The organism is Pantanalinema sp. (assembly GCA_036704125.1).
Taxonomy (GTDB): Bacteria; Cyanobacteriota; Sericytochromatia; order S15B-MN24; family UBA4093; genus JAGIBK01.
The window spans coordinates 55,282-136,810 of sequence record DATNQI010000096.1 but is presented as its reverse complement, the minus strand read 5'-3'; the positions used below and the strand labels follow the sequence as shown (position 1 = coordinate 136,810).

Here is an 81,529-nt window from a genome sequence, read left to right as displayed (position 1 = left end):
AGGTGGCAGGGAAGTTCGCCGGCGGGGGCACCGGCATTGCGAGGAGGCGAGAATCATGGCGGAAAAGGCTAGCCATCGCGGGTTTGCTGGGATGGACGACGCGAAGCAGCGCGAAATCGCGAGCAAGGGCGGCAAGGCCGCCCACGAGAAGGGCACCGCCCACGAGTTCACGTCGGAGGAAGCACGCGATGCGGGCCGCAAGGGCGGCGAGGCCGTGAGCAAGGACCGCCAGCACATGGCCGAGATCGGCAAGCAGGGCGGCCAGGCAAGAGGGAAGCAGCGATAGGAAGCGAGCGGCGGGCACCATGGCCGATGTGCCGCGCCCGGAAACCTTCCGCGTGCCAGGATCGCCGAGGAACCCAGGACCTTCGGCGACCTGTCGGACGTGGTGACGAGCCTGCTTGCCGGGCGCTTTCGTCCGGCCGGTGCGGGGGCCCTCGCCCATCTTTACATAACGACCCTTACGGGTGTATAATAATCGAAAAATAAGCGCTGATTCAAAACTTCAGGCGCAACAAACCACTTGTTAAAGCTAGGGCCTGCGTTTTAACAACGCGGGTCCCTTTGCTTACTAATTGGAGGCGAATGAAAGAGGAAACGATCGAGTTCGAGGGGACCGTCCAAGAGGCGCTCTCGAACGGCATGTTCCGGGTGTTGCTTGACAATGACGTGGTCGTCCTTGGCCACCTGGCCGGTAAGATGCGCAAGTTCCGCATCAAGGTCCTGCAGGGGGATCGTGTCAAGATTGAACTGTCCCCCTACGACCTGACGAGGGGTCGCATCAACTTCCGCAAGCGGGCCTAGGCCCCTTGTCCTGCGGCCATTGAGTCGAGAGAGGAGGCGATTGTGCAAGGACGAGCAAAGCTCTTGGATCCGAACCGGGATAACCTCTATCGGCGACGCGTGGATGAAGCCACCGGCGCGAAAACCATGGAGAAGAGCTGTCCCAAGTGCTCCAAGAAGGCAGGGACAACCGTTTATTACCCGGAGAGCGACTTCGCTACGCCGGGCAGCGGCGACAGCCGCAGCCCGGCCCACCGCGATTGCATGAAACACCGCAAAGCAAGTCTCTCCCAACCTTAAGGGCGAATACGAGGCGGCCCGCCGGATTACTTCCGGCGGGCCGCCTCGTTTGCCTAGCGATCGTGCGCCGGGCGAACCTCACGATGCATTGACGATCTGCACTTGCTAACCCTTGCTTACCACGGGTATGTATTGCATGGCATGGCGACAGCGAGGGTTCATGTTTCCGTCAATTCCAGGCTACAGGTTGGCGCAAGAGATCCACCGATCGAACCGCTCGCTTCTCTACCGGGGGTCGCGCGATGCCGATGGCGCTCGGGTCATCGTCAAGGTTCTCAACCACGATCATCCGGCCCCCCAGGACCTCGCGCGCCTGAGGCAGGAGTACCAGCTGCTGAGCACCCTCGACGGCCCCGAGGTCGTCCCGGCCCTGGATCTGGTCGAATGGCGGAACAACCTGGCCCTGGTCCTGGCGGATGTCGGCCTCGAACCGATTGACGCCCAGCTCGAGGCCGGCGAAAGGATGCCGCTCGATCGCTTTTTCGCCTTCGCCGTCCCCTGCGCGCGCGCACTTGCCCGCCTTCACCGCCGCGTCACCCACCGGGACCTCACCCCCCGCCACATCCTCTGGAGCCCACGACACCAGCAGGTTCGCTTCGTCGACTTTTGCCTCGCGTCGCGAGTCGGAGCAGAGCGCGAGGCGCACGGGCCGACGCAGCACCTGCTCGGCTCGCTGCCCTTTCTCTCGCCCGAGCAGTCCGGCCGAATGGATCGCCGCCCGGATGAGCGCAGCGACCTCTATTCGCTGGGCGTCGTCTTCTACCGCCTCCTGAGCGGGCAGCTTCCCTTCCACGCCACCGATCCCATGGAGTGGGTGTACTGCCACCTCACCAAGGTCCCAGTCCCCCTGGATCAGCTCGTCGCCAACCTTCCGGGCCCCCTCTGCGACCTGGTCTCGAAGCTCCTGGCAAAGAACCCGGACGACCGGTATCAGAGCGCCCTCGGCCTCGTGAGAGACCTCGAGGAGTGCAGCAGCCAGTGGGGATCCACCGGGACCGTCGCGCCCTTTCGACTGGCCTGCTCTGAGGTCGCGGCGCACCTGCTGCTCACCGAGCGGCTCTACGCACGGCAGCAGGAGCTCGATGCGCTGCGCGCGAGCCTTCATGCGGCATCGAGCAGCCCCCACCTGGCGCTCATCAGCGGACAGGCAGGATCCGGGAAGTCCGCGCTGGTCGACGCGTTCGCCGAGGAAACGCGCGAGCAAGGCAGCTTCTTCATGGCGGGCAAGTTCGAGCAGTACCGCCACAACGTGCCTTACGCCGCGGTCTCTCAGGCCCTCACGAGTCTCGTGCGCCGGTTGCTGAGCGAACCGGAGGACTACCTTGCCCAGTGGAAGGCGAGGATCAACGAGACCCTGGGCGGCAACGGGCGCCTTGCGCTCGAGCTGGTGCCGGAGATCGAGCACCTGATCGGAAAGCAGCCCCCTCTTTCCGAGCTCAACCCCACCGAGGAGCAGAACCGCTTTTTGGCGACGATCAACCACCTGTTTGCGCTGTTCGCCCGGCCCGAGCATCCCGTCGTCCTGTTCCTGGACGACCTGCACTGGGGGGATGCCTCGACCCTCCTGCTGATTCGCAGCTTGCTGGAGGCGCGTGACGGCAAGGCCCTGCTCATCGTCGGCGCCTTGCGCGACGAGGCGCTCGGCGCCGACCACCCGCTCGCGCCCGCCCTCGCGGACCTCCTTCAAGCGTCCCCGGTGACGCACCTTTCGCTCGCGCCCTTCGACGAGGCCACCACCAACCAGCTCGTCGCCGACGGCCTGCGGACCGACCCCGAAAGGACGCGCGCGCTCGGATCGCTCATCCATCGCAGGACCGACGGCAACCCCTTCTTCGCCAGGGAACTGCTGCGCACCCTCTACCAGGATGGCGTCGTCGGCTTCGACCAGGAGACGGGGCGCTGGCGCTGGGATCCGGAGGAGGTCCAGCAGGCGGGGCTCAGCGAGAACGTCGTCGGCTTCATGCTCGAGCGCATGAAGCGCCTAGATCCGGGAACTCAGACCCTGCTGAGCAGGGCCGCCTGCATCGGCAGCACCTTCGACCTTCGCCTGCTTTGCGCGGCGATGGACGAGCCCCCCTCCCGGATCCTGACGGCCCTCTGGCCCGCCCTCAACGCCGGCCTGATCGCTTCGCTCGACGAGCAAGCGCTCCTACGCGCGGCAGCCGGGCAGGACGATGACGTCACCCGGGCGATCGCATGCAAGTTCTCCCACGATCGCGTGCGCCAGGCCGCCTATGCGCTGGTTCCGGAGGTGGAGCGTCACCGCGTCCACCTCCAGCTCGGGCGCACCTTGCTCGCGGAGGCCGGAGACCCCGAGCGTGCCGGGCGCGTGCCGGACATCCTGCAGCACCTGAATGCCGCGCGCGCCCTGGTAAGCGGCCAGCGCGAGCGACTCGCGCTCGCCAGGCTAAACGTGGTCGCGGCGCGCAAGGCCAAGGAGGCGGCGGCCTATCGTTCGGCCTTCAACTTCGCGCGAATCGCGCGGGAGGTCCTTCCGGCGAGCGCCCGAACGGCTCACGCGGATCTCGCCTGCGAGATCCTCGAGCTGAGCGCGACCTGCGGCCACCTGTGCGGCGAGTTCGCGCTCGCCGAGCGCAGCTGCGCGGAGCTGCTCGAGCAAAGCCGCAGCCCCTTCGAGCGCGCCAAGGTCCGGGCCATGACCGCCGGGCTCTACGCGTACAGCAACCGCATGGACGAGGCGATCCAGGAAGGCATCCGCGCCCTCGACCTCCTGGGCATCAAGCTCCGGCCCCGGCCCGGGGTGGCCGCGGTCCTGCTGGAGCTCGCGCGCACCAAGGCCGCCCAGATCGGGCGCAGCCCCCAGGCGCTGGACGACGCCCCGGAAGTGGGCGATCGCACGATCAAGCTCGCCATGAAGATCCTGGGGGACTTCCTGGCACCGGCCTACCTATCGGGCAACGACACCCTCTTCGCGACGACCGTGCTCAAGCAGACTCGCCTGGCCATGCGCCACGGGCACTGCGTCGAGGCGATCACCGCCTACTCGGGCTACGCCGCGCTGCTCGCGGGGCTCGGCGACTTCTCGGGCGCCGAGGCGTTCGGCCGGCTCGCCGTTCGCTTGACCGAGCGCTTCGACGCCGGCGAGGTGAAGAGCCGCGTCCACGTCCTCTTCGGCCTGTTCAGCCACAGCTGGAGCCAGCCGTGGGATAACCTCGACACCTGGTTCAAGACCTCGGTGGAGGCGGGCCTGCTCTCGGGCGATTTCCTGTTCATGGCCTTTGCCTGCGGCTACGTTCACCACTGGAGCCCCCGGGTCGACCTCGCGACGGCCCTGGCCCAGGGGCAACGATACCTGCAGCTCGCCCGGCAGACCCACTACCAGAACGCGATCGACGCGGCCACCTGCGCGACCCAGTTCTGGCTGAGCCTGCGTGGCGAAACGAAGGCCTTTCTGTCCCTGGGCGATGACGCGTTCGACGAGGTTGCTTGCCTGGAACGCATGACGGCGACCGGCTATTCCTCGGGCATCGCCATCTACCACCTGTACAAGCTCCAGCTCGCCTGCATCCACGAGGACTGGGAGGCGGCCTGGCGGGAGCTGGGGCTGGCCGAGCGCCGCATGAAGGCACTCGCCGGCTCTCCGTACATGGTCGACTACGGAGTGTACGGCTTCCAGGCGGCGGCCCGGATCGCCTCGAGCGGCGGATCCCGTTCGAGCGAGGCCTGGCGCCGCATTCGGCGATTCAAGCGGATGATGAGCGCCTGGGCACGCCACTGCCCTTCGAACTTCGCCCTCCATGCGCTCCTGATGGAGGCCGAGCTCGCGCGCCTCTCAAGGACGCCCGCGCGCGCCGCGGACCTTTACGAACGAGCGGCTCGCGCGGCGAAAGAGAGCGGATTCTTCCGTTACGAGGCGCTCGCGAACGAAGCCGCTGCGCGCTTTTACCTCGATCGCGGCCTCGAAACCGCCGGGCGCGCCTACCTGCTTGATGCCCGCGAGAGCTATCGTCGCTGGGGCGCCCTGGCCAGGGTCGAGACTCTCGATCGGCGCCTCCCCTCCCCCGCCCGGGAAGAAGGCGCCGCTGGGCCAGTGGCGCATGCCGACTCGCCCGACTTCACGCTGGGGCTGGTCCCGCAGCTGGTCGCGCGTGGCGTGCTCGACCTGGCCACCATCTGGAAGGCCACTCAGGCCATTTCGGGGGAGGTCATCCTGGTGCGCCTGCTCGAGAAGCTGCTCGCCATCGTCAAGGAGAACGCGGGGGCCCAGCATGCGATCCTCCTGCTGAAACAGGAAGAAGAGGAAGGCTCCGGCTTCCTGGTGCAGGCCGAGAGCCGGGACGACGGGACCCTCACGCTGCTGCAAGCCGAGGCGCTCGAAGGGCACCCCAGGTTGCCCGCAAGCCTCGTGCGCTACGTCATCCGCAGCCGCACGAGCGTCGTCTTGAACGACGCCGGCCGGCTGGGGGCGTTCACCAGGGATCCGGTCATTCAGGCGCGCCGCCCCCGATCGGTGCTGGCCATCCCGATCGTGAACCAGCAGGACCTGGTGGGCGTCCTCTACCTCGAGAACAACCTGCTGAGCGATGCCTTCACGCGGGATCACCTGGCCACCATGCAGATCCTCGCGGGCCAGGCGGCCGTCTCCCTCCAGAACGCCCTCTCGGCCGAGCGGACCGCCTACCTCGAGGGCGAGCGAACCATTCGCGACGTCTACGAACGCGAACTCGAGGCGCGCGTCGCCGAGCGAACCGCGTGCCTCCAGGAGGCCTACGAGCAGCTCAAGGCGCTCGATCAGATGAAGACCAACTTCCTCGGCCTGGTCTCGCACGAGCTCCGCACGCCGCTGACCTCGATCCAGGGCTACGCGGAGTTCCTCGAGGACGGCATCTCCGGTGAGCTGAGCGGCGCTCAGCACGAGTACGTCAAACAGATCAAGCACGGAACCCTGGGCCTCGCGCGCCTCGTCGACGATCTGCTCGATTTCGCCCGGATGGAGGCCGGCTCGTTCAAGCTGGTCCCGGAGCCGTTCGATCTCGCGGAAAATATCGCCGAGACGCTCGAGAGCCTCTCACCCGTGGTGCAAGAGAAGGGCCTGAGCGTCGAGATGCGGCTGCCCGATGCCGCGGCGCCGATCACGGCCGATCCCGGGCGGATCGCCCAGGTGCTGCTCAACCTGCTCGGAAACGCGATCAAGTTCACCCCCGCCGGCGGACGCATCACCCTCTCGTTGAGGGCCATGGACGCCGAGTGGCGGGTGGAGGTGCGCGACACGGGCATCGGGATCGCCCATGACCACCTGTCTAAGCTGTTCCAGCGGTTCTACCAGGTCGACTCCTCCTCGACCCGCCGCCATGGGGGCACGGGCCTGGGACTCTCCATCGCCAAATCGATCATCGAGGCGCATGGGGGCCGGATCGGCGTTGGCAGCAGCCCGGGGGAAGGCAGCACCTTCTGGTTCACCTTGCCTGTCTGCGCTCAATCCCCGCAATAAGAACCCGCGTGCCCGTCCGCCAGGGGCGGACGGGCACGTAAGATGCGCTCTCTGGGGCGATTGGGGATCATTCAGATGGTGCAGGCATCCCCTTCGCAAGCAGGCGCCGAGGAATCGGGCGTGGCGACGGCGAGCTCGCCAGCGACCTGCTCGAGCACCTTCAAGAAGGTTTCGGGATCCTGGGCACCCGACACTCCCCACTTGCCTTCGAAAACGAAGGTAGGAACCCCGGTGATGCCCAGGGCCCGCCCCTCGTCGAGCTCCCGCTGGACCTGGGAAGCGCCCTCGGCCGAGGCCAGGAAGGCACGGGTGCGACCGGAATCGAGCCCGACGCCGGTCGCGAGCGTGACGAGCGTCTCGGGATCGGCGACGTTGCCGCCGTCGGTGAACTGGGCCTTGAAGAGCGCCTCGACCAGACGCGCCTTCACGGCGGTGCCGCCTTCCTGCTCGGCAAAAGCGATCAGGCGATGCGCGTCGAAGGTGCTGGCGACCAGGGTCTTGTCCGCATTGAAGGCGATGCCCTCGCCGGCGGCGACGTCCACCACCCTGGTCAGCATCTCCTTGAAGCCGGGGCCGAAGCGAGCCTGCAGGTACTCGTCCTGGGGACGCGCCTGGGCCGGATCGCTCGGAAGATCGGGGTTGAGCTGGAAGGCCCGGTAGACGATCTCGACCTCGTCGCGCTTCGGGAAGGCCGCGAGGGCCTTCTCGAAGCGCTTCTTGCCGATGTAGCACCAGGGACACGCGACATCGGAGTAGATTTCGATTTTCATCGTTTCACCTCGGTGATAGCGGCGCTGCGCTTACTGGGCGATCGCTTCGACCGGCGCGTCCTGGAGGACGGCCTCGATGTCGAGCTCGAGCTTCACCTTCTCGCCGACGGCGACCCCGCCCAGCTCGAGCACGGCGTTGTAGTTGAGGCCGAAATCCTTGCGGTTGAGGGTCGTCGTCGCGCTGAAGCCGGTGACGGTCTGGCCCCAGGGGTTCTTGTTGAAGCCGGCGTGCTCGACCTCGAGGGCGATCTCCTTGGTGACGCCACGGATGGTGATGTCGCCATGGACCAGGTAAGCGTCGTCACCCTTGGCCTCGATCCGGGTGCTCTTGAAGCCGATCGTGGGGTGGTTGGGGGCGTCGAAGAAGTCGTTGTTGCGCAGGTGAGCGTCGCGATCGGCGTTGCCGGTGTCGATGCTCGCGACCTCGATCTCGCCAGTGACCGTCGAGCGCGTGAAGTCCTGATCGTCGAGGTGGAGGGTGCCGTTGAAGGTCTTGAACTGGCCGCGCACGGTCGAAACCATCATGTGCTTGACCGAGAAGCCGACGTGGGTGTGAAGGGGATCGATGGCCCAGGGCATTGAAAACGTCCTTTCGGAGAGAGGAAGGGGCTGCGAGACAAACAGGCCGACCGGTGGTATGATACCGATCGGTAACAGTCAAGGATGTTACTGACCGGTCACTAAGAAGTCAAGCGGCGATGAAAAAATCTCTCTCCTGCCCGGAATCGGGCGCCATCGACAAGCAGCTGCCCCCGCGCCAGCGCATCCTGGCTGCTGCGCGCGCGCTCTTCGCCGAGCACGGGATCCGTGCGGTCGGGGTCGAGAGCATCGCCGAGGCGGCAGGGTCCAACAAGATGACCCTCTATCGCCACTTCGCGTCGAAGGACGCGCTGGTGGCGGCTCACCTCCAAGCCCTTGCCGTCGAGGCGGACGCCTACTGGGATCGGATCGTCGAGGGCCATCCCGGCGATCCTCGCGCCCAGCTGAACGCGTGGCTCGCTGCCATCGGGCAGGGGCTCGCCACCGGACGCGGATGTCCCCTCTCGAACGCCGCGGTCGAGCTTCCCGAGAAGGACCACCCCGCGCGTCCGATCATCGAGGCCCACAAGCGCGGCAGCCGGAACCAGCTCGTGGACCTGTGCCGCGCGATAGGGGTCACCAGCCCGGAGCTGCTCGCGGACGAGCTGTTCCTGCTCATCGAGGGAGCGCGCGTCAGCGCGCAGAGCGTGGGACCGAACGGCCCCGGCGCGCAGTTCATGCGCATGGCCGAAGTCCTGATCCAGGCCCACACCGCTCGCTAGTCGCCCCTCGCGCGATCAAGACCCGCCTTCGGGGTACACTAGCCAAGGCCCCCAAACATCCGGAGCACCGTCTTCATGTCTGCCACCGCGCCCCCAGCCTCAGCTCGAATGGCCCCTCCAAAGCGGCCGCCCGGCGTCTCGCGCGACGCCTTCAAGGCTCTCGCTCGCCCCCTCGGCTATCTCCGCCAGCACTGGCTCGAAGCGACGGGCGCGGCCTGCTCGCTGGTGGTCGTCCTGAGCGCGAGCCTCGCGACGCCTCAGCTGATTCGCACCGCCATCGACGACGGGCTCACCGCGCACCGCCCCGGAGCCATCGCGCTCGCCGTGAGCGGGATGGTGGGCTTCGCCGTCATCCGAGCCGCCTTCAGCTTCCTTCAGGACTACCTGAGCGAGCGCGCCTCCCAGGGGGTCGCCTACCGGCTGCGCGAGGACCTGTTCGAGAAGATCCAGCGCCTCAGCTTCAGCTACTACGACCGAACCGAGACCGGGCAGCTGCTGACGCGCCTCACGAGCGACGTCGAGCAGGTCCGGAGCTTCGCGGGCGCCGGGATCCTTCAGCTCGCCAACGCCGGCTTGATGCTCGTCGCGAGCGTGGTGCTGCTCCTCTTCCTCAACTGGCAACTGACCCTCGTGACCCTCGTGACCCTGCTGCCCATCTTCTTCCTGATGGCGACCTTCGTGAAGCGGATCGGGCCGCTGTTCGGGCGCATCCAGCATCAGCTCGGAGCGCTCAACACCCTCTTGCAGGAGAGCCTCGGGGGGCTGCGCGTCGTGCGCGCCTACGGCCGCGAGGCGGACAGGCTCGCGCGCTACGGCGCGACCAACCAGGCCCTCCAGGACCTGGGCATCGCCTCCATCCGCGCGGTGGCCAACAACTTCCCCTTCATCATGCTGGTGGCCAACTGCGCCACCCTCGCGATCATCGGGTTCGGGGGCTGGCAAACCATCCACGGCACCCTCACGGTCGGGCAGCTGCTCGCCTTCAACAACTACCTGGGGTTCCTCCTGATGCCCATCATGACGCTGGGCTTCTCGATGGTCATGATCGCGCGCGCCGGCGCCTCGGCCGTCCGGGTGGCCGAGATCTTCGACGCTCCGCTGGAGGTCGCGGACGCCCCCGGCGCGCGCGAGATGCCGCCGCTCGAGGGCGAGGTCGTCTTCGAGAACGTCGGCTTCCGTTACCCCGGCGCCGAGCGAAGCAGCCTCGAGAACGTGAGCTTCCGGGTGAGCCCCGGCGAGACGGTGGCCATCGTGGGGACGACGGGCTCGGGCAAGAGTACCCTCGTCCACCTGCTGCCACGCTTCTACGACCCGAGCGAAGGCAAAGTGACGATCGACGGCCAGGACCTGCGCGAGGTGACGCTCGCCTCGCTTCGCAGCCAGCTCGGCGTCGTCATGCAGGCGCCGCTCCTCTTCAGCGGCACGATCGCCCAGAACATCGCCTACGGCAAGCCCGACGCCACCCCCGAGGCCATCGAGCAGGCTGCGATCGCCGCCCAGGCGGCGCCCTTCGTCCAGGACCTGCCCGACGGCTACCAGACCGTCATCGGCGAGCGGGGCACGGGCCTGTCGGGCGGCCAGCGCCAGCGCCTCGCGATCGCACGCGCCCTTCTGGTCGATCCGCGGCTCATCATCCTGGACGACAGCACCTCGGCGGTGGACGCCGAGACGGAGGCTGCGATCCGCGCCTCGCTGGATCGCCTGATGCGCGACGCGCGTCGCACCTGCTTCGTCATCGCGCAGCGCTTCAGCACCGTGCGCGACGCCGACCGGATCCTGGTCCTGGACGGCGGCAAGCTGGTTGCCGAAGGCAAGCACGACGCCCTTCTGGCCGAGTGCTCGCTCTACGCCGAGATCCTGGGGGCGCAGTTCCTGGACGATACCGCCCAAGCGCCGCAAGCGACGGGAGAACTGGCATGATTCGAGGGATCGCGGGGCTGGTCGACCATCCCGAAGAGCGGGCGCAGCACGGCGGCAAGATCCTCCGGCGCCTTTCACGAGAGCTGCGCCCCCACGGCGCGCAGCTGGCCACGACCCTGCTGCTGGTCGCGGTGGCCGCCCTCTCCCAGGCGCTCGTCCCCTGGCTCATCGGCCGGGCGATCGACGGGCCGATCATGCACCGCGACGCGGGCGGCCTCCTGTCGATCATGCTCCTCATGCTCGCCGTGAGCGTGGCGGGGGGGCTGGCCAGCCGGGCCCAGATGATCCAGATCGGCGGCACCGGCCAGCGAATCCTCGCCAGCCTGCGCGATCGCCTGTTCGACAAGCTCCAGAGCCTGCCCATCGCCTTCTTCGACAGGCAGGCCAAGGGCGATCTCATGAGCCGGGTGAGCAGCGACGTCGACACCCTTAACCAGCTGCTCGCCCAGGGGCTCACCCAGGTCATCGGGGCGATCCTCAGCCTGTGCGGCATCCTGGTGGCCATGCTGGCGCTCAACGTTCCGCTCGCGCTCGCCACCATGGCCGTCATCCCGATCATGCTGCTGACCACCACCCTGCTGGCGCGCCGAGCGCGCAAGGCCTACCGGACGACCCGCGAGACGACCGGCGCGGTCATGGCGGACCTGCAGGAAGAGATCGAGGGCGTTCGCGAGTCGCAGGCCTTCAATCGCACCGAGGCGAACATCGCGCGCTTTCGCGCGCGCAACGCCAGGAACCGCGACGCCAACATCTCGGCGACGGCGGTGAGCTCGGCTTTCTCCCCTTCGATCGAGCTGCTCGCCGCGCTGACCAACGCCGTGGTCGTCGGCTACGGCTCGTACCTGGCGCTTCACGGGACGATCTCCGTCGGGCTGGTCGCGGCCTTCCTGCTCTACGCCCAGCAGTTCTTCCGCCCCATCCAGCTCGCCACCCAGGTCGCTGCCCAGTCCCAGTCCGCCCTGGCCGGGGCCGAGCGCATCTACTCCATCCTCGACGAGGCCCCCGAGACCCCGGACGCCCCCGAGGCGACGGCACTCGGCGCGGTCCAGGGCCGCATCGCCTTCGATGGGGTCTCTTTCGGCTACGGCGCGGGCCGCCAGGTGCTCTCGGAAATCTCGTTCGCCATCGAGCCGGGGCAGACGGTCGCGCTGGTCGGGCCCACCGGCGCCGGCAAGACCACCATCGCGGGCCTCATCCCCCGCTTCTACGACGTCAGCGCGGGCAGGGTCACCCTCGACGGGGTGGACCTTCGCGCCCTGCGGCGCGCGGACCTTCGCCGGCAGATCGCCATCGTGCCTCAGGAGGCCTTCCTGTTCAGCGGGACGATCGCCGAGAACCTCGCCTTCGGGCGCCCGGAGGCCGATCAAGCCGAGATCGAGCGCGTCGCGCGCGAGGTGGGCGCCCACGGCTTCATCGTGGGGCTCGCCGAGGGCTACCGGACGCGTATCGGCCAGGCAGGGGTTCAGCTCAGCCAGGGCCAGCGCCAGCTGCTCTCGATCGCCCGCGCGGTGCTCTCGGAGCGGCCGATCCTCATCCTGGACGAGGCGACCAGCAACGTGGACACCAAGACCGAGGCGACCATCCAGGCAGCGCTCGATCGCCTGCTTTCGGGCCGTACCAGCCTCGTCATCGCGCACCGCCTGAGCACCATCCGCAACGCGGACCAGATCCTGGTCATCGCGGGCGGAGCCATCGCCGAGCGCGGCACCCACTCCGAGCTCATGGCGCTCGGCGGGCGCTACGCGGAGCTGTACCGGACGCAGTTCGGCCACCCCCCTCTTGGCCCGGTCTGACGCGTCAACGCTTCTTTCTGCCTTGGTGAGCGCGCGTGAGTGTGGTACCACTCTCGACGACACCATCCGGCGTCGGGGACGCTTTCCACGCGAGAAGGCAGGTAAAACCCATGGCGGAGAAAGCAATCGTTGACGGGATCGACACGCAGCGCCTCGAGGCGACGGTCACCATGTTCCGTGAACAGCCGGAGCTCGCCGACTTCACGTTCCGCGCGACCAACACCTGGCAGGAGGGGACTCACAGCACGGCCCGCATCGAGAAATTCTGCAGGGCGGGCAAGGAAGACGATTCGCGGCGTGAGCCCGTGGCGATCGAAGCGGATGAGCCGCCCGTCCTGCTCGGCCACGACATCGGGGCCAACCCGGTCGAGCACGTGCTGGTCGCGCTCTCCGCTTGCCTCACCACGTCCCTGGTGGCGAACGCGGCCGCCCGCGGCATCACCCTGCGCTCGGTCACCTCGAAGCTGGAAGGCGACCTGGACGTACGCGGCTTCCTCGGCATCTCGGACGAGGTCCGCAACGGCTACCGGAACATCCGGGTGAGCTTCGACATCGACGCCGACGCGCCCAAAGAGACCCTCGAGGAGCTGGTCGCGATCGCGAAGAGCCGCTCGCCCGTCTTCGACATCGTCAGCCACGGGGTACCGGTGGAGGTGGTCCTCGAAACGTAGCCCACGCTTGTTACCAGAGCGCGCGCGTGTTATATCGCATGGGTCCTGCGGCAGAGGCGGCATTTCCCCTCAGCCCATGCGCCCCGCGTCACCCGCCCCAGCCGAGAGGAAGCCATGCGATCGTTCGCTTTTGCCCTTGCGACGGTGAGCCTGCTCATCGCGAGCGCCCCCGCCGCTCATGCCGCAGGCCTCGCCCTGCCCGGCAAGAACACCCTGCTCAGGACCTTCAAGGCGGACGTGGACGCGGCGAGCCAGTCGATCCTGCCCCCGTGGTCGGGCGCCAAGTGGGAGTACCTCAGCGCCCCGCTCGCGAAGCTCGACGCATCGCCCTTCGCGAACCCCGTCACCGCCACGGCCGCGGCCCTGGTCAACACCGTGATCGACGACGGCGTCAGGATCCACGGGACCGTCGTCTCCCTCCAGTACCTGGGAGATCGCGGCTGGGAACTCGTCAGCCTCCACAACGGCATCGCCTACTTCAAGCGCCCGAAGCCCGAGGAGATCGCCCCCGACGCCCAGTGAGGCACGAGACGGAGGCCCCACTCTCCCCGGTTTTTTAAAAAAGTATTAAGATTAGTTTCATGTTCAATTCAGCTGCGACCAGAAATGCGTCAACTTATGTGACGTGGATGATGCGGGGCCTGGTCCTCCTCGGGGCGCTCCTGTGGGGCCTGGTGTGTTACGAGGTCGTGAGCGAGGTGGGACGGCCCTTCGCGGGCTTCCGCTACGAATCGAACCTCAACGTCTCGCCCCAGACCGTACCCAGCTGGAATGGGCCGCGACAGGGCCTCGCACCCTACGATCGCCTCGTCTCGGCCAACGGCGTCGCGCTGCGCACGACCCTGGACCTCCAGCGCTTGATCGCCCGTAGCGCCCCCGGCACGCCCGTCGTCTACGAGGTGGACCGCAACGGGCGCAGACTCGCCATCACGGTCAAAATCCAGCAGTTGCAATGGCGCGACGTCGTGATCGGCTTCGCCCCGACGCTCCTCATCGGCCTGCTGCACATCGTGATCGGAAGCATGGCCTTCTTCCTCAACCCCACCTCCCCCGCGGTGCGGGCGCACCTTCTGCTCGCGCTCACGCTCGGGGTCGGCCTGCAGACGCTCGGCATCGACTTTTCGTTTTCCCAGTGGTTCCCGCGCCTGTACCTCCTTCTCGTCTGCTTCCTCGGCGCAACCGGCGCGCACCTGGCGCTGACCTTTCCGCGCCCCTTGCCGCTGATCGCGCGCAAACCCCGGTTGCTCGTCCTGGCGTACCTGCCGGCGGCGCTGCTCGCCATCGCCTACCAGCTGGACTACCGCCCCTTCGGGATCGCCGCCTCGGCCCCCCCCCACTACTTCGGCAACACGCTCGTCGTCTGGGGTATCCTGAGCGCCCTCGGCTTCCTGGTCCTTCTCACCCGCCTGCTGCTGGTCGCGACGAACGGCAGGTCCCGCACGGCGCGCCAGCAGGGCTTGATCGTCCTGATCGGGGCGGTGGCGGGGTACCTGCCGAGCGTGGTGGCGTACGTGATCCCGATCGTGATGAACCAGGGGGACCGGCTCTCGATGCGGCAGATCAACCTGGCATACGCGCTCTGCACGATCTTCCCCGTGACGGTCGCCTACGCCATGCTGCGCCACCGGCTGTTCGGGATCCGCATGGTCATCAAGCGAACGATGACCTACGCGTTCGTCTCGATGGTGCTGACCGTTCTCTACTTCGCGCTCGTGCACGTGACGGATCGCATCCTCGAACCGCACTCGCGCGCGGGCGGCGTGCTCGCCATCCTCGTCCTGACGATGGTCTTCGCCCCTCTGCACCAGTGGACCCAGCGCGTGCTCGAGCGGCTCTTCTTCCGGGCGTCCTACGATCCCCAGCGCATCACCGCCGAGTTCGGCGACGCCCTCAAGTCGCTGCACGATCCCCAGGAAATCGTGTCCCTCTTCGCCGACAGGCTCCAAGCCGCCCTGCAGCCGCGGGCCCTGGCGGTGGTGCTCGAAGGGTCGTTCGGTGACCTGAAGGTCTTGAGGGCCGACAAGCCCGCGGCGGCCGAGCGCCTCGAGGAGGGCATCAGCATTCCCTTGCGCTCGGGCGCAAGTCGCATCGGGACGCTCCAGCTCGGCCCTCGCAGGACGGGGTATGCCTACGACGAACACGACGGCCTGTTCCTGAACAACCTGGCCCAGCAGATGACCGGCGCGCTGCGCAGTGCCGAGCTGTTCCGCGCGCTGCAGGCGCGCAACGCGGAGCTCGAAGAGGCCAACCATCACCTCAAGGAGCTGGACCGCCTCAAGAGCAACTTCCTCAACGCCGCCTCGCACGAGCTGCGCACGCCGCTCGCCTCGATCGTGGGCTACGCGGAGTTCCTCGAGGACGGGCTAGGAGGCGAGCTGAGCGAGACCCAGGCGACCTACGTCGGACAGATCCAGGCCGGTGCGGGCCGCCTGCAGCGCCTGGTGGAGGACCTGCTGGATTTCGCGCGGGTGGAGGCCGGGACCCTCGCGATCCAGCTCGAGCCGATCGATCTGGTGGAGAAGGTCCGGGGCGTGATCGACGGCCTCAGGCCCCAGGCGCGCGCGGTCCAGGTTTCCCTGGCAGAAGAGCTGCCGTCAGAGCCCCTGGTGCTCGACCTGGACGCGCAGCGCATCGAGCAGGTGCTCTTCAACCTCATGGCCAACGCCATCAAGTTCACCCCGGAAGGGGGCGAGGTCACGATCTCCCTGCGAGAAACCCCCGAGGGGGCCCGCGTGGAGGTCAGGGACACGGGCATCGGGATCGCGCGCGAGCACGTGCCTCACCTCTTCCAGAAATTCTTCCAGGTCAACACCGGCACCACGCGCCAGTACGGCGGGACCGGGCTCGGGCTCTCCATCGCCAAGGCCTTCGTCGAAGCCCACGCGGGCCGGATCGGCGTCGAGAGCACGCCCGACGAGGGCAGCGTCTTCTGGTTCAGCCTGCCCCGCGCCCCCGAGAACGCCTCCGGCCTAGCGGATCCCGAGGCGCCGCTCGGGCAGCTCGCGTGAGGTGAGGCGATAGGCGAGTGCCGCGGCCAGCAAGGTCAACAGCATCCATGCCAGGGTCATCGGGTACGCCTCGAGGGTGCTGAGCACCCCCCAGCCCGCGCCGAGCAGGTAAACCGCGAGCGCGACCCCTCGCCGGCGACCCAGCCGCAGGCCCTCGATGCGCAGCACCGCGCAGGCGCTCAGGGCGCCGAAGACGGCGAGGGTGACTCCCACCGCGCCGAGCAGCGCCTCGAAGGAGTTGGTGACGGTCATGACCGCCGAAAGCGCCGTCATGAGCCCGACCGCGCCGGCGCCGCCCCAGCGGCCCTCCCCCCAGCGCATCCAGGTCGGCAAGTAGCCGTCCTCGGCCATCGCGGCGCAGACGCGAGGCCCGGTCATGCTCATCGCCACCACGCTCGACACCAGCACCGCCAGGACCATGACCGAGGCGAGCGTGCCGCCCGCCGGGCCGAGCAGCCTCACGGCCACCAGGTGCCCCAGGGTCAGGGCCGACGACTGGGACTGCGCCACCGTCGCGAGCTCGGCGCTCGAGAGGGCGCTGACGAAAACGAAGTTGAGCAGCAGGTAGATCCCGGCGACCAGGCCGCACCCGAGCCACATGGCGCGCGGCACGTTCCGGGCGGGGTCCTCGACCTCGCTGGCCATGTAGACGGCCGCGCTCCAGCCGGTGAACGCGAAGCCGACGTAGATCTGGCCCACCGCGAAGGGCATGGAGGACAGCTCAGCGAGCACGGCGGGCGTCGGCAGGACCCGCGCGGGATCGAGGATGCCCGAGAAGAGGGCCGCCCCCGCGAAGAGCAGGATCGTCGCCACCTTGACGACGACCCCCAGGTTCTGGAGCGCCACGCCCCACCTCAGGCCCGAGGCCTGGACCGCCCCGAGCCCGATCACCAGGGCGAGCGCGATTGGAAGGGCGAACCCGCGGGCCCCGAGGGCCTCGGCGTAAGCGCCGGCGGCCATCGCGGCCATGGCGATCGGGGCGGCGAAGCCGAAGACGATGGTGACCCACCCCGCCGCGTACCCGGCGAAGGGGTGGTACAGGTCGTGAAGGAAGCGGTACTCGCCCCCGCTGCGCGGCACATGGGCCGCCACCGCCGCGTAGCAGCTCGCGCCGCACGCCGCGAGCACGCCCCCCAGCAACCACTCCAGCAGGATCGCAGCCGGCGAGAGATCCCTGGCCAGCAGGCCGCTGGTGACGAACACCCCGCTGCCGATCATGGTGGCGACGGCGAGGCCCACCGCGCTCGGCAGGCCCAGGCGCCCAGTGGGGGTTGAGGTCATGGGACGACTCCTCGTAGATTTGGACAAAGCTTAACGGGATCATAACAGCGCTTTGCCCGATTCGGACGATAACTTTTATGCCTCGCCTCATGTTCGAGAGGGTCCGATGAAACGCCTGCTGCCTCTGCTGATCGCCCTTCCGATGCTCAGCGCCTGTTCGATCGCATCGCCCTTCGCGCCGGACGCGCAGGGCGTGCGCGCCTTCGCCAAGGGCCGCGACGGGGTGGCGCTCATCAAGGCTTACTACGCGCCGCTCACCAAGCGCGACCCGGACCTCATCGCCAAGAAGTACGACCTGATGAGCGAATCGGCCTTCGCCTTCTTCCGGGGCAGCGCCCACCTCTTCTACGCGGACGTGGCCCAGGACAAGTCGCTCGCCACCCGCGTGAAGATCCCCCTGCAGGGCGACATGCACCTGGAGAACCTGGGGACCTATCAGGGCGCCGACGGGATCGTCGCCTACGACCTCAACGACTTCGACGAGGCCTTCGTCGGGCCGTACACCTGGGACGTGGCGCGCTGCGCGACCAGCATCCTTCTTGCGGCCGACGAGGCCGGACTGAAGGGCCACGAGGGCCGCGAGCTCGCCGAAGCCTTCGTTTCAGGCTACCGCGGCGAGCTCGAGACGCTCGTGAAGAGCCCGCAGCAGCTGTCGCGCCCCCTGGGCGCCGATGCGCTGCGCGGCCCCGCGCTCGATGCGATCGCAAGCGCCGGCAAGGTCTCGCGCGCCGACTTCATCGACAAGCTGACCAGCCATGGCAGCTTCAAGCTCGGCAAGAAGCTCTCGGCCTGCGACGAAGGGACCCGCGAGCGGCTGCGCGTGGCCGTCGATCGCTACGCCGCGGGGCGCGGCGAGAGCGCGCGGTTCTACCGGGTCAAGGACGTGGCCGCGCGGCTTGCGGGCGTGGCGAGCATCGGCCGCTACCGCTACGTGGCGCTGCTGGAAGGGGCGAGCGAAGCGCCCGGCGACGACGTGATCCTGGAGTTCAAGGAGGAAGGACCGACGACCGCCGCCCCCTATGCTGCCGCCCCCGTCTCGGACGAGGCCGCGCGCGTGGCTGCGGCCTATCGCTACTTCCTGCCGAGCCCCGATCGCTTCCTCGGCACGGCGCGCATTCAAGGCCTGGACTACCTGGTCCGGGAGCTCCAGCCCGCCAAGAGCGGCGTGGAGCTTGCCGAGCTCAAGGGCGCCAAGGACTTCGCCAAGCACATGCCTGCCGTCGCCCTGGTCGCCGCGCGCGCCCATGCCCGCTCCGGCCGCGGAGCCGACCTGCTCGCCGACATGGGCGACGCGCAGGCCTTCGTCTCGCGCATCCTCGACTTCGCGCTCGCCTATCAGGCCCAGGTCCGGCAGGACCACCTCGCCTTCAAGAAGCGGTACTAGTCGGGCGTTCTAGAGAACCCCGGCCTTCTCAGGCCAGGGCCCTGACGGCTTGGTCCGGCGTCAGCGGGGCGTGCCTCGCGATCGCTTCGAACAGGGTGTGGTCGCTGAGATCCGCTCCCCACCCGCCCATGCCGGGGGCCTGGCGCTCGAAGTGGCGACGAATGAACTTTGCGGCGATCGCGAGCATCCGTCCCTCGCCGAGCGCCACGTCTTCCTCGGCCGACTCCAAAAGCAGCGTCGCCTGGTAGACGCGGATGGCCCAGTCGCTCCACTCCTTGGCGAAGAGGGTCCGTTCCTGACCTGCCGAGGCCAGCTGCTGGAAGCCCTGCACCAGGCGATCGAGTGCTGCCAGGGCCTGGCCGCGATACGGCGCCGACTCGGGCTGACGCAGGGCGCCGAGGCGCGCGCGCAGCGATTCGAAGAGGACCTCGTGGGCGCCCTCCTTCTCCAGGCAGCGCACCACGTCCAGGACCAGGATGTTGGTGGTCCCCTCCCAGATGGGCAGCACCTGGGCGTCGCGCAAGAGCCGCGGGGTGATGAAGGTCTCGACGTAGCCGTTGCCGCCCAGGAACTCGCACGCCTGCGAGGCGAAGTCCACGGCCTGGCGCGCCGTGTGATACTTGATCTGAGGGGTCAAGAGGCGCAAGAGCTTCCGCTGCTCAAGGGTCGCCAGGCCGTCGTCCTGCCGGTCCAGCAGGGCGATCGTCTCCCACACCAGGGCCATGGAGGCCTCCTGCTCGAGGGTCATCTCCACCAGCTGGCGCCGGACCATGGGGTAGGCCTCGATCAGGTGGCCGAAGGCCGCGCGCTCTTGCGCGTATCCCAGGCACTCGTACAGGGCGCGCCGCATGAGGGCGACCGACGCCACCGCGTTGTAGGTGCGGCTCAGGTTGAGCATCTCGGTCATGTAGGCGAAGCCGCGCCCCAGGTCCCCCACCGCGAACGCGCGGGCGCCTTCGAGCGAGATCTCGGCGCTCGGCATGGATCGGGTGCCCAGCTTGTCCTTGAGGCGATTGATGCGGTAGCGGTTGGCGGATCCGTCCACCCAGGTACTGGGCATCAGGAAGAGGCCGAGGCCCCTGGTGCCCGACGGGGCCCCCTCGGGGCGCGCCAGGACCATCATGACGCCGGCCTCGCCGGCGTTGCTGCAGAACCACTTGTCGCCGAAGAGCTCCCAGTGATCCCCGACCTGCCGGGCGGTGGCGAGGTTCGCCCCCACGTCCGAGCCGCCCTGCTTCTCGGTGAGGAACATGGCCCCCTGCAGCAGCGTTTCGGGATCCCGCGAGGTCAGCCCCGGCAGGTAGCGCGCCTTGAGGGCTTCGTCCCCGAAGGCCGCGACCAGGCGGGCTGCGCCCTCGGTCATGCAGATGGGACAGTAGAGGCCCTGCTCGGCCTGGGCGAAGACGTAGCCGAGGCCGAAGGCCAGGACGTGCGAGACCCCGCCCTCGCGAGCGCGAAGCGCCGGGTCGTGGTACATGCCGCCGAGGCCCGCCCCGTAGGCCAGGCGGGTCATCTCGCGGTAGCTCGGATGGCACTCGACCGCGTCGATGCGCTCGCCCCAGGCGTCGTAGGCCTTGAGGGTCGGCGGATGCTGGTTGGCGAGCTCGGACAGAGGCGGAATGACGTCGGTGGCCATCCGTCCCATCTCCTGGAGCCAGGCCATTCCCCGGTCGCGCTGCTCAGGAGGCAAGCGCCGCTGCATCAGGCGCCTGAAGCTGCGGTCGGACGCGAAGAAGTCGCGTTCGGCATCAGCCTGCTGGGGAGAGACCTTTGAATCGACGTTCATCCCGGACCTCCTGGGGCGCGGGCGCCCCCTGTGCGTGTTGGGTGCGACGTTATCAGCGGCGATCGCGCGGCTTGGCGCGATCGTACTGGGGCGGCCAGGCCATCTCGTGGCCCAGGGAATGGGCCGCATGCAGCGGCCAGTAAGGGTCGCGCAGGAACTCGCGGCCGAGCAGGACCAGGTCCGCCTGGCCCTCGCGGATCACGGCGTCGGCCTGCTCGGGCGCGCTGATGAGGCCGACCGCCGAGGTGGGGATGAGCGCCTCGCGCTTGATCCTTGCCGCGAACGGGACCTGGTAGTTGGGACCGACGGGAATGACCGCACCGGGAACGAGCCCGCCGGTCGAGACATCCACCAGATCGACGCCCCGCCCCTTGAGGCGCCTGGCCAGCTCGACCGATTGATCCGCGTCCCAGCCCCCCTCGGCCCAGTCGGTCGCCGAGATCCGGACGAAGACGGGCATGCCTTCGGGGCAGCGCGCGCGCACGGCCTCCACCACCTCGACGAGCAGGCGGATGCGGTTCTCGAAGGAGCCGCCGTAAGCGTCCGAGCGCTGGTTGGAGAGCGGCGAGAGGAACTCGTGGAGCAAGTAGCCATGGGCGGCGTGGATCTCGACCAGCGAAAAGCCCGCTGCCACGGCCCGTTCGGCCGCAGCGGCGAACGCCTGCACCACCCGGCGAATCCCCGCCTCGTCCAGGGCCTGCGGGACCGAGCAACCCTCGTCGAACGGGATGGCGCTCGGGGCGCACAGCGTCTCCCATCCCCCCTGCTCGCTCGAGAGGGGAGCCCCGCCCTCCCAGGGGCGGCTGGTACTCGCCTTGCGCCCGGCATGCGCAAGCTGGATCCCCGCGACCGCGCCGTTCTCGCGCAAGAAGCGCGCCAGGCGAGCGAGCGGCTCGGCGTGAGCCTCCGACCAGATCCCCACGTCCTGGGGCGAGATGCGGCCGATGGCCTCGACTGCGGTCGCTTCGACCATGACGAGGCCCGCCCCGCCGACGGCCCGCGCGCCGAGATGCACCAGGTGCCAGTCGTTGGCGAAGCCGTCCACGGCGGAGTACTGGCACATGGGCGAGACCCCGATCCGGTTGCGGAACGAGACCGCGCGGAGCACCAGGGGATCGAACAAATGCATGGATGCCGCCTTTCTGCTAGTGCCATGGCGCCTTGCGACGCGCTACCATGGTGTCCTGCCGCCGCCACACTCAGGAGGGACCCTTGACCTCTCGCCAGCAAGCCGATCACCTGGTCCGCGCCCTCTACCTGCGCCGGTTCGGGGACGTTCCCTACGACCCGACCCGCGTCCTGGAAGGGCACCGGATGGCGACCGCCATTCAGGCCCTGACGGAGCTCGGCTTCGCGGAGCCCGACCTGACCCAGGCCCTGCGAGAGTACATGACCTACTGGGACGACGCCACCTACGCCGGCCTGGCTCGCTACATGACGGCCAAGCTCGCCAAGCAGAGAAGCTGATCGCCGCGGACGCGACGAGCATCAGAACCCTGCTCATATTCTACCATCGTGACAGGTCTGGTGCCGTCGTCGTGCGACTCGACGCCGTCGGTGCGCAGTAGGCCGGTCCTTACGCTGGTTGGCGCTTCTTGCGCGGCGTCCAGCCGTTGAGCGAGAGCGCCGCGAAGAGGATCAGGAGCGCCACGATGCTGATGGGGTGGAAGGGCTCTCCCAGCAAGAAGATCCCGAGCATCATCCCGACCATGGGCACCATGTAGTTGCTCAGCGACGCGAAGGTCGGCCCCGCCTTGGCGATCAGCACCACGTACAGCAAGTAGGCAAGCCCTGCGTTCACCGCGCCGAGGAAGAGCAAGGCCCCCAGCGCCTCGAGGCTCCAGGGGAGCGTCCAGGGGCGGTCCACCCACAGCGCGAGCGGCAGCAACTGGAGCGTCGAGGCGAAGAGGATGTTGCGGGCCGTGGTGATGAAGGTCGGCGAGTCGAGGCGCTTGATCAGCACGAGCCCGGCCGCGAAGCAAGCCGATCCGCCGAGCATCGCGACCATGGGCAGCGTGCTCCCGCCGAGGCCATGCTGGAGGCTCGCCGCGTTGAGCACCAGCACGCTGAAGAAGCCGAGCCCGATGCTCAGGAAGTTGCCGAGCGTCAGACGCGTCCCTGCGATCAAGAGCGGCGTCAGGATCAGGGCGAAGAGGGGGATGGTCCCGTTCAGGATGGCGGCGGTGCCGCTCTCGAGCTGGCGCTGGCCCCAGGTCATCAAGAAGAAGGGCAGGGTCGCATCCACCACGGCGATCCCGAAGTAGGTCGAAAAGGGGATCTTGCGGGCTTCGACCGGCGTCGCGCGGCGCTCGCGCGAGAAATGGAAGATCAGGGCCAGGGTCAGGGCCGCGATCCCCGAGCGTAGCAGCGCGATGGTGAGCGGCGGCAGGGTATTCAGGGCGATCGCGTTGAAGAAGAACTGGGATCCCCAGATGAGGCTTATCGCCAGGAGGAGCGGAAGGTGTTTGTTCATGTCGAGGAGTATATCAGAGCTCAAAGCCGCGCCACCAGGCCATCAGACACCCATGACCCCGGCGCAATCAAGCGGACTCCGTTCGTTTGGGCACCTCGCCACCTTGACCCGCTCGGTGGCGATGAGATGATAATGGGAAGGATAGCGTTCGACCAAGGAGGCAGCCATGCCCAGGACGACCAAGGACCTGCTGGAGACGATCCACGAGCGGGGACACCTCGGGGGCAGGCAGATGAGCGAGATCGTGGCGGCCGTCCACAAACACAACGGCCAGTCCGACAGCGCCGCCGACATCTGGGATCGCGCGGCGCACCACGATCTGGGACACTTGTTCTATCTCTACAAGGATGCCGAGCGGTGGCTCGACGTCCACGGCAATGAACTGAGCCGCCCCGAAGTGGAGCGGCTCTGGGAGGTCATCACCTGACGTGCACACGATCCGGATCCCGGCGGTTTCATCGCCCAGCGGCAGCAAGCGAAGCTACCACTTCGAGGACCTGGTCCGGGCCGGCTTCGGCCCGGGCCGCATGATCCCGTCGGGGATCGACTGGGGCGACCTGGAGGCGTCCTGGCACGGTGATCACTGGATCTACCGGGCCAAGACGCCCCAGGGGAACCTCTGGCTGATGCTCAACGACCCCGTTTCGAGCCGGGGTCGCGCCTTGCTGGCCCAGACTTCGCCCGAAGCCTAGAACCCGGGCATGAGGGGCCGCCACCAGGGGATGGCGAACAGGATCGCGAGCGTCGAGAGGGTGTACCAGATGGCCGCGGTGCGGAACTTGGAATCGTTGCTCGCCTTCTTGACCATGACGCTACCCACGTGGGCGAGGACGACGGCGACCAGCATCAAGAAGCTATGCTCGACCGCGAAGAAGCGAACCGATGGCTCCTTCATGGCGGCCTTCATGTTCGACAGCGCGCCCCGGGTCACGGGGCTCAACGCGAAGTAGAGAACGAGCCCGATCAGGAGCTGCAGGTCCAGGGCCCCGGTGAACATCACCCCGTACCGGCGATCGCCCTCCTTCCACTCCTTCTTGCCGAGCCAGCCGGTGAAAGCCATCACCAGCGCGAGCGCAGCCAAGACGATGACCAGCCAGCGCAGCAAGTTATGAATACCAAGTACCATCGGATACATAATTAGCAACCTTTCTATGGGATTGAGCCGATGGATACTACCGCATCCCAGAAAGGGCCGCAAGCGCGCTACGGGATGTAACGGATCTCCACGCGCGCGATGTAATCCTCGAGCACCGAAATGAGCCGCGAAAGCTCCGCTGCGTCCGAGGCCTTCGCGGCCCGCTCGAGCGAGCGCCCGCAGTCCGTGATCGCCGGGAAGCCGAAGGTGCTGCCCATGCCTGCAAGGTTGTGGCCCACCCGCCTGACGGTGGCCAGATCGTGCTTGGCCAGAGCGACGCGCAGGGTCTGCACGTCGAGCTGGCGGTTCTCCATGAAGAGCGGGATCAAGGAGGCGAGCGCTTGACGCACGGTGGCAACGTAGCCGGGCCGAGAATATGCGGCCAAGGCCCTAGCCTCGTGCGCTCGAGGCGAGCGCCGTGCGGGCCTCGCGGCCCAGAGGCTCGCCCCGCAAGGCCTTGCGGATCCAGAACTCGGTCACCTTTCCGGCCATCACGACCTCACCGTCCACCGCGATGACCGGGATCGCGTAGCGGAAGCGCTCGTAGAGGGCGGCGTCCGAGTGGATGTCGACGATGTCGAGCTGAAAGGGCTGATCGGCAGCGACCTTGTCGAGCAGGGCCTTGGCCTGGTCGCAAAGACAGCAACCCGGTCCGGAATAGAGCGTCAGGCGCGGCATGGGGACTCCTGGGTCAATCGAGCGGAAACAAGGCGAACAGGGTGGTTATACCCGCTCGTCCTCAGTGGTCCACGCCGGGGGGTGGGTTTTGCACTAGTCGAGATAGGAATCGAGCGACAAGATCTCGGCGCGCGGGGCTCCCTCGCCCGTGACGTGCCGCACCGTGCGGTAGGTGCCGCCTCCCGGGCGGCTCGCGGTGGAAGGGGTCGTCTCCAGCCGGATGCGCCTGGTGCCAGAGGCATCCCCCTTCACGCGAACCCAGAGGGCCTCGTCCACCAGGCGCGCCTCGAGGCGCACGGGCGCGACGCCGGCGTTGCGCAGGCGCAGGTCCGCGCGCCCGTACCACACGGTGGCGTCGCGGCCGGGCGGCACCGAGCGCACCCGGCGCAGGTGGGGGTGGCGCTCGACGATCGCAAGCCCCCCCAGCGCGGCGGCGTTGTAGAGGGTCGAGGACACCTGGCAGATGCCGCCGCCGACGCTGCTGGTCAGGTCGCGCTCCAGGTAGGCGGGCGCGAGCCGGTAGCCCCGCTCCGGGGTGCGGGGGCCGACCCGCGCGTTGAACGACCAGACCTCGCCCGGCTCGATGACCGCCCCGTCGATGGCCGCCGCGGCCCGCGCGATGTTCGCCCGCTGCGCCTCGCTGCGCTCGAAGAGCCCGGAGCGAAACGCCCCCAGCTCCGCCTGGAAGGGGCGCCTCGTCCACAGGCCGAGCCCGAGTGCGAGGACCAAGAGCGGAACCAGAGCCCAGAGGCGGGGCCTCACTCCGCGATCTCCAGGCGCGTCTCGGCGGCGCGGGCCCGCACCTCGGGTGCGTACATCCCCTCGGCCACCGTGGGCAGCACGTGGTAATCCCCCGGCAGCTCGGGCCGCAGCACGTAGTACAGCGCATGGGATCCCGAGGCCAGCTCCCGCTCGAAGAAGACGACCCTGTCGTCCCTCACGGCCATGCCGCTCCACCCGGCGGTCCCCTGGGGCGTCACCACCTCGGCCCCCGCGATCAGCGGGTCCTCGACGAGCATGTAGCGCAGCGGCGCGCGCGCCTCGAGCGTCAGGCGCACGAGGACCTTGGCCTGCGACTTCACCCTTCCGCCGATCGGCGAGAGCTTGGCCACCTGCTTGGGGTCGAAGCTCGAACCGGCCAATGCACCGTTAGCCTGCCACCCGGCGAAGGTCTTGTCGTCGAGCTGGAAGTAATCCCGGCGGACCGCGACGTCCGATCCGGCCTTGGCCGGGATGTCCTCGCGCCGCGCGTCGAACGAAAGCAGCGCCGCGTAGGGCAGGCTCCCCTTGCCTTGGGGCCTCAGGGTGACGACGTGGCGGCCAGGTGCCAGCCGTGCCGCGTCGAGCGAAAGGGTCGCTCCCGTGTAACGTCGCTCGGCGGCGAGCGACAGGCGCTCCACCGGCGATCCGTCGACGAGCACCTCGCAGGCCTCGGGCAAGCCCTCGGCTGCTCCCGTCCGAACGGCGTCGGAGAGGGCCATCACGATGGCTCCCGTGTCCTTGGTGCTCTGCCAGCGATCGCCCTGGCGGGTCGTCAGCAGCCAGCGAACGGCCTCCTGCACCTCGGGCGAGCCGGGGGCGACGGCAAGCCCCGCTCGCACGGCATACGCCGTCGTCTCGGTGGCCCCGTCGTACCAGGAGTAGGCGGCCGCCCCGCTCTCCCAGTGGGTCAGGGTGCCGGTGCGCACGGCGCGACCCGCAAGCTCCGTCCAGAAGGTGCGGGCCCGCCCCTCATCGCCCGACTCCGCGAAGGCGAGCGTCGCCAGGGCGCGGCCGTAGTTCGAGAGATCCGCTCGGCTGGCGTAGAGCTTGTCGCGCAGCCCGGGCGCGCTTCGATCCCAGGCGCCGAGGGCCCAGACGGCCGAGGCGAGGGCATCGGCGCCCGCCCCGCGCCGCACCTCGTGCCTGGTCACCAGGTCCTTCCCGAGGCGCTCGCCCTGCCGCTCGAGGTAAGCGAGGGCCTGCCGCACGGGCTCGGCCGGCACCTCGAAGCCCGAGAGGCTCGCCTCGCGCAGGCCGAAGAGGGCGTATGCCGTAAGGTCCACCTCGCTCTCGTCGGGGCCGAACCATCCCCAGCCTCCGTCCGCATGCTGGAAGCGCACGATCCGGGCGATGCCCTCCTCGGCCTGCTTGCGCCCCTGCGCTCCGAGGCCGAAGCCGTCCAGGCCGAGCCGGGAAAGGACCCGCGAGGCGCGGAGCTCGGGGACGAAGCGGCTGGTGGTCTGCTCGAGGCAGCCGTAGGGGTAGCGCCTGAGGTAGGAGAGGGCGGGGCCGATCGCCGCGAGCGGGGTCGGGGTGAGCGACAGATCAAAGCGAAGCGTCTCGGGGACGGCGTCCGGTGGCACCACCAGTTCGATTGACGAGGGGCTCGCGGCCTCGGTGAAGCCGGTGAAGGCCAGGCGCTCTGGGGTGCCGTGCGCCAGCACCGGCACGCCGAGCGCGAGCGCGTCGCTCGCGCCCGTGCCCACCGCCTTGAAGGTGAGGCTCGCCGTCCCCGGCGCCACGGGCTCCACCGAGAGGTCCAGGCGCGACAGGCCGTTGCGCGCGACCGAGAGCCGCTCGGGCCAGGTGCTCGCCACCTTGAGGTTCGACGCCGCGAGCGCCAGGCGCACGGTCTGGTCCTCTGGGGTGTAGTTGTGGACCAGGGCCGCGATGGTGATGCGATCGCCCATGACCAGGAAGCGCGGCATGGCGAGGCGCACCAGAAGGTCCTTGGTCGCGATGAACTTCTCTCGCGTCACGCCCACCTGGGTGCTCGCCGTGTACGCCTGGGCCTTGACCACCCAGGTGGTGAGATTGTCGGGCAACAGGAAGCGCACCGTGGCCTTGCCGTCGGCGCCGGTGCGGATCCTGGGGAACCAGGCGGCGGTGTCCTTCAGGTTCTTGCGGATGCGCGGCTCCTCGGTGTCCTTGCCCGGGCCGCCCGAGTAGTCCTCGACGAAGGAGTAGCCGGTCGTCACCCGGTTCCACGAGGGGCCGTGGAACGTCCGGCGGATGTCGGGGGTGGGGTCGGGGGAAAGCGCGTAGATGGCCTCGTCCACCACGCCGAGGGCCACCTCGGCGGCGACCGGCCGGCCCGCGAGGGTGCGGGTCTCCACGTCGAGGCGCGCCTCCTCGCCGGGCAGGTAGCGCTCCTTGCCCGGCTTGACCGTCACTGCGAGGAAGGAGGCGTCAGGGCTCACGTTGAGCGAGCGCTCCGCCTGGAGGAAGGCCTTGCCGTCCACCACCGCCGCGCAGACGAAGGCGTTGGGGCGATAGTCCTTCGTGATGGGAATCGAGACGATCCGCGCCGCCTGGCCGGCACCCAGCACCTCGGCGTGGTAGAGGCGCTGGCCCTCGACGCTCAAGAGCGCGTAGACGTCGCCGCGCGGCAGTTGCACGAGGACCTTCGCCACCTCGCCCACCCGGTACCGCTTCCGATCGAAGGTCAGCCGGATGAGGCCCTGTCGGTAGCTTTCCCCTTCCCAGCTCTCGCCCGCCACCCACATGGAGGTCGTCGCAGTGACGACGCGGCCTTCACGGTCGGCCGCCGTCACGACGAGGCGATAATCACCCGAGCGATCCGGGATCGGCACCGAGAGCCGAGCCTCACCTCGCGCGTCGGTCGAAACCTGCCAGCTCCCCGCCGGGGTGCGCTTGGTCTCGTAGGTGCGCCCCTCGTCGCGGGTGAGGGTCTCGACCCGCTCCAAGCGCACGCTCGCCTTGGTCCGCGCGGGCTTGCCGTCCAGGTCCAGGGCCCTCACCGAGACGCTGGCCGAGGCCCCCGGAGAGTAGACGTAGCGATCGGGCGTCAGCTCGAGGGTCAGGGCGCCCTGGGTGACCAGGAAGGTGCCGGATCCGCGCACGACCTGACGACTCGCGTCCACCGCCTCGAGCTCCACCGTGTAGCGCTGATCAGAGGGGCCGTCCTCGCCCCGGCCCAGCTCGGCCGGGACGCTGAGGGTCACGTGCCCCGCCGCGTCCGTGACGGCTTCGCCCTGGCTCACGAGATTTCGGTAGCCCCAGTCGTAACCCTCCGCGCCCTCGAAGCCCGAGTAGAAGGCGTCATCCTCGCTCGCCCATGGGTAGTAGGAGCTCGAAAAGACGTTGTAGTGGACCTTGGCGCCCACGACCGGGGCGCCGAAGTAGTAGGAGGCGGCGACCACCGCCTTGGCGGTCTCTCCCGGGTAGTGGCGCGCGCGCTCGGGGCGCACGTCCAGCTTGAACTCGGGCTTGCGGTACTCCTGCACCTTGAAGCCCGCCTCGTGCCGCTCGCCCCCGACCAGGACGATCACCCGGTAATCCCCGAGCAGGGGCTCCTCGGCAAGGGTCAGGCGGCCGTCGAGCGCACCCAGCGCGTCGGTGCGCGTGGCGACCTGATGGACCACGTTCTCCTGGGGATCGATCACCTGGACCGTCACGGGCAACGCCGGCAAGTTGAGGTTCTCGCCGCCCATCGCGCGCCGGATGATGGCCTTGTAGGCGACCTCCTGGCTGGGCCGGTAGATGGGGCGGTCGGTGAAGACCTGGGCACGGTACTGCTCCCCGGCGCCGTAGTAGTACGACTGGGCGTGGGCCGGCGCGCCCGAGAGCTCGCCCATGAGCAGGAGGGTCTCGGCGCCCCGGTAGGAGCGCCGGATGAGGCCCTCGGCGTCGGTCGCCGCGCTCCAGCGCAGGCCCCGGTCGTCGTAGGCCCGGACCGGTACCCCCGAGAGCGGCTTGTTGGTCAGGAGATCGACCGCGTAGACCAGCACCGAGTCGGCCGAGCGCTTGGTGACCAGCGACAGGTTCGTCACCTCGAACCAGTAAGTGTCGCTGCGCCTGGCCGGCACGCCCCGGACCACGCCCGAGCCTTCCACCGCGAGCATGTAGGCGCCGCGGGAAATGTCGCTCACCTCGATCGCGCGATAGAACCAGTCGTCCTCGTCACTCGCCTGCGGCTTGACGGTGCGGTCCCACTCGCGCACCAGGGTGGCCGAGGCGCCGAGGGCGGCAGGTGACGCGTCGCTGAGGTGCGAGAGCGCGTTGGAGCTGGTCGAGAGGCGCGCCAGGTCGATCCGGTAGAGCTTCAGGTGGAGCCTGTCCAGGAGGGTGCCGCGCAGGCCGAGGCGGACCTTTTCCTTTGGGGTGAAGACGCGCTGGTGGTGGGCGAAGTAGACGTTCGGATCGCGCGGAGCAAGGGCGAAGCGAACATTTTCGACGGTGCGGTCCTCCTCGACCTGGATCGCAGGGCTGGACCACTGGCTGTCGAAGCCCCTGGCACGCGCCTGGACGTTGTACTGCCCGACGGGCAGGCGATCCATCCGGAAGGTCCCGTCCGCCTGCGCGATCGCCGTCCGGATGATGGGCCCCATGAAGTGGATCCGCGCATTCGGCAGGGCCTTGCCCGCCGCGTCGCGGACCACCCCGGTCACCGATCCCGCGGGGGCTTCGCTCGCGATGATCCCGACCCCGGTCGCCCCGAAGAGGCCGACGACCAGGATCACAAGCCAAGTCAAGACGCGACGGAGATTCATGGGGCCTCGCTCTCTGGACCATAGACGACGGTGGGAAAGCGGAACATGAGAAGGGGCTCGTGGGGCTTGAGGCCCGCCTTCCGGCGGCACTCGGCGATCTGGTGGCGGGCGCTTCTGGCCTCGCCCGGCAAGAGGATCGCCCCGCGGCCCCGCGCCGTGACGAAGAGCCCCTCGCGCATGGGAAAGAGCTCTGCGGGATGGGAAGCGGGCGTCAGCGGGCCGACCAGCGAGACGAACATGTCGAGGCGCTCCCACTCGTGCCTCGAGATGGGCGCGTGCCGGTAGTCGAAGCGCAGGGCCTTGACGGCCGCCACCCCGATGGCCTCGTAGAGCGTCGGCTGCTGCGGGTAGACCGTCCCCCAGCACCCCCGGGTCGCGCCCGAGCGCGCGTAGGTGACGAAGGCGCCCCCCGGTACCAGCAAGCGCCTGTCGACGCCGCGCGGCGCGGCACCCGGCAAGGCGCCGTCCTTCAGGTAGACGCGGACGGCCGCATGGGCGATCGCGCGCACCTCGCGCGCGAGGGCCCGATCGTGCCGGTAGGCCTCGAGGGGCAGCGCCGTGGCGGCGCTCGCCAGGCACAGCACGAGCCCCAGGGCGCACGCGACCCTCCTCACGGCGCCACTCCCACCACCCGGGTCCCGGGGTAGTAGGCCGAAAGGATCCGCCGCCAGTCCCAGCCGGCGCGCGCGCGAGCGCGCGCTCCCCACTGGCAGAGCCCCACCCCGTGCCCCAGGCCCTTGCCGACGAAGACGAAGGAGGCGCCCTCGCGCCGGACGTCGAAATTGAGGCTCTTGACCAGACCCCAGCCCAAGTGACGTCCGAGCGCCTGCCAGAAACGGTAGCCCGTCATGGCCGTGCCATCCACCTCGACGCCGCCCACCCAGCCGCCCGGCGCGCGATCGCGCACCGAGACGGCGTCGATTTCATCCCGGCCGAGGGCGGCGGCCACCCGGGAGGCTGCGATCCGGACGCGCCAGGGAGCAGCGAACGGGGAAGCGGCGCAGTAGGGGTCGGGCTGAGCGAGCAGATACGAGACCGGCGGCCCCCCAAAGACCGCACGGCTGTCCGCGCCTTGGCCCGCGCAGGTCGAATGGTACAGGACGCGGATCGGCGCGCCGCGATCGCTCAGGATGCGGCCGCGCGTCGCCTCGGCGGCGCGCACCGCCTCACCGGTCGCAAGGCCCGCGTACGCCTGGCAATGGGTGAGGTCGCAGAGAGCGTGGCCGGGATGCGCGCCGCCGCGCACCGCGAGGGTACGGGCGAGCACCGCCTGGGCCATCTTCGCCTGCAAGGGCCAGTCGGCGGGCATCTCGGCGCTGACCACCCCCGCCACGTAGCGCTCGATGGGGACCTCGTTGACGACGACCAGGCGGCCAGCTTCGGCGAAGAGGCGCACGCGGCCGGGGTAGCGCCGGCGCTCGGAGCCGACGCGCAGCTCCACCACGCCGTCCGGCCGATCACCGATCAAAAGGACCCGCTCGGGCGAGGGCCGGCCGTCGAGGCGAAGGGAGGCGCCCTTCGCCTCGACGACGCAAGGGCCGTGTGGCGCCACGCCAGGAGGCGTCCCAGCGAGCTCCAGGGTGTCGCGCAGGCGCCGCTCGAGGACCCGGACCTCCACCCAGCCTGGCGCAGGCTGCGCCAGGGCGGGCTGGGCAAGGCCGGCGAGCAAGAGGCAAGCGAGGGCGAGGCGCCTCACGAGCGCGCCCCCTCGAAGACCCGCCGCGCGATGGGGGCGGCCGCCTCGAAGCCCGTCCCGTGCTTGACGAAGACCACGACGGCGAGCGTCGGGCTGAAGCCCGCGAACCAGCCGTGGCGCAGGTGGGGGGCCGCAAGCTGGGTGGCGCTGCCGGTCTTGCCGAAGAGGGCAAGGCCCGGGACGTTGGCCGGCTGCGCCGTGCCCGAAAGGACCGCGCGCCGCATGCCGGCGCGCACGGCCTCCAGGCTCTCGCCGCCCGGCACGGCGCCGAGGACGCGGCCGGGCTCGCCCGGCCAGTGGGGGCGACGACGCACCCCGCCCGACGCGAGGGCCGCCGTGAAAGAGGCCACCTGCAAGGGGGTCGCAAGCAGCAACGGCGTGTCGCCGTAGGCCAGATCGAGCACCTGTTCGCGCGTCGTGAGCGTGCCCAAGCGCCCGGCGCTCTCGTACGGCAAGCCGATGCCGGTGCGCACGCCGAAGCCCGCCTGGAGGAAGGCCGCTCTGAGGCGGGCCGATCCGAGCGCCTCGCCCTGGGCGTAGAAGTAGGTCGAACACGACTGGGCGATCGCCTCCTCGAGATCGAGCTTCCCGTGGCGCCTCCAGCAGCGGTGGGCTCCGTAGCGGCCGTCGCACCTCAAGCGGCGCGCGGGATCCGTCAGGCCCGCCTCCAGGCTCGCGAGCCCCGTCACCAGCTTTGCGATCGAGCCGACGGGGTAGGTCCCACCTGCCGCCACCCTGGGGTTGACCAGCGCCAGAAGGGTGCCGTCACGCGGATCCAGCGCGACGATGCAGCCCTCGCGCGAGCCGAGCGCCTCGGTGGCGACCTGCTGGAGCGAGCTGGCCTTGGCCTGGGCGCTCGCGCCCAGGACCAGCAGCGCCGCGAGCAGCAGCCTCGTCATGTCGCGACCGTCGGATCGAGGCGGCGGCGGACCAGGGCGAGGCCGTACCCGAAGAGCACGATCGAGAGGGCCGCGAAGACGGCGGCGCGCATCGGGCGCGGGGTGTTCATGACCGAGATGAGCCAGGGGGCCGAAAGCAGCGAGAGGGCCGAGGCCCCGAGCAGCACGGGCGGCAAGAGGATCCCCAGCTGCGGCGTGCCGCTCTCGGGGCGCGCGAGGGCGAAGGTCAGGCCGAGGAGGACCAGGCCCATGACGTAGGTGGCGAGCGGCTCGATGTGGACGAAGTAGCCCATGCCGAGCGGCAGCGACAGGGTGAGGAAGGCGGCGATTCCGAGCAAGATCCCCTTCAGCGAGAAGTGACGGCACAGGGCCTGGAGGGCGAAGGGCACGAGCAGGGCGGCCGCCAGGCCGAGCGCGGTGTAGGGGTGGGTCAGATCGACCCCCACCTGGCGCAGGTAGGTCCGATCCAGGAAGAGCTGCAGCAGGGCCCGGCCCGCGAAGCTCGATGCAAGCAGGCCCGCCGCCGAGAACGCGAGGCCGCGATCCGCCAGAAAGAGCCCGGCCCCCACCCCCGCGATCGCCACCCCGTGGATGCCGAAGAAGCGGTTGCACAGGAGCAGGGCCCCGCCCGCCACCAGCGCCACCCCGAGTGCCGCGATCGCCCGCGCGGCCTCCGCCCGCGCGGCCATTCGCGCCATGGCCCCGAGCACGAGCGCCGCCACGACGCCGGCAAGCGCCGCCCAGAGGAAGCGCGGATCGAGGCGAAGCCCCCACAGCCCCGCGGGCAGCGCGAGCCCCGCGAGCAGCAGGCCGCCCGCAGGCGCCCCCCAGGCCCCGGGCAGCGAAAGGGTCGCGTACCGGCACCCGAGGGCCAGAGCCGCCCAGGCGAGCGCGCGCGAGGTGCCGATCGAATGCTGCGGCGCGGCGCGATCGCCCCACACCATGGCCGCCGCCAGGGCCCCGACGAGCGCGAGGGCGAGCGCCAGCTCCGCGGCGCGCGGCGCCTGGTCGAGCGACTGGATCAGCACGGTCGCAGCCAGGCCAAGGACGCCCCCGAAGAGGGCGTACGAGAGCAGAACCGGGTCGCTCACCCCGACGTCGGCCAGGACGAAGGGCACGAGCGCGATCGAAAAGCGAAGCAGCGTGTCGCGGGTCGCGTCGCCCGCCCCTGCCAGCAGCGGCGCGTAGGCCCATGCGAGCCCGAGGCCGCCGCCCACCAGCAGGCCACCGAGCGCATGCCAGCCCTTGAGGGGGGTGGGCGCCACCGCGAAGGCGGCGACGCCCATTCCCGCGAGCACGGCGGCGCAGGCCCAGGCGAGCGCGCGGGGCGTCGCGGCGCGCGGCGTGGCCTGCAGGCGTTCGCGGTACCAGGCGTGAGCCACGATCCCGAGCGCGACCAGCACGGTGAAGATCCACAGCACGACGGCGATTTGTCTAGGATGCATGGCCACGTCTCCTGTTGTGCGAAGGGGCCGGGATCGAGGCGACGATCGCTTAGGCGCGCAGGTCCTCGATGGAGAGAAGCTCGATCTCGAAGACCAAGGGCGAGCCGGGCGGGATGATCCCCGCCCGGCGGTCCCCGTAGGCGAGATCCGGCGGGATCCGCACCAGGCGCTTCTCGCCCACCCTCATGCGCGAGACGATCGCGTCCCAGCCCTTGATCACGTCGCCGCGACCGAGCCAGAACGCGAAAGGACGGCCGCGATCGCGCGAGCTGTCGAATTTCCTGCCGCTCTCGAGCCAGCCCACGTAATGGACGACGACCCGATCGCCCTGGTTCGCGATCGGGCCGTCGCCGGGGGTGAGGACCTTGGACGTGAGGCCGAGGCCCTCCGAGAGCAGGTCCGACAGATCGAGCGGCGTGACGCGCCGGCTGCGGACGAGCCAGAACGTGAAAGCGAGCGCGATGGCGGCGAAGAGAACGGGCAGGGCAAAGACGTCGTACTTCATTCGGTCCTCGAGCAAGGGAGCCATGGGTCTCGGCATTGGTCGCTCGATCTTACGGGATCCTCTCCCTTTCCGGAACATGCCAGGTGCTCATGCCCCCGGGTGGAACTGCTGGGTCTCGGTTGAGGCGCCCAGCGCCCCGGTGGAGGCCTGCCCGCACGAGAGGATCGACAGCACCTGGTCGAAGTAGCCGGTGCCCACCTCGCGCTGGTGGCGCGTGGCGGTGTAGCCGTCCTTCTCGGCGGCGAACTCCTTGTCCTGCAGCCGCACGTAGGCGCTCATCCCCTCGTTCTGGTACTGGGTGGCCAGATCGAAGGTGTGGTAGTTGATGAGGTGCCAGCCCGCCAGGGTGATGAACTGGAACTTGTAGCCCATGGCCGCGAGTTCCTGCTGGAAGGAGGCGATCTGCGCGTCGTCCAGGTTGCGCCGCCAGTTGAAGGAGGGCGAGCAGTTGTAGGCCAGGATCTTGCCCGGATGGCGATCGTGGATGGCCTCGGCGAAGCAGCGCGCCTCGCTCAGGTCGGGGCGGCTCGTCTCGAACCACAGCACGTCCGCGTAGGGGGCGTAGCTGAGGGCCCGCGCGATCGCGGCCTCGAGGCCGTCCTTGACTACGAAGAAGCCCTCGGGGGTGCGCTCGCCGGTGATGAAGCCGCGATCGCTCGCGTCCACGTCGCTGGTCAAGAGGGTGGCGCTCAGGGCGTCGGTGCGCGCGATGAGGACCGTGCTCACCCCCAGCACGTCGGCGGCGAGCCGGGCGGCCGTCAGGGTGCGAATGAACTGGCTGGTCGGCACCAGCACCTTGCCGCCCAGGTGGCCGCACTTCTTCTCGGAGGCGAGCTGGTCCTCGAAGTGAACCCCGCCCGCGCCGGCCTCGATCATCGCCTTCATCAGCTCGAAGGCGTGGAGCGGCCCGCCGAAGCCCGCCTCGGCGTCCGCGACGATCGGGGCGTACCAGTCCACCCCCGTGTCCCCCTCGACCCGGGTGATCTGGTCGGCGCGCATCAGGGCGTTGTTGAGGCGCTTGACCATGGCGGGCACCGAGTTGGAGGGATAGAGGCTCTGGTCGGGGTAGGACTGCATGGCGAGGTTGGCGTCGGCCGCCACCTGCCAGCCGCTCATGTAGATGGCCTTCAGGCCCGCCTTCACCATCTGGACCGCCTGCGCCCCGGTCAGGGCGCCGAAGGTGTTGACGTGCCCCGGGGCGACCAGCAAGTTCCAGAGCTTCTCGGCCGCGCGCTCCCCCAGGGTGTGGGCGACGGGGATGGAGGGCCGCAGCTTCAGGACGTCTTCGGCGGAGTAGTCGCGGCGGATTCCCGACCAGCGCGCGTCGCGCTCCCAGGCCCGCCCGAGGCGCGCGGCCTCTTTCGCCAAGGCGTCACTCATCATCATGCCTCTTCCTTTCCTTTGTCATCCAACGGGGGAACGAACCCACGGGGTGATGGTACGGCGCGCGAACGGCCGTTCAGGGGGTGAGGAGCGGGTAGGCGCCAAGGGTGAGGAACTCCTCGAAGGCGTCGCTCAGCACCAGGTGATCGAGCAGGGCAGCGGCCTCGCTCAGGGGGCCGCCGATCGTCTGCCGCAGGCGGGAAAGCACTTCGTCGCGGACCCTCGCGTAGAGGGCGGCGTCGAACAGGGTGCCGTCATCGAGAACGACGCCCATGAGGCGCCACTGCCAGAGCTGGGCACGCGCGATCTCGGCGGTGGCCGCGTCCTCCATCAGGTCGTGGATGGCGACCGCGCCGTTGCCCTGGAGCCAGGCGCTCAGGTAGTGAATGGCCACCTCGACGTTGGTTCGTACCCCCTGCAAGGTGACCAAGCCCGCCCCCTGCCGGACGTCGAGGAGCTGCTCCGCGCTCACCCCCCCGCTCGGCGAGACCGAGAGCTGGTGGGGGCGATCCGCGAGCACGCCGTCGAACACCGCGCGGGCGACCGGGACCAGATCGGGGTGGGCCACCCATGTGCCGTCGAAGCCGTCGCGGACCTCGCGCTCCTTGTCCTCCTGGACCCTCTGAAGCGCGCGCGCGTTGACGGCGGGGTCCCTGCGGCTCGGGATGTAGGCCGACATGCCGCCGATGGCGTGGGCCCCGCGCCGGTGGCAGGCAGCGACCAGGTGCCGGGCGTAAGCCCGCATGAAGGGGGCCTCCATGGTCAGCTGCGACCGGTCCGGCAGGAGGAAGGCGTCCTTGCGCCCCAGCTTCTTGATGATGCTGAAGAGGTAGTCCCAGCGGCCGGCGTTGAGGGCCGTCGCATGGCCGCGCAGCTCGTAGAGGATCTCGTCCATCTCGAAGGCCGCGAGGATCGTCTCGATCAAGACGGTGGCGCGGATGGTGCCGCGCGAAAGGCCGAGCGCGTCCTCGGCGAAGTCGAAGACGTGGTTCCAGAGGCGCGCCTCGAGGTGGCTTTCGAGCTTGGGGAGGTAGAAGTAGGGGCCGCTCCCTCGCTCGCGCAGGGCCTGGGCGTTGTGGAAGAGGTAGAGCCCGAAGTCGAAGAAACTCGCTGCGATCGGCCGCTGGTCGATCAGGACGTGCTTCTCGACCATGTGCCAGCCGCGCGGGCGCACCATCAGGGTCGCAGGCCGATCGACCAGGCGGTATTGCCTGCCGCCCGGCGCCTCGTGCCGGATGGTGCGCCGCACCGCGTCCATGAGGTTGAGCTGGCCCTGGACCACGTTGTCCCACGTGGGGGAGAGGGAATCCTCCAGGTCCGCCATGAAGACCTTTGCCCCGGAGTTGAGGGCGTTGATCATCATCTTGCGCTCGGCGGGCCCGGTGATCTCGACCCGGCGATCCAGAAGGTCCCGCGGCGCCCGTGAAACGGTCCAGGCCTCCTGGCGGATGGCCTCGGTCTCGTCCAGGAAGGCGGGCAACTTGCCCGCATCGAGGTCGAGCGCTCGCTCTGAGCGCAGGCGCAGCAGGGTCTGGCGGTCGCCCTCGAAGCGCTCGGCGAGGCGCGCCACGAAGCGCAGCGCAGCCGGGGTGAGGATGCGCTCGTAACCGGGCTTGAGGGCCCCTTCCACCACCAGGGGGTGCAAATTGATCACGCCGTGCCTCCTCGCCTCCTCGCAAGGCGCCACGGTCGAGCGACGCATCCAATCCGTTCGATGCGCGCCACCCGGCGCCGAAAACCAGGGTTCGGGCATCGTATCAAGGCCGTGGACCGGGGGGATTGTGCACTTCTGCCGAACTTCAAAGCGAAAAAGCGACCCGGCATCGTCGGTATCGTTCGCTTGCACGGTTGCACGCCGACGCATGTCGGCCTACCATGGCACCCGTGTTTCAGCGACCGAGGAGGTTCCGAATGTCAGGCCCCGATCCGTCCTACTGGGAAACGTCCTACCTGGAAAAGCGGACCCCCTGGGACCTCGGCGGCCCGACGCCGGTCTTCGCTCGCCTGATCTCGGAGGCTGCGGTGCCGGCCGGAAGGCTCTTGATCCCGGGTGCCGGCCGGGGCCACGACGCCATCGCCTTCGCCCGGGCCGGCTTCTCGGTCACGACGGTGGACGTCTCGCCCACGGCCTGCGCCGAGCTGCGCGCCGAGGCCGAGGCGGCCGGCGTCGCGATCGAGGTCCTCACGGCCGACTTCTTCACCTTTTCGCCCGACGCGCCCTTCGACGCCGTGCTGGAATACACCTTCTTCTGCGCCATCGACCCTGCCATGCGCCCGGCCTACCGCGACCGGATGGAGCGGCTGATCCGGCCCGGCGGCTTGCTGTTCGGGCTGTTCTTCCCGCTCGACAGGCAGGAAGAGGATGGCCCGCCCTTCCCGGTGAGGCTCGACGAGGTCGAAGCCCTCTTCGGCGCGGCCTTCACCTTGGAGCGATCCGAGCTGCCATTCGATTCCATCAAGCCCCGCGCGCTCAACGAGCGCCTCATGCTCTGGAGGCGCAGGTGACAGGGCCGAGCGCCCCGGGTATGATCGGCCAGAGGAGCCTTTCATGACCTTCATCGACCGCACCGACTTGATCACGACCTCGCCGCGCACCGAACTGAAGCGCATCGCCCTGTACCTGCAGGGGGATTTCGCCGACATCACGGTGCAGGGCGAGCACGAGCGCTGGATCGTCGTGCTTTACAAGAACGGGGCCTTCGAGTCGAAGGCCCACGCATGGTGGCAGGTATCGACGCGCGAGGAAGCCATCGCGCTCGCCCGGCAACTCGAGCGCTGCCTTCAGGCGGTCGCCGCCTTCGACGACAGCCTCGCCTTCCTGCCGGAGGCCGTCCGCGCGACGGGCGTCCTGGTCGCGGATCTCTCCGGCCTTAATTGAGCATCTCGGACATGGCCCTTCGGGTCGCGGCGCGCTAGCGTCGGCGAGTGATCCCTTCGCCGCGCAGCGCGCGGGCGCGAAAGGGGGAGCCGCATGGATGGCGCGGCGCCGATCGACGGCTTCGAGGTTCTCCCGCATCCGGCCGACATCGGCCTTCGCTTCTGGGGAGGCACGCTCGCCGACGCCCTGTGCGCGGCGGCGCGGGGGCTCACCTTCCTGCTGAGCGGGCCGGGCGAGCTGCCGGCGTCGTTCGAGCTGCAGGTCTCGGTGACGGGCGAGGACCGGCTGGATCTCCTGTACGCATGGCTGAGCGAGATCCTTTACCGCTTCGACGCCGACGCGACCCTGGTGGTCGGCTGCGAGGTAATTTCCGCGAACGATCGCTTTGTTTCGGCCCGGCTGCGCTGCGCCGTTTTCGACCCTGCCGGCATGAGCGTTCCCTACTACGTCAAAGCCGTGACCTTTCACCAGATGGCCCTGGAACCGGGCCCGGGAGGTTGGGATGGACGGGTCTACTTCGACATCTAGCGCAGCCAGCGCCCTGGAGCGCATCGATGCCTATTGCTGGCGGCTGCCGAAGCGCTTTCGCACCGACATGCGCGTCGAGGCCAGGGTGTTCGCGAGCGATGCCCTGCTCGCCGGCCTGCACGACGACCTGTCGCTGGAGCAGTGCGCCAACGTCGCGACCCTTCCAGGCATCCAGGTCGCCTCGCTGGCCATGCCGGACATCCACCAGGGCTACGGCTTTCCCATCGGCGGGGTCGCCGCCATGGACCTCGACGAGGGGGTCGTCTCGCCCGGCGGGGTGGGCTTCGACATCAACTGCGGCGTGCGCCTGCTCGCGACCACCCTGTCCGAGAGGGAGGTGCGGCCCCACCTGGAGGCGCTGATCCGCTCGCTGGCCGAGCGGGTCCCCTCGGGAGCGGGCAGGCAGGGCGAGCTGCACCTCTCGCCGGCAGATCTCGAAAGGGTCCTGCGCGAGGGAATGGGCTGGACCCTCGCGCAAGGCCTCGCCCTCCCGGCGGACCTCGTTCACTGCGAGGAGGGCGGCTACCTGCCCCAGGCCGAGCCCGGCCAGGTGAGCGAGCAGGCCAAGCAGCGGGGGAAGGGCCAGCTCGGGACGCTCGGGGCAGGCAACCACTTCCTCGAGCTCCAGTGGGTCGAAGAGGTGCTCGACGAGGCGGCCGCCGAGGCGTTCGGCCTCAGGCGGGATCAGGTGCTCGTGATGATCCACTGCGGCTCGCGCGGGCTCGGGCACCAGGTCGCGACGGACCACATCCGGAAGATGGGGCCCGCCATGCGGCGCGCGGGCATCTCGCTGGTCGACCGGCAGCTGGCGTGCGCCCCCATCGCCTCGCCCGAGGGCAGGGCCTACCTCGGTGCCATGGCGGCCGCCTGCAACTTCGCCTGGGCCAACCGGCAGGTGATCGTCCACCGCGTCCGCGAGGTCTTCTCGCGCCTCTTCCCCGAGGCGCGGCTCGATCAGGTCTACGACGTGGCCCACAACATCGCCAAGCTGGAGACCCACCGGATCGAGGGGGCGGAGCGACGGGTGCTGGTGCACCGCAAGGGGGCGACCCGTGCCTTCCCCCCCGGGCACCCCGCCCTGACCGGGGCCCACCTCGCGGTTGGCCAGCCCGTCTTCATCCCGGGGGACATGGGGCGCCACTCCTACGTCCTGGCGGGGCTTTCGGGTTCGATGGATCGCAGCTTCGGCAGCTGCTGCCACGGCGCGGGCCGGGTCATGAGCCGCACGGCCGCGCGCAGCCGGCAGAACTTCTACCAGGTCGAGGCCGACCTGGCGGCCCGCGGCGTGATCGCCCGGGCGGCGTCGCGCTCGGGCATCACCGAGGAGGCCCCCGACGTCTACAAGGACGTGAGCGAGGTCGTGCGGGTGGTGGAGGGGGCAGGCCTCGCCAAGCGCGTCGCGCGCCTGCGCCCCATGGGGGTGGTGAAAGGCTGAGCATCCTGTGGCATGCTAGAGGCATGACCAAGCACATCGAACACGACGCCGCACTCAGCCGAGCCATCGCCGCGGAGCTTTCGATCCCGCCCGGCCAGACCGAGAGGACGATCGCCCTTATGGACGAGGGCAACACCATCCCGTTCCTCGCGCGCTACCGCAAGGAGGCGACCGGCGGCCTCGACGAGACCCAGCTGCGCTCCCTGCAGGAGGCCCTCGCCCGGCGTCGCGCCCTCGAGGAGCGGCGCGCGGCGATCATCGCCTCGCTCTCGGAGCAGGGGGTGCTGAGCGACGCGCTGCGAAGCAAGGTCGAGGCGGCCGACAAGCTCACGGCCCTCGAGGACCTGTACCTGCCCTATCGCCCCAAGCGCAGGACCCGGGCCATGATGGCGCGCGAGCGGGGCCTTGGCCCTCTTGCCGACCTCATGAAGCGCCCCGGGGCCGAGCCGCCCCTCTCGGCGGCTCGCCGCTTCGTTTCGCCCGACAAGGACGTCGCAAGCCCCGAGGACGCCCTCTCGGGCGCGCGGGACATCCTCGCGGAGGAGGCCGCCGAGGACGCGGACATCCGGGGCCGCGCCCGGCGCGTGGCGCTCGCGGACGCCCTGCTCACGGCCAAGAAGGCCCCCAAGGCCGAGGACCCTCAAGGCAAGTACTCCCAGTACTACGCCTTCAGCGAGAGTCTGCCGCGATTACAGCCGCACCGCGTGCTCGCATGCGATCGCGGCGAGGCCGAAGGCGTCCTCAAGGTCAACGTAGAGCTGCCCGACGCGCGGATCCTGGGCTTTCTGCACGAGCACTTCGGCGTGCGAGCCGAGGCATGGCGCGCCGAGGTCGAGGCCGCCCTGGCGGACGGCTACAAGCGCCTGCTCGCTCCGGCCCTGGAGCGCGACCTGCGCGCCGCGCTCACCGAGAAGGCCCAGGCCCACGCCATCACCGTGTTCGCGGCCAACCTCAAATCCCTCCTGCTCCAGCCGCCCCTGCGCGGCCGGGTGGTGCTCGGGATCGACCCGGGCTACCGCACCGGCTGCAAGGTGGTGGTCGTGGACCCCACGGGCACCCCGCTCATGCCGGGCTTCGCCATCTATCCCCACGAGCCCCAGCGCCAGCGGCAAGAGGCGATCGCCACCCTTCGCACCCTGGTGTCGAGGCACGGCGTGAACGTCGTGGCCATCGGCAACGGCACCGCCAGCCGGGAGACCGAGCAGGTGGTGGCCGAGGCCATCAGGGGCACCGACGCGCGCTACCTGCTGGTCTCGGAGGCGGGCGCGAGCGTCTATTCCGCCTCCGAGGTGGCCCGCGAGGAGTTCCCCGAGCTGGACGCGACCCAGCGCGGCACCATCTCCATCGCCAGGCGCCTGCAGGACCCGCTCGCCGAGCTGGTCAAGATCGACCCTCAGGCCATCGGGGTGGGGCTCTACCAGCACGACCTGGACCAGAAGGCGCTCGGCTCCGCGCTTTCAGGGGTGGTCGAGGACGCGGTCAACCACGTCGGCGTCGACCTCAACACCGCCTCGGCGGCCCTCTTGACCCACGTGGCGGGCCTCAACAAGAAGGTCGCCGCCGCCATCGTCAAGCAGCGGCAGACCACCGGCGCTTTTCGCCGCCGGGCGGACCTCAAGAAGGTCAAGGGCCTCGGCGATCGCACCTTCGAGCAGTGCGCGGGCTTCCTGAGGATCCCGGGCGGGGCCGAGCCCCTCGACAACACCGCCATCCACCCCGAGTCCTACGCGGCGACCCGGCAGCTGCTCGAGCGGCTCGGCCTCTCGGCCAGCGACAAGGCGCTGGCCCCCCTGATCCAGGGGGTGCGGGCCGACGCCCCGCGCCTGGCCAGCGCGCTGGGAGTCGGCGAGCCCACCCTGCGCGACATCCTGGCCAATCTCGAGAAGCCCGGCCGCGACCCGCGCGAGGACCTTGCCCCGCCTCACCTGCGCCAGGACGTGCTGAAGGTGGAGGACCTCCAGCCCGGCATGCGCCTGATGGGCACGGTGCGCAACGTGGTGGACTTCGGGGCCTTCGTGGACATCGGCGTCAAGAACGACGGGCTGGTGCACGTCTCGGAACTCTCGGATCGCTTCGTGCGCAACCCCCTCGAGGTCGTCGGCGTCGGTGACGTGGTCGAGGTCGAGGTGCTCGAGGTGGACCGTCAGCGCGGCCGGGTCTCCTTGAGCCGCAAGCGCGTCCTGAACGGCAGGGCCACGTAGAAGGCGCTGCCCCTGCCCAGCTCGCTCTCGACCCAGATCCGCCCGCCGTGGGCCAGCACGATCTCGCGGCTGATGGGCAGCCCCATCCCGATCCCCCCATGCCCGCCATCGTCGGTCTGGACCTGGTGGAAGGGATCGAACACGCGGTAGAGGTCCTCGCCGGGAATGCCGCGCCCTCGATCCCGGACGGCGAAGCGGATCTCCTCGCCGTCCTCGGTGGCCTCCAGGCTCACCTGCGCGCCTGCCGGCGAGAACTTGATGGCATTGCTCAGCAGGTTGACGAGCACCTGCATGATCCGCTCGGCAGAGGCCTCGAAGCGCAACGGGGGCGCCGTGATCGAGAAGGAGAGCCCTGCTTGCTCGGCGAGCCCCTCGAGGTAGGCGGCGGCTTCTTCCATGAGGGCCACGGCGTCGCACTCCTCGGCCACGAAGGGAATCGCGCCCGCCTCCAGGCCTTCCAGCAGGAGCACGTCGTGCGCCAGGCGCACGAGGCGCTCGGCGTTGCGCTCGGCGATGCTCAGCATGCGCCGGCCCTTCTGCGAGCCCGGCTCGCAGCACCCCGCCGAGAGCAGGTGAAGCGCGTTCTGGATGGCGAAGAGCGGCGTTCGAATCTCGTGACTCAGGGCCGTCACGAACGCGCTCTTCTGACGCTCCAGCGCCTTGCGGTCGCTGATGTCCCGGGCGATGCCGCTCACCCCGGCGATCGCGCCCTCCTGGTCCCGGTACGGGAACTTGAGGACCGAGAAACTCCGCATGCCCAGCGCGCATTCCATCACGATGTCATACACCACCGGCTGCCCTGTCTCCAGGATCCACGCATTGGTTTCGATGGCGCGATCCATGGCATGCGGCGGCAGGGAGTACCCCGAGCGTTGCCCCAGAATCGCCTCGATCGGCTGGCCAAGCGCCGCGGCGTAGGCAGGATTGACGTTGATGTAGCGAAAATCGCGGTCCAGGATGAAGATCAGGTCCGTGGTGTGGTCGTACATGGCCCGGATCTCGGCCTCGCGCATTCGAAGCTCGTGCTCGGCGCGCCGGGCCTTGTAGCGCGCCTCGACTCCGGCGGCGACCACCGGCAGCAGAGCTTCTATCAGCGGGGTGTCCTCGAACGGGGACGCCCCAAAGACCATCATGACCCCGTACACCTCCGCGCTCGCGTCCCGCAGCGGGATGAGAATACACCCCTCCACCCCGTCCAGGAGGGGCCGGGCCCCGGGGAAGAGCGAGGGCAGCCCCTGGCGCCAGGTGCGCTGACCCTTTGAGCAGAAGGTCTCGACCGGGGTGCCCGCCACCGCGAACTCCAGCTCGGGCAGGAACGCGCCGCGCCAGTAGCGCGAGACCGTCCTCATGCGCGTGCGCCCCTTGTCGGCGAACTCCGCGATCACCACCCCGTCCAGCGCGAGAGTCTGGGCCATGAACGCTGCCTGCATCCCGAGGTGATCGCCCTTCTGGTCGGAGGCCAGGCCCTGCTGGAAGGACCTCAGCGCCTGCTCGGCGCGAGCGAGGAGCCTTTCTTTGCGCCACTTGCGCAAGGCCAGGATCGCAAGGCCCACCAGGTCGTCCAGGGCCTCGCGATCGCCGTTCGAGAACGATCGAGGTTCTTGAGCCAGGGCGCACAGAAAGCCGATCCGGCCACCGTCGTCGTCGAGAAGGGGATAAGCCACGACCATGCGCACACCGAGCGCCGCGACCGCCTCGGAACGCTGGAACCGGGGGTCGGCCACGGCATCTGGCACCAGCAGCGGCGCATCCTGCTGCGCAGCGATGGTCAAGAAGTCGAAGAGCGCAGCGAGACTCGCCTCGCCCGCGCCGTCGCCCGCGATGACGCAAGGGGACGCGGGATCCCCGACGCAGAAGTAGGCCCAGCCCCCCCCAAGAAGGCGCGACACGGTGCGCGCGACGCGCGCGAGGTTCTGCCGCTGCTCCTGCGGGGGCAGGCCACAGCTCACCCCTGGACGCTCATCCTGGCTGGCTTCGAAGGCAACGGCCATCAGCGGCGAATTCCCGACTGGCAAGCGACCAATACTATCGACTGCGGATATGAACACAACCTCATCGAAGACTTACTCAAGAATACAGCCCCGTTCGCGCCATAAGGGATCGCAAGTGGTATGATCCGGTTTATATTTCCCAATATTGCTCCTTTTAATGCCATCGACCGACTCATTAACATTTGTTTCGCCCCTTCAATGCGTGTTTTGCACGGAAGCGAGCAGTTGCGTTCCCCAATGCCCGAAACCATGCCCTGCATCCTGCTGATCGACGATCAGGAAGAGTTGCTCGAAACCCTCGCCGAGTGGCTCCGGTACAGCGGCTACCGCACCGAGATAGCCCCCGACGCCGGGCGCGCGCTGGATCTGATTCGCCGCGTGCGCGTCGACGTGGCGGTGACCGATCTTCAATTGCCGGGGGTCAACGGCCTCGAGTTGCTGGGGCTTCTCAAGTCCCACGATCCGACCCTCGAGGTCATCTTCCTGACGGGACGCGGCACCATGCAGGACGCCATCGAGGCCCTGCGCGAAGGCCGGGCTTTCGACTTCCTCCAGAAGCCCCTGCGTGACCTTGGCAACCTGAACGAAGCCATCGACAGGGCCTTCGCCCACAAGCGTTCCAGGGCTCACCCGCGCCAGACCGGGCCGCTGTCGGTGCCCTCGCACGTCGAGCCCCTGAGCTGTCGCGAGGTCGAGATCATCGCCCTGCTCGCCCAAGGCATCGACAACCGCGAGATCGCCGAGCGCCTCGTCCTGAGCGAGAAGACGGTGAAGAACCACCTGACGCGAATCTACGAGAAGCTCAAGGTCTCCAACCGGACCCAGGCGGTCATCCTTTGCCAGCAGTACGGGATCATCTGAGGTGCCGCAGCGCCAGGCGCTCAAAAAAAGAGTTAACGACCCCCTGTACGAATCCCAAAATCGTGCTAATATGGATTTAACAGAGTCATTCTCTGGGCCTTGGTTTAGTCGTCGTCGCTCCCCTTGACTGGAGGATCTACAGATGGAAACTACCGCTACGCTGCCCACCGGCCTCACCGTCAACAAGGCTATCGCCATGTGGCAGGCCAGCAACCCCAACGCGGCCGTTTCCTCGGAGGCCTATCGCCCCGACTACGCCCTCTTCGGTGCCGGCGAGCTCCACGGGATGACCGACACTCGCTACCGCCGCCCCCGGGCTCCCAAGGTCAAGGCTTAATGACCCGGCCCGACACGCCCTTCAGCCCCGAGCCCAACGTCAACCGCGACATCTGGCTCGTCGTGCTCGGGACCGTCGCGCTCTCGACGATCATCGCCATCGTCATGAGCTACGCCCCCTAACCGGCCAATCACTCTCGAAGCGCGCCAGGCAATTGCCTGGCGCGCTTCGCTGTCGACGGGTTCAAGCAGAAGGGACGGCGGTAAGCCGCCGTCCCTTCTGCTTGAACCCGTGTTCCGTTTAGACCGGGACCGCACCACGCAGGCCGAGCCCCGGCAGCAGGGGCTGCTCGGGCGCGACCCGCATGGCCTCGATCATGTCGAGGATGTAGCCGAAGTCGTGGTAGGAGTTCACGAAGTCCAGGTCGTCGGCGGGCAGGATCAGCTTGGGGCAGAGGTCGAACGCCTGAATCCAGTCCTCGTACAGCACGTTGAGCTGCTCCAGGTACTCCCTCGGGATGCTGGCCTCGTAGTCCCGGCCACGCTTGGCGATCCGGCGCAGCAGCGTCGGCACCGAGGCCTGGAGGTAGATCAGCAGGTCGGGCGGGGGGCACGACGGGATGATGCCGTCGTAGATCCGCAGGTAGGTGTTGAAGTCCCGGTCGTTCATCAGGCCCGTCTGGAAGGCGTTCTTCGCGAAGATCGCGGCATCCTCGAAGATCGAGCGATCCAGGATCGCCGGCCGGCCGCTGGTGACCACGCGGCGGTAAGTCTCGATGCGGGTCGAGAGGAAGTAGACCTGCAGGTGGAAGCTCCACTGCCGCATGTCGCCGTAGAAGTCGTCGAGGTAGGGGTTGTCGTCGACCGACTCGTACCACGGCACGTAGTTGAGCTTGTCGGCGAGCCACTTGGACAGCGAGGACTTGCCGCAGCCGATGTTCCCCGCGATCACGATGACCTTGGGCTTGGATTCGACCTGCATGGGGGACCCTCTCGAAGCGAATGACGGCATGGGACGGACGGCTCCCATGATAACACCGAGCGAGGGTAAGCCGCCGCTAAGGTTTGAAACGATTCAAGAATCCGCCATGACGACCTTGAGGGCCCGAGGGCACATCTCGACCGTCAAGGGCAAGACGCCGCGCAGGTCTCCGTCGAGCTGGTAGGGCACGGGCCGCGCCGAGCGGATCTCGATCTGGCGGCAGGGGTGCGTCTCGATGCGGGAGAAGCGGGTGGGTACCCGCAAGAGCACCCGGATGAGGCCGAAGATCACGTGGTACCAGGACCGGGTGCGGAACACGCAGAGGTCGAAGTAGCCGTCGCGCACATCCGCATGCTCGGCGACCGAGGCGTTGGATCGCCCGTACAGGCGGGTATTGGCCACCACCAGCATGTAGACCAGGCGGCGCAGGCGCTTGCCCCCGTCGATCCGGATGGTCATCCGGGTGGCGCGGTGGCTGACGAAAGCCTGGATCCCCGCGAGGGTGTAGGCCATCTGACCCGCCAGGCGCTTGAGCTGGGGCCACATGGAGATGACGGTCACCGCGTCGTAGCCGATGCCCACCATCAAGGCGAAGTAGCGCCCATTTGCGCGCCCCACGTCGATGGCCAGCGCGGCGCCGTGGAAGGCGACCCGGGCGGCCGCCTGAAAGTCCGCGGGCAGCGAGAGCTCGTTGGCGAGGATGTTGCTGGTGCCGGCCGGGATGATCCCGAGCTCGACGTCGGTGTTGGCCAGGCCCTGGAGGGCCTCGTTGATCGAGCCGTCGCCGCCCGCCACCACGACGCGGCGCGCCCCCAGGGCGATCGCCTCGCGCACGAGGGCCTCGATGTGGCCCTCGCCCTCACTCATGAACAGGCGGGGCTCCCAGCCGCTCTCTCTTGCCAGCCCCTCCAGCCACTCCCATTCGGCCCCGCGGGTGCGCGTGGGGCCGGAGACGGGGTTCAGGACGATCGCGAGAAGCGGGGCGGCATGCATATCTGGAATTGTACCGGAAGCGAGGATGCCGGGCCTCCAATACTAAGGATTGTGAAGCCAAAAATGGCGAAAAACCGCTTGCTAGGCTGAAGCGGGGTGCTAAACTACAAGAGCGCCCGAGAAAGCGAGGCATGTTCGACCCGCCATGAAGGTCTTCCCCCCTCTCGACCACTTCAAGACGACGGCCCGCCAGGCCGAGCGTCACGTGCTCTACGCCGAGATCAGCGCCGACTTGGAGACCCCCGTCTCGGCCTACCTGAAGGTGGCGAGCACGCGGACCCCGGCGTTCCTGCTGGAGAGCGTCGAGCAGGGCGATCGCCTCGGCCGCTACTCCTACCTCGGGTGCGATCCGGAGGAGGTCCTGCGCTTCGGCCCCGAGACCGACCCGTACCATGCCCTCAAGCTCCTCATGCGCTCCTCTCGGCTGGCCGCTGCTCCGGACCTCCCCCCCTTCGCGGGCGGGGCCGTCGGATTCTGGGGTTTCGAGACCGTGCGCCACCTGGAGCCTGCCGTCGGCGAAGCACCGCCGGATGACCTGGGTCTGCCCGAGGCCGCCTTCATGCTCACCCGGACCCTCCTGGCCTTCGACCATGCCAGACGGACCATCCGGATCATGACGCACGTCCGGCCCGGCGACGCGCCCGAGACCGCTTACCACGAAGGCTGCGAGCGGATCCACGCGTGGATCGAGCGCCTGCGCGCGCCGCTCTCGGCCGAGCCCCTCTCGCTCGACCATCGTGCCGAGCCCCTCGCCTTCACCTCGACTATGACGCGCGACGCGTTCTGCGCGATGGTCGAGCGCGCCAAGGAGCACATCCTGGCCGGCGACGTCTTCCAGCTGGTGGGTTCTCAGCGCCTGAGCGCACCTTTTCCGGGCGAGCCCTTCGACCTCTACCGCACCCTGAGGACCGTCAACCCCAGCCCGTACATGTTTTTCGTCGACTGGGGCGACTTCCAGCTCGTCGGCTCGAGCCCCGAGGTCATGGTACGGCTGGACGGCCGCACCGCCACCGTCCGGCCCATCGCGGGGACGCGACGTCGGGGGGGGGCGAGCGACGAGGCCCTCGGCGAGGACCTCAAGGCCGACCCCAAGGAGCGATCCGAGCACGTCATGCTGGTCGATCTCGGCCGCAACGACCTGGGACGCGTCTGCAAGCCGGGCTCGGTCGAGGTGACCGACCTGATGACGCTCGAGCGCTTCAGTCACGTGCTGCACATGACCTCGACCGTGACGGGCGAGCTTGCTGACGGCCTCGACGGCCTCGACCTGCTCGCTGCCTGCTTCCCGGCGGGCACCGTCTCGGGGGCCCCCAAGATCCGGGCCATGCAACTCATCAACGAACTCGAACCGTTCAAGCGCGGCCCCTACGCGGGGGCCGTCGGCGTACTCGGGTACGACGGCTCGATCAACACCGGCATCACGATCCGCACCATGGTGGTGCGAGACGGCCGGGTTCACGTTCAGGCGGGGGCCGGCATCGTCGCCGATTCGATCCCGGAGAACGAGTACCAGGAAACGCTGAACAAGGCGCAGGCGCTGCTGCAGGCGCTGCAGCTCGCCCCGATCCCCTCACCATAAGGAGCCACACAGGTCCAATGTTTAGCCTCATCCCTCGCGAGGAGAGCTTCTTCGACCTCCTCGAGGCCTCGGCCAAGAACGTCATCGACACCGCGCGCCTGCTGCGCGACATGGTGGAGGACTACCGCAACCTCCCCGAACGCTTCCAGAAGATCCGCGACAGCGAACATGCGGGTGACCGGATCACCCATCAGATCATGGACAAGCTCAACCGGACCTTCATCACCCCCATCGACCGCGAGGACATCCACTCGCTGGCGTTCGCCCTCGACGACATCGTCGACTCGATCGAGCTGATCGCCGATCGCTTCCTGCTCTACAAGATCGAGAAGCCCACGGGCATGACCATCTCGCTGGTTCGCATCCTGGTGCGCTGCTGCGAGGAGATCCACTCCGCCATGGGCCTCTTGCGCACCCCCAAGCGGATCAAGGAGATCCTCGACCACACCATCGAGATCAACCGCCTCGAGAACGAGGGCGATCAGCTCTCGCGCGCGGCCCTCGAGCGCCTCTTCGATCAGCCGGGCGATACCCCGGCCGCGGTCCTGGACGTGATCAAGTGGAAGGAGCTCTACGACGTCCTGGAAGAAGCCATCGACTTCACCGAGGACGTGGCGGACCGCCTGCACGGAGTCGTGATCAAAAATGCCTGAGGTCACGATCGCGCTCCTGGTCCTGGTCATCTTCCTCGCGCTCGCCTTCGACTTCATCAACGGCTTCCACGACACCGCCAACGCCATCGCGGCGTCAGTCTCCACCGGCGTGCTCAGCCCGCGCCGCGCCATCCTCATGGCGGCGATCCTCAACTTCCTGGGGGCCGTCACCATCGGCACGGCGGTCGCCAAGACCATCGGCAAGGGCATCATCGATCCGGTCTACGTGACCCAGCCCCTGGTGGTGGCCGCCCTGTTGGCCGCCATCTTCTGGAACCTGGTGACCTGGTACTGGGGCCTTCCCTCCAGCTCGTCCCACGCGCTGATCGGCGGCATCGTGGGCGCCGGCATCGCGGGCCACGGCTTCGGATCCATCCACTGGCTCGGGCCCAAGAGCTTCTCCAACATCGTCCAGAGCCTGGTCATCTCGCCGGTCATGGGCTTCGGCATCGCCTTCGCGCTGCTGGTCGGGCTGTACTGGATCTTCCGGCGGTTCCTGCCGCACCAGGTCCGCGACACCTTCCGGGTGGGGCAGATCTTCGCCGCGGCGTTCATCAGCTTCAGTCACGGCTCCAACGACGCCCAGAAGGCCATGGGCATCATCACCATGGCCATGATCTCGGCCGGCTTGCTCAAGGAGTTCACCGTGCCCACCTGGGTCATGGTGGCCTGCGCCACCGCCATGGGGATCGGCACCGCCTCGGGCGGCACCAAGATCATCAAGACCATGGGCACCAAGATCGTGAAGCTGACGCCCATCCAGGGCTTCGGTGCCGACATGACCTCGGCCTTCGTCATCACCCTCGCCTCGCACTTCGGCCTGCCCGTCAGCACCACCCACGTGGCGGCGGGCTCGATCATGGGCGTGGGGGCCACGCGCCGGTTCAGCGCGGTGCGCTGGGGGGTGGCCGGAAACATGGTCACGGCCTGGATCGTGACCATCCCCATCACCGCCACCCTCGCCTACATCTTCTACTGGTTCCTCATGTCGGTCCTGCACCTGCACTAGCTCGCGCGGCTTCGGCACGAGGGGGCGCGCCCGGTCGGGCGCGCCCCCTTTTGGTTCGGTGCGGACCTAACGCGATGATGAGGGGCCTTTGGTTACTTCCTCTAAGCCCCAGGCCATGCGCCTGCTCGATACCGACAAAGTTGCGCGGATTTCACGAGGAAAGGGCCGATGGATATTGCCAGGGGGCATGGGGTATGCTAAGCTCCCTTCATAAAACTTCATAAGCCTGGGTGCATTGGCTACAACCCCGCACAGCTCCGGCATTTCCGCAACCAGCCTTGTTGAACGACTCCAGCATCGCCGTCGCGCGGCCAACCGCGCTTACCCTCGGCATCGGAAAGGAGCGTGTCAACCATGGTTGGAAACAAGCCAGGACCGGCCAAGGGCGATCCCCGCATGGTCGAAGCGGGACGCCGCGGCGGTCAGACCGTCAAGGAAGAGCGCGGTCGCGAATTCTTCCAGCAGATCGGCAAGAAGGGCGGACAGGCCACCAAGGCCAAGTACGGCCCCGAGTTCTTCTCGAGCATCGGCCGCAAGGGCGGCGAGGCCGTCAAGAAAGAGCGAGGCGTCGAGTTCTACTCGAGCATCGGCCGCAAGGGCGGATCGACCTCGAGGGCAGGCCGGCGCAAGGTCGTCAAATAATCGGTCCAACGGAAGGCCGCCCCGAGTTCGGGGCGGCCTTCCGACCTCGGGGCGCTCTACCGGCCCGAGCGCCGAGATCCGAGGCCTCATCGGCTTTACAGGCACAGACGGCGCCGCCTATAATGCAGGTTGGGAGATTCGGCAAAGCTTGCCGACGTCGTGTGTAGGAGGGTCCAAATGGAACGTCGATCCGCTTCGGGGCTCGAGGTGCTTGGTAGCCTGGTGATTGGCGCCGTCGGGGGCTTCATGCTCGGCATGCTTTTCGCTCCCCAGTCCGGCAGCCGCACCCGCGAGCAGGTGGCCGAGAACCTGGGTGATCTCTCGCTTCGGGCCAACGAGCTCGCCGAGAACGTCGTGGGCAACACCGAGAGCCTTCTAAACACCACCCGCACCACCATCGAGGAGAAGCTCACCCTCCTCAGCGAGGCGGTCGAGGCCGGGCGCAAGGCCGCTGCCTACAAGCGCGAAGAGTTGATCGAGAACGACGGCCCCTCCCCCGAACAGGCTTAGACAGCCCAGGAGACTCCCATGAGCGCGAAGCGCAACCTCACGTTCTACGCCACCGCCCTGATCGGGACCGCCCTCGGCACCGCCGCGGGCCTCTTGCTCGCGCCAAAGTCGGGCGAGGACACCCGCAAGAAGCTCAAGCGGATGGCCGGCGAGATCAGCGAGCAGTTCCCCTCGATGGAGGACCTGCGCCTCAGGGGCCGCCAGGTCCTCAGGAACGCGCCCGATCTCATCGCTTCCAGGCGCAAGCGCCCGACCAACATCATCCAGCTCTACCGCGAGAAGGAAGACTAGAGCGTCTAACAAAAATATCCTTCAAGCCGCCCCCTGCGGCCCGGGGCGACAAATGCCTGGTTTTGTTGGATGCTCTCGCCCCGTTCCTCTTGAAGCCGCCCCGGGCCACGCTCGGGGCGGCTTCGTCGTGCTAGAATCGTAGGAAAAGTCTCCAGCCCACGTTTCGAGAAAGGGACATCGCCTTGTCACTCAGCGGTCACGAGATCCGGGCCAAGTACATCGAATTCTTCAAGCGCAAGGGCCACGCGCACCTGCCCAGCTCCTCGCTGGTGCCCAAGAACGACCCGACCGTCCTGCTGACCACGGCAGGCATGCTGCAGTTCAAGCCCATCTTCATGGGCGTCGAGGCCGCCCCCAACCCGCCCAAGGCGGTGACGGTGCAGAAGTGCTTCCGCACCACCGACCTGGACAACGTGGGGCGCACCGCACGGCACCACACCTTCTTCCAGATGCTCGGCAACTTCTCGTTCGGCGACTACTTCAAGGCCGAGGCGATCGCCTACGCCTGGGAGTTCCTCACCGTCGACCTCGCGCTCCCCAAGGACCGGCTCTGGGTCTCGGTGTTCGAGACCGACGACGAGGCGCTCGCCATCTGGCGCGACACGATCGGCGTGCCCGCCGATCGCATCGTGCGCATGGGCGAGGAGGACAACTTCTGGGCGGCGGGCCCCACCGGCCCCTGCGGCCCGTGCTCGGAGATCTACTTCGACCAGGGCGTGAGCGCCGGCAACGGCAACCCGGATGCCATCCTCGGCGAGGACGACGACCGCTACCTCGAGATCTGGAACCTGGTCTTCATGCAGTACAACCGCGACGAAACCGGCACCCTGACTCCCCTGCCCGCCCAGAACATCGACACCGGCATGGGCCTCGAGCGCATCGCCTCGGTGATCCAGGGGGTGCCGACCAACTACGACACCGACCTGGTCAAGCCCATCATCCTCAAGGCGGCCGAGCTCGCAGGCGTCACCTACGGCGCCGACAAGGAGAAGGACGTCTCGCTCAAGGTCATCGCCGACCACATCCGCGGCGCGGTCTTCCTGATCGGCGACGGGGTCGTCCCCTCCAACGAGGGCCGCGGCTACGTCCTGCGCCGCATCATGCGCCGGGCCATCCGCCACGCCAAGCTGCTCGGCATGCAGCGCCCCTTCCTCGCGGAGCTCGGCGAGCTGATCATCTCGCACTACGCCTACTACCCCGAGCTGAGCGCCCAGAAGGAGTTCATCCTCCAAAGCCTCTCGGCCGAGGAGACCCGCTTCAGCCAGACCATCGACCGCGGCTCGCAGCTCTTGGCCAACGCCTTCGACACCTTCGGGGCCGACAACAAGGTCATCCCCGGCGAGACCGCCTTCGAGCTGTACGACACCTACGGCTTCCCGTTCGAGCTGACCGTCGAGCTCGCCGCCGAGAAGGGCTTCTCGGTCGACGAGACCGGCTTCCACGCGGCCATGGAGCTGCAGCGCGAGCGGGCCCGCAAGGCGCGCGAGGAGGCGGGCGTGACCTTCTCGGCCGTGGATCTCAAGACCAAGGAGGCCACCCCCTTCAAGGGCTACGCCTCCACCCAGGAGTCGGCCGAGGTCCGCGAGGTCTTCACCGACAAGAGCGGCCGCACCGGGGTGGTGCTCGACCATACCCCCTTCTACGCCGAATCGGGCGGCCAGGTGGGCGACCAGGGCGTGCTCGGCACGACCCGGGTCGTCGACACCCAGAAGATGGGCCCGACCATCGTTCACCTGCTCGAGGCGGGCAGCGAGGCGCCGTCGGTCGGCGATCGCGTCGAGGCCAAGGTGGATCTCGCCCTGCGCGAGGCGACCATGCGGCACCACACCGCGACCCACCTCCTGCACGCGGCCCTCAAGCAGGTGCTCGGCCCCCAGGTCAACCAGGCGGGCTCGCTTGTCGGCCCCGAGGAGCTTCGCTTCGACTTCACCTTCGCCCGGGCCATGACCCCCGAGGAGATCGCGAAGGTCGAGGATCTCGTCAACGCCGAGGTCTTCGCCAACCGCACGGTCGCCCACATCGAGATGAGCCTCGCCGACGCCCAGGCATCCGGGGCCATGGCGCTGTTCGGCGAGAAGTACGGCGAGACGGTCCGCGTCATCGACGTGCCCGGCTTCAGCAAGGAGCTGTGCGGCGGCACCCACGTGCGCGCCACCGGCACCATCGGCACCTTCAAGGTCGTGCGCGAGGAGGGGATCGCCGCGGGTATCCGCCGCGTCACCGCGGTGGCGGGCACCGCAGCCCTCGCCTACTTCCGGAGCCAGGCCGAGGCGATCGCCGCGGCCGGCACCCTGCTCAAGGCCTCGGCCGAGGATCTGCCCGAGCGCATCGAGAAGCTCCAGGACAGGGTCAAGGCCACCGAGGCCGAGGTCAGGGCCCTCAAGAGCCGCCTTGCGATCGCCCAGACCGAATCGCTCCTGGAAGGCGCGATCGCCGTGGGATCCTACCGCCTGATCGCCGCGGTGGTGCCCAACATGGCCCCCGACGCGATCAAGGGCGCGGTCGAGCACCTGCGCGACAAGCTCAAGTCGGGGGTGGTGGTCCTGGGCTCGGTCGAGGACGGCAAGCTCGCCATGGTGGCGGCGGCCTCGGACGACCTGGTCAAGGAAGGCGCCCATGCCGGCAAGCTCATCGGCTCCCTGATGGGCCTGGTGGGCGGCAAGGGGGGCGGCAAGCCCCAGATCGCCCAGGGCGGCGGCGGCGAGCCCGGCAAGCTGAACGAGGCGATCGCCCAGGTCAGCGCACTCGTCGCCCAGCAGATCCCGGTCAACGCGTAGGTCCTTTTTCGCGCCACGGCCCCCCTCCTGCGAGGGGGGCCGTTTGGCGTGGGTGATCTTTCGGATCGAAGAGGGTAGAAGGAGCTTATTGATTTCAAAATGATATATCGTTAACTGATAGATACACGAAGGAGGACTGCCGCCATGCGACGCATCGCCCTCTTGCTTGCCTGCTGCTTGCTCCTTTCCGGGTGCCTTCCGCCCGGCCTCCTCTTCCCCCGCACCGGCAACAGAAGCGCCCCCGGCGGCACCCCTGACCTGCTCGGACACGTTGGGGGCCCGGCTCCGGGGCTTCACGGCAGCGTGAGCTTCGCGACGCGCAGCGCGCAGGGAGCGCTCGAGGAGGTGGCCGTGGGGGCGACCGTCTCGCTGATCAACACCGGCAGCAACCAGACGGCCGTCACGGGCCTGACCGACACGCTCGGCAACTTCGCGCTCGCGATGCCCCGCGGCTTCAGGCCCGACCCGACGGCGGTCTATTACCTGGAGGCGGTGAAGGGCATCGGCGGCAACTTGCCAGGGAATCCCGCCGTTCGGATCCGGACGATCGCGAAGTATCGAAGCGGCGGCTGGGTCACGCTCAGCAGCAACTTGCCGAACGGCGGGATCCGGCTGAGCCCCGCCTCGACTGCGCTCGCCATCGGGGCGGCGCTGCTTCGAGATGCCGGGCGCACCCTCTCACTCGATGCGTTGCTCGGAAGCCTATCGGGGAGCGCCTATGCTCCGGTCGAGGGCCTCTCGGGCGCGGACTTCGAGAGCGTGAAGGGCATCGTCGCGGCGTGCCTCGCCGAGCGCCGGGATCCGCTCGCGAGCGTGGGCTTCAACACCGCGACCGGATCGTGGGAGCGCACCGGAGCCAGCATGCCCATGATCGTCTCCGCCATCGTTCCCCCGAGCGCCGATCCCGGCACCCAGGTGAGCTTCACGGGGCAGGGGTTCATCCCCGGGGACACTGCTGTCGCGCGCTTCAACGGCACCCCCCAGACCGCGAGCAGCCTGAGCGCCGTCGCCGCGGAGGTCACCGTCCCCGCCGGGGCCACCTCGGGCCAGACCACCCTCCAGATCGGCAGCGTGATAGCGCTCGGCCCCCTGTTCACGGTGCCCGTCAGGATCCAGGGGCTCTCGCGCCTGGAAGGGGATGCGGGCACCAGCTTGACGGTGAGCGGCACGGGCTTCGATCCCTCCACCCTGTCGCACAACGAGGTCTGGTTCGGCGGATCGCCCGGCACCGTCACCGAGGTGACTCCGACCCACCTCGTCGTCACCGTTCCGACCGACGCGCTCGCCGGGCCCCTCACAGTCTCGGTCCTGGGCAGCAGCGCCGAGAGCGAGGACACCTTCTACCCCACCCTTCGCCTCACGGGCTTCAGCCCCGCGAGTGGCGCCCCCGGCGAGACCGTCACCCTCGTCGGCACCGGCTTTCACACGGTCCCCGCCCAAAACCAGGTGAACTTCGGGGGGATCCCGGGGCTCAACGCGACCCCCCAGCCCGGCGGCCTCGCCGTCACCGTCCCACCGGGAGCCATGAGCGGGCCGATCGAGGTCATCGTCAATGGCACGCATGCCGCGAGCGACCTGAGCTTCACCCTCGCCGGCCAAGGGCCTCCCTTCGCGAACGCCCTCATCGAGACGATCGCGGGCACCAACCGGCTCGTGGGTGCCGTGCAGGCCAATAACTGGCCCCTCATGGGGAGCGACATCGCCATCTCCCCATCGGGCGCTCAGTACCTCGCCACGGTCCACGGGGTGGTCATGGTGACGCCCGATGGGGTAGCGACCATGCTGGTCAGCGCCGCGGAGCTGGACAATGGCATCCTGCGCCGCCTCGCCTGCGATGAACAGGGTCGACTCTACATCGGCACGATGAGCCGTATCTATCGATACGCCCCTGGCGAAGGGCTGAGCCATGTCGCGGGCAACGGCGGCGGGACCACTTCCGGTGACGGTGGATCGGCCCCCCTTGCGGGAATCTCCTACCTGAAGGGCCTGGCCGTCGATCACCTGGGAGACGTCTACTTCATCGACAACGCGAGGATCCGCAAGATCGACCCCAGCGGCCTCGTCGCCACCGTCGCAGGCCCGGGCAGCGGATATCTGGGGGACGGAGGTCCCGCGGACCAGGCGACGCTGTACGATCCCCGGGCGCTAGCCGTCGATCCTCAAGGAGCGATCTACGTCTCGGATTTCGCCAACCACCGGATCCGTCGCATCGACGCGAACGGGGTGATCACCACCGTCGCCGGCAACGGCATCGCCTCGAACGGCTGCGACGGGCCGGCAGGCAGCACCCCGGTGACCCCACTGGGACTGGCGCTCGGGCCAAACGGGGTGCTCTACTTCGCGGATTTCTGGTTCTCCGGCCAGCAGAACTACCGCCTGCGGACCCTCGATCTTTCGACCGGGATGATATCGAGCAGGGTCCAAAACGGCATGGCCTATCTGGATGCACGCGGCGTGGCCGGGGTGCTCTCGAACTTCTGTCCGGAACAGGTCGCGGTCTCCCCCGACGGGGGGGTCTTCGCCGTCGAGAGCATTCGCACGCTGAAGTGGGGACCTTCGACCGACGCCCTCAGGGTCGCCATCGGGAACGAGACGACCGACTTCGGCGGGGACGGCATTCAAGCCAAGCAGGCCCGGCTGTTTCACCCCGACGGGCTCGCCAAGGACGCCTCGGGCAATCTCTACGTCGCCGACAGCTACAACAACCGCGTGCGCAAGATCAGCCCGAGCGGCATCATCACCACCGTCGCCGGCAACGGCACGAGCGATGGCCCCGCCCACGACGGCATGCCCGCAATCGAGGCATCGCTCGGCCGCACGACGGACGTGGCCGTCGGCAGCCTCGGCCTCTACGTCGCCTGCGCCGACTCTCACCGGGTCTGGCGCGTGGATCCGGACGGCACGCTGAGGGCGGTCATCGGCAACGGGAACCCGGGCCAGGGCGGCGACGGAGGCCCGGCCGTCGATGCCCAGCTCGCGCGACCCGTCGCGCTCTGCCTGGATCCAGGCGGCACCCTCTTCGTCGCCGAGAGCGACGGCAGGCGGATCCGAAGGATCGGACCCGACCAGCGCGTCAGCACGATCGCCGGCAACGGCGACGCAGGCTACTACGGCGAAGGGGGCCTGGCCACCGCGACCGGGATCGGGACCCCTGCGGGCCTCGCCTGCGACGCCGAAGGGCGGCTGTACCTTTCGGACCAGCAGAACCACGCCATCCGCCGGATCGAAGCGGACGGCACGATCTGGACGGTCGCCGGGGGATTCGGATCGGGGTACGGCGGCGACGAAGGACCTGCCTATCAGGGACGGCTTGCCATGCCTGCCAAGCTCTCGTATGACGGCTCGACCCTCTACGTTGCGGACAGCGGCAATCACTGCATCCGAGCGATCGATTCGGCGGGCGTCATCCGGACCGTGGCGGGCCTCCCCGAGCAAGGTGGATTCGGCAACGACGGGGGGGCAGCGAGGGCGGCGATGCTCTGCGGACCCGGGGCGATCCTGGCGGATCCCGGCCAGGGGCGGCTGCTGGTGGCGGACTCGGAAAATAACCGGATCCGCGGCGTGCGCTGAGTCAGGTCAACGGGCGAGCGGAAGGGCTTCCTTGACCCGGATGCCCTCGACCCGGTCGATGACGTCGCCCAACAGGCGCGTTGCCGAGTGGCCGAAGTCGGCCGGATCGCCGCTGGCCATGATCCGGTGGGGGCCGCGGCGCTCGCTCGAAAGCAGGTCGTTCGCCGCGAGAATCTCGCCCAGCGCGCGGACGGCCTCCTCGGCCGGGTCCACCAGCCGGACGCCGGCGCCCAGGATCCCCTGAATGACCTCGCGCACGAAGGGGTAGTGGGTGCAGCCGAGGATCAAGGTGTCGAGCTTCGCGTCGAGCAGGGGCGCGAGGCTCTCGAAGACCGTCGCCTCGGCCTCGGGGCCTTCCCAGACGCCCGCCTCGATCATGGGCACCAGGTTGGGGCAGGCGAGCGGGAAAACCTCGCAGGGCTGCTCCAGGGCCTCGATGGCGCGCAGGTGGGCGCGGCTGCGGATGGTCGCCTCGGTGGCGATGATCCCGATCCGGCGGCCCCCGGAGGCGGCCGCGCGGGCTCCCGCTTCGATCAGGCCGAGGATGGGCACCGGGCACTCGGCGTCCAGGACCGGCAGGGCAATCGCCGAGCTGGTGTTGCAGGCGACGACCACCGCCTTGACCCCCTGCGCCAGGAGCAGCCCGAGGATCTCCCGGTTGAAATCGAGGAGCTCCTCGGGCGAGCGCCCCCCGTAGGGCACGCGCGCCGTGTCCCCGATGTAGGCGATCGTCTCGTGGGGCAGCTGCCTGAAGACCTCGCGCGCGACGCTCAGGCCGCCGAGCCCTGAATCGTAGAGGCCAATGGGTGCGGCGGTCAACAAGCGCGTGAATCCTCGTGGAGATCAAGTGGGCGGAGGTAGAACCAGTTTAACACCCGTTGCGGGCGGGTGCCAGAGCGGGCGGCGGGACCTCGAGCTTGCTTGAAACGGCGCGCAAAGTAAGTTAATATGCTCACAACCCGGGAATCCTTTTGTTAATCATTTGGTGACCCGTCCACAACCACCACCAGGTCAGTCCCGTAGCATCACATCAACGCCTTGCACACGACCGCCGAGTTGGAGGAGTAGGGATATGGAAACACTGGCCCCCCTGTCGCAAGAAGACCTTCAAAATCTCGTCGCGGTCGCGACCCGGATTCCCCCCACCACCAACTGGGACTTCCTCAAGACGACGCTGCGCGACGTGCTCGCGGCAAACGCCCCGGGCGTCGACGCGGCGGTCTGGCTGCCGAGCCCCGACGGGCTGGTGCCACTCACGGCCAACGCCCAGGCGGTGTTCTCCTCTTTCGTCACGGATCACGACGTCGAGGACTACGCCCGCGAGCCCGCCGAGTTCACCATGATCCCGCCCGGCTACCGCCAGGCCATCGTGGCCAATCGCCAGACCTTCGGCCAGCTCCTGATCGCGGGCGATCGCTCCCGCGAGGACTTCCTGCGTCACCTCTCGGGCGTCATCGCCCCGCCGCTCGGCCTCGCGGCCCTCGCCGTCCAGCTGGGCGACGAGGTCTCCAAGCGCACCTCCACCGACAAGCTGACCGGTCTGTGGAACCGCCAGTACTTCAACGAGCGCTTCCGCGAAGAGTGCGAGCGCCTCGTGCGCTCCAAGGAGACGGGTGCCGTCGCCATCGTCAGCCTCGACAACTTCGCGGCCCTCGCGCGCACCATGGCCCCCGAGGACCAGAACGCGCTCTTCGCCGAGGTCGGTCAGGCCGTTCGCCAGGTGATCCGCCAGACGGACTGGGGCGTGCGCTGGGACAACTTCGACCTGCTCTTCTACTTCCCGTCCACCTCGGCCGAGGCGGCCGTCGAGGTCCTCAAGCGCTTCACCCGCAAGATGGTCACGACCTCGCCCATCCTCGAGCCCATCTCGGGCGTCAGCTCGACCCTCGAGACCACCAGCCCCCGGGCCCTGGTCCAGCTCGCGACCCGCCGCCTGGACCTCGCCCGCAAGGACGGCAACCGCCGCGTCATCTGCTTCGCCACCCCAGGAGGAGGCCTCCAATTCTACCGGGAAGAGACGGAAGCCTAAGCCGGATCGTCGGTCAGGCGAGGGCCGTGCGCATGCTGCGCGCGGCCCTCGCCCAGCCTTCGCACGCCTACCTCTTCGTCGGCCCACCCCAGGTGGGCAAGACGGCCACGGCCCTGGCCTTCGCCCAGGCCCTCAACTGCACCGAGCCCCAGGCCGGTGACGCCTGCGGCGCCTGCGTCGAGTGCCGCTCCATCGCCAACTCCAACCACCCCGACGTGCGCTTCGTGCGGCCCAGCGAGGGCAAGAAGGTCTTCGCGGTCGAGGACGTCCGCAAGCTGGTCGAGGAGGCGGGCTGGAAGGCCTACCGTGCCCGCCACAAGGTCTACGTCATCCCCACCGAGCTGCTCAACGTGCAGGGCGCCAACACCCTGCTCAAGACCATCGAGGAGCCCCAGCCAGGCACCGTCCTGATCCTCGTCGCCACCAGCCTCGACCACGTGCTGCCGACCCTGGTCTCGCGCTGCCAGCCCGTCTTCTTCGGGCCGGTCGCCCCCGAGGCGATCGCTCCGTGGCTTACGGCCGAGCACGGGGTCTCCCCCGATCGCGCCCAGCACCTGGCGAGGATCTCGGACGGCCGGATCGGCTGGGCGCTCGCCGTTTCCAAGTCCGGCGACCTCCCCGAGCCCGCCCTGCTCGCCGCCGACACCTACGCCGCCGCGATCCAGGAGGCCGAGCGCCTCGCCGGCGAGGAGGCCGAGACCCAGCTGCTCGCCGTCGAGGCCCTCATCGCCCAGGTTCGTGATATCATGGTCTACCAGCAGACTGGGCGTCCCGACTGGATCGCGCGACCCGAGCAGGCCTCGCGCGCAACCAACCGACACCTTCCGCTCGGGTACTGGCTGCGGGTGATCAAGCGCCTCGAGGCCGCCCGTCGCCAGCTGATGGGTCACGCCAACGGCAAGCTCCTCTGGACCGTGCTCGCGGGCGACCTTCAACCGACGGCCCTCGAGCGATCGGGCCGCTAGCCCGGGTCATCACAGAAAGGACCAAGCGCCTTGATCGCGGCGATCCGTACCCGAACGGGCGATCTGCACCTTCTCTCCCCGGCCGACGACTCGCTGAGCCGGGGTGATTTCGTGGTGTACGAGACCGAGCGTGGCCTCGACTGCTCGCCGGTGATCGGGGTGCCGAGCGCCGTGCGCCACGAGCACGGCGCCATGCCGACGGTGCGCTTCATCCGCCTTGCGACCGACCAGGACATGCTCCAGCTCGACAGCAAGTGGAGCGAGGAAGTCCGCGCCCATGGGATCGGCATCGAGAAGATCGCCGCCCACGGCCTGCCCATGAAGCTCGTCGAGACCGTCTACACGCTCGACTACAGCCGCCTGACCTTCTTCTACACGGCCGACAACCGGGTGGACTTCAGGGCCCTGCTCAAGGACCTCACCACCACCTTCCGCCGCACCCGCATCGAGCTGCGCCAGATCGGCGTGCGCAACGCGGCGGGCCTGATGGGCGGGGTCGGCCCCTGCGGCCGCGAGCTCTGCTGCTCGACCTTCCTCAAGGAGTTCGCGCCCATCACCATCAAGCTCGCCAAGGACCAGAACCTCCCCCTCAACCCGAGCAAGATCAGCGGCCTTTGCGGCCGCCTGATGTGCTGCCTGTCGTACGAGCACGAGATGTACCTCGAGATCAAGGAAGAGCTGCCGATGGTCGGCAGCCGCGTCCGCACCGACGAGGGCACCGGCTACGTGATCGAGCAGGTGGTCCTGAAGGAGGCCGTCAAGGTCGAGATCAACGACGACCTCGTCGTCGAGGTCCCCGTCTCGAAGCTACGCGATCACCCCAAGACGCAGCAGGAGTAAGCAACATGTCCCGAACCCGGATCGCCGCGACGCTCGCGCTCACCCTCTCGTTGTCCTTTTCGCTCTCGGCCTGCTCCAAGCCGGCCTCCGACGGCGGGCGCAAGGTCGAATTCTGGACCATGGCGCTCAAGCCCACCTTCACGGGCTACCTCGAAGGCGTCATCGCCGACTTCGAGCAGCAGAACCCGGGGGTCAAGGTCGAATGGGTGGACGTGCCGGGCAACGCCATCGAGGACAAGACCCTCTCGTCGGTCAGCGGCGGCACCCCGCCGGATCTCGTCAACTTGAACCCCGACTTCGCCCAGCGCCTCGCGAGCAAGGGAGCTCTCCTGGACCTCTCCAAGCAGGTACCCAAGGACGTGCAGCGCAGCTACTTCCCGTATGCGATCGACGCCTCCACCGTCGACGGCAAGCTGATCGGCCTGCCCTGGTACCTCTCGACCCAGGTGGCGATCTACAACAAGGACCTGCTCGCCAAGGCCGGCCTCAAGACCCTGCCCGGCACCTACCGCGCCCTCGCCGAGCAGGCCCCGGCCTTCAAGGCCGCGGGCGCGCTCCCGTTCATCCCCAACCTGGGCGACGGCAACCGCATCCTCGAGCTCTTCGCCCTCGACGGGGTCCCCCTCCTGAGCGCCGACAAGAAGCACGCCGCCTTCGACACCCCCGAGGGCCGTGACACCTTCGCCTTCTGGACCGGGCTGTTCACCAGGGGCACCCTTCCCAAGGAGGCCCTTAGCCTCGACAACCGCGAGATCGTCGATCGCTTCCAGTCCGGCCAGTCCGCCGTCCTGCCCGCCGGCCCTCAGTTCCTCAAGCAGGTGCGCGAGAACGCCCCCCAGCTGTACGAGAAGGTCGACGTGGCCCCGCAGCTCGCCGGCAAGAGCGGCAAGGTGGGCGTCGGGGTCATGAACCTGGTGGTGCCCACCACCAGCCGCAACCAGGAGGATGCGATCGCGCTGGCGACCCACGTGACCAACGCCGCCAACCAGCTCGCCTTCTGCAAGCTCGCGGCCATCCTGCCCTCGTCGCGCGAGGCCGCCGACGATCCCTTCTTCACCCCCCTGGGCGCGACGGCCTCGGTCGAGGACCGGGCCCGCAAGATCGCCGCCGAGCAGCTCAAGCGCGCGGAGCTCCTGGTGCCCCCCATGCCCCACCAGAGCGAGCTCAAGAAGGCCATGAACGACGCCCTCCAGCGGGCCGCCCTCGGCCAGCTCGGCTCGGATGAGGCCCTCAAGCAGGCAGCCGCCGAGTGGGATCGGATCCTCGCCACGCCATGAGCACGCGCACCTCATCCCGGGCGAAGCTGACGCCCTTCCTCTTCCTCGCGCCGGCCGGGCTCATCCTGGGGGTGTTCTGGTTCCTGCCCGCCCTGATGGCGGTGCTGACCTCCTTCACCCACGTGAGCCTCGGCTCCAGCACGGACCTGCTCTCCCAGTTCCGGTGGATCGGGCTGGACAACTACCTGGCGCTCGCGCGCGACCCCTTGTTCCTCAAGGCCTTCGTCAACTCCTGGATCTACCTGCTCGGCGTGGTGCCGCCCTTGGTCGTGCTGCCCCTGCTGCTCGCGATCCTGGTCAACGTGCCCATGCGGGGCATCGGCTTCTTCCGGGCGGCCTACTACCTTCCGGTCGTCATCCCCATCGTGGTGGTCGGCCTCACCTGGAAGTGGCTCTACGCCGAGAACGGCCTCGTCAACTACGTCGCAGAGGCCCTCTTCCCCTGGCTGCTCCAGCACCCGGTGCCTTGGCTGAGCCTGCCCGAGACCGCCCTGGGCGCGGTGATGGCGGTGACGATCTGGAAGGGGCTCGGCTACTACATGGTCATCTACCTGGCGGGACTCCAGGGGATCCCGCGCGACATCTACGAATCGGCGGACCTGGACGGCGCCGGGCGCTTCCAGCGCCACCTGTACCTCACCCTGCCGCTCATGCTGCCTCAGATGGGCCTGGTGGGCATCATCTCGTGCATCAACGCCCTCAAGGTGTTCGCCGAGATCTGGGTGCTGACCAAGGGCGGTCCCCTGGACTCGACCACGACCATGGTCTACTACCTGTACCAGCAGGCCTTCGAGAACCTGAACATGGGCTACGCGAGCGCCATCGGCATGGCGCTGTTCGCCATGACCCTCGCGCTCTCGATGCTGAACAAGTACTACACCGAGCGCTTCTCACTGAACTGAAGCGACGAAGGGGGCGGTTCGAACGAACCGCCCCCTTCTCGTCTTTGCTGGTTTTACGGCTGTTCGCCGGTGTCGCGCAGGTGCTGCATCGCCCGGCGCTGCTTGTCCACCTCGACGTCCTTGAGGCCGTCGTCCCCGCCCCAGCCGTTGCCGGGGTTGTTGAGCTTGAGCATGCCGCCCTCGACCTCGACGTAGCCCTTGAGGTTGTCCTTGGCGCCGTCGCGCTTGGACTCGTAGACGTCGATGCCGATCGAGTCGAACTTCTTCCAGGTGGCGTCGTAGCTGGAATCCGAGAGCAGGGAATCGATCAGGGCGAACTGCTTGAGCTTGTCGTCGTCGCTCATGTCGTCGAGGAAGTCGATCTTGAAGTCCTTCTTGCCCGTCTTGGCGGCCAGGCGCGCCTCGAGGTCGGCCTGCACCCCGTCGACGGCTTGCTTCATCAGCGCATCGGGCTTGATCTGCTGCTCGATGTCGCGGACGTCGCCCTCGAGGTCGAACATGCCGTGCTGCTGGGCGAATTTCTTGACCTCGTCGATGGCCGTTGCGATCCCCTTGACGGCCTTGGCGGCCTCGGCGGGCGGGGTCTTCTCGTCGAAGGCCTTGTCCATCCCGACGATGGCCGTGTCCCGCGCGAAGGCAAGCACGTCGGCCTTCTCCTGGACGGTCCACTTCCGCACGAACGAGGGATCCTTGGCGGCCTCGTCGAGCAGCGATCGACCGTTCCTGGCCTGCTCGGAGAGGACGGGCTTCGCGGGCTCCTCAGGCGCCTTCTCGGTGCCGTCGGCCTTCACGGCGGGATCCTGCTCGGTTGCGGGTTTCACTCCGGTGTCCGGCTTCTGCTCGGTCGCAGGCTTCGTTTCGGCGGCGGGCTTCGCTTCGGCGGCAGGCTTGGCCTTGCCGGGGATCTTGATCGCGTCGCCCGGATAGATCAGGTCGCCACCCGCAGTGCGCAGCTTTCCGGCCGAATCCTTGCCCTTCTGGAACAGGTCGGGATTGGCCGCGCGCAGCTCGTCAAGCGAGAGGCCATTTTCCCTGGCGACCTTGGCGAGGGTATCACCTGCCTTGATGGTGACGGTCTTGGCACTGGCGGACTCCTGCTGCGGCTTTGCGATTTGCTCGAGCTTGAGCTGCTTGGTGACCAGGACCTCGAACTCATCCTTGTTGAGATTGCCGTCGCCGTTCGCGTCGAGGGTGTCGAAGCTCGCCTTCAAGTTCTTGGAGGACGTCTTCTCGTCGGATAAGGGAATCCCCTCTTTGCTGGCGAAGTTCTGCACCATCTGGTTGAACTCGCTGAGATCGACCTTCCCATCGGCACTCTTGTCGGCCTTCTGGAACATCTCCTGGATGAGCGCCTCTTGCTCGGCGGTCTTCTTGGTTCCTTGCTCCTTGGCCTGTGCAAGGTCGGAGTCAACGGCATCCGCCTTCGCGGCGGGCTTGCCTTGCGGGGCAACCTGCTCGGATGCGACGGGCTGGGTGGCTGCATTGGTGGTGGCAGCATACCTGTTCGGTAGTGCGTCGGCAAACCGTGGACCGACACCGTTCATCGTCATCGCGAGACCTCCGTTGCAGCGGACCGACAAATAAGCGCTAATGGTAAAGTACCACGCTTGTTCGACTCCTTAACGGTGGTCGAGGGCGGCTAGCTTTCATAGGCGCGGTCCAGGACCTCGACGGTGTGCAGCATGGGGGTCGTTTTCTTCCGCTGCCGCAGGCCCATGTCGAGCTGCATGAGGCACGAGGGGTTGCCGGTCACGATGAGCTCGGCGCCCGAGGCCTCCAGGTGGTCCAGCTTGCGCGCGAGCAACCGATCGGAACTCTCGGGCTGGAGGACCGTGTAGGATCCCGCCCCGCCACAGCACCAGTCGGATTCGGCGAGCGGCACGAGGGTGAGGCCCGGCACCTGCTCGAGCAGGCGGCGCGGGGCGTCCTTGATCCGCTGGCCGTGGGTCAGGTGGCACGGCTCGTGGTAGGCGGCACGCGAGGCGACCGCCCGCGTGGGCGCAGGGATCCCCACCTCGGCCAGGAACTCGCTCACGTCCTTGACCCTGGCCGCGAACGCGCTGGCCTCGCTCAGCCAGCTGCCGTACTCCTTCATGGCCGCCCCGCAGCCGGCCGAGTTCGCGATCACCGCCGTCAGCTCGGGCACTGCCGAGAAGGCGTCCACGTTGTGGCGCGCGAAGGCGATCGCCCGGGCGCGATCGCCTTCGTGCATGTGCAGGGCGCCGCAGCAGCCTTGATCGGGGGGGACCCAGACGTCGTAGCCCGCGCGAGCCAGCATGCGGACCGTGGCGCGGTTGGCCGGACGGTACAGCGCATCCATCACGCACCCGGCGAGGAAGGCGACCTTGCCCCTTCGCTGCCCGCGCGCGGGGGTCCACTCGGGGATGGGATCCCCCTGCCTCATGGGGGTCCCGAGCAGATCAAGCTGGCGACCCAGCATCGCCGGGAGCAGGGGGCGCAGTGCCCGCACTGCCCCCGGAGCCAGGCGCAACGGGAGCGTCAGGAACGAGATCCGTCGGGCGTACGGCAGGACATGGTCGAGCATGAAGCCCCAGGCGCGGCGTGCGCCGCTCCTGGCGCGATGCGGCGCCTCGAAGTCGGCGCGCACGGCCTCCAACAGGTGGCCGTATTTCACGCTCGACGGGCAAGCGGTCTCGCAGGCGCGGCAGCCCAGGCAACGGTCCAGGGGACCGTAAACGTCGGCGGCCGGGTCCAGGCCGCCGTCCAGGAGGGCCTTCATCAGGTGGATCCGGCCGCGCGGGGAGTCGGGCTCGCTCTTCTTGAGGGCGTAGGTCGGGCACGACTCGAGGCAGAGGCCGCAGTGGATGCACGCCTCCGTGAGCAGGGTGAGCTCGTGCTTGAGATCGGCATGGTCCATGGGGTCACTCCACGCTCAGGGGCCAGAGGCGGCCGGGGGCCAGGCACCCCGAGGGGTCCAGGCTGGCCTTGAGGCGGCGCATCAGCGCAAGCGGTGTGCCGTCGAGTCCGAGGGCGTCGAGGCGCTCGGGTGCAGGGCTGCGCTCGATGACCAGGCTCCCGCCAAGCGCGTGCGCCCGGGTCCTCTGGGCCTCGACCCAGCCGAGCCAGTCGCCGCCCTCGGCCGAGAGCCAGAGGGTCCCCTGCTGCGCCTGCGCGATCGCCTCGCACCAGACGCCGAGAGCCTCGCCCTCGGCCCGCGCCTCGCAGGCGAATCGGAGCAGCTCGGAGGGAAGGACCGAGACTCGCGCCACGAGAGAGGCTTCGGGTGAGCCGGCGAGGGCGTCGCGCAGCGCAGCGCGCCGGCTCGCGGCCCCCTCACCCGCTTGCGGCTCGCTGATCGCACCGCCCAGGGCCCCTAGCAGGCGAGCCGCCTCGGCGCATTGCCAGGCCACCGTCTCGTGGCTGCCGTCGAAGCCGACGACGAGCTCGAAGCCGCCCCGGCCGCAGCGCAGGATCGCAAGGGCAGGATCGAGGGCGGTCGTCTGGATGGCGGCGAGGGCCGTTTCGGCCCCGGCGGCATCCGTCCAGCGCGCGGAAAGCAGGGAATGGGTCTCGGGGACGGGGCGGACCCTGAAGGTCACGCGGGCGATCGCGCCCAGCGTCCCCAGGCTACCCGCGTACAGCTTGCACAGGTCGTAGCCCGCGACGCTCTTGACCACCCGCGCACCGCTCTTGACGAGCGCTCCTTCGCTCGTGGCCACCTCGAGCCCGAGCAGCCAGTCCCTCACCAGCCCGTAGCCGGAGCGAGCGAGCGGCACCGGGGCCGCGGCGACGAGCCCGCCGAGCGTGGTTCGCTCCGGGAAGGGGACCTCGAGGGGCAACACCTGCCCCCGGGCCGAGAGCAGGTCGTTCAGCGCGGCAAGCGAGAGCCCCGCCTCGGCGCTCACCACCATGTCGTCGGGGGCGTAGTCCACTACCCCCGTCAGACGCGCGGTCGAAATGGCGATCCGGTCCTCGGGCAGTGGGTTGCCCCAGGTCGCGCGCTCGCCGAGGCCCGCGATCTCGACGGCCGCCGCCTCGCCGGAAGCCTCGCGCATGGCCTCGGCGAGCGCGAAGAGGTCCTCGGGGACGATGAGGCGCGTCATCGGGTGGCCTCGCTGGAGCGCCCGCGCCGGGTCGTCTCGACGCAGCTCTTGGCCGTAGGCAAGAGCTTGCCCGGGTTGCAGAGCCCTTCCGGATTGAAGACGTCCCGGACGCGGCGCATCAGGTCCAGGTCGGCCTCGGTGAACATGCGCGGCATCATGTCGCGCTTCTCGACCCCGATCCCGTGCTCTCCGGTGATGGATCCCCCGACGTCGAGGCAGGCCTCGAGGATCTCCTGGCCCGCCGCCCAGACCCGGCGCACCTGGTCGGGATCCTTCTCGTCGAAGAGGATGATGGGATGCAGGTTGCCGTCGCCCGCATGGAAGACGTTCGCGATCCGCACCCGGTGACGCATGGCGATCTCCGCGATTCGTCGCAACACCGGGGGCAGCTGCGATCGCGGGATCACCCCGTCCTGCGTCACCTTGCTCGGCGCGAGGCGCCCGACGCAGCCGACGGCCTTCTTGCGGGCCAGCCAGAGGCGCGACCGCTCCGCCTCGTCCTGAGCGAGGCGAACCTCGCGCGCGCCGTGAGCGTTCAGGATCGCGACCGCCTCGTGCGCCGCGCGTTCGAGGCCCGCCTCAAGGCCGTCGAGCTCCACGATGAGGACCGCCTCCGCGTCTTGCGGCAGCCCCAGGCCGAAGGCGGCCTCGACCGCCTGGATGATCATCCGGTCCATCATCTCGAGGGCCGCTGGCAAGACTCCCGCCGCGATCAGCGCGCTCACCGCCTCGGAGGCCGCCTCGACCGTGCCGAAGACCGCGAGCATCGTCCGCACGCCGGGCGCGATGGGCACCAGGCGCACGACCGCCTGGGTCACGACCCCGAAGGTGCCCTCGGAGCCGACCATCAGCCCGCGCAGGTCGTACCCCGCCGCGTCATCGGTCTGGCCGCCGAGCCAGACGACTTCACCGTCGGGCAGGACCACCTCCAGCCCCAGGACGTGGTTGGTCGTGACCCCGTACTTGAGGGTGTGCGGGCCGCCCGAGTTCTCGGCCACGTTGCCGCCGATGGTACAGGCCATCTGGCTGCTCGGATCGGGCGCATAGCAGAGGCCGTCGGGGGTGCTCGCCTGGGTGAGGCGAAGGTTGACCAGCCCCGCCTCGACCGTGGCGCGGCGGTTGCGCAAGTCCAGGTCCATGATCCGCGTCATGCGGGTCAGGGCGATCATCACGCCGCCCGGGCTCGAGAGACACCCTCCGGAGAGCCCGGTGCCCGCCCCGCGCGGGACGAAGGGGATCCCCCGGGCGTGGCAGAGCCTGACGACTCCTGCGACCTGCTCGGTCGAGATCGGCAGCACCACCACCCCGGGAGCGCTGCGCTCGAGGGTGAAGGCATCGCAATCGTAGGCCAGTAGCTCCTCGGGCCGGTGCAGGACCGCGTCGCGGCCGCAGATGGCGACCAGCGAGGCGACGAGCGCGTCGCGCGTCACGCGCCGTCTCGCTTGGCGTCAAGGTGCCCGCGCACCAGGCCGACTCCGACCACGATCGCCGAGATGGCTCCAAGAGGGGCGATGGCGTACAGCGCCCAGAGCGAGAATTTCAAGAGGGTGTCCATGAGCCTATTCTAGCGCAGATTGCCCCGTCAGGGCGTCGCCGAGGGCGAGGCGGTGGGGGAAGGGGATGGCGACGCCGAGGGCTTGACGCCTTGCTTGAGGGTGAAGGCGTAGAACTGCGAGGCGCCGTAGAAGTTGTTGATGAACTTGCTGCCCTGCCTGTCGTGGGCGCGGATGTTGGTGGTGTACTCGGGAAAGCGCATGACGCCGTTCGGGCCCTTCTGGCAGAACTGGACGGCGAAGTAGTACGCCCCCTCCCTCAGGCGGGAATTGCGCGAATCGTTCTCGTCCGGCATGTTCGCGGGGCCGCTCCCGTCGCTGGTGTAGCCGTTCCATGGGACCGAGACCATGCCCGTGTTCGCGTCCGGCTCGGTCCAGGCGGAATACCAGAGGGGCTTGCGGCTCGAGTCGTACTGGAAGACCACGAAGCGGTACATGGCGCGCTTGCCGGCGTCCGGCACCGCGCCCGCATCGAGGCCCGCGTACTCGCGCGCCTTGACGTTGAAGCGATCCTGATAGGAGATGAACTCACCGGGGTTGTGGCCTTCGACGCTCGTCCGCAGATCCCAGTGGAAGGGAAATGCCTGAGTCTCCCAGTGGAGGTCGGTCTTGAACTCGAAGCGATCGTTGGCCGGGCGCGAGAACTCGTCGATGCGCACGACCTCCGAGACGTAGAAGCCCACCATGTCGAGGCGGCTGCGCCCCATGGCATCGGGCAGGCCGTAGCTATCGAGCTGGCCGTCGTTGTAGACGAGGTGATAGGAGCCCGCAGGCAGATCAGGGTACTCCATCACCCCTTCCGAGTTCATGTAGACGAAGTCGGGGGGGAGGCGCTCGTCGTTCGGCGTCAGGTAGACGCGCACGGGCGGATTGAGCATGCCCCTGTTGGCCCATTGACCGGGGGGGGCCGAGGCGCTGGTGAGGGTGACCCGCGCGCGCAGCGGGGCGATGGGGCGCGGAGTGGGCGTCGCGATCACGCCGGTTCCGCCACCGCCGGAGCCGCTCCCCCGGCTGTAGGTGCCGCTGCCGCCGGTGCTTCCCGAGTTCTTGCCGTTCGAGAGGGTGGGGGTGGCGATGGCGGTCGGCTTGCGGCTGTAACCGTTCGCGATGCTCGTGCCGACGCCCGCCGTCGGCCCCTGCCCGGCACATGCCGCGATCGCAAGCATCAGGGGGGTCATGGCCCCCCACCAGCTCAAGCGCCTCGCTCGCATCCTGATCCCCCCTCCGCCCAGTCATCCAAGTGCAATATGCCCGCTTGGTGGCCATCCTGAAACACCCGCTCATGCGGCCCATGAAAAAAACCCGCACCCCTCGGGGTGCGGGCCGCTCAATTCACCAGGAGGCGCGCTACATGTGGATCGGCTGGCCGATAGCGGCGAGCGCCGCTTCCTTCACCACCTCCGAGAGGGTGGGGTGGGCGTGGATGGTCAGGTCGATCTCCTGGGCGGTGGTCTCGAGGGTCATGCCGAGGCCCACCTCGGAGAGGAGCTCGGTCACCTCGGGACCCACCATGTGGGCGCCCAGCACCTCGCCGTACTTGGCATCCACGACGACCTTGACGAAGCCCTCGGCATCGCCGAGCGCCTGCGCCTTGCCGTTGGGGGCGAAGGGGAACTTGCCGATCTTCACGTCGAAGCCGCGCTTCTTGGCCTCGGCCTCGGTGAGGCCGATCGAGGCCACCTGGGGCTCCGAGTAGGTGCAGGCGGGGATGCGATCCCAGTTGATCGGCTGGGTCTGGTGGCCCGCGATCGTCTCGACGCAGGCGATACCCATGGCCGAGGCCACGTGGGCGAGCATCACCTTGCCGGTCACGTCGCCGATGGCGTAGACGCCCTTCACGTTGGTGCGGCCGAAGTCGTCCACCACGATGGCCCCGCGCTCGGTCTTGACGCCCACCGCCTCGAGGCCGAGGCCCTCGACGTTGGGAGCCATTCCGATGCCCACGATCATCGCGGGCGCGTCGAGGTCCTTCATTCCAGCCTTGCTCGAAAGCTTGACCTTGACGCCGTCGGGCTTCTGCTCGACCGACTCGACCTTGTGGCCCGTGAGGACCTCGATGCCGAGCTTCTTGTAGGCCTTCTCGAGCACCGCGGCGACCTCGGGGTCCTCCTTGGGAAGGAGGTGGTCGGCCATCTCGACGATGGTGACCTGGGCGCCGTAGTTCTGGAAGACATAGGCGAACTCGCAGCCGATGGCGCCGCCGCCCAGGATGATCATCTTGGAGGGCACGCTGCGGAAGTCCACGGCCTCACGGGCCGTCAGGACGACCTTGCCGTCGGCCGTGAGGCCGGGCAACAGGCGCGGACGGGCGCCGGTCGCGATGATCACGTGCTTGGCCGAGACCTCCTCGCCGGTGCTGACCGAAATCCGGCCGGGGGCCACGAGCTTGCCCCTGCCCTTGAAGACGTCGATCTTGTTCTTCTTCATCAGGAAGGCCAGACCCGTGGTCTGCTTCTTGACGACGGACTTGGAGCGGTCGACGGCCTTGCTGAAGTCGGGCTTGATGCCCTCGACCGTGATGCCGAACTGGTCGGAGTGCTTGATGGTGTGCAGCACCGAGGCGTTCTTGAGCAGCGCCTTGGTGGGGATGCAGCCCCAGTTCAAGCAGGTGCCGCCCAGCTCCTCGGCCTCGACGACCGCGACCTTGAGGCCCAGCTGAGAGGCCCGGATCGCGGCCACGTAGCCGCCGGGGCCCGTGCCGATGAGAGCGATGTCGTAAGTCGTTGCCATGTCGTATTTCCTCGTCGCTTAGATGAGCAGCAGCATCGGGGTCTGGAGCAGGCGCTTGACCTCGGCGAGGAACTGCGCGGCCAGCGCCCCGTCGATGACCCGGTGGTCGCTCGACATGGTGATGCGCATGATCGAACGGATCTGGAGCTGGTCCTTGGCGTCCACCACGGGCTCCTTCTTGATGGAGCCGATGGCGAGGATGGCCGACTCGGGCGGGTTGATGATCGCCGTGAAGCTCTCGACGTCGAACGAGCCGAGGTTGCTCACCGTGATCGTGCCGCCGCCCATCTCCTCGGGCTTGAGCTTGTTGGCCTTGGCCCGGGCGATGATCTCCTTGGTCTCGCTGGCGATCGCAGGCAGCGACTTGTCGCCCGCCCCGTGCAGCACCGGGACCACGAGCCCCTCGGGCAGCGCCACCGCGACCCCCACGTTGACCGCGCCGCGCTCGACGATCTCGGTCTCGTTCCAGGAGGCGTTCACCGCCGGGAACTTGAGGGCGGCCTTGGCGACGGCCTTGACGATCATGTCGTTGTAGGACGCCTTCTCCTCGGCCGAGACCGCCGCGTTGAACTGGGTCCGGAACGCGACCGCCTCGGTCATGTCGACGGCGGTGGTCACGTAGAAGTGAGGAGCCGCCACCTTGCTCTCGGTGAGACGGCGCGCGATCGCCTGGCGCATCCGCGTCAGGGTGACGGGACGGTCCTCGCGAGCGACCGCCACCGGGGCGGCGGCCCGGACGGCCGCTGCCGGAGCGAGCGCGCCTGCGGCTCTAGAGGACGCAGCCTCGACGTCTTTGCGCACGATGCGGCCGCCGGGGCCGGTCCCCGGGATCTGGGCCAGATCGAGGTGACGCTCGGCCGCAACCTTGCGCGCCAGGGGCGACGACTTGAGCCGGCCCTCGCGCACGGGGGCCGCGGTGGGATACGTGAGGCTGGGGCCTTCGGGGTACTCGGTGGCCTGCGCCACGGGCGCCGCAGCGGCCTCCGCCTTGGCCGCAGGAGCCTGCGCCTTGCCGGCCGGAGCCTCGACCTTCTCGCCGGGCTGGGCGATGATCGCGATGACCTCGCCCACCGGCACGTCCTCGCCTGCCTGGTGGAGAATCTTGGCGAGCACGCCCGAATCGAACGCCTCGATCTCGATGTTGACCTTCTCGGTCTGGATCTCGGCGATGGGCTCGCCCTTGTTGACGGTCTCCCCCTCGTTCTTCATCCAGCGAAGAATCTTGCCTTCGGTCATGTCATAGCCCATCTTGGGCATGAGCACGTTGCTCGCCATGAATCGTCCTCCGACTTTCGTGAATAGGGTGAAGGGGCGCTACTTCAGGACCTCGCGGATGGCCGCGACGATGTTCGCCTTGTGCGGGTACGCCGCCATCTCGAGGTGCTTGTTGTAGGGAGCGGGCACCTCGATGCCGGCCACGCGACGCACGGGGGCATCGATGTAGTCGAACGCCTCCTCGTAGATCCGCGACTGGACCTCGGCGCCGATGCCGTAGGTCTTCCAGCCTTCCTCGGCGACCACCACGCGGTTGGTCTTCTTGACCGACTCGATCACGGGCTCCATGTCGAGCGGGCGCAGGGTGCGAAGGTCGATGACCTCCACGTCGATGCCCTCGGCGGCCAGGTCGTTGGCGGCTTCCATGGCGAGCATCGCCATGCGCGAGTAGGAGACGACGGTGACGTCCTTGCCGGGGCGGCGGACCACCGACTTGCCGATGGGGACCAGGTACTCCTCCTCGGGGACCTCGCCCTTGGCGCCGTAGATCAGGGCATGCTCGATGAAGATGACCGGATCGTCGTCGCGGATCGCGCTCTTGAGCAGGCCCTTGTGGTCATAAGGGGTGCTCGGCATGACGACCTTGAGACCGGGGATGTAGGCGAAGAGCAGCTCGAGGGTCTGCGAGTGGGTCGCGGCGAGCTGACTCCAGCCCGAAGGGGTGCGCAGGACCATGGGCACCTTCATCTGGCCGCCGAACATGTAGCTCATCTTGGCCGAGTGGTTGATGACCTGGTCGAGGGCCTGGAGCGCGAAGTTGATGCTCATGATCTCGGGGATCGGGCGCAGGCCCGCGAGGGCGGCGCCCGTCGCGGCGCCGATGATGGCGGTCTCAGAGATGGGGGTGTCCTTGACGCGCTTCTCGCCGAACTCGTCGACGAAGCCCTTGGTGACGCCATAGGCGCTGCCGTAGTAGGCGATGTCCTCGCCCATCAGGAAGACGTTCTCGTCGCGGCGCATCTCCTCGCGGAGGGCTTCCTGGATGGCCTGGCGGACGGTAATGGTACGCATATGTGTGACTCCTAACGTTTACCGGCGCCTACACGAGCTGACAATCGGTCTGCCCGATGGGGTTGGCGTAGATGTTGTCGCAAAGGGTGGAGAGCTCGGGTTCGGGGCTCTCGTCGGCGAACTTGACCGACTCCTCGGCCTCGCGATTGGCGGCGGCCTCCACCTCGTCGAACTCGGCGGCGGTGGCGATGCCGGCCTCGACGCAGCGGGCCTTCCAGGTGACGATCGGGTCCTTTTGCTTCCAGAACTCGACTTCTTCCTTCGAGCGGTACATCTCGGGGTCGGCCATGGAGTGGCCGCGGAACCGGTAGGTCTTGGCCTCGAGCAGCACCGGGCCGTTGCCGGCGCGGACGTGCGCGACGGCGCGCTTGGTGGCCTCGTGGGTCGCCTCGACGTCCATGCCGTCGAAGGCCTCGCCGAGGATGCCGTAGGAGGCGGCGCGCTTGTAGAGGTCGCTGATGGCCGAGTCGCGCTGCAGCGCCACGCCCATGGAGTAGAGGTTGTTCTCGATCAGGAAGATGACCGGCAGCTTGAATACCGCCGCCATGTTCAGCGACTCGTGGAAGCCGCCGTTGTTGGTCGAGCCGTCACCGAAGATGGCCATGGCGAGGCGGTCCTCACCCCGGTACTGGCTGGCCATCGCGAGGCCGACCGCGATCGGCAGGTGGGCGCCGACCAGGGCGTAGCCGCCCCAGAAGTGCTTGCTCGCGTCGGCGAAGTGCATCGAGCCGCCGCGGCCCTTGCTGCAGCCGGTGGCCTTGCCGTAGAGCTCAGCCATCAGGGAGTTGGTGTCGAGGCCCCGGGCGATGGCATGGCCGTGATCGCGGTAGTGGGTGACGATGTCGTCGTCGTCGTTGAGCGCCGAGATGGCGCCGACGGCGACGGCTTCCTGCCCGATGTACAGGTGTAGGAAGCCCCCGATCTTGGCATAGGCGTAGCCCTCCGCGCACTTCTCCTCGAAGCGCCGGATGAGGGCCATCTTGCGGTACCATTCCAGGGCTAGCTGCTTATCCACCATTCTGGAAAGCTCCTTCAAATCGTTGCTGTCAGGGTTGCTGGCGCGCTTGCCTTTCGCGATGGCGAAAGGCCGCTGAGCAAACGAGGGCGTGGGTTCAGACCCGACGCCCTTGTCACGGTACTTGAAGCATCCGGCGCCTTTGCCGAGCTTGGTGCCTACAATACCAGATCTCGATGGATATGGCACGCTTAAGCCCTGATGAAGGAGTGTCATCTCGCGCTATACTGAGCGCGTCCGCCACCGGCGGCCCCACCTTGATCGAGGAGAATCTCCATGGCCCGAATCGCGCCCGTCCCCGTCGAGTCCGCCCCCGAAGGCGTCAAGTCGGTGTTCGATACCTTCATGGCCGCGCGGGGAAACGTCCCAAACATGTTCAGGACCCTCGCCCTGGTGCCCGAGCTGGTGACGACGCTCCAGGCGCACTTCGCCGCGGTCCTCAACGCCGGCACCGTCGAGCTGAAGCTCAAGGAGCTCATCGTGGTGCGCGTCTCCCAGATCAACAACTGTGACTACTGCCTGGCGTCGCACACCAAGATCTCGAAGCAGCTGGGCGCCACCGACGAGACCCACGCGGCCCTGAAGTGCGCGGTCGATTCGACCGAGTTCACCGCGCGAGAGAAGGCCGCGATCGCCTTCGCGGAGCGCCTCACCGTCGATTCGCTGGGGGTGGACGATGCCATGTTCGCCCGGCTGAAGGAGCACTTCAGCGACTCCGAGATCGTCGAGCTCGCTGCGGTCGCGGGCCTCTTCAACTACTTCAACCGCTTCAACAACGCCCTGCAGGTCGACATCACCCGCTGAACGCGGTTGACATCACCCGCTGATAATCATCGGCAAAACCCCTCCTTGACTGTTAACAATAATTCATCAAAATAGTTGTCGTTCACTTCACCCATCCCATCGGGACATGCCCATGTCCTTACATGCGAGGAGCCGAACGATGCAAAACCGCGCCCGTCTTGCCCTGATCGCGACCCTCCTGAGCTGGGGCTTGCTGCAGAGCGCCGCTCTGGCCATCCCCGGCGAGCCCAAGCAACAGAGCAACCTCAAGGACCTCGGGAAGCCGGCCTACAAGGACACGGTCCTGACCCGCGAGCAGTACCTCAAGCAGCAAGAGGAGTTCAAGAAGCGCGCCGAGCAGGAACGGGCGCAGGCCCTTCGCTTCAAAACCGCCTTTGGCGCCCTGCGCGACGCCTTCGATAAGGAGGGGGTCAAGATCTACAGCCCCAAGCAGTCGGACGCATGGAGCCTGGTCGTTCCCGGCCTCTCGAAGGTGACCGCCCCCCAGGCTCGGAAGGCCCAGGGAAAGGCCATCGTCACGCGCTTCAAAACCAAGATGGAGCCGCTGCTCAAGGAGAAGATCCAGGTCGAGCTATACGAGGACGCGAAGCAGACCCGGCGTATCGCGCTGTGAGCAGGGGCGGGCCGAGCGGCTTCATTTGCGCTAAGATGAGGAAATGACCGAAAAGCTCAGCCCGCCTACTTCCCCTCTCGAACGCCGCATCAAGCGCCACATGCACGCGCCGGTCCACGACTGGTTCGCCCCGTGCGCCCCCGGCCTCGAGCCGGCACTCGCCCAGGAGCTCGCCGCCATCGACGCCGGCGACATCCAGCCGAGCCCCGGCGGGGTGGCCTTCAAGGGCAAGCTGGACGTGGGTTACGTGGCCAACCTGTGGCTCAGGACGGCCAACCGGATCCTGCTGCGGGTGGCGGCCTTCGGGGCCCGCCGCCCCGAGGACCTGTTCCGCCATGCCGCCCAGTTGCCCTGGGAGCTTTTACTCGCAGGCGACGTGCCGCTGCGCTTCGAGGTGAAGACCTTCGAGTCCTGGCTCAAGCGCGACGACCTGATCGAGGAGACCCTGCGCTCGGCGATCCGCAAGCGACTCTCCGAGCAGCACCTCGCGGCCACGGTGGCGGATCTCGCCCCCGGGGGCGACGAGGACGAGCTCCAGCGCGTGATGGTTCGCATCGAGCGCGATCGCGTCACCCTCTCGCTGGATGCCAGCGGTGCGCACCTCCACCGCCGGGGCTATCGCCAGGCCACGGCCAAGGCTCCTTTGCGGGAGAACCTTGCCGCGGGGGCCCTCTTGCTCGCCGGCTATGACGGCACCATGCCCCTCTTCGACCCCATGTGCGGCTCCGGCACCTTCGCCATCGAGGGCGCCCTGATCGCACGAAAGCTACCGCCAGGCCTCAACCGCCGCTTCCTCTTCGAGCGATGGCCCTCGTTCCGTCCGGCCACCTGGGAGTTCATCAAGCGCAAGGCGCTTGAGGCCAGCCTCCCCGAGCCGCCCTTCCCCATCTGCGCTCGCGACGAGAACGGCGGAGCGCTGCGGGCCTCGCTCGCCAACGCCGAGCGCGCGGGAGTCCAGGACAGCCTCACGCTTTCGCAAGCCGACTTCTTCAAGGAGGCGGCGCCCGGCGAAGCGCCCGGAGTCATCGCCATCAATCCGCCCTACGGGGTACGCATCGGGGACGAGGCGTCGACCCTCGTCCTCTACCGCCGGATGGGGATGAAGCTTAAGCAGGCCTATGCCGGCTGGCGCTACGTCATCCTGGCGCCGTCCAACGACCTCACCGACGCCCTGGGCCTTCCCGTCCGCTCACGGGTGCTCATCCCCCACGGGGGGCTCAAGATCACGCTGGTCCTCGGCGAGATCCCTCAGGCCTGACAGGCGATCATCCCTGCCTCGAGGCGCGCGCGATCCAGGTTCCGCCCGATGAAGACGGCCCGCGTGCGCCTGGGCGCACCTTCGCGCCAGGTGCCGCTGGAGGTCGCGAACAGCGTGGCCACCCCCTGAAAGACCAGGGGCTCGTCGAGGCCCGCGACGTCCACCACGCCCTTGCAGCGATAGATATCGTTGCCATGATGCCGGAGCAGGTCGCAGAAGAAGGTGTTGAGCTTCACCTGGTCGAAGGGGCGCTCGAAGTGGAACGAGACCGACCCGACGCCGGGATCGTGGTGGTGCTCGTCACCGTGAGCCGCCTCGGCGCCGAAGCGCGAGGTGAACTCGAAGGCCTCGATGCCGAGGACCTGGTCCAGCGGCACGGCGCTCTGGCAGACCTCGTGGATGCGCGCCATCCGGTTGAGGCCGCGCAGGCGCGCCTTCAGGGCCTCGCGCTCGGCGGCGGGCACCAGGTCGGTCTTGTTCAGGAGGATGACGTCCGCGTAACCGATCTGCGATAGGGCGAGCGCCGCGTCTTGCGCGCGCTCGGACTCAGGCGCTTGCCAGAGCAGGCGCGGGGCGTTGAAGGCATCGACCAGGGTGATGATGGCATCGAGGCGGGTCGCCTCGCACAAAAAAGGATCGGCAAACAGGCCCGTCGCGATGGGCCCGGGATCCGCGAGGCCCGTGGTCTCGATGACGATGCCGTCGAGCTCCTTGCCCGAGGCGACGATCTGCTCGATCACGCCCTTGAGATCCCCTTGCACGGTGCAGCAGAGGCAGCCGTTGTTCATCTCGACGAGCTGACCGCTCGCGTTGCGGACCAGGTCGCGATCGATGCCCACCTCGTCGAACTCGTTGATGATGACGGCCAGGCGCGCCCCGTGGTCGTCCTGCAGGAGGTGGTTGAGGAAGGTCGTCTTGCCCGCGCCGAGAAAGCCGGTGACGAGGGTGACGGGAATAGGTCGATCGATCGTCGTCATGGTCCCAGTCTAGCGCAATCGCGCCGGCGCCGCGAGCCGGCGCTTGCCCACTTGATGGCCAGGAAATCCCTGCACGTTCGACCGAGGGCGAATGGCGTCTTGCTCGATAGCATGGGCCGCGCCGAGGCTCAGCGGCGCAAAGGGAGGCCTGCTTGCCCATTTCCAACCGCCTCACGGGGGCGATCGCCCTGACCCTCGCCTTCGCGGGCTGCTCGCTTCCCAGCGAGCCCCCACGGGCACTGCCGGCGCCCCCGTCCGAAGGCGCCGAAACGGCGCCTTCGGACGCAGAGCGATCGGGGCCCGCCACGACCGTCGATCCGCCGGCGATGCGCTTTCCCGCCCTCGCGCGCCCGGCCTGGAACGGCCAGCGGAAGGCCGCGCCCGTCACGCCGGTCATGGGCCACCCCAGGACCTGGGCCGGCGACCTGCGCGTGCGCGAGCTCGCCATGATCGGCGCCACCCTCTACGCCGCTTCAGGCAAGCTATGCGCGGTCCCGCTCGAAGGCGGCCCCTGGAAAACGGTCGAGACCGGCGGGGTCACCGGGCTCACGCGGATGACGGGCGACGGCCAGCGGCTGTACCTGGGCGGGAATGACGGCAGCCTGCACGGGCTCGACCCGTCCCACGGCGGCGCCGCGCGCCTGGGGCAGGTCCCCTCCGAGGTCACGGGCCTCGGGCTCGCCCGAGGCAAGCTCTACGTCGCCAGCGCTCGCGACGGGCTCTTCAAGCTGCCGGCAGGTGGCGGGAAGGCCGCGCCCCTAGCGAGCGCCGAGGCCCCGGCGCGGGTGATCGCGGACCTCGCCCTGGGGAATGAGGCCTGCTACACGCTCGGCGAGCGCGTCTGGCGCTGGCCTCTCGACGGGGCCTCGCCCGCGCTGGTGC

General features: G+C 68.5%; 71 protein-coding genes (1 of these 71 cut by a window edge). 38 read left to right on the top strand and 33 right to left on the bottom strand.

Translation table 11 applies throughout. The features are described from left to right. Positions 1-55 precede the first annotated feature (55 nt). From V6D00_15380 to V6D00_15370, 3 genes are all read left to right on the top strand, one after another. On the top strand, positions 56-286 hold the full coding sequence (locus V6D00_15380) for a KGG domain-containing protein (GenBank protein ID HEY9900558.1): 231 nt from the start codon (positions 56-58) through the stop codon (positions 284-286). A gap of 299 nt (positions 287-585) precedes the next feature. Continuing rightward, entirely contained in the window at positions 586-804 is a 219-nt protein-coding gene (infA, locus tag V6D00_15375; GenBank protein HEY9900557.1) for a translation initiation factor IF-1, read from the top strand. 439 nt (positions 805-1,243) lie between these two features. Continuing rightward, positions 1,244-6,535: an AAA family ATPase gene (locus V6D00_15370; protein ID HEY9900556.1), complete on the top strand. Its 5,292-nt coding sequence runs from the start codon at positions 1,244-1,246 to the stop codon at positions 6,533-6,535. Between the two features lie 71 nt (positions 6,536-6,606). Here V6D00_15370 and V6D00_15365 read toward each other — a convergent pair whose 3' ends face one another. Then, positions 6,607-7,305, bottom strand: a complete 699-nt coding sequence (locus V6D00_15365) for a DsbA family oxidoreductase (GenBank protein ID HEY9900555.1) — start codon at positions 7,303-7,305, stop codon at positions 6,607-6,609. Positions 7,306-7,335: 30 nt separating this feature from the next. Beyond that, complete coding sequence (locus tag V6D00_15360) at positions 7,336-7,884, bottom strand: YceI family protein (protein ID HEY9900554.1); 549 nt, start codon at positions 7,882-7,884, stop codon at positions 7,336-7,338. A 119-nt stretch (positions 7,885-8,003) separates the two neighbouring features. Between V6D00_15360 and V6D00_15355 the strand changes: the two genes are divergently transcribed. The 6 genes from V6D00_15355 (at position 8,004) to V6D00_15330 (ending at position 15,998) form a co-directional block, all read left to right on the top strand. Continuing rightward, positions 8,004-8,606, top strand: coding sequence for a helix-turn-helix domain-containing protein (locus V6D00_15355; protein HEY9900553.1), 603 nt, complete (start codon positions 8,004-8,006; stop codon positions 8,604-8,606). A gap of 108 nt (positions 8,607-8,714) precedes the next feature. Continuing rightward, on the top strand, positions 8,715-10,526 hold the full coding sequence (locus V6D00_15350; protein ID HEY9900552.1) for an ABC transporter ATP-binding protein: 1,812 nt from the start codon (positions 8,715-8,717) through the stop codon (positions 10,524-10,526). Further along, positions 10,523-12,319 carry an ABC transporter ATP-binding protein gene (locus V6D00_15345; protein HEY9900551.1) on the top strand — a complete coding sequence of 599 codons (1,797 nt, stop codon included), beginning with the start codon at positions 10,523-10,525 and terminating at the stop codon, positions 12,317-12,319. The genes V6D00_15350 and V6D00_15345 overlap by 4 nt, the downstream gene beginning before the upstream one ends. A gap of 110 nt (positions 12,320-12,429) precedes the next feature. Beyond that, entirely contained in the window at positions 12,430-12,990 is a 561-nt protein-coding gene (locus V6D00_15340) for an OsmC family protein (protein ID HEY9900550.1), read from the top strand. A gap of 114 nt (positions 12,991-13,104) precedes the next feature. Then, positions 13,105-13,512, top strand: a complete 408-nt coding sequence (locus V6D00_15335) for a hypothetical protein (GenBank protein ID HEY9900549.1) — start codon at positions 13,105-13,107, stop codon at positions 13,510-13,512. A 110-nt stretch (positions 13,513-13,622) separates the two neighbouring features. Further along, a complete protein-coding gene (locus V6D00_15330) occupies positions 13,623-15,998 on the top strand; it encodes an ATP-binding protein (GenBank protein HEY9900548.1) in 2,376 nt (791 codons plus the stop codon). On the opposite strand, the gene V6D00_15325 is transcribed toward V6D00_15330, so the two are convergent. Next, positions 15,960-17,279 carry an APC family permease gene (locus V6D00_15325; protein ID HEY9900547.1) on the bottom strand — a complete coding sequence of 440 codons (1,320 nt, stop codon included), beginning with the start codon at positions 17,277-17,279 and terminating at the stop codon, positions 15,960-15,962. The two genes, V6D00_15330 and V6D00_15325, sit on opposite strands and share 39 nt — an antisense overlap. A gap of 106 nt (positions 17,280-17,385) precedes the next feature. Here V6D00_15325 and V6D00_15320 point away from each other — a divergent pair, with 106 nt between their 5' ends. Continuing rightward, a complete protein-coding gene (locus tag V6D00_15320; protein HEY9900546.1) occupies positions 17,386-18,663 on the top strand; it encodes a DUF2252 family protein in 1,278 nt (425 codons plus the stop codon). Positions 18,664-18,691: 28 nt separating this feature from the next. Here V6D00_15320 and V6D00_15315 read toward each other — a convergent pair whose 3' ends face one another. Then, a complete protein-coding gene (locus V6D00_15315) occupies positions 18,692-20,449 on the bottom strand; it encodes an acyl-CoA dehydrogenase family protein (protein ID HEY9900545.1) in 1,758 nt (585 codons plus the stop codon). 52 nt (positions 20,450-20,501) lie between these two features. After that, the gene (locus V6D00_15310; protein HEY9900544.1) at positions 20,502-21,578 is read right to left on the bottom strand and encodes an NADH:flavin oxidoreductase/NADH oxidase; all 1,077 of its coding nucleotides are present in this window, start codon (positions 21,576-21,578) and stop codon (positions 20,502-20,504) included. 83 nt (positions 21,579-21,661) lie between these two features. Here V6D00_15310 and V6D00_15305 point away from each other — a divergent pair, with 83 nt between their 5' ends. After that, a complete protein-coding gene (locus V6D00_15305) occupies positions 21,662-21,916 on the top strand; it encodes a hypothetical protein (GenBank protein HEY9900543.1) in 255 nt (84 codons plus the stop codon). 109 nt (positions 21,917-22,025) lie between these two features. Here V6D00_15305 and V6D00_15300 read toward each other — a convergent pair whose 3' ends face one another. After that, complete coding sequence (locus V6D00_15300) at positions 22,026-22,922, bottom strand: EamA family transporter (protein HEY9900542.1); 897 nt, start codon at positions 22,920-22,922, stop codon at positions 22,026-22,028. Between the two features lie 166 nt (positions 22,923-23,088). On the opposite strand from V6D00_15300, the gene V6D00_15295 reads away from it, so the two are divergent. Both V6D00_15295 and V6D00_15290 read left to right on the top strand, forming a co-directional pair. Further along, the gene (locus tag V6D00_15295) at positions 23,089-23,349 is read left to right on the top strand and encodes a hypothetical protein (GenBank protein ID HEY9900541.1); all 261 of its coding nucleotides are present in this window, start codon (positions 23,089-23,091) and stop codon (positions 23,347-23,349) included. A gap of 1 nt (position 23,350) precedes the next feature. Beyond that, the gene (locus V6D00_15290) at positions 23,351-23,614 is read left to right on the top strand and encodes a hypothetical protein (protein ID HEY9900540.1); all 264 of its coding nucleotides are present in this window, start codon (positions 23,351-23,353) and stop codon (positions 23,612-23,614) included. Here V6D00_15290 and V6D00_15285 read toward each other — a convergent pair. The 12 genes from V6D00_15285 to aceB form a co-directional block, all read right to left on the bottom strand. Next, the gene (locus V6D00_15285; protein ID HEY9900539.1) at positions 23,611-24,048 is read right to left on the bottom strand and encodes a hypothetical protein; all 438 of its coding nucleotides are present in this window, start codon (positions 24,046-24,048) and stop codon (positions 23,611-23,613) included. The genes V6D00_15290 and V6D00_15285 overlap by 4 nt on opposite strands. 77 nt (positions 24,049-24,125) lie before the next feature. Further along, positions 24,126-24,443, bottom strand: coding sequence for an Hpt domain-containing protein (locus V6D00_15280; protein HEY9900538.1), 318 nt, complete (start codon positions 24,441-24,443; stop codon positions 24,126-24,128). 4 nt (positions 24,444-24,447) lie between these two features. Further along, on the bottom strand, positions 24,448-24,735 hold the full coding sequence (locus V6D00_15275; GenBank protein HEY9900537.1) for a glutaredoxin family protein: 288 nt from the start codon (positions 24,733-24,735) through the stop codon (positions 24,448-24,450). A gap of 93 nt (positions 24,736-24,828) precedes the next feature. After that, complete coding sequence (locus tag V6D00_15270) at positions 24,829-25,497, bottom strand: VanW family protein (GenBank protein ID HEY9900536.1); 669 nt, start codon at positions 25,495-25,497, stop codon at positions 24,829-24,831. Then, a complete protein-coding gene (locus V6D00_15265; protein HEY9900535.1) occupies positions 25,494-30,230 on the bottom strand; it encodes an alpha-2-macroglobulin family protein in 4,737 nt (1,578 codons plus the stop codon). Before V6D00_15265 ends, V6D00_15270 begins: the two co-directional genes overlap by 4 nt. After that, positions 30,227-30,844: an AMMECR1 domain-containing protein gene (locus tag V6D00_15260; GenBank protein ID HEY9900534.1), complete on the bottom strand. Its 618-nt coding sequence runs from the start codon at positions 30,842-30,844 to the stop codon at positions 30,227-30,229. The genes V6D00_15265 and V6D00_15260 overlap by 4 nt, the downstream gene beginning before the upstream one ends. Then, positions 30,841-31,926, bottom strand: coding sequence for a SpoIID/LytB domain-containing protein (locus V6D00_15255; protein HEY9900533.1), 1,086 nt, complete (start codon positions 31,924-31,926; stop codon positions 30,841-30,843). The genes V6D00_15260 and V6D00_15255 overlap by 4 nt, the downstream gene beginning before the upstream one ends. Continuing rightward, entirely contained in the window at positions 31,923-32,825 is a 903-nt protein-coding gene (locus tag V6D00_15250; GenBank protein HEY9900532.1) for a penicillin-binding transpeptidase domain-containing protein, read from the bottom strand. The genes V6D00_15255 and V6D00_15250 overlap by 4 nt, the downstream gene beginning before the upstream one ends. Next, entirely contained in the window at positions 32,822-34,270 is a 1,449-nt protein-coding gene (locus V6D00_15245; GenBank protein ID HEY9900531.1) for a hypothetical protein, read from the bottom strand. The genes V6D00_15250 and V6D00_15245 overlap by 4 nt, the downstream gene beginning before the upstream one ends. 49 nt (positions 34,271-34,319) lie before the next feature. Further along, positions 34,320-34,811 (bottom strand): FKBP-type peptidyl-prolyl cis-trans isomerase, encoded by a 492-nt coding sequence (locus tag V6D00_15240; GenBank protein HEY9900530.1) that lies wholly within the window; start codon positions 34,809-34,811, stop codon positions 34,320-34,322. A 51-nt stretch (positions 34,812-34,862) separates the two neighbouring features. After that, entirely contained in the window at positions 34,863-36,155 is a 1,293-nt protein-coding gene (gene aceA, locus V6D00_15235) for an isocitrate lyase (protein HEY9900529.1), read from the bottom strand. A gap of 79 nt (positions 36,156-36,234) precedes the next feature. Further along, positions 36,235-37,812 (bottom strand): malate synthase A, encoded by a 1,578-nt coding sequence (gene aceB / locus V6D00_15230; GenBank protein HEY9900528.1) that lies wholly within the window; start codon positions 37,810-37,812, stop codon positions 36,235-36,237. 257 nt (positions 37,813-38,069) lie between these two features. Here aceB and V6D00_15225 point away from each other — a divergent pair, with 257 nt between their 5' ends. From V6D00_15225 to V6D00_15205, 5 genes are all read left to right on the top strand, one after another. Then, a complete protein-coding gene (locus V6D00_15225; GenBank protein ID HEY9900527.1) occupies positions 38,070-38,663 on the top strand; it encodes a methyltransferase domain-containing protein in 594 nt (197 codons plus the stop codon). 43 nt (positions 38,664-38,706) lie between these two features. Beyond that, a complete protein-coding gene (locus V6D00_15220; GenBank protein HEY9900526.1) occupies positions 38,707-39,036 on the top strand; it encodes a hypothetical protein in 330 nt (109 codons plus the stop codon). Positions 39,037-39,129: 93 nt separating this feature from the next. After that, complete coding sequence (locus tag V6D00_15215; GenBank protein HEY9900525.1) at positions 39,130-39,564, top strand: archease; 435 nt, start codon at positions 39,130-39,132, stop codon at positions 39,562-39,564. After that, complete coding sequence (locus V6D00_15210; protein HEY9900524.1) at positions 39,539-40,999, top strand: RtcB family protein; 1,461 nt, start codon at positions 39,539-39,541, stop codon at positions 40,997-40,999. Before V6D00_15215 ends, V6D00_15210 begins: the two co-directional genes overlap by 26 nt. Before the next feature lie 23 nt (positions 41,000-41,022). Then, the gene (locus V6D00_15205; GenBank protein ID HEY9900523.1) at positions 41,023-43,200 is read left to right on the top strand and encodes a Tex family protein; all 2,178 of its coding nucleotides are present in this window, start codon (positions 41,023-41,025) and stop codon (positions 43,198-43,200) included. On the opposite strand, the gene V6D00_15200 is transcribed toward V6D00_15205, so the two are convergent. Continuing rightward, positions 43,143-45,215: an ATP-binding protein gene (locus V6D00_15200; GenBank protein ID HEY9900522.1), complete on the bottom strand. Its 2,073-nt coding sequence runs from the start codon at positions 45,213-45,215 to the stop codon at positions 43,143-43,145. The two genes, V6D00_15205 and V6D00_15200, sit on opposite strands and share 58 nt — an antisense overlap. A gap of 225 nt (positions 45,216-45,440) precedes the next feature. Here V6D00_15200 and V6D00_15195 point away from each other — a divergent pair, with 225 nt between their 5' ends. From V6D00_15195 to V6D00_15185, 3 genes are all read left to right on the top strand, one after another. After that, the gene (locus V6D00_15195; GenBank protein ID HEY9900521.1) at positions 45,441-46,052 is read left to right on the top strand and encodes a response regulator transcription factor; all 612 of its coding nucleotides are present in this window, start codon (positions 45,441-45,443) and stop codon (positions 46,050-46,052) included. 142 nt (positions 46,053-46,194) lie between these two features. After that, positions 46,195-46,389 carry a hypothetical protein gene (locus tag V6D00_15190; protein HEY9900520.1) on the top strand — a complete coding sequence of 65 codons (195 nt, stop codon included), beginning with the start codon at positions 46,195-46,197 and terminating at the stop codon, positions 46,387-46,389. Next, on the top strand, positions 46,389-46,511 hold the full coding sequence (locus V6D00_15185; GenBank protein HEY9900519.1) for a hypothetical protein: 123 nt from the start codon (positions 46,389-46,391) through the stop codon (positions 46,509-46,511). The genes V6D00_15190 and V6D00_15185 overlap by 1 nt, the downstream gene beginning before the upstream one ends. 118 nt (positions 46,512-46,629) lie before the next feature. Here V6D00_15185 and V6D00_15180 read toward each other — a convergent pair whose 3' ends face one another. Next, positions 46,630-47,310, bottom strand: a complete 681-nt coding sequence (locus V6D00_15180) for a deoxynucleoside kinase (protein HEY9900518.1) — start codon at positions 47,308-47,310, stop codon at positions 46,630-46,632. 93 nt (positions 47,311-47,403) lie between these two features. Continuing rightward, positions 47,404-48,303, bottom strand: a complete 900-nt coding sequence (locus V6D00_15175) for a diacylglycerol kinase family protein (GenBank protein HEY9900517.1) — start codon at positions 48,301-48,303, stop codon at positions 47,404-47,406. Between the two features lie 145 nt (positions 48,304-48,448). Here V6D00_15175 and trpE point away from each other — a divergent pair, with 145 nt between their 5' ends. From trpE to V6D00_15135, 8 genes are all read left to right on the top strand, one after another. Further along, positions 48,449-49,882, top strand: a complete 1,434-nt coding sequence (trpE, locus tag V6D00_15170; protein HEY9900516.1) for an anthranilate synthase component I — start codon at positions 48,449-48,451, stop codon at positions 49,880-49,882. 17 nt (positions 49,883-49,899) lie between these two features. After that, on the top strand, positions 49,900-50,535 hold the full coding sequence (locus V6D00_15165) for a DUF47 family protein (protein ID HEY9900515.1): 636 nt from the start codon (positions 49,900-49,902) through the stop codon (positions 50,533-50,535). Further along, complete coding sequence (locus tag V6D00_15160; GenBank protein ID HEY9900514.1) at positions 50,528-51,544, top strand: inorganic phosphate transporter; 1,017 nt, start codon at positions 50,528-50,530, stop codon at positions 51,542-51,544. Before V6D00_15165 ends, V6D00_15160 begins: the two co-directional genes overlap by 8 nt. A gap of 354 nt (positions 51,545-51,898) precedes the next feature. After that, complete coding sequence (locus V6D00_15155) at positions 51,899-52,186, top strand: general stress protein (GenBank protein HEY9900513.1); 288 nt, start codon at positions 51,899-51,901, stop codon at positions 52,184-52,186. A gap of 177 nt (positions 52,187-52,363) precedes the next feature. Then, on the top strand, positions 52,364-52,696 hold the full coding sequence (locus V6D00_15150) for a YtxH domain-containing protein (protein ID HEY9900512.1): 333 nt from the start codon (positions 52,364-52,366) through the stop codon (positions 52,694-52,696). Between the two features lie 18 nt (positions 52,697-52,714). Next, a complete protein-coding gene (locus V6D00_15145; protein HEY9900511.1) occupies positions 52,715-52,987 on the top strand; it encodes a YtxH domain-containing protein in 273 nt (90 codons plus the stop codon). Positions 52,988-53,169: 182 nt separating this feature from the next. Beyond that, positions 53,170-55,764, top strand: coding sequence for an alanine--tRNA ligase (gene alaS / locus V6D00_15140; GenBank protein ID HEY9900510.1), 2,595 nt, complete (start codon positions 53,170-53,172; stop codon positions 55,762-55,764). 144 nt (positions 55,765-55,908) lie between these two features. Further along, positions 55,909-59,334: an IPT/TIG domain-containing protein gene (locus tag V6D00_15135; protein ID HEY9900509.1), complete on the top strand. Its 3,426-nt coding sequence runs from the start codon at positions 55,909-55,911 to the stop codon at positions 59,332-59,334. A gap of 6 nt (positions 59,335-59,340) precedes the next feature. On the opposite strand, the gene murI is transcribed toward V6D00_15135, so the two are convergent. Further along, positions 59,341-60,153: a glutamate racemase gene (murI, locus tag V6D00_15130; protein ID HEY9900508.1), complete on the bottom strand. Its 813-nt coding sequence runs from the start codon at positions 60,151-60,153 to the stop codon at positions 59,341-59,343. Between the two features lie 253 nt (positions 60,154-60,406). Here murI and V6D00_15125 point away from each other — a divergent pair, with 253 nt between their 5' ends. Genes V6D00_15125 through V6D00_15105 form a run of 5 tightly spaced genes read left to right on the top strand, consistent with a single transcriptional unit; the run spans position 60,407 to position 65,347 of the window. Continuing rightward, positions 60,407-61,363 carry a diguanylate cyclase gene (locus V6D00_15125; protein HEY9900507.1) on the top strand — a complete coding sequence of 319 codons (957 nt, stop codon included), beginning with the start codon at positions 60,407-60,409 and terminating at the stop codon, positions 61,361-61,363. Positions 61,364-61,389: 26 nt separating this feature from the next. Continuing rightward, positions 61,390-62,328, top strand: a complete 939-nt coding sequence (locus V6D00_15120) for a DNA polymerase III subunit delta' (GenBank protein HEY9900506.1) — start codon at positions 61,390-61,392, stop codon at positions 62,326-62,328. 30 nt (positions 62,329-62,358) lie between these two features. Continuing rightward, positions 62,359-63,168, top strand: a complete 810-nt coding sequence (gene ricT, locus V6D00_15115) for a regulatory iron-sulfur-containing complex subunit RicT (protein ID HEY9900505.1) — start codon at positions 62,359-62,361, stop codon at positions 63,166-63,168. A gap of 5 nt (positions 63,169-63,173) precedes the next feature. Continuing rightward, complete coding sequence (locus V6D00_15110) at positions 63,174-64,445, top strand: sugar ABC transporter substrate-binding protein (protein ID HEY9900504.1); 1,272 nt, start codon at positions 63,174-63,176, stop codon at positions 64,443-64,445. Next, positions 64,442-65,347: a sugar ABC transporter permease gene (locus tag V6D00_15105; GenBank protein ID HEY9900503.1), complete on the top strand. Its 906-nt coding sequence runs from the start codon at positions 64,442-64,444 to the stop codon at positions 65,345-65,347. The genes V6D00_15110 and V6D00_15105 overlap by 4 nt, the downstream gene beginning before the upstream one ends. A gap of 53 nt (positions 65,348-65,400) precedes the next feature. On the opposite strand, the gene V6D00_15100 is transcribed toward V6D00_15105, so the two are convergent. From V6D00_15100 to pdhA, 10 genes are all read right to left on the bottom strand, one after another. Further along, positions 65,401-66,897 (bottom strand): EF-hand domain-containing protein, encoded by a 1,497-nt coding sequence (locus tag V6D00_15100; protein ID HEY9900502.1) that lies wholly within the window; start codon positions 66,895-66,897, stop codon positions 65,401-65,403. Between the two features lie 89 nt (positions 66,898-66,986). Next, the gene (locus V6D00_15095) at positions 66,987-68,225 is read right to left on the bottom strand and encodes a heterodisulfide reductase-related iron-sulfur binding cluster (protein HEY9900501.1); all 1,239 of its coding nucleotides are present in this window, start codon (positions 68,223-68,225) and stop codon (positions 66,987-66,989) included. A gap of 4 nt (positions 68,226-68,229) precedes the next feature. Beyond that, entirely contained in the window at positions 68,230-69,411 is a 1,182-nt protein-coding gene (locus V6D00_15090; protein ID HEY9900500.1) for an FAD-binding oxidoreductase, read from the bottom strand. Then, complete coding sequence (locus V6D00_15085; GenBank protein HEY9900499.1) at positions 69,408-70,841, bottom strand: FAD-linked oxidase C-terminal domain-containing protein; 1,434 nt, start codon at positions 70,839-70,841, stop codon at positions 69,408-69,410. Before V6D00_15085 ends, V6D00_15090 begins: the two co-directional genes overlap by 4 nt. Continuing rightward, positions 70,838-70,966, bottom strand: coding sequence for a hypothetical protein (locus tag V6D00_15080; GenBank protein ID HEY9900498.1), 129 nt, complete (start codon positions 70,964-70,966; stop codon positions 70,838-70,840). The genes V6D00_15085 and V6D00_15080 overlap by 4 nt, the downstream gene beginning before the upstream one ends. Positions 70,967-70,993: 27 nt before the next feature. Further along, positions 70,994-72,142 (bottom strand): hypothetical protein, encoded by a 1,149-nt coding sequence (locus V6D00_15075; protein ID HEY9900497.1) that lies wholly within the window; start codon positions 72,140-72,142, stop codon positions 70,994-70,996. 169 nt (positions 72,143-72,311) lie between these two features. After that, positions 72,312-73,694: a dihydrolipoyl dehydrogenase gene (gene lpdA, locus V6D00_15070; GenBank protein ID HEY9900496.1), complete on the bottom strand. Its 1,383-nt coding sequence runs from the start codon at positions 73,692-73,694 to the stop codon at positions 72,312-72,314. Between the two features lie 18 nt (positions 73,695-73,712). Beyond that, positions 73,713-74,969 (bottom strand): dihydrolipoamide acetyltransferase family protein, encoded by a 1,257-nt coding sequence (locus V6D00_15065; GenBank protein HEY9900495.1) that lies wholly within the window; start codon positions 74,967-74,969, stop codon positions 73,713-73,715. Between the two features lie 39 nt (positions 74,970-75,008). Beyond that, the gene (locus tag V6D00_15060) at positions 75,009-75,980 is read right to left on the bottom strand and encodes an alpha-ketoacid dehydrogenase subunit beta (protein ID HEY9900494.1); all 972 of its coding nucleotides are present in this window, start codon (positions 75,978-75,980) and stop codon (positions 75,009-75,011) included. Positions 75,981-76,008: 28 nt separating this feature from the next. After that, positions 76,009-76,995 (bottom strand): pyruvate dehydrogenase (acetyl-transferring) E1 component subunit alpha, encoded by a 987-nt coding sequence (pdhA, locus tag V6D00_15055; protein ID HEY9900493.1) that lies wholly within the window; start codon positions 76,993-76,995, stop codon positions 76,009-76,011. A gap of 276 nt (positions 76,996-77,271) precedes the next feature. On the opposite strand from pdhA, the gene V6D00_15050 reads away from it, so the two are divergent. From V6D00_15050 to V6D00_15040, 3 genes are all read left to right on the top strand, one after another. Further along, a complete protein-coding gene (locus V6D00_15050) occupies positions 77,272-77,799 on the top strand; it encodes a carboxymuconolactone decarboxylase family protein (GenBank protein HEY9900492.1) in 528 nt (175 codons plus the stop codon). A gap of 139 nt (positions 77,800-77,938) precedes the next feature. Beyond that, positions 77,939-78,412, top strand: a complete 474-nt coding sequence (locus V6D00_15045; protein ID HEY9900491.1) for a hypothetical protein — start codon at positions 77,939-77,941, stop codon at positions 78,410-78,412. Between the two features lie 43 nt (positions 78,413-78,455). Next, entirely contained in the window at positions 78,456-79,670 is a 1,215-nt protein-coding gene (locus V6D00_15040) for a hypothetical protein (GenBank protein HEY9900490.1), read from the top strand. Here the strand turns inward: V6D00_15040 and V6D00_15035 are convergent. Further along, the gene (locus tag V6D00_15035; GenBank protein ID HEY9900489.1) at positions 79,661-80,647 is read right to left on the bottom strand and encodes a GTP-binding protein; all 987 of its coding nucleotides are present in this window, start codon (positions 80,645-80,647) and stop codon (positions 79,661-79,663) included. The two genes, V6D00_15040 and V6D00_15035, sit on opposite strands and share 10 nt — an antisense overlap. 152 nt (positions 80,648-80,799) lie before the next feature. On the opposite strand from V6D00_15035, the gene V6D00_15030 reads away from it, so the two are divergent. After that, positions 80,800-81,529, top strand: the 5' portion of a protein-coding gene (locus V6D00_15030) for a hypothetical protein (protein ID HEY9900488.1). Its footprint extends 332 nt past the window's final position; the window shows 730 of its 1,062 coding nt (coding positions 1-730); it begins with the start codon at positions 80,800-80,802; its stop codon lies off the right edge, out of view.

Coding starts and splice junctions, on each gene's coding strand:
- V6D00_15035 (HEY9900489.1), bottom strand. CDS start 80,647: ATGACGACGATCGATCGACCTATTCCCGTCACCCTCGTCACCGGCTTT.
- V6D00_15080 (HEY9900498.1), bottom strand. CDS start 70,966: ATGGACACCCTCTTGAAATTCTCGCTCTGGGCGCTGTACGCCATCGCC.
- V6D00_15320 (HEY9900546.1), top strand. CDS start 17,386: ATGAAACGCCTGCTGCCTCTGCTGATCGCCCTTCCGATGCTCAGCGCC.
- V6D00_15295 (HEY9900541.1), top strand. CDS start 23,089: ATGCCCAGGACGACCAAGGACCTGCTGGAGACGATCCACGAGCGGGGA.
- V6D00_15355 (HEY9900553.1), top strand. CDS start 8,004: ATGAAAAAATCTCTCTCCTGCCCGGAATCGGGCGCCATCGACAAGCAG.
- infA (HEY9900557.1), top strand. CDS start 586: ATGAAAGAGGAAACGATCGAGTTCGAGGGGACCGTCCAAGAGGCGCTC.
- V6D00_15225 (HEY9900527.1), top strand. CDS start 38,070: ATGTCAGGCCCCGATCCGTCCTACTGGGAAACGTCCTACCTGGAAAAG.
- V6D00_15220 (HEY9900526.1), top strand. CDS start 38,707: ATGACCTTCATCGACCGCACCGACTTGATCACGACCTCGCCGCGCACC.
- V6D00_15095 (HEY9900501.1), bottom strand. CDS start 68,225: ATGGACCATGCCGATCTCAAGCACGAGCTCACCCTGCTCACGGAGGCG.
- V6D00_15160 (HEY9900514.1), top strand. CDS start 50,528: ATGCCTGAGGTCACGATCGCGCTCCTGGTCCTGGTCATCTTCCTCGCG.
- V6D00_15275 (HEY9900537.1), bottom strand. CDS start 24,735: ATGCCGCGCCTGACGCTCTATTCCGGACCGGGTTGCTGTCTTTGCGAC.
- V6D00_15250 (HEY9900532.1), bottom strand. CDS start 32,825: ATGACGAGGCTGCTGCTCGCGGCGCTGCTGGTCCTGGGCGCGAGCGCC.
- V6D00_15215 (HEY9900525.1), top strand. CDS start 39,130: ATGGATGGCGCGGCGCCGATCGACGGCTTCGAGGTTCTCCCGCATCCG.
- V6D00_15090 (HEY9900500.1), bottom strand. CDS start 69,411: ATGACGCGCCTCATCGTCCCCGAGGACCTCTTCGCGCTCGCCGAGGCC.
- V6D00_15380 (HEY9900558.1), top strand. CDS start 56: ATGGCGGAAAAGGCTAGCCATCGCGGGTTTGCTGGGATGGACGACGCG.
- V6D00_15125 (HEY9900507.1), top strand. CDS start 60,407: ATGGAAACACTGGCCCCCCTGTCGCAAGAAGACCTTCAAAATCTCGTC.
- V6D00_15340 (HEY9900550.1), top strand. CDS start 12,430: ATGGCGGAGAAAGCAATCGTTGACGGGATCGACACGCAGCGCCTCGAG.
- V6D00_15370 (HEY9900556.1), top strand. CDS start 1,244: ATGTTTCCGTCAATTCCAGGCTACAGGTTGGCGCAAGAGATCCACCGA.
- V6D00_15350 (HEY9900552.1), top strand. CDS start 8,715: ATGGCCCCTCCAAAGCGGCCGCCCGGCGTCTCGCGCGACGCCTTCAAG.
- V6D00_15300 (HEY9900542.1), bottom strand. CDS start 22,922: ATGAACAAACACCTTCCGCTCCTCCTGGCGATAAGCCTCATCTGGGGA.
- V6D00_15345 (HEY9900551.1), top strand. CDS start 10,523: ATGATTCGAGGGATCGCGGGGCTGGTCGACCATCCCGAAGAGCGGGCG.
- V6D00_15240 (HEY9900530.1), bottom strand. CDS start 34,811: ATGCCGAGACCCATGGCTCCCTTGCTCGAGGACCGAATGAAGTACGAC.
- V6D00_15360 (HEY9900554.1), bottom strand. CDS start 7,884: ATGCCCTGGGCCATCGATCCCCTTCACACCCACGTCGGCTTCTCGGTC.
- V6D00_15205 (HEY9900523.1), top strand. CDS start 41,023: ATGACCAAGCACATCGAACACGACGCCGCACTCAGCCGAGCCATCGCC.
- V6D00_15150 (HEY9900512.1), top strand. CDS start 52,364: ATGGAACGTCGATCCGCTTCGGGGCTCGAGGTGCTTGGTAGCCTGGTG.
- V6D00_15105 (HEY9900503.1), top strand. CDS start 64,442: ATGAGCACGCGCACCTCATCCCGGGCGAAGCTGACGCCCTTCCTCTTC.
- V6D00_15075 (HEY9900497.1), bottom strand. CDS start 72,142: ATGACCCCCCTGATGCTTGCGATCGCGGCATGTGCCGGGCAGGGGCCG.
- aceA (HEY9900529.1), bottom strand. CDS start 36,155: ATGAGTGACGCCTTGGCGAAAGAGGCCGCGCGCCTCGGGCGGGCCTGG.
- V6D00_15315 (HEY9900545.1), bottom strand. CDS start 20,449: ATGAACGTCGATTCAAAGGTCTCTCCCCAGCAGGCTGATGCCGAACGC.
- V6D00_15155 (HEY9900513.1), top strand. CDS start 51,899: ATGGTTGGAAACAAGCCAGGACCGGCCAAGGGCGATCCCCGCATGGTC.
- V6D00_15145 (HEY9900511.1), top strand. CDS start 52,715: ATGAGCGCGAAGCGCAACCTCACGTTCTACGCCACCGCCCTGATCGGG.
- V6D00_15245 (HEY9900531.1), bottom strand. CDS start 34,270: ATGCATCCTAGACAAATCGCCGTCGTGCTGTGGATCTTCACCGTGCTG.
- V6D00_15265 (HEY9900535.1), bottom strand. CDS start 30,230: ATGAATCTCCGTCGCGTCTTGACTTGGCTTGTGATCCTGGTCGTCGGC.
- lpdA (HEY9900496.1), bottom strand. CDS start 73,694: ATGGCAACGACTTACGACATCGCTCTCATCGGCACGGGCCCCGGCGGC.
- V6D00_15040 (HEY9900490.1), top strand. CDS start 78,456: ATGACCGAAAAGCTCAGCCCGCCTACTTCCCCTCTCGAACGCCGCATC.
- V6D00_15330 (HEY9900548.1), top strand. CDS start 13,623: ATGCGGGGCCTGGTCCTCCTCGGGGCGCTCCTGTGGGGCCTGGTGTGT.
- V6D00_15135 (HEY9900509.1), top strand. CDS start 55,909: ATGCGACGCATCGCCCTCTTGCTTGCCTGCTGCTTGCTCCTTTCCGGG.
- V6D00_15180 (HEY9900518.1), bottom strand. CDS start 47,310: ATGCAGGTCGAATCCAAGCCCAAGGTCATCGTGATCGCGGGGAACATC.
- V6D00_15050 (HEY9900492.1), top strand. CDS start 77,272: ATGGCCCGAATCGCGCCCGTCCCCGTCGAGTCCGCCCCCGAAGGCGTC.
- V6D00_15285 (HEY9900539.1), bottom strand. CDS start 24,048: ATGGTACTTGGTATTCATAACTTGCTGCGCTGGCTGGTCATCGTCTTG.
- V6D00_15110 (HEY9900504.1), top strand. CDS start 63,174: ATGTCCCGAACCCGGATCGCCGCGACGCTCGCGCTCACCCTCTCGTTG.
- V6D00_15175 (HEY9900517.1), bottom strand. CDS start 48,303: ATGCATGCCGCCCCGCTTCTCGCGATCGTCCTGAACCCCGTCTCCGGC.
- V6D00_15045 (HEY9900491.1), top strand. CDS start 77,939: ATGCAAAACCGCGCCCGTCTTGCCCTGATCGCGACCCTCCTGAGCTGG.
- V6D00_15100 (HEY9900502.1), bottom strand. CDS start 66,897: ATGACGATGAACGGTGTCGGTCCACGGTTTGCCGACGCACTACCGAAC.
- V6D00_15325 (HEY9900547.1), bottom strand. CDS start 17,279: ATGACCTCAACCCCCACTGGGCGCCTGGGCCTGCCGAGCGCGGTGGGC.
- V6D00_15195 (HEY9900521.1), top strand. CDS start 45,441: ATGCCCTGCATCCTGCTGATCGACGATCAGGAAGAGTTGCTCGAAACC.
- V6D00_15335 (HEY9900549.1), top strand. CDS start 13,105: ATGCGATCGTTCGCTTTTGCCCTTGCGACGGTGAGCCTGCTCATCGCG.
- V6D00_15310 (HEY9900544.1), bottom strand. CDS start 21,578: ATGCATTTGTTCGATCCCCTGGTGCTCCGCGCGGTCTCGTTCCGCAAC.
- trpE (HEY9900516.1), top strand. CDS start 48,449: ATGAAGGTCTTCCCCCCTCTCGACCACTTCAAGACGACGGCCCGCCAG.
- V6D00_15210 (HEY9900524.1), top strand. CDS start 39,539: ATGGACGGGTCTACTTCGACATCTAGCGCAGCCAGCGCCCTGGAGCGC.
- V6D00_15165 (HEY9900515.1), top strand. CDS start 49,900: ATGTTTAGCCTCATCCCTCGCGAGGAGAGCTTCTTCGACCTCCTCGAG.
- V6D00_15185 (HEY9900519.1), top strand. CDS start 46,389: ATGACCCGGCCCGACACGCCCTTCAGCCCCGAGCCCAACGTCAACCGC.
- V6D00_15065 (HEY9900495.1), bottom strand. CDS start 74,969: ATGGCGAGCAACGTGCTCATGCCCAAGATGGGCTATGACATGACCGAA.
- V6D00_15060 (HEY9900494.1), bottom strand. CDS start 75,980: ATGCGTACCATTACCGTCCGCCAGGCCATCCAGGAAGCCCTCCGCGAG.
- V6D00_15365 (HEY9900555.1), bottom strand. CDS start 7,305: ATGAAAATCGAAATCTACTCCGATGTCGCGTGTCCCTGGTGCTACATC.
- V6D00_15190 (HEY9900520.1), top strand. CDS start 46,195: ATGGAAACTACCGCTACGCTGCCCACCGGCCTCACCGTCAACAAGGCT.